112 protein-coding genes, 3 tRNA genes, 1 other RNA gene, 1 pseudogene and 1 riboswitch (2 of these 118 running past the window's edge) are annotated in these 111,537 nt (G+C 55.4%); of the genes and pseudogenes, 104 read left to right on the top strand and 13 right to left on the bottom strand.

The features are described from left to right. The 5 genes in view from ACPT9Q_RS00920 to ACPT9Q_RS00900 are tightly spaced (at most 20 nt apart) and all read left to right on the top strand, a layout consistent with a single transcriptional unit that may run on beyond the window. A protein-coding gene (locus ACPT9Q_RS00920) for a polymer-forming cytoskeletal protein (RefSeq protein WP_017873828.1) crosses the window boundary here: on the top strand, positions 1-271 show its 3' portion. The gene continues 146 nt to the left of window position 1, outside the view; the window shows 271 of its 417 coding nt (coding positions 147-417); the start codon falls outside the window, past its left edge; it ends in the stop codon at positions 269-271. Further along, complete coding sequence (locus ACPT9Q_RS00915; protein ID WP_427366004.1) at positions 261-1,130, top strand: quinate 5-dehydrogenase; 870 nt, start codon at positions 261-263, stop codon at positions 1,128-1,130. Before ACPT9Q_RS00920 ends, ACPT9Q_RS00915 begins: the two co-directional genes overlap by 11 nt. Further along, positions 1,118-2,395, top strand: a complete 1,278-nt coding sequence (locus tag ACPT9Q_RS00910) for an aminotransferase class III-fold pyridoxal phosphate-dependent enzyme (protein WP_017873830.1) — start codon at positions 1,118-1,120, stop codon at positions 2,393-2,395. Before ACPT9Q_RS00915 ends, ACPT9Q_RS00910 begins: the two co-directional genes overlap by 13 nt. 20 nt (positions 2,396-2,415) lie before the next feature. Beyond that, positions 2,416-2,856, top strand: a complete 441-nt coding sequence (locus ACPT9Q_RS00905; RefSeq protein ID WP_427366002.1) for a type II toxin-antitoxin system RatA family toxin — start codon at positions 2,416-2,418, stop codon at positions 2,854-2,856. Between the two features lie 4 nt (positions 2,857-2,860). Further along, positions 2,861-3,922, top strand: coding sequence for an NAD(P)H-binding protein (locus tag ACPT9Q_RS00900; protein WP_427366001.1), 1,062 nt, complete (start codon positions 2,861-2,863; stop codon positions 3,920-3,922). Here ACPT9Q_RS00900 and hemL read toward each other — a convergent pair. The 5 genes from hemL to ACPT9Q_RS00875 are packed head-to-tail and all read right to left on the bottom strand — an operon-like array spanning position 3,919 to position 10,154. Beyond that, complete coding sequence (hemL, locus tag ACPT9Q_RS00895; RefSeq protein ID WP_427365999.1) at positions 3,919-5,673, bottom strand: glutamate-1-semialdehyde 2,1-aminomutase; 1,755 nt, start codon at positions 5,671-5,673, stop codon at positions 3,919-3,921. The two genes, ACPT9Q_RS00900 and hemL, sit on opposite strands and share 4 nt — an antisense overlap. 2 nt (positions 5,674-5,675) lie before the next feature. Further along, entirely contained in the window at positions 5,676-6,662 is a 987-nt protein-coding gene (hemB, locus tag ACPT9Q_RS00890) for a porphobilinogen synthase (RefSeq protein ID WP_427365998.1), read from the bottom strand. Then, entirely contained in the window at positions 6,635-8,125 is a 1,491-nt protein-coding gene (gene cobA, locus ACPT9Q_RS00885; RefSeq protein ID WP_427365996.1) for a uroporphyrinogen-III C-methyltransferase, read from the bottom strand. The genes hemB and cobA overlap by 28 nt, the downstream gene beginning before the upstream one ends. Then, positions 8,122-8,988: a hydroxymethylbilane synthase gene (hemC, locus tag ACPT9Q_RS00880; RefSeq protein ID WP_017873016.1), complete on the bottom strand. Its 867-nt coding sequence runs from the start codon at positions 8,986-8,988 to the stop codon at positions 8,122-8,124. Before hemC ends, cobA begins: the two co-directional genes overlap by 4 nt. Further along, positions 8,985-10,154 carry a hypothetical protein gene (locus ACPT9Q_RS00875; protein WP_427365995.1) on the bottom strand — a complete coding sequence of 390 codons (1,170 nt, stop codon included), beginning with the start codon at positions 10,152-10,154 and terminating at the stop codon, positions 8,985-8,987. Before ACPT9Q_RS00875 ends, hemC begins: the two co-directional genes overlap by 4 nt. Positions 10,155-10,233: 79 nt before the next feature. Then, a riboswitch (cobalamin riboswitch) is annotated at positions 10,234-10,406 on the bottom strand. A 73-nt stretch (positions 10,407-10,479) separates the two neighbouring features. On the opposite strand from ACPT9Q_RS00875, the gene ACPT9Q_RS00870 reads away from it, so the two are divergent. The 19 genes and pseudogenes from ACPT9Q_RS00870 (at position 10,480) to ACPT9Q_RS00780 (ending at position 25,987) form a co-directional block, all read left to right on the top strand. Next, positions 10,480-10,923, top strand: a complete 444-nt coding sequence (locus ACPT9Q_RS00870) for a Fur family transcriptional regulator (RefSeq protein ID WP_427366691.1) — start codon at positions 10,480-10,482, stop codon at positions 10,921-10,923. Positions 10,924-10,944: 21 nt separating this feature from the next. Continuing rightward, the gene (locus tag ACPT9Q_RS00865) at positions 10,945-11,184 is read left to right on the top strand and encodes a FeoA domain-containing protein (protein WP_017873020.1); all 240 of its coding nucleotides are present in this window, start codon (positions 10,945-10,947) and stop codon (positions 11,182-11,184) included. Positions 11,185-11,189: 5 nt separating this feature from the next. Continuing rightward, complete coding sequence (locus ACPT9Q_RS00860; RefSeq protein ID WP_038304625.1) at positions 11,190-12,887, top strand: FeoB small GTPase domain-containing protein; 1,698 nt, start codon at positions 11,190-11,192, stop codon at positions 12,885-12,887. A gap of 14 nt (positions 12,888-12,901) precedes the next feature. Beyond that, positions 12,902-13,096, top strand: coding sequence for a hypothetical protein (locus ACPT9Q_RS00855; RefSeq protein WP_017873022.1), 195 nt, complete (start codon positions 12,902-12,904; stop codon positions 13,094-13,096). Between the two features lie 60 nt (positions 13,097-13,156). After that, positions 13,157-14,071: an isoaspartyl peptidase/L-asparaginase gene (locus tag ACPT9Q_RS00850; protein WP_051040760.1), complete on the top strand. Its 915-nt coding sequence runs from the start codon at positions 13,157-13,159 to the stop codon at positions 14,069-14,071. A gap of 54 nt (positions 14,072-14,125) precedes the next feature. Beyond that, complete coding sequence (locus ACPT9Q_RS00845; RefSeq protein ID WP_427365994.1) at positions 14,126-15,295, top strand: ABC transporter substrate-binding protein; 1,170 nt, start codon at positions 14,126-14,128, stop codon at positions 15,293-15,295. 45 nt (positions 15,296-15,340) lie between these two features. After that, positions 15,341-16,120, top strand: coding sequence for an ABC transporter ATP-binding protein (locus tag ACPT9Q_RS00840; protein ID WP_427365993.1), 780 nt, complete (start codon positions 15,341-15,343; stop codon positions 16,118-16,120). Continuing rightward, the gene (locus ACPT9Q_RS00835) at positions 16,113-16,817 is read left to right on the top strand and encodes an ATP-binding cassette domain-containing protein (RefSeq protein WP_017873026.1); all 705 of its coding nucleotides are present in this window, start codon (positions 16,113-16,115) and stop codon (positions 16,815-16,817) included. The genes ACPT9Q_RS00840 and ACPT9Q_RS00835 overlap by 8 nt, the downstream gene beginning before the upstream one ends. Positions 16,818-16,820: 3 nt before the next feature. Beyond that, a complete protein-coding gene (locus tag ACPT9Q_RS00830; protein ID WP_017873027.1) occupies positions 16,821-17,720 on the top strand; it encodes an ABC transporter permease subunit in 900 nt (299 codons plus the stop codon). Then, positions 17,720-18,760: a branched-chain amino acid ABC transporter permease gene (locus ACPT9Q_RS00825; protein ID WP_427366689.1), complete on the top strand. Its 1,041-nt coding sequence runs from the start codon at positions 17,720-17,722 to the stop codon at positions 18,758-18,760. Before ACPT9Q_RS00830 ends, ACPT9Q_RS00825 begins: the two co-directional genes overlap by 1 nt. Then, entirely contained in the window at positions 18,733-19,491 is a 759-nt protein-coding gene (locus ACPT9Q_RS00820; RefSeq protein WP_026137277.1) for a creatininase family protein, read from the top strand. The genes ACPT9Q_RS00825 and ACPT9Q_RS00820 overlap by 28 nt, the downstream gene beginning before the upstream one ends. Continuing rightward, positions 19,469-20,818: an asparagine--tRNA ligase gene (gene asnS, locus ACPT9Q_RS00815; RefSeq protein WP_427365992.1), complete on the top strand. Its 1,350-nt coding sequence runs from the start codon at positions 19,469-19,471 to the stop codon at positions 20,816-20,818. The genes ACPT9Q_RS00820 and asnS overlap by 23 nt, the downstream gene beginning before the upstream one ends. Before the next feature lie 65 nt (positions 20,819-20,883). After that, positions 20,884-20,972, top strand: a tRNA-Leu gene (locus ACPT9Q_RS00810). A 20-nt stretch (positions 20,973-20,992) separates the two neighbouring features. Continuing rightward, positions 20,993-21,069 (top strand) — tRNA-Met (locus tag ACPT9Q_RS00805). Between the two features lie 324 nt (positions 21,070-21,393). Further along, positions 21,394-22,143: pseudogene (locus ACPT9Q_RS00800) on the top strand (sugar ABC transporter ATP-binding protein); the annotation flags it as partial. 50 nt (positions 22,144-22,193) lie between these two features. Next, positions 22,194-22,454, top strand: a complete 261-nt coding sequence (locus ACPT9Q_RS00795; protein ID WP_427365991.1) for a substrate-binding domain-containing protein — start codon at positions 22,194-22,196, stop codon at positions 22,452-22,454. 15 nt (positions 22,455-22,469) lie between these two features. Next, positions 22,470-23,639 carry an iron-containing alcohol dehydrogenase gene (locus ACPT9Q_RS00790; protein ID WP_427365990.1) on the top strand — a complete coding sequence of 390 codons (1,170 nt, stop codon included), beginning with the start codon at positions 22,470-22,472 and terminating at the stop codon, positions 23,637-23,639. A 127-nt stretch (positions 23,640-23,766) separates the two neighbouring features. Next, positions 23,767-23,841, top strand: a tRNA-Glu gene (locus tag ACPT9Q_RS00785). A gap of 67 nt (positions 23,842-23,908) precedes the next feature. Further along, entirely contained in the window at positions 23,909-25,987 is a 2,079-nt protein-coding gene (locus ACPT9Q_RS00780; protein WP_427365989.1) for a sensor domain-containing diguanylate cyclase, read from the top strand. On the opposite strand, the gene ACPT9Q_RS00775 is transcribed toward ACPT9Q_RS00780, so the two are convergent. After that, entirely contained in the window at positions 25,974-27,656 is a 1,683-nt protein-coding gene (locus ACPT9Q_RS00775; protein WP_427365988.1) for a hypothetical protein, read from the bottom strand. The two genes, ACPT9Q_RS00780 and ACPT9Q_RS00775, sit on opposite strands and share 14 nt — an antisense overlap. A 139-nt stretch (positions 27,657-27,795) precedes the next feature. Between ACPT9Q_RS00775 and ACPT9Q_RS00770 the strand changes: the two genes are divergently transcribed. The 5 genes from ACPT9Q_RS00770 to ACPT9Q_RS00750 are packed head-to-tail and all read left to right on the top strand — an operon-like array spanning position 27,796 to position 31,569. Further along, positions 27,796-28,557: a basic amino acid ABC transporter substrate-binding protein gene (locus ACPT9Q_RS00770; RefSeq protein ID WP_427365987.1), complete on the top strand. Its 762-nt coding sequence runs from the start codon at positions 27,796-27,798 to the stop codon at positions 28,555-28,557. A 1-nt stretch (position 28,558) separates the two neighbouring features. Then, the gene (locus ACPT9Q_RS00765) at positions 28,559-29,215 is read left to right on the top strand and encodes an ABC transporter permease subunit (RefSeq protein ID WP_026137286.1); all 657 of its coding nucleotides are present in this window, start codon (positions 28,559-28,561) and stop codon (positions 29,213-29,215) included. Beyond that, positions 29,208-29,948 (top strand): ATP-binding cassette domain-containing protein, encoded by a 741-nt coding sequence (locus ACPT9Q_RS00760; protein ID WP_017873170.1) that lies wholly within the window; start codon positions 29,208-29,210, stop codon positions 29,946-29,948. The genes ACPT9Q_RS00765 and ACPT9Q_RS00760 overlap by 8 nt, the downstream gene beginning before the upstream one ends. A gap of 24 nt (positions 29,949-29,972) precedes the next feature. Next, entirely contained in the window at positions 29,973-31,253 is a 1,281-nt protein-coding gene (locus ACPT9Q_RS00755; RefSeq protein WP_427365986.1) for a homoserine dehydrogenase, read from the top strand. After that, entirely contained in the window at positions 31,222-31,569 is a 348-nt protein-coding gene (locus ACPT9Q_RS00750) for a hypothetical protein (RefSeq protein ID WP_017873172.1), read from the top strand. The genes ACPT9Q_RS00755 and ACPT9Q_RS00750 overlap by 32 nt, the downstream gene beginning before the upstream one ends. Here ACPT9Q_RS00750 and ACPT9Q_RS00745 read toward each other — a convergent pair. Next, positions 31,552-32,328, bottom strand: coding sequence for a DUF1638 domain-containing protein (locus ACPT9Q_RS00745; protein ID WP_427365985.1), 777 nt, complete (start codon positions 32,326-32,328; stop codon positions 31,552-31,554). The genes ACPT9Q_RS00750 and ACPT9Q_RS00745 overlap by 18 nt on opposite strands. Before the next feature lie 79 nt (positions 32,329-32,407). Here ACPT9Q_RS00745 and ACPT9Q_RS00740 point away from each other — a divergent pair, with 79 nt between their 5' ends. The 6 genes from ACPT9Q_RS00740 to ACPT9Q_RS00715 all read left to right on the top strand — a co-directional run bounded on the left by ACPT9Q_RS00740 (position 32,408) and on the right by ACPT9Q_RS00715 (position 37,149). Then, the gene (locus ACPT9Q_RS00740) at positions 32,408-33,241 is read left to right on the top strand and encodes a histidinol-phosphatase HisJ family protein (RefSeq protein WP_427365984.1); all 834 of its coding nucleotides are present in this window, start codon (positions 32,408-32,410) and stop codon (positions 33,239-33,241) included. Then, positions 33,232-33,396, top strand: a complete 165-nt coding sequence (locus ACPT9Q_RS00735; protein WP_427365983.1) for a hypothetical protein — start codon at positions 33,232-33,234, stop codon at positions 33,394-33,396. The genes ACPT9Q_RS00740 and ACPT9Q_RS00735 overlap by 10 nt, the downstream gene beginning before the upstream one ends. Before the next feature lie 79 nt (positions 33,397-33,475). Next, entirely contained in the window at positions 33,476-34,072 is a 597-nt protein-coding gene (locus tag ACPT9Q_RS00730) for a glycerol-3-phosphate responsive antiterminator (protein ID WP_427365982.1), read from the top strand. Between the two features lie 12 nt (positions 34,073-34,084). Further along, entirely contained in the window at positions 34,085-35,533 is a 1,449-nt protein-coding gene (locus ACPT9Q_RS00725; RefSeq protein WP_427365981.1) for an NAD(P)/FAD-dependent oxidoreductase, read from the top strand. After that, positions 35,517-36,773: an NAD(P)/FAD-dependent oxidoreductase gene (locus ACPT9Q_RS00720; RefSeq protein WP_427365980.1), complete on the top strand. Its 1,257-nt coding sequence runs from the start codon at positions 35,517-35,519 to the stop codon at positions 36,771-36,773. Before ACPT9Q_RS00725 ends, ACPT9Q_RS00720 begins: the two co-directional genes overlap by 17 nt. Further along, positions 36,745-37,149: a DUF1667 domain-containing protein gene (locus tag ACPT9Q_RS00715; protein ID WP_427366688.1), complete on the top strand. Its 405-nt coding sequence runs from the start codon at positions 36,745-36,747 to the stop codon at positions 37,147-37,149. The genes ACPT9Q_RS00720 and ACPT9Q_RS00715 overlap by 29 nt, the downstream gene beginning before the upstream one ends. Here the strand turns inward: ACPT9Q_RS00715 and ACPT9Q_RS00710 are convergent. Continuing rightward, positions 37,103-38,050 (bottom strand): hypothetical protein, encoded by a 948-nt coding sequence (locus ACPT9Q_RS00710; protein ID WP_017873179.1) that lies wholly within the window; start codon positions 38,048-38,050, stop codon positions 37,103-37,105. The genes ACPT9Q_RS00715 and ACPT9Q_RS00710 overlap by 47 nt on opposite strands. A gap of 159 nt (positions 38,051-38,209) precedes the next feature. Here ACPT9Q_RS00710 and smpB point away from each other — a divergent pair, with 159 nt between their 5' ends. The 5 genes from smpB to ACPT9Q_RS00685 all read left to right on the top strand — a co-directional run bounded on the left by smpB (position 38,210) and on the right by ACPT9Q_RS00685 (position 40,441). Beyond that, positions 38,210-38,659, top strand: a complete 450-nt coding sequence (gene smpB / locus ACPT9Q_RS00705) for an SsrA-binding protein SmpB (protein WP_017873180.1) — start codon at positions 38,210-38,212, stop codon at positions 38,657-38,659. 6 nt (positions 38,660-38,665) lie between these two features. Continuing rightward, positions 38,666-39,021, top strand: a transfer-messenger RNA (tmRNA) gene (gene ssrA / locus ACPT9Q_RS00700). A gap of 55 nt (positions 39,022-39,076) precedes the next feature. Beyond that, complete coding sequence (locus ACPT9Q_RS00695) at positions 39,077-39,502, top strand: DUF2703 domain-containing protein (RefSeq protein ID WP_017873181.1); 426 nt, start codon at positions 39,077-39,079, stop codon at positions 39,500-39,502. Between the two features lie 6 nt (positions 39,503-39,508). Continuing rightward, entirely contained in the window at positions 39,509-40,138 is a 630-nt protein-coding gene (locus ACPT9Q_RS00690) for a LysE family transporter (protein ID WP_017873182.1), read from the top strand. Continuing rightward, on the top strand, positions 40,139-40,441 hold the full coding sequence (locus tag ACPT9Q_RS00685) for a hypothetical protein (RefSeq protein WP_017873183.1): 303 nt from the start codon (positions 40,139-40,141) through the stop codon (positions 40,439-40,441). A 3-nt stretch (positions 40,442-40,444) separates the two neighbouring features. On the opposite strand, the gene ACPT9Q_RS00680 is transcribed toward ACPT9Q_RS00685, so the two are convergent. Then, positions 40,445-41,212 (bottom strand): undecaprenyl-diphosphate phosphatase, encoded by a 768-nt coding sequence (locus tag ACPT9Q_RS00680; RefSeq protein WP_427365979.1) that lies wholly within the window; start codon positions 41,210-41,212, stop codon positions 40,445-40,447. 234 nt (positions 41,213-41,446) lie between these two features. Between ACPT9Q_RS00680 and ACPT9Q_RS00675 the strand changes: the two genes are divergently transcribed. From ACPT9Q_RS00675 to ACPT9Q_RS00645, 7 genes are read left to right on the top strand one after another with little or no spacing between them, the layout of a single operon-like run. Then, a complete protein-coding gene (locus tag ACPT9Q_RS00675) occupies positions 41,447-42,373 on the top strand; it encodes an aspartate carbamoyltransferase catalytic subunit (RefSeq protein WP_026137335.1) in 927 nt (308 codons plus the stop codon). Then, positions 42,370-43,677, top strand: a complete 1,308-nt coding sequence (locus ACPT9Q_RS00670; protein WP_427365978.1) for a dihydroorotase — start codon at positions 42,370-42,372, stop codon at positions 43,675-43,677. Before ACPT9Q_RS00675 ends, ACPT9Q_RS00670 begins: the two co-directional genes overlap by 4 nt. After that, on the top strand, positions 43,661-44,581 hold the full coding sequence (gene pyrF, locus ACPT9Q_RS00665; RefSeq protein WP_427365977.1) for an orotidine-5'-phosphate decarboxylase: 921 nt from the start codon (positions 43,661-43,663) through the stop codon (positions 44,579-44,581). The genes ACPT9Q_RS00670 and pyrF overlap by 17 nt, the downstream gene beginning before the upstream one ends. Then, on the top strand, positions 44,578-45,342 hold the full coding sequence (locus tag ACPT9Q_RS00660) for a dihydroorotate dehydrogenase electron transfer subunit (RefSeq protein ID WP_017873599.1): 765 nt from the start codon (positions 44,578-44,580) through the stop codon (positions 45,340-45,342). The genes pyrF and ACPT9Q_RS00660 overlap by 4 nt, the downstream gene beginning before the upstream one ends. Beyond that, a complete protein-coding gene (locus tag ACPT9Q_RS00655) occupies positions 45,339-46,247 on the top strand; it encodes a dihydroorotate dehydrogenase (RefSeq protein WP_017873600.1) in 909 nt (302 codons plus the stop codon). The genes ACPT9Q_RS00660 and ACPT9Q_RS00655 overlap by 4 nt, the downstream gene beginning before the upstream one ends. Then, positions 46,244-46,828 carry an orotate phosphoribosyltransferase gene (gene pyrE / locus ACPT9Q_RS00650; RefSeq protein ID WP_017873601.1) on the top strand — a complete coding sequence of 195 codons (585 nt, stop codon included), beginning with the start codon at positions 46,244-46,246 and terminating at the stop codon, positions 46,826-46,828. The genes ACPT9Q_RS00655 and pyrE overlap by 4 nt, the downstream gene beginning before the upstream one ends. Positions 46,829-46,830: 2 nt before the next feature. Further along, positions 46,831-48,030, top strand: coding sequence for an ArgE/DapE family deacylase (locus ACPT9Q_RS00645; RefSeq protein WP_017873602.1), 1,200 nt, complete (start codon positions 46,831-46,833; stop codon positions 48,028-48,030). 3 nt (positions 48,031-48,033) lie between these two features. Here the strand turns inward: ACPT9Q_RS00645 and ACPT9Q_RS00640 are convergent, their stop codons facing one another. From ACPT9Q_RS00640 to ACPT9Q_RS00630, 3 genes are read right to left on the bottom strand one after another with little or no spacing between them, the layout of a single operon-like run. After that, positions 48,034-48,516 (bottom strand): flavodoxin family protein, encoded by a 483-nt coding sequence (locus tag ACPT9Q_RS00640; protein ID WP_427365976.1) that lies wholly within the window; start codon positions 48,514-48,516, stop codon positions 48,034-48,036. Positions 48,517-48,531: 15 nt separating this feature from the next. Continuing rightward, the gene (locus ACPT9Q_RS00635; protein ID WP_017873604.1) at positions 48,532-48,960 is read right to left on the bottom strand and encodes an ACT domain-containing protein; all 429 of its coding nucleotides are present in this window, start codon (positions 48,958-48,960) and stop codon (positions 48,532-48,534) included. A 15-nt stretch (positions 48,961-48,975) separates the two neighbouring features. Further along, on the bottom strand, positions 48,976-50,274 hold the full coding sequence (locus ACPT9Q_RS00630; RefSeq protein ID WP_017873605.1) for an AMP-binding protein: 1,299 nt from the start codon (positions 50,272-50,274) through the stop codon (positions 48,976-48,978). A gap of 150 nt (positions 50,275-50,424) precedes the next feature. On the opposite strand from ACPT9Q_RS00630, the gene ACPT9Q_RS00625 reads away from it, so the two are divergent. From ACPT9Q_RS00625 to hydE, 4 genes are read left to right on the top strand one after another with little or no spacing between them, the layout of a single operon-like run. Further along, positions 50,425-50,832 carry an RrF2 family transcriptional regulator gene (locus ACPT9Q_RS00625; protein ID WP_427365975.1) on the top strand — a complete coding sequence of 136 codons (408 nt, stop codon included), beginning with the start codon at positions 50,425-50,427 and terminating at the stop codon, positions 50,830-50,832. Further along, on the top strand, positions 50,829-51,986 hold the full coding sequence (nifS, locus tag ACPT9Q_RS00620) for a cysteine desulfurase NifS (protein ID WP_427365974.1): 1,158 nt from the start codon (positions 50,829-50,831) through the stop codon (positions 51,984-51,986). Before ACPT9Q_RS00625 ends, nifS begins: the two co-directional genes overlap by 4 nt. Before the next feature lie 6 nt (positions 51,987-51,992). After that, a complete protein-coding gene (gene nifU / locus ACPT9Q_RS00615; protein WP_017873532.1) occupies positions 51,993-52,367 on the top strand; it encodes a Fe-S cluster assembly scaffold protein NifU in 375 nt (124 codons plus the stop codon). Beyond that, positions 52,364-53,425 carry a [FeFe] hydrogenase H-cluster radical SAM maturase HydE gene (gene hydE, locus ACPT9Q_RS00610; protein ID WP_427365973.1) on the top strand — a complete coding sequence of 354 codons (1,062 nt, stop codon included), beginning with the start codon at positions 52,364-52,366 and terminating at the stop codon, positions 53,423-53,425. Before nifU ends, hydE begins: the two co-directional genes overlap by 4 nt. Before the next feature lie 21 nt (positions 53,426-53,446). On the opposite strand, the gene ACPT9Q_RS00605 is transcribed toward hydE, so the two are convergent. After that, complete coding sequence (locus ACPT9Q_RS00605) at positions 53,447-54,661, bottom strand: 2,3-bisphosphoglycerate-independent phosphoglycerate mutase (protein ID WP_017873534.1); 1,215 nt, start codon at positions 54,659-54,661, stop codon at positions 53,447-53,449. 201 nt (positions 54,662-54,862) lie between these two features. Here ACPT9Q_RS00605 and ACPT9Q_RS00600 point away from each other — a divergent pair, with 201 nt between their 5' ends. From ACPT9Q_RS00600 to ACPT9Q_RS00340, 53 genes are all read left to right on the top strand, one after another. Beyond that, positions 54,863-56,026 carry a transaldolase family protein gene (locus ACPT9Q_RS00600; RefSeq protein WP_427365972.1) on the top strand — a complete coding sequence of 388 codons (1,164 nt, stop codon included), beginning with the start codon at positions 54,863-54,865 and terminating at the stop codon, positions 56,024-56,026. 8 nt (positions 56,027-56,034) lie between these two features. Beyond that, positions 56,035-56,859, top strand: a complete 825-nt coding sequence (locus ACPT9Q_RS00595; RefSeq protein WP_427365971.1) for a transketolase — start codon at positions 56,035-56,037, stop codon at positions 56,857-56,859. Further along, a complete protein-coding gene (locus ACPT9Q_RS00590; RefSeq protein WP_427365970.1) occupies positions 56,856-57,845 on the top strand; it encodes a transketolase family protein in 990 nt (329 codons plus the stop codon). Before ACPT9Q_RS00595 ends, ACPT9Q_RS00590 begins: the two co-directional genes overlap by 4 nt. Before the next feature lie 141 nt (positions 57,846-57,986). Continuing rightward, entirely contained in the window at positions 57,987-59,273 is a 1,287-nt protein-coding gene (gene larA, locus ACPT9Q_RS00585) for a nickel-dependent lactate racemase (RefSeq protein WP_427365969.1), read from the top strand. Positions 59,274-59,342: 69 nt separating this feature from the next. Beyond that, positions 59,343-60,350: a xylulokinase gene (locus ACPT9Q_RS00580; protein ID WP_427365967.1), complete on the top strand. Its 1,008-nt coding sequence runs from the start codon at positions 59,343-59,345 to the stop codon at positions 60,348-60,350. Further along, complete coding sequence (locus ACPT9Q_RS00575) at positions 60,347-60,673, top strand: hypothetical protein (protein WP_427365966.1); 327 nt, start codon at positions 60,347-60,349, stop codon at positions 60,671-60,673. Before ACPT9Q_RS00580 ends, ACPT9Q_RS00575 begins: the two co-directional genes overlap by 4 nt. A 5-nt stretch (positions 60,674-60,678) precedes the next feature. Further along, a complete protein-coding gene (locus tag ACPT9Q_RS00570; protein ID WP_427365964.1) occupies positions 60,679-61,596 on the top strand; it encodes a dihydrodipicolinate synthase family protein in 918 nt (305 codons plus the stop codon). A gap of 38 nt (positions 61,597-61,634) precedes the next feature. Then, on the top strand, positions 61,635-62,609 hold the full coding sequence (locus ACPT9Q_RS00565; protein ID WP_427365963.1) for a sugar-binding transcriptional regulator: 975 nt from the start codon (positions 61,635-61,637) through the stop codon (positions 62,607-62,609). A gap of 11 nt (positions 62,610-62,620) precedes the next feature. Further along, entirely contained in the window at positions 62,621-63,073 is a 453-nt protein-coding gene (gene rpiB, locus ACPT9Q_RS00560; RefSeq protein ID WP_427365962.1) for a ribose 5-phosphate isomerase B, read from the top strand. 72 nt (positions 63,074-63,145) lie between these two features. Further along, positions 63,146-63,952 (top strand): HAD-IIA family hydrolase, encoded by an 807-nt coding sequence (locus tag ACPT9Q_RS00555; protein WP_427365961.1) that lies wholly within the window; start codon positions 63,146-63,148, stop codon positions 63,950-63,952. Positions 63,953-63,964: 12 nt separating this feature from the next. Then, positions 63,965-65,554 carry a citramalate synthase gene (gene cimA / locus ACPT9Q_RS00550; RefSeq protein WP_427365960.1) on the top strand — a complete coding sequence of 530 codons (1,590 nt, stop codon included), beginning with the start codon at positions 63,965-63,967 and terminating at the stop codon, positions 65,552-65,554. After that, positions 65,527-66,702: a hypothetical protein gene (locus ACPT9Q_RS00545; protein ID WP_427365959.1), complete on the top strand. Its 1,176-nt coding sequence runs from the start codon at positions 65,527-65,529 to the stop codon at positions 66,700-66,702. The genes cimA and ACPT9Q_RS00545 overlap by 28 nt, the downstream gene beginning before the upstream one ends. Positions 66,703-66,704: 2 nt before the next feature. Then, entirely contained in the window at positions 66,705-67,433 is a 729-nt protein-coding gene (locus tag ACPT9Q_RS00540) for a PHP domain-containing protein (RefSeq protein WP_017872397.1), read from the top strand. Further along, on the top strand, positions 67,430-68,314 hold the full coding sequence (gene folD / locus ACPT9Q_RS00535) for a bifunctional methylenetetrahydrofolate dehydrogenase/methenyltetrahydrofolate cyclohydrolase FolD (RefSeq protein ID WP_017872396.1): 885 nt from the start codon (positions 67,430-67,432) through the stop codon (positions 68,312-68,314). The genes ACPT9Q_RS00540 and folD overlap by 4 nt, the downstream gene beginning before the upstream one ends. Beyond that, the gene (locus ACPT9Q_RS00530; protein WP_017872395.1) at positions 68,314-68,805 is read left to right on the top strand and encodes a YfcE family phosphodiesterase; all 492 of its coding nucleotides are present in this window, start codon (positions 68,314-68,316) and stop codon (positions 68,803-68,805) included. Before folD ends, ACPT9Q_RS00530 begins: the two co-directional genes overlap by 1 nt. A gap of 17 nt (positions 68,806-68,822) precedes the next feature. Beyond that, a complete protein-coding gene (locus ACPT9Q_RS00525) occupies positions 68,823-70,421 on the top strand; it encodes a glycoside hydrolase family 57 protein (protein WP_427365958.1) in 1,599 nt (532 codons plus the stop codon). Next, positions 70,394-71,674, top strand: a complete 1,281-nt coding sequence (locus tag ACPT9Q_RS00520; RefSeq protein WP_427365957.1) for a glucose-1-phosphate adenylyltransferase — start codon at positions 70,394-70,396, stop codon at positions 71,672-71,674. The genes ACPT9Q_RS00525 and ACPT9Q_RS00520 overlap by 28 nt, the downstream gene beginning before the upstream one ends. Positions 71,675-71,677: 3 nt before the next feature. Then, the gene (locus ACPT9Q_RS00515) at positions 71,678-73,204 is read left to right on the top strand and encodes a DUF4384 domain-containing protein (RefSeq protein WP_017872392.1); all 1,527 of its coding nucleotides are present in this window, start codon (positions 71,678-71,680) and stop codon (positions 73,202-73,204) included. 11 nt (positions 73,205-73,215) lie between these two features. Beyond that, on the top strand, positions 73,216-73,659 hold the full coding sequence (locus ACPT9Q_RS00510; RefSeq protein WP_427365956.1) for an Hsp20/alpha crystallin family protein: 444 nt from the start codon (positions 73,216-73,218) through the stop codon (positions 73,657-73,659). A gap of 2 nt (positions 73,660-73,661) precedes the next feature. Beyond that, positions 73,662-76,112 carry an endopeptidase La gene (gene lon / locus ACPT9Q_RS00505; RefSeq protein ID WP_427365955.1) on the top strand — a complete coding sequence of 817 codons (2,451 nt, stop codon included), beginning with the start codon at positions 73,662-73,664 and terminating at the stop codon, positions 76,110-76,112. Continuing rightward, positions 76,099-77,157 (top strand): M20/M25/M40 family metallo-hydrolase, encoded by a 1,059-nt coding sequence (locus tag ACPT9Q_RS00500; protein ID WP_017872389.1) that lies wholly within the window; start codon positions 76,099-76,101, stop codon positions 77,155-77,157. Before lon ends, ACPT9Q_RS00500 begins: the two co-directional genes overlap by 14 nt. A gap of 8 nt (positions 77,158-77,165) precedes the next feature. Further along, the gene (locus tag ACPT9Q_RS00495; RefSeq protein ID WP_427365954.1) at positions 77,166-77,759 is read left to right on the top strand and encodes a galactose-1-phosphate uridylyltransferase; all 594 of its coding nucleotides are present in this window, start codon (positions 77,166-77,168) and stop codon (positions 77,757-77,759) included. Further along, positions 77,641-78,168, top strand: a complete 528-nt coding sequence (locus ACPT9Q_RS00490; protein WP_427365953.1) for a hypothetical protein — start codon at positions 77,641-77,643, stop codon at positions 78,166-78,168. Before ACPT9Q_RS00495 ends, ACPT9Q_RS00490 begins: the two co-directional genes overlap by 119 nt. Positions 78,169-78,170: 2 nt before the next feature. Next, positions 78,171-79,427, top strand: coding sequence for a glucose-1-phosphate adenylyltransferase family protein (locus tag ACPT9Q_RS00485; protein WP_427365951.1), 1,257 nt, complete (start codon positions 78,171-78,173; stop codon positions 79,425-79,427). A 24-nt stretch (positions 79,428-79,451) separates the two neighbouring features. Next, complete coding sequence (locus ACPT9Q_RS00480; RefSeq protein WP_017872386.1) at positions 79,452-79,694, top strand: hypothetical protein; 243 nt, start codon at positions 79,452-79,454, stop codon at positions 79,692-79,694. Next, the gene (locus ACPT9Q_RS00475; RefSeq protein ID WP_017872385.1) at positions 79,691-80,593 is read left to right on the top strand and encodes a peptidyl-prolyl cis-trans isomerase; all 903 of its coding nucleotides are present in this window, start codon (positions 79,691-79,693) and stop codon (positions 80,591-80,593) included. The genes ACPT9Q_RS00480 and ACPT9Q_RS00475 overlap by 4 nt, the downstream gene beginning before the upstream one ends. Continuing rightward, positions 80,590-81,966: a TldD/PmbA family protein gene (locus ACPT9Q_RS00470; protein ID WP_427365948.1), complete on the top strand. Its 1,377-nt coding sequence runs from the start codon at positions 80,590-80,592 to the stop codon at positions 81,964-81,966. Before ACPT9Q_RS00475 ends, ACPT9Q_RS00470 begins: the two co-directional genes overlap by 4 nt. Beyond that, entirely contained in the window at positions 81,959-83,272 is a 1,314-nt protein-coding gene (locus ACPT9Q_RS00465; protein ID WP_427365947.1) for a TldD/PmbA family protein, read from the top strand. The genes ACPT9Q_RS00470 and ACPT9Q_RS00465 overlap by 8 nt, the downstream gene beginning before the upstream one ends. Positions 83,273-83,293: 21 nt before the next feature. Next, entirely contained in the window at positions 83,294-86,437 is a 3,144-nt protein-coding gene (ileS, locus tag ACPT9Q_RS00460) for an isoleucine--tRNA ligase (RefSeq protein WP_427365945.1), read from the top strand. Then, positions 86,434-87,618, top strand: a complete 1,185-nt coding sequence (locus tag ACPT9Q_RS00455) for a LysM peptidoglycan-binding domain-containing protein (RefSeq protein ID WP_017872381.1) — start codon at positions 86,434-86,436, stop codon at positions 87,616-87,618. Before ileS ends, ACPT9Q_RS00455 begins: the two co-directional genes overlap by 4 nt. A gap of 4 nt (positions 87,619-87,622) precedes the next feature. Continuing rightward, positions 87,623-88,174, top strand: a complete 552-nt coding sequence (locus tag ACPT9Q_RS00450; protein WP_017872380.1) for an HDIG domain-containing metalloprotein — start codon at positions 87,623-87,625, stop codon at positions 88,172-88,174. Between the two features lie 107 nt (positions 88,175-88,281). Continuing rightward, complete coding sequence (locus tag ACPT9Q_RS00445) at positions 88,282-88,710, top strand: Hsp20/alpha crystallin family protein (RefSeq protein ID WP_427365943.1); 429 nt, start codon at positions 88,282-88,284, stop codon at positions 88,708-88,710. 44 nt (positions 88,711-88,754) lie between these two features. Continuing rightward, a complete protein-coding gene (locus tag ACPT9Q_RS00440; protein ID WP_427365942.1) occupies positions 88,755-89,819 on the top strand; it encodes a DnaJ C-terminal domain-containing protein in 1,065 nt (354 codons plus the stop codon). A 13-nt stretch (positions 89,820-89,832) separates the two neighbouring features. After that, positions 89,833-90,153, top strand: coding sequence for a heat shock protein transcriptional repressor HspR (locus ACPT9Q_RS00435; RefSeq protein ID WP_017872377.1), 321 nt, complete (start codon positions 89,833-89,835; stop codon positions 90,151-90,153). Beyond that, on the top strand, positions 90,143-92,575 hold the full coding sequence (locus ACPT9Q_RS00430; protein WP_427365940.1) for an ATP-dependent Clp protease ATP-binding subunit: 2,433 nt from the start codon (positions 90,143-90,145) through the stop codon (positions 92,573-92,575). The genes ACPT9Q_RS00435 and ACPT9Q_RS00430 overlap by 11 nt, the downstream gene beginning before the upstream one ends. Before the next feature lie 96 nt (positions 92,576-92,671). After that, a complete protein-coding gene (locus ACPT9Q_RS00425) occupies positions 92,672-93,157 on the top strand; it encodes an NAD(P)H-dependent oxidoreductase subunit E (protein ID WP_017872375.1) in 486 nt (161 codons plus the stop codon). A 3-nt stretch (positions 93,158-93,160) separates the two neighbouring features. Further along, positions 93,161-93,730, top strand: coding sequence for an ATP-binding protein (locus tag ACPT9Q_RS00420; protein ID WP_427365939.1), 570 nt, complete (start codon positions 93,161-93,163; stop codon positions 93,728-93,730). Beyond that, entirely contained in the window at positions 93,711-94,079 is a 369-nt protein-coding gene (locus tag ACPT9Q_RS00415; protein WP_017872373.1) for an NAD(P)H-dependent oxidoreductase subunit E, read from the top strand. Before ACPT9Q_RS00420 ends, ACPT9Q_RS00415 begins: the two co-directional genes overlap by 20 nt. A gap of 17 nt (positions 94,080-94,096) precedes the next feature. After that, positions 94,097-97,177, top strand: coding sequence for an NADH-quinone oxidoreductase subunit NuoF (nuoF, locus tag ACPT9Q_RS00410; RefSeq protein ID WP_427365938.1), 3,081 nt, complete (start codon positions 94,097-94,099; stop codon positions 97,175-97,177). Beyond that, the gene (gene nuoE / locus ACPT9Q_RS00405; RefSeq protein ID WP_017872371.1) at positions 97,177-97,644 is read left to right on the top strand and encodes an NADH-quinone oxidoreductase subunit NuoE; all 468 of its coding nucleotides are present in this window, start codon (positions 97,177-97,179) and stop codon (positions 97,642-97,644) included. The genes nuoF (ACPT9Q_RS00410) and nuoE overlap by 1 nt, the downstream gene beginning before the upstream one ends. A gap of 13 nt (positions 97,645-97,657) precedes the next feature. Next, the gene (gene nuoF / locus ACPT9Q_RS00400) at positions 97,658-99,304 is read left to right on the top strand and encodes an NADH-quinone oxidoreductase subunit NuoF (protein WP_017872539.1); all 1,647 of its coding nucleotides are present in this window, start codon (positions 97,658-97,660) and stop codon (positions 99,302-99,304) included. An 18-nt stretch (positions 99,305-99,322) separates the two neighbouring features. Continuing rightward, a complete protein-coding gene (locus ACPT9Q_RS00395; RefSeq protein WP_427365937.1) occupies positions 99,323-101,092 on the top strand; it encodes an NADH-dependent [FeFe] hydrogenase, group A6 in 1,770 nt (589 codons plus the stop codon). Positions 101,093-101,132: 40 nt separating this feature from the next. Continuing rightward, positions 101,133-101,516: a hypothetical protein gene (locus ACPT9Q_RS00390; RefSeq protein ID WP_427365936.1), complete on the top strand. Its 384-nt coding sequence runs from the start codon at positions 101,133-101,135 to the stop codon at positions 101,514-101,516. Continuing rightward, complete coding sequence (amrA, locus tag ACPT9Q_RS00385; protein ID WP_017872536.1) at positions 101,491-102,030, top strand: AmmeMemoRadiSam system protein A; 540 nt, start codon at positions 101,491-101,493, stop codon at positions 102,028-102,030. Before ACPT9Q_RS00390 ends, amrA begins: the two co-directional genes overlap by 26 nt. Continuing rightward, a complete protein-coding gene (amrS, locus tag ACPT9Q_RS00380) occupies positions 102,027-103,025 on the top strand; it encodes an AmmeMemoRadiSam system radical SAM enzyme (protein WP_427365935.1) in 999 nt (332 codons plus the stop codon). The genes amrA and amrS overlap by 4 nt, the downstream gene beginning before the upstream one ends. A gap of 29 nt (positions 103,026-103,054) precedes the next feature. After that, positions 103,055-103,981 (top strand): FAD:protein FMN transferase, encoded by a 927-nt coding sequence (locus tag ACPT9Q_RS00375; protein WP_427365934.1) that lies wholly within the window; start codon positions 103,055-103,057, stop codon positions 103,979-103,981. Further along, entirely contained in the window at positions 103,971-104,756 is a 786-nt protein-coding gene (mreC, locus tag ACPT9Q_RS00370; protein ID WP_427365933.1) for a rod shape-determining protein MreC, read from the top strand. Before ACPT9Q_RS00375 ends, mreC begins: the two co-directional genes overlap by 11 nt. Then, on the top strand, positions 104,753-105,235 hold the full coding sequence (locus ACPT9Q_RS00365) for a hypothetical protein (protein ID WP_017872532.1): 483 nt from the start codon (positions 104,753-104,755) through the stop codon (positions 105,233-105,235). Before mreC ends, ACPT9Q_RS00365 begins: the two co-directional genes overlap by 4 nt. Then, the gene (gene mrdA, locus ACPT9Q_RS00360; RefSeq protein ID WP_427365932.1) at positions 105,225-106,967 is read left to right on the top strand and encodes a penicillin-binding protein 2; all 1,743 of its coding nucleotides are present in this window, start codon (positions 105,225-105,227) and stop codon (positions 106,965-106,967) included. Before ACPT9Q_RS00365 ends, mrdA begins: the two co-directional genes overlap by 11 nt. After that, on the top strand, positions 106,964-108,061 hold the full coding sequence (rodA, locus tag ACPT9Q_RS00355) for a rod shape-determining protein RodA (protein WP_427365931.1): 1,098 nt from the start codon (positions 106,964-106,966) through the stop codon (positions 108,059-108,061). The genes mrdA and rodA overlap by 4 nt, the downstream gene beginning before the upstream one ends. Further along, complete coding sequence (locus tag ACPT9Q_RS00350) at positions 108,052-109,842, top strand: TIGR03960 family B12-binding radical SAM protein (RefSeq protein WP_427365930.1); 1,791 nt, start codon at positions 108,052-108,054, stop codon at positions 109,840-109,842. Before rodA ends, ACPT9Q_RS00350 begins: the two co-directional genes overlap by 10 nt. Further along, positions 109,808-110,392: a TIGR03936 family radical SAM-associated protein gene (locus ACPT9Q_RS00345; RefSeq protein ID WP_017872528.1), complete on the top strand. Its 585-nt coding sequence runs from the start codon at positions 109,808-109,810 to the stop codon at positions 110,390-110,392. The genes ACPT9Q_RS00350 and ACPT9Q_RS00345 overlap by 35 nt, the downstream gene beginning before the upstream one ends. Positions 110,393-110,395: 3 nt before the next feature. After that, positions 110,396-111,537: the 5' portion of an Rne/Rng family ribonuclease gene (locus tag ACPT9Q_RS00340; protein WP_017872527.1), read on the top strand. The gene runs 340 nt beyond the window's last position; only the first 1,142 of its 1,482 coding nucleotides appear in the window; the start codon lies at positions 110,396-110,398; the stop codon falls past the right edge of the window.

The following is a 111,537-nucleotide window of genomic DNA, read 5'->3' as shown; positions in this document are numbered from 1 at the left end:
TGAAGGGGGAAAGGTTGACGGTTTCGTCGAGGTGCGGGATGCCGAAATCTGGGGAGTGATTGGAGGATTTGCCAGGATTTTCAAGATGGTGTGCCGCAGGACTGCCCGGGTTGTGGGGTGTGTGATGGTGCAGAGCGCTGCGCTTGAGCCGGGTGTGACTCTCGAGGGTGCGATAGTTTTCGAGAAGCCTGAGGGCGATGGAGATGAAAAAGAAGAGAGTCGTGAGCGTGAGCCTCGGTTCTTCAAAGAGGAATCACCGAGTGGAAATTGAGCTTCTGGGCTGCCATTTCCTCGTGGAACGGATTGGTGTTGATGGGGATAAAAAGAGGTTTGTGGAGCTTCTCAAGGAGCTCGATGGTCAGGTTGATTGTTTCGGTCTTGGAGGTGCGGATCTCTACCTTCGGGCCGGGAAGTACCGGTACGAGGTGGTGGACGTTGCCCGCCTGGTTTCGGTGCTTCGGAAAACCCCCATTGTCGATGGGGGTGAGCTCAAGGAAACCTGGGAACGGGAGGTCCCCCGTTACCTCGAAGAGGAGGGTTTTCGTCTTCGGGGAAGGACGGCCCTCATTATGAGCGGCATGGACCGGTACGGCCTTGCCGAGGGGCTGTGGCAGGTGGGTTGCCGTCTCCTCATTGGGGACATGCCCTTTGCCCTGGGAATCCCTATTTTCCTCCGGCGCCTCTGGACTCTCAGGTTTCTCTCGGTGCTCATGATGCCCGTTCTGCGGCGCCTGCCTATTGATGTTCTCTACCCCACGGGAAAAGAACAGGAGAGAACCACCCCTCGTTTTCCCTGGGCCTTTGAACAGTCAGACATTGTGGCTGGAGATTTCCTCTATATCAGGAGATTCATGCCCGAGAAGCTTCCCGGGAAAATGGTGCTCACCAACACCGTGACCCCTGCAGACGTTGACGATTTGAAAGCCCGGGGAGTTGCCCTTCTTGTCACCACCACTCCGGAGATGGGAGGTCGTTCCTTCGGGACCAACGTCCTGCAGGCGATGTTTGTGGCTCTGCTTGAGAAGCGTCCCGAGGATATTGCGCCTGGAGAGTATCTGGCCCTTCTGCGAGAGCTCAAAATACGACCGCGAATCGTCACCCTGGGGGAGGTGGGTTCATGGAAAACCTGAGTGTGGAAGAGAAACGGCGGATTGTGGAGGAGACCATTGAGAAATACATGAAGTACCTGAATCCAGGTCTTGCCAGGCTCTACAAGTTTGCCAACCTCACGACTGTGGAGTGGAGAGGTGAGGGAGCTAAGGTTTTTGACATTTTCGGTGAAGCGTACATCGACTGTATCGGAGGATTTGGAGTCTTCAACGTCGGGAGGAATCATCCCCGGGTGGTGGAACGGGTCATTGAACAGCTCCAACGCCTCCCCCTCTCGAGTCGGACGCTTTTCAACAAACACCAGGCTGATCTTGCGGAGATGCTTGCGGCCATCACTCCCGGGAATCTCCAGTATTCCTTTTTCTGCAACAGTGGTGCCGAAGCGGTAGAAGGAGCTCTGAAGCTTGCCCGACTGTACACAAAACGAAAGAAATTCGTTTCGGCCCTGGGGGGATTCCACGGGAAGACCTTCGGTGCTCTGAGCGTTTCGGGGAGAGATGTCTACAAAAAACCCTTCGAGCCCCTGCTTCCTGGGACAGAGCAGGTCCCTTTCAACGACCTTAAAGCCATGGAACGGGCGGTGGACGAGGATACCGCTGCGGTGATTCTCGAGCCTATCCAGGGTGAAGGTGGGGTGATTCTTCCTTCTTCTGAGTACCTCAAGGGGGTACGGGAAATCTGCACGAGGAAAGGCGCGCTCCTCATTCTTGATGAGGTCCAGACCGGCCTTGGGAGAACGGGGAAGATGTTTGCCTGTGAACACTACGGGGTAGTTCCGGATATTCTGACCCTGGCCAAGGGACTGGGAGGAGGAGTGGTTCCTCTGGGGGCCTTTGTGAGTACCGCAGAGATCTGGCAGGTCTTTGAGGACAATCCGCTCATCCACAGTTCCACCATGGGAGGAAACCCCTTAAGCTGTGTCGCCGGTATCGAAACCCTGAAAGTACTTCAGGAGGAGGACATCCCTGCACAGGCGGCGGCAAAGGGAGCGTATCTCCTTGAGAAACTTGAGGAACTCCAGAGAGAATTCCCCGAAATCATCCAAGAAGTACGGGGACTGGGGCTGCTCATCGGCGTGGAGCTCTTCGATGCCGATGCCGCATCGCTTCTTGCTATGGAGATGGCTCAGAGAAAGGTTCTCGTGGCCTACACCCTGAATAACCCCAGGGTCATTCGTCTGGAGCCGCCCCTCACCATAACCCGTGAAGAGATAGACACCGTCCTTTCGGCGCTCTACGATGCCCTCCGGGGGGTTCAGGCCATTGTTCAGGAAGTGCGTGGGTGAAGGAAAGGAGGGAACCGGGCGTGGCGCGGATTACAGTTTCCTTTGATATTCCCGAGAACGTTGAAGTGGTGTACGATCGGGCGAAGGACATTGAGGCCCTGGCACGTTTCCTTCCGGATCTCGAGGAGGTGAGGGTTCTATCCCGCCAGGGGCAGGAGGTGGAGAGTTTCTGGAAGGGGAGGTTCCAGGGGCGGGAAGTGAAGTGGAAGGAGAAAGATGTCTGGGATGACGCGAAAAAGGAGTGTCGCTTTTTCACCCTAGAGGGAGACTTCAAAAAGTACGAGGGAATCTGGCGGTTTCGCGAAGAGAGTCCGTCTGTGACCCGTGTGGAGCTTGAGATTGAGTATGATCTTGGGATTCCCCTGGTGGGGGCCCTCATTCATGCTTTTCTCAAGAAAAAGATGGAGGAAAACGCCCTTGCGATGCTTGAGGCTTTGAAGAAGGCCGTCAGGGAGGAGTGAACGTATGGACAGTTTTGCCTTCATCATCCACGCCATGGACGTGGCAGACATCAAACGCCATATATTCCCTCTTCGTCCCTTCCCGCCTTCCTGGGTGGAATACCTGGCTTCCCGGATTCCTCCCTTTATTCTTTCGCACGTCCGGGGAGTACGATCAGCGTACAACGGGAAGGAAATCGAGGGGTGGTTCATCGGGCTTCCCATGACGCCCCGGGCACTCCTTGAATATCCTTTTCCTTTTGTGGCTGACCGTATCCGTCGTTGTGGACTTCTTGCTGAGAAAAAAGGTGCAAAAATCATCGGTCTTGGAGCCTTTACTTCTGTGGCGGGAGATGGAGGCATCACGGTGAAAAAGGGTCTTCGCATTGCGGTAACGACGGGGAACAGTTACACTGTTGCCACGGCCCTTTCTGCCCTTGAGCTTGCTTGCTTGAGGCTCGACATCGACCTTGAGAGGGAAACGGTTGCGGTGGTGGGAGCCACGGGGTCCATCGGACGGGCCTGTGCACTCATCCTTGCCGAGCGGGGAAGGAGGGTACGGGTGGTGGGACGGGACCCTGAGAGGGTTGAGAAAGTTCGCCGGGAGGTTGCGGAGATAAGCCCCTATGAGGTTTTGGGTTTCGTGGACGTTGAGGAAGGCATTAGGGGCTGTCGAGCAATTCTGACGGTGACCTCGGCCATCGGGAACCTTATCGAGCCGTCCTGGATTGCAAAAAGAGCGGTTATCTGCGATGTTTCCCGTCCTCGGAACATTGCCGAGGAGGTGGCCAGAGCAAGGAGGGATGTTCTGGTCATCGAGGGAGGTGTGGTGGACGTTCCTGGAGAACCGGATTTCGGCATGGACTTCGGATATCCCCCCGGAAAGGCGTACGCCTGTATGGCGGAGACGATGGTCCTCACCCTCGAGGGACGCTTTGAGGACTATACTCTGGGGAAGGAAGTGGAAGTGGCCAAGGTCAAAGAGATTGAGGCTCTTGCAGAGAAGCACGGATTCCGGGTTTCCGGACTCCGCAGCTTCGGCAGGGAGGTCACCGAGGAGGAAATCGAAGCTATCAAGAGGGCTTAAAGATCCCGGGCCATTGCTCTCATTGCTTCCTCGGCTGCCTCAAGGAGGCGTTCGCAGTCTTTTGGGGTATGCGCTTCCGAGAGGAACCAGGCCTCGAAAGGCGAAGGAGGCACAAGGACGCCCCGGGAAAGAAGCTCCTGGAAAAAGCGGGCGTAAAGGCCTCGATCGGTGGCGAAGGCGGTCTGGGTATCCACCACCGGCAGAGATGTGAAAAACGGCGTGAGCATGCCGGTTGCAGCATTCACACAGAGGGGAAGGCGGAAGGAGGCAGCGATTTCCTGAAGACCCTGAGTAATCATCCGGGTTTTTTCGGCCAGGGCGTCGTAAAAGGCAGGGTCCTCTTCAAGGATGGTTATGGTGGTGTACCCCGCCCGGGTGGCTAAGGGATTCCCCGAGAGGGTTCCCGCCTGGTACACTCCTCCTTCAGGAGCCACAAGGCGCATGAGCTCCCTTTTTCCCCCGTAAACGCCGAAGGGGAGTCCACCTCCTGCGATTTTCCCAAGGATGGTGAGGTCAGGGCGGAAACCACAGAGGCCCTGGTATCCTGAAAGGGATACACGGAACCCGGTAATGACTTCATCGAAAATGAGCAGTGCGCCGTACCGCTCCGTGTACTGACGGAGAAGGAGAAGGAATTCCGGGTGGGGTAACACCACGCCCATGTTCCCGGCAACTGGCTCAACGATGACCGCGGCAAGTTCCTTGCCGAAGTCCTCGAAAGCTTTTCGTGTTGCCTCGAGGTCATTGTATGGGACAACAATGGTGTGGTGGGTGTATTCTTCGGGGACACCCAAAGAGGAAGGAATGCCAAAAGTTAGTCCTCCCGAACCGCTCTCGACAAGAAGAGCATCGACGTGTCCGTGGTAGCACCCGGCAAACTTGAGCACCTTCTTCCGTCCCGTAGCGGCACGGGCAAGTCGTAGGGCGCTCATCACCGCTTCGGTACCAGAATTCACCATCCGGAGGGCCTCGATGGATGGGAAGTGCTCGCGAATTTTCTCGGCAAGGAGAATCTCGAAAGCGTGATTCATTCCGAAGCTCGTTCCCAGGGCCACCTGTTCGGCCAGGGCTTTTGCGACCCGGGGATGGGCATGGCCGAGGATGAGGGCTCCCCAGGACATGATGCAGTCGAGGTAGGTTTTGCCGTCCTCATCCACCACATGGCTCCCTTTGCCGTACCGGATAAAGATGGGATATCGCCCCACAGCTCTGAAGGACCGTACGGGGCTGTTGACGCCTCCTGGAAAAAGCTGGAGTGCCCGGGAGAGGCAGGTAGCGTTTCCTCTGGGGATTCTCTCCTTGCTCTCGGAGAAGGTCTCCCAAAGCCACGCTTTCAGGGTTGCCGATTGCACAGGGTTCTTTCCTTTTGTGGACAGGGCAAGGAGCAGGTCTTCGGTTTCAAGACAGGCAGGAGTGATGAAGTCCCCCTGGTCCTTTGAACTACTCACGTTGACCAGGATGTTGCGTTTTTGAGCCTCTTCGGCGATTGCAGCGTTCAGGGCGGGATCGTCGGTGGCGGCGAAAACGATGTCCTGTCCTTCGAGGTCACCCCAGGCGAAAGGTCGCTTCCAGAGAGTGATTTTGCCTTCCTTTCCGAGACGTTCCAGGATTTCACTCACCCGGGGAGCGACGACGGTCACCACACCCCCTTTCTCTATCAGGGGCAGAGCCTTTCGGGTGGCAACCTTTCCTCCCCCAACCACAAGACACCGCTTGCCTTCAAGGTTGAGGAAAAGAGGATACCATCCCATCGTTACTCCTCCCTGAGCCATTCGGGCATTTTGGGGGCAAAGTACGAGATGATGAGGTCCGCACCGGCCCTCTTGATGGAGAGAAGGAGTTCGAGGGCAACCTTTTTCTCGTCGATGGCTCCATTGAGGGATGCATACTTCACCATGGCATATTCCCCGCTCACCTGGAAGGCGGCAAGCGGTACAAGGAAACGTTCCCGAAAAACCCGGAGAACGTCGAGGTACGGCAATGCGGGTTTCACCATGAGAATGTCTGCTCCTTCGGAAAGGTCTGTCTGTGCCTCCCTGAGGGCTTCGCGAAGGTTGGCTGGTGGAAGCTGGTATGAAGAACGATCACCAAAAAGGGGTGTGGAGTCCACTGCCTCCCGAAAAGGTTCATAGAGGGAAGAGGCGAATTTTGCACTGTATGCCATGATAGGGATTTCCTGGAATCCTGCCTGGTCCAGAGCCTCTCGAAGAGCAAGAATATGGCCGTCCATCATATCTGAGGGTGCAATGCCATCGGCTCCGGCTTCGCAGTGCGAAAGCGCTACACGGGCAAGGTGCTCAAGAGTGCGGTCGTTGTCTATGTGTTGCCCCTGTACCACGCCGCAGTGTCCTGATGTGGTGTACGCGCAGAGGCAGACGTCGGTGAACACAAAGAGTGTTGGGAGCTCCCTTTTCAGTACCCGGACGGCTTCCTGGACCGCTCCGTGAGGATTCCAGGCATCGCTTCCTACCTCGTCTTTCCGCTCGGAACGTCCGAAAAGGAGAACGGCCTGGATCCCCTTTTCGTGCAGGGTGACCGCTTCCCTCAGGAGTTCATCGGGGGAGAAGAGGAAAACCTCGGGGAGGTGGGGAATGGCCTTCCGGATACCTTGCCCCTGTACCACGAAGAACGGACAGATGAAATCCTGAAGGACAAGATGGGTTTCCTGAAGCATGGTCCGGAGTGTGGGGAAGCGACGCAGACGTCGGTTCCTCACAAAGGTTCCTGGTGTTCTCTCCATCGGAGCACCTCCACGCAGATTTCTTCTAAAGAGGGTGTGGAAACCACCCGGGATACCTTGACGTTCTTCTCAAGAAGGTACGATGCGGTGGTATGGCCGATGGCCCAGACGGGGCAGGGGGGTATCGTTGAAGTGGCGGCAAAGAAAGCCTCGTAGGCTGAGGGACTCAAAAAGACGATGAGGTCAAGTCCCTGGCGGAGTTCTTCCTGGATGCAGGGGAAAAGATGTGTCCGGAAGACCATGGAGTAGGCGGGAAAGACCTCGCAGAACCATCCCCTCTTAGAGAACTCTCTCTGCAATCTGTGGTCCTCCTTTCCGGAGGTCACGATGGCCACCCGGTGTGGTGGAAAATCCCGGGTTTCCTCAAGAAACGAGGTTGCACTTCCTGACGCCACGTAGTCTGCGGTTATACCCCGTTCTCTGAGCCACCGGGCCGTTTTAGCTCCGATGGCCCATATTTTGAGGCCATGGAGGATGCGGAGGTCCGGTAGGGCTTCGAAAACAACCGAAGCGGCATTCTGGCTTGGGAAAAGGAGTGCGTCGAACTGCCTCAAACGCTCTCTGAGGTCGTTGAGGACCTCGTGGTTCGGTATGGCCCGGAGGAGTGCGGCAGGGATAAGAACAATACCCTGCGTTTCGAGGGACACCACAAGGTCGCTAAGCCTCTGGTATTGTCTGAGGACCTCTGTGCTCCCCACCACCATCACCCGCCTGGGAGGGAGAGTGTATTCCCCCTTGAAGAGGATGCCATGGAAGTTCACCGCCTCTCCAACGAAGAGTACCAGGGGGTTATGCAGACCCGAGGTGACTTTCTTCTGAGTAATGTCCAGCAAAGACCCAGAGACGACACGCTGGAAGGGACTTCCCGCCTGCATGACAAGGCATGCAGGGGTTTTGGGATCTTTGCCAGAGGCAAGAAGGTTCCCGACAATGGTGTTGAGGGTTGTTCCTCCCATAAGGAACACCAGGGTCCCTGGGAGACGGGCAATGGCTTCCCAGGGGAGGGATGCCAGGGCCTCTTCAGGATGGCCACTGAAAACATGGAAGGACCGGCTTTTTCCTCGAAACGTCAGGGGGATGCCAGCGCAGGCGGCAGCGACGTGCACGGAGGAAACCCCTGGAACGACCTCAAAGGGCACTCCATGCGCTGCAAGGTACACCGCTTCCTCACCCCCCCGACCGAAGACAAAGGGATCGCCCCCTTTCAGGCGGAGAACCATTGTTCCCTTCTTTGCCCGCTCTGCAAGGAGCTGGCAGATTACCTCTTGAGTGCACGGGGCCTTTCCGGGAGCCTTCCCGACGGGAATGAGCTCAGCACCATCCCGGGTGTACTGGAGGATACGGTGGTCGATGAGACGGTCGTAGACGACGACATCAGCCCTCTCCAGGAGGAAGCGAGCGTATTGGGTCAGGTAGAGAAAACTTCCTGTGCCTGCACCGGTGAGGAAAACCTTGCCCTTCATCGTTTCCCCCCAAGCTCCTGAGCTAGGTCTTGAACTATGGCCTCGCCTGCTGCAAAGGGACCTTCTCTCCAGCCCACCCTCCCCTCGAGCATCCCCACAAGCCGTACCCACCCATTCTGAACTTCTGCAAAGGCGCCGATGGCTTTCTGGCAGCCTCCTCCGATGCAAGAAAGGAACAACCGCTCGATACTCACAGCCTGCGCTGTTTCAGGATGGTGGAGGGGGGCAAGGAGCTTTTCCCACCCCTCGCCACAGCGGGTTTCACAGGCGATAACGCCCTGTGAGGGGGCAGGGACAAAGTTCCAGGGATCGAAGACCTCCGCTACCTCTCCTTCAAGCCCAAGGCGCAGAAGTCCCGCATAGGCGAGAACCAGAGCATCCACTCTGCCTTCCCACATTCTCGCCATGCGGGTGGTGACGTTTCCTCGCAGCGGTACAACGTGGAGGTCGGGTCGCTTCTTGAGAATCTGCACGGCGCGTCGAGGACTCCCTGTGCCAACAGAACTTCCCGGAGGGAGCTCCAGGAGTTTCTGGCCGCCTTGGGAGACCAGGCAGTCTCTTGGGTCCTTTCGGGGGAGAATGGCAGCGAGGGTGAGTCCCGGGGGAGAAGTTGTGGGGAGGTCCTTAAGGCTGTGCACCGCGATATCGATACTCCCCTGAAGGAGCGCTTCCTCGAGTTCTTTCACAAACATTCCTTGGATTCCGGGGAAGGTCGAATCGTGCCGTATATCTCCCCTGGTTTGAATCGTTACCACTTTGATAACTGCAGAAGGAAGGATATTCTGCAAAGCGGCAACAACCTCTTCGGTCTGTTTGAGGGCCAGTATACTCCCACGGGTACCGACACGAATGACCTGCTTCATCTTTCCTCCTCAAAGAACCGTCGCACCTGTTCGGCCGTTTTGCAGAAGAGTTTCCTCCGCACCCATTCCATGTGCTTGAGGAGTAGTAGCTCCTGTTCGTCGCGGTTGCAGGTCTGAATGATTGCTCCTCCTGCTTCTAAAAAGGTTTCCTCAAAGCAGCGGGCGATATTCCGGATGATGGGGTCAGCCCGGAAGCCTCGCCATTTTCGCAGGAAGCGCTCGACCTCTTCCGCGATCAATGCTTCGAGGTGTTCGGACTCCTGAGCGAAGGGCAGGGTTCGTTCCCGGGCAAGATTGAGGAAGGTCTCAAGGTCCAGGAGCTTCTTTCCTTGAGCCAGCGCCGGGTCGATAGCTCGGGGAAGAGCAAGGTCAACGAGCACTTGAGGAAGGGCTGCTTCGTCAAGGTCTTCAGGGGCAAAGAGATGACGAGCTGAGCCTGAAGTGCACACCGCTGCGTGGGATTGGGCGAGGACTTCTTTGAGCACGCTTTTCTCTGCAATCGCCACGAAGGGCTTTTCCTGGGGAATGTGGTGGAGGTGCCGCGAAAAGACGAAGATTGTTCCTGCTTTTCGGGAGAGGAGTGTCCCGGCGACGGAGCGCCCCAGGGTCCCCCAGCCGAGAATACAGACGCTTTTCCCCTCAAGGGAGCCCAGAAGTTCTTCAAGTACCTCGGCGACAAGGGAACCGAAAGACCTCAACGCCTGTTCTCTACGGAGGGATCTCCGGACTTTTTTCCCCACTCGCAGGGCGTCCTGAAAGAGGGCGTTCAGGAGTTTGTTGGTGTGGCCGTTCCGGTGAGCCTTCTCCCAGGCTCGCTTCAGCTGCCCCAGGATATGCACCTCACCACGGAGGGCCGACTCAAGGCCTGCGGCAATTCGAAAGAGACGCCGAACAGCATCGGCGTTCTCAAGGTAAAACACACAGGTTCTGTAAGGGCCAGGGAGGGGGAAAAGGCGCTGAAGGAGGTCCTCTCTCCGGAAGGATTCTTCTTCTACTGTACCGTACACCTCAAGTCGCTGGCAGGTCTCAAGGAGGACAAAGGCAGAACACCCGGTTTCTCTGAGGATTCCCAGAAATTCCCTCTCCGGAAGGGCCAGGTAGCGCTCCCGAAGGACAAGGGGGAGGCGCTCATCGACCCCGGTGGCAAAAAGGAGCGCTTTTTTCACTTTTCCCTCTCTCCGAGGTACTCGCTACCCCGAGAGGGAACATCCATACCTTTCCACTCCTTCCTCGTCGAGCGCGAGTACAGAGTTCTCTGTGCAGGCAGGTCTCCTGACTGAGGTTCATCGTCCTCTCCGCCTTCCCGGTTGCCCAGTGGCATAGAGGAGGGGACTCCCCATCACAGTGGCGCGACCGTGTGGGAATTGCACCCACTTCCCTTTTCAGCCCCAAGGGGCACCTGCACGGGAAAAATTATACCAGAGTAGAGTCCGGCAGGCGAGTCCTTGACATTGTCTGTTATAATGGAAAATGATAATATTTTTCATTGAGGTGAAGGACTTGCCGGAGAGCTGGAAAGATGTTTTCCATCGCTTCAACAAGAAAGCGACACCCTCGCGCCGGGCCATTCTTGAGGTGTTTGAGGAAAAAGGGCAGCACCTCTCTGCCGAGGATGTGTACGAGCATCTGAGGGCAAAGAAAAAGAAAGTCGGCATAGCAACGGTGTACCGGAATCTTGACCTTCTCCTGCGCATGGGGATTCTCCGAAAAGTCAACTTTGGCGATGGCAGGGAACACTACGAGATTTGCCGTACGGCACAGTTCCACCACCACCTGATCTGCACCCAGTGCGGTCAGGTTGTGGACTGTGAGGGGATGACCCAGGAAGAGGAGCAGTTCTTGCAGCGTCTGCGAAAGGAGTTCGAGCAGAAACAGGGATTTGTCGTTCACTCCTATCACATCTATTTCTACGGTTTGTGTCCGCGTTGCCGGTGACATCCGAGGGGGGCTGAGACTGTGGAAGACATCCGTTCTCTGGTGGAGATGGAAACCGGTGGAAAAGGAGAAATTGTCCGGATTGATGGTGGGGAAGGGATGGTGAGGAGGTTATGGGTTCTCGGAGTCGTGCCCGGGAAGAGAATCGAAAAGGTCAGCTCCATTATCGGCAAGGGACCGGTTGTCATTCGTCTGGGGCAGCAGGAGATCGCCCTGGGCAGAGGCATAGCCCAGAGGATTCTCGTGCGGGTAGAACACTAAGGCGAATCGTCCTTGCGGGAAACCCCAATGTCGGGAAAAGCGTTATTTTCACCCAGATAAGCGGTGTCTACGCTTTTTCCTCAAATTATCCGGGGACAACAGTGGACTTTTTGCGGAGTTACGTGGAACACGGAGGAGAATTGTACGAAATCATCGATGCTCCGGGCACGTATTCCCTTGAAGGGATAGCTGAGGCCGAGCGTATTGCCGCTCGTCTTGTGGAAGAAGCGGACATTGTCGTCAACGTGGTGGATGCGGGAAACCTGGAACGCAATCTCTACCTCACCTTTGAACTTGCGGAAAGGCAGAAGCCTATGGTTGTGGCACTCAATATGTGGGATGAAGCAAAGAAGCAGGGTATCGACATCGACCTCAAGGCCTTAGAGGGCACCCTCGGAGTTCCCGTGGTCCCGGTTGTTGCGACCACCGGGGAGGGCATCAAAAACCTCCTTGCGGCCCTCCAAAAGGCAAGAATCCCTCACTTTGTTTCCCCTGACCACACACGGCGCTGGGAAGAAATCGGCAAGGTTATCAGCGAAGTGCAGCGGTTTTCATACCGTCGTCCCACCTGGCGGGATACGCTGCAGCGGGTGACCCTGCTTCCTGGAGCTGGATTGCTCTTTGGCTTTGTGGTCCTTTTGGGGATGTTCTTTTCCGTTCGCTTCATCGGTGAAGGTCTCATCCACCTCCTTGACCCGCTCTTTGAGCAGTACTACCTCCCTCTTCTTGAGCGTCTTGGGGTCGTGCTTTCCCGGTATCCCCTCTGGTATGAGATACTTATCGGAAAGCCTGTGGACGGCCACATTGACTTTGAGCTGTCTCTTGGTCTTCTCTCCACAGGGGTTTACGTGTCTTTGGGAGCTGTTCTCCCTTATGTTCTGGCCTTCTACTTTGTTCTGGGTCTTCTTGAAGACGTGGGGTACCTGCCCCGTCTTGCGGTGTTGCTCGATGGGTTCCTGCACCGCCTGGGACTCCACGGATATTCTGTTGTTCCCATGCTCCTTGGGTTGGGGTGCAATGTTCCCGGTATCATGGCCACACGGGTTCTGGAGAGTGAAAAGGAACGCTTTGTGGTGACGGTGCTCGTTGCCATTGGCATTCCCTGCTCGGCCCAGCAGGCACTCATCGTGGGTGCCCTTGCACCCCATGGCGTTGCTCCAGTTCTTGTTGTTTACGGGACACTTTTTGCTGTGGTGGTTTCCCTTGCACTGCTTTTAAAGTACCTGGTGCCGGGGTTTCGCCCTCCGCTCGTCTGCGAGATTCCCCCCTACCGCCTGCCCTTCCTGAAAGCGGTGCTCTCCAAGCTCTGGGTTCGTCTCCGGGGTTTCCTGCGCGATGCTTTACCCATTGTGTTTCTGGGGACGTTCATCGTGAATCTCCTGTACCTCACGAACGCCTTCCCTGCTCTTGCCCGGTTTGTGAGTCCCTGGCTTTCCCGAATGCTGGGACTTCCTCCTGAGGCGATTCTCGTCATCGCCCTGGGGGTTTTACGAAAGTACATGGCTATGGGGCTTCTTTTGCCTCTGGGTCTTTCAGTCAAACAGCTGGTCATTGCCAGTGTCGTGATTTCCCTTTTCTTCCCCTGTGTGGCTGCCTTTGTGGTGGTGCTCCGGGAATTCGGGTGGAAACGGCTTTTTGAGGCCGTTGCCATTATGCTTTCTTTTGCCTTCATTGTGGGAAGTCTTCTGAACATGCTCCTTTGAGGAGGGTTTGCGGGATGCGGCGGTACGTTTTTGGTGATACAGGATGCTTCTGCTTTGGTGGTCACTTCTTCTTCCCGGGTTTTGGCCCCTGCTTCTCGTGCCTTACTCAGGAGGAGGAGCTCGAACTCCTTCGGGAAGAGGCAGAGTTCTTGCGCCGACGCCTTGCCTGGATTGAACGGCGGATTGAGGAACTGGAGAAAGAGAAATAACCGGAGTTCTTGCCGCTCTGTCAGACGCTTGAGGTATAATAGGAAGACTCTCTGTTAGGGGTGAGCGCAGTGGTTATTGTTGTCCATGGCGGCATTTGCGTTGAAGAAATTCCCGATGTTTTCGAGCCCCTGTACCGGGCCTGTATCTTGGGAATGGAAACCCTGCAGAGTCAGGAGGCGGTTGACGCTGTGGAAGAGGCAGTGAAGGTCCTCGAGGATGACCCTCGCCTCAACGCAGGAACAGGGGCCTTCCCCAATCTCCTGGGAGAGGTTGAGATGTCTGCAAGTATCATGAAGGACGACCTCTCCTGCGGTGGGGTTGCGGCAATAAAAAACGTTCGGCATCCTATCTCTGTGGCCCGGGCTGTTATGGAGAGGACTCGCCATGTGCTCCTTGTGGGTGAGGGGGCAAACCTTTTTGCCCGTCTTCTGGGCTTTGAGGAATACAACCCGGTGGCGGAGCTCACCATAAGGACCCTTGAGAAGTCCATCGCGAAGGCATCGCAGGAAAAGGACTCCATTTACCATTACTACCTGAAGAGAGCCCGGGAGAAACTCCGAAGACTCCACCTCGGAACGGTAGGGGCGGTGGCCCTTGACTGTTCTGGGCGGATTGCGGCGGGAACTTCAACCGGAGGAGTGGAAATGCAGCTTCCGGGAAGGGTAGGGGATTCCCCGATTATTGGTTGCGGAACCTTCGCCTGGGAGTGGGGTGGAGTTTCCATGACCGGAGAAGGAGAAGGTATCATGAAGCTTGGCCTTGCCCGCAAAATCGCCGAGTGGATGGAGGAAATGTCTGCTCAGGAGGCCGTCAACCGGGGGATGGAGCTTGCGCGACGATTCGGTGTTGTCTGTGGGGCCATTGCGGTGCGGAAGACTGGAGAGATTGGTTTTGGGGAGTGTGGGGGAAGGCTCACCTTTGGGTACTTCCGGGAGGAAATGAAAGAGCCGCACGTTTTTCCTTCGAAGAGTTGACGATGTAGTGATCAAAAGGGTATAACATAGTCAAACCCTTAAGGAGGTGGTTCGATGAGACGGTTGGTGATTCTCGGTGTGCTGGTTCTGGTTCTTGCTTTTGCTTGCTCTGCTTTTGCTGCTGAACCCATCAAGGTTGGGGTCGTCATGGGTCTCACAGGTCCGTGGGCGTCCATTGACACGCCGGCACTCAACGGGGTGAAGCTTGCGGCTGAAGAAATCAACAAAGCGGGAGGGGTTCTGGGACGGCCGATTGAACTCAAGGTTGTCGACACCAAGGCCGATGAAGGTGAAACCGTTGCTGCAGTCATCCGCCTGATTGAAAACGAAAAGGTTTCGGCACTCATTGGGTACTGCGACACCCACTGGGTGAACATTGCCGCACCTCTGGCACGGGAATACGGCGTGCCTTTCATCACCCCGGGAGCCACTCATCCCCGCATTCCGGAGCGCACCGGTGCCTGGCTGGCCTGCTTTGGTGACAATGCCCAGGCGGCGGCCATTGCCGAGTACGCGGTGAAGGATCTGGGGCTCAAGCGGGGAGCCATCTGGGTAGACACGGCGGTGGACTTCAGCGTTGCCGTCTGTGCCTATTTTGCCGATGCACTGAAGCACTACGGGGGTGAAGTAGTCTACGAGGACTACTTCGAAATCACCTGGACCGATTTCTCCAGCATGGTGGCCCGTCTCAAGGAGTACCAGGACCAGGGCAGGGTGGACTTTGTGTACGTGGGCGCCATCCCCGACAACTGTGGTGTCATTGTGAAGCAAATCCGGGATGGCGGTGTTACCATCCCCATCTTCGGTGAAGACGGTTTTGACACGCCGCTTCTTGTGCAGACGGGTGGTGCAGCTGCCGAAGGTGTGGTATTCGCAACCCACATGTCTTTAGAGGACCCAAGCCCCATCATACAGAAGTTCAAGAGTGATTACCAGGCCATGTTCGGGAATCCTCCCGAGAACGCCTTTGCCGCCCTTGGGTACGACGCCATGAAGCTCCTTGCCAAGGCCATCGAAATTGTCGGCACCGATGACCCCAAGAAGATTCCCGAGGGTCTCGCCCAGATCAAGGACTTCCAGGGTGTTTCGGGAACCATTTCCTATGAGGCTGGGAGCCAGGTACCGAACAAGTCCGTGGCCGTGATTGAGGTGAAGGACGGTAAGTTCGTGACCGTCAAACAAATAGCTCCTGAGTACCTACCCGACCCCAAAATCGCCAAGTGAAGGAGGACGGGGAGGGGTGCTGCCCCTCCCCGGCTACTTTCGACGATGGGTGAGTACATTCTGAAGGTTGAAGACCTGTGGAAGAATTTCGGTGGCCTGATGGCCGTAAGTGGGTATAACCTTGAGCTTCCCCGTGGGGCAATTTATGGGCTCATTGGGCCGAACGGGGCGGGGAAAACCACGGTGTTCAATCTCATCAGCGGGGTTTTGAAGCCTTCCCGGGGGAGGATTGTGTTCAAGGGACGGGATATTACTCACCTTCGCCCTGACGAAATCACTGCCCTGGGGTTGACCAGGACCTTCCAGAACCTGCGCCTTTTTCCCTCCCTTAGTGTGGAGGAGAATCTGAAAGTTGCCGCCCACGTGCATGCCCGCTGTGGGTTCTTCCCTACACTTTTCTGCGCCCCCTCGTTCTTTCGCGAGGAGAAAGCTATAGAGCGGAAAGCCTGCGAGATGCTTGAGCGCTTTGGCATGTACGAGTTCCGGAAGGAAATCGCTGCGAATCTCCCCTACGGTTTGCAGCGGAAACTCGACATTGCCCGGGCACTGATGACCGGGCCAGAGCTTGTCCTTCTTGATGAACCCTCTGCAGGGATGAACACGAAAGAGGCCGATGACCTGGCCCGTCTGGTTGCAGAACTTCAGAGGGATTTCCACCTCACCATGATCATTGTAGAACACCGGATGTCCTTCGTTATGGGACTGGCCGAAGTTATCCAGGTTCTCGACTACGGCTCGGTTATTGCGGTTGGAACCCCTGAAGAAATCCGCCAGAATCCAAAAGTCATCGAGGCATATCTGGGGACAGGTGATCTCGTTGCTTAAGGTTGAAAAGATTACGGTGAAGTACGGCGTCATTCCTGCGATCCAGGAGCTTGAGTTTGAAGTGGAGAGGGGGCAGATTGTGGCCCTTCTTGGAGCCAACGGTGCTGGTAAGACAACGACCTTGAAGACCATTATGGGGGTTCTGCGGCCGGTACGGGGTCGCATTTTCTACGACGGAAAGGACATCACCTTCCTTCCTGCGCCTCAGCGGGTCCGTCTGGGTATTGCTCTCGTGCCTGAGGGTCGGGGAATTTTCAACCGCCTCACGGTGCGGGAAAACCTTCTCCTTGGAGCGTACCACCGGAGAGACCAGGAGGGAATTCTCCAGGATCTTGAGGAGGTGTACCGCCTTTTCCCCCGTCTGAAGGAACGGGAGAACCAGGTTGCCGGGACGCTCTCCGGGGGTGAACAGCAGATGCTGGCCATCGGTCGGGGCCTCATGTCCCGCCCCAGGCTCATGCTCCTTGACGAACCTTCGCTCGGTCTTGCCCCCCTTGTGGTTCGAGAGCTCTATGCCCTGATTCGGCGTATCCGGGAAAATGGCGTTACTATCCTCCTTGTGGAGCAGAGTGCTCCCATGGCCATTGGTGTCGCCGACTACGTGTACGTTCTGGAGACGGGGGTGGTGAAGATTGCCGGGACTCCCCAGGAGGTTGAGTCCCTTGAAGAGGTGAAAAAGGTCTATCTGGGAGGGTAGGGTATGTTCTCGCTCTCGTATTTTTTGCAGCAGAGCATGAATGGCATTATCCTCGGTTGTATTTACGCGCTCCTTGCCCTGGGCATGACGGTGGTGTATGGCATTCTCCGGCTCATCAACTTCGCCCATGGTGCCCTTATCACCCTGGGGGCGTTCTTCATGTATTTTGTCTTTTTCCGTCTTGGTTTGCCCTTTGTGGCTGCACTCTTTCTGGTCCTTGGGTTTGGGGGAGCCATGGGTCTTGTCCTTGACCTTGTGGCCTACAGGAAGCTCCGGGGTGGTCCGGAGGTGGCGCTTCTTATCACCTCGCTGGGATTCTACACCTTCATCGAGAATTTCACCAAGCTCATTGTTTCTCCCCAGCCTTACGCCTTCAAGACCCCGGAATTTCTGGCGACGCTGTACCGGACGCCGTATCTGACCTTCCGGACGGTTGATGTCTTTATCATCTTTTCGTCTCTTCTCATCATGCTTGCCTTCCACCTCTTTGTGAAACGGACGAAACTGGGGATCGCCATGCGGGCAACGGCGGAAAACCTTGAGGTTGCCAACCTCATGGGCATTGAGGTGAACCGGGTTATCTCGGTGGCCTTTGTCCTGGGCTCAGCCATTGCCGCTTTCACGGGATTCCTGTGGGGAGCAAAATACGGGCAGATTTCCTACGACATGGGTTTCCTCACGGGGGTCAAGGCCTTTGTGGCCGTGGTTGTGGGCGGTGTGGGGAGTATTCCTGGTGCCATGCTTGGGGGATTTGTTCTGGGACTTGCGGAGATTCTCTCCATCGCCTTTCTGCCCACACGCTTTGCCGAATACCGTGATGGGATTGTCTTTGCCATCCTCATTTTGGTCCTCCTTATTCGTCCCTCGGGTATTATGGGGATAAGGGAAGAGGTACGGGTGTGATGAAGCGGCGTATCCCTCAGGAACTCTGGTTCGTCGTTGGAGGCCTTGTGCTCTTCGGTGCGCTGTTTGTGGCGGAAAAAACCCTGAATCGGTACCTCCTGCATATCCTCATCCTCATGGGAATTTACTCCATTGCCACGGTGAGTTTGAACCTCACCAATGGATATACCGGGCTTTTCTCTCTGGGGCACGCAGCCTTCATGGCCATCGGGGCGTACACTTCGACTCTCCTCACCTTTCCCGTCCCTCTGCGGGAAGCCTATGACCTTCCCCGTCTTCCCTGGTTTCTGGGAGGACCGGACGCTGCCTGGTCGTTCTTCCCTGCGCTTCTTGCTGGAGGGGCGCTCGCAAGCTGTGCCGCTCTGCTCATCGGGGCACCGGTGCTTCGCCTTCGGGGGCACTACCTCTCTGTGGCGTCTTTGGGGTTCATGGTCATTGTGGTGACGTTTGCTAAAACCCTCAAGGGCATTACCCGGGGGCCAATGGGAATCAGCGCCATTCCGCTGTACACGAATGTTTACTGGACGTTCCTGTGGCTTTTCATCACCATGTACGTGGTGTGGAGGATCGTCAATTCCCGTTTCGGGAGGGCCCTGATGGCTCTCAGGGAAGATGAAACCGCGGCGCAGGTCCTTGGCATCTATCCCATGAAGTACAAGCTCTTCGCCTTTGTGGTGGGGGCGTTCTTCGCAGGGGTTGCGGGGGGGCTGTACGCGCATCTGACCAAGGCCATTCGTCCTTTTGAGTTCTCTTTCACCCTGACCTTTCAGATTGTCGTCATGCTCATCGTCGGTGGTATGGGGACCATGAGCGGACCGGTGGTGGGGGCGGTGCTCCTTCTGGCACTCCGGTACGCTCTGAAGCCCCTTGAGGAGCACCTGAAGCTTTATGGCCTTATCGAACTCGTTTACGCGTTGCTCCTCATCGTCATTATGCTCTGGAAGCCTGAAGGCCTTGTGGGAAGGAAACGGGTTTCTGCAAGAGGACGCCAGGAGAGAAAGGAGGAAGGGGAATGGGCAAGGTTTTCCATTCTGAGATGACCTATATCGATTTCAAAGAGGGGAATTTCGATAAGGCCATTGTGGCTGTAGGCTCAAGCGAAAATCACGGATTCCACCTCCCCTTTGGCACCGATACCCTTGTGGCCCAGGCCATCGCCCTTGAGGTGGCAAAGAGAGTTCCGGGGACACTCGTTTTGCCACCCCTGTACTACGGTGTGAGTTTCCATTATGATGCCTTTCCCTTTACCTTGACCCTTCGGCCGGAAGTCATGGTGGAAGTCCTCAAGGATGTCTTCACCTCCTGCATCAGGCAGGGGATTTCTCGCATCATCATCATCAACGGTCACGATGGGAACATCGCCCCCATAGAAATCGCTGCCCGCTCTGTCAAAGTGAACTATCCCCACGCTTTTCTGGCGTGCCTTCCTGCCTGGTGGGTGACGGCAGGGGAGCTCCTCCCTCCGGGGACGTTCGAGGTGTGGGGAGGGCTTGGACATGCAGGAGAGGGAGAGACCTCGATTGTCCTCTATCTCTTCCCGGAACTTTGCCGGATGGAAGAAGCCCGGGGCGTTGTTCCGGATCTCCCCGAAGGGCTTGAGATCAAGTGGCGTTTCGAGGAGCTCACCCCTTACGGAGCCACAGGGGACCCCAAAAAGGGGACAAAAGAGAAGGGAGAGAAGATGTTCCGGGTCCTTGTGGATTATGTAGTGCGCTTTCTCGAGGAGATGGAGAAGCGAGGGTGGAAGTATGGTGAAAAGTCCCGTGTTTGAGCGAGGATGGACTGATGGAGCTTTCCCCTGGGCCACAATTGAGAACATCGACTGGTGGGAAGGGAAGGACGTCGAAATCCGGGGATGGCTTGCCAACCGGCGCTCGAGCGGGAAGATTGTTTTTCTCATTGTTCGGGATGGAACGGGTTTCATCCAGGCCACGGTCTCACTGGGGGAAACCTTTTCCCGGGAAGACCTGAAGTTTCTGGAGCGCCTCCCCTTTGAGTCGGCCATTCTTCTTCAGGGGCGGGTGAGGAGAGAACCCCGGGCGCCTTTTTCGGGATATGAACTCGAGGTTCAGGGGGTTCGCGTTGTATCCCTTGCTCAGGAGGAATACCCGATCCAGAAGAAAGAGCACTCTGTGGAATTCCTCATGGAGCACCGGCATCTGTGGCTCCGTTCCCGCAGGCAGAACGCCATTTTGCGGATCCGAAACACTATCATCATGGGCATCCATGAATTCCTCCAGAAAGAGGGTTTCGTTCTCATCGATCCACCGATTCTCACTCCTGCAGCCTGTGAAGGCACGACGACGCTTTTTGAGCTCGAGTACTTTGACCTCGGGAAAGCGTATCTCTCCCAGAGTGGCCAGCTCTACATGGAAGCGGCCTGCATGGCCTTTGGAAGGGTCTACTGCCTTGCTCCGGCTTTCCGGGCGGAGAAGTCCAAGACCCGCCGTCACCTCACCGAGTTCTGGATGGTGGAACCCGAAGCGGCGTTTTTCACCTTTGAGGACAACCTGTGTCTTCAGGAGCGTCTTGTTTCCTTTGTTGTCCAGAAGGTCCTTGCCGAGTGTCCTCGGGAGCTTGAAATCCTCGAGCGGGACACAAAGCCGCTGGAGCGGGTTACTCCGCCTTTCCCCCGCATCTCGTACTCAGAGGCGATTGAACTCCTCCAGAGGAAGGGTTTTCCCGCAAGGTGGGGGGATGACTTTGGTGGGGATGAGGAAACCGCCATCTCTGAGGAATTCGATCGTCCGGTATTCATCCACCATTATCCCAGGGCCATTAAGGCTTTCTACATGCAGCCGGATCCGGAGAACCCCGACCTTGTGCTCAACGATGACCTCATTGCTCCAGAAGGATATGGAGAAATCATCGGAGGGAGTGAGCGCATTTACGACCTTGCGCTCCTTGAGGAACGGCTCCGGGAGCACAATCTCCCTCGAGAGGCCTTTGAGTGGTATCTCGACCTCCGCCGCTTTGGTGCCTGTCCGCACTCAGGATTTGGCCTGGGGATTGAGAGGACCGTGGCCTGGATTTGTGGTGTGCACCACATCCGGGAAACCATTCCCTTTCCCCGCCAGATTTACCGAATCTATCCCTGAGGTGCTGTACCCCTTGACTCTTTGAGATTTGCTGCTAAAATAATAGGGTGCGTACGGCCGGCTGTGCCGGAGTGGCGGAATAGGAAGACGCAACGGACTTAAAATCCGTTGAGGCGCAAGCCTCGTGCCGGTTCGATTCCGGCCTTCGGCACCAGGAAAGACATGGGAATACGACGCGGGGTGGAGCAGTCAGGAAGCTCGTCGGGCTCATAACCCGGAGGTCGCAGGTTCGAATCCTGCCCCCGCTACCAGAGTTGTGCAAAAAGCCCTGTGCCTGCAGGCACAGGGCTTTTTGCTTTTGAGGAAACCGGGAAACATGGCTGAAGTTGCTGCTGGAAACCGCTTGATTCCTCTCTACGGGACAAAACCTTGTCTGACAGGCCTTTCCTGACACAGAGCGGAAAAACGGCGGGCAATTCTTCTGTTACGGAAAACCAGGTGGTTCTGATTCTCTTAAATACTGTATTTCTCCCATCTCTGATTCCCAAAGGTCGGAAAAACGAGAGGACTGTTGACTCTGCTTTTTCAGGCCTGTTATCATCGAGCCAAACGCGGGATTCAGAGGATGGGGAACAATGGGCGAGGAGCTTCTGCGAGTAGAAAATGTCACCAAAAGGTTCCCCGGGGTTTTGGCGCTTGATCGGGTACACTTTGAGCTGAGGAGGGGCGAAGTCCATGCCCTCGTGGGGGAAAACGGTGCAGGGAAATCCACGTTGATGAAGATTCTCAGCGGGGTTTATCGTCCCGATGAGGGCACCCTGTACTACAAGGGGAAACCGGTTGTTTTCCACAATGCTCAAGAGGCCCAGAGAGCTGGCATCAGCATCATCTACCAGGAATTGAACCTCATGCCCCATCTCACGGTGGCTCAGAATATCTTCATCGGTCGGGAACCTCTGCGTTTTGGAGGGTATATTGACGACCGTCAGATGAACCGGCAGGCCCGGGAGCTCCTGGCCCGGCTCCACGTGGACATTGACCCCACCACTCCTGTTTATGCCCTCCCCCTCTCCAAAAGACAGATGGTGGAAATCGCCAAGGCTCTTTCGTTTCGCTCTGAGGTTCTTATTATGGATGAACCGACCTCTGCTTTGACCGAGTCGGAAATCGACGAGCTCTTCAAAATCATTCACCAGCTTAAGCAGCAGGGCGTGGGCATCATCTACATCTCCCATCGTCTGGAGGAGTTGAAGCATATCGCTGACCGGGTTACCGTCCTACGGGATGGAAAGTACATAGGGACCTACAACTACAGCGACATCACCCTTGAAGAGCTTGTGAGTAAGATGGTAGGGAGGACACTCGAGCACAAGTTCCCTCCCCGCACCTGTCCCTGCCTTTTCCGCCTTCCGTGATTTTTGCGTGCAACTACAGTATGGGTATCGGGGCTTTTGAAGCCATTAAGGATTTAGGACTGCGGATACCCGGAGATATTGGGTTTGCCATTTTTGACGACCTCCCCTGGTTTGCCTACCTTTCTCCCCCCTTGACGGCTGTTTCTCAACCCGCTTTTGAGGTGGGCAAAGTAGGGGCAGAGCTTTTAATGGAGCGCCTGAAGAAAAAGCGAAACACCCCTAAAAGGGTGGTTCTCCCCACATCGCTGCGCATTCGCTATTCTGCCGGCGAACGCTGGTAAGGAGGTTGTTCCCCCATGAGTTCCTTTTCATACTATCAGCCCACACGTATTCATTTTGGTTTTGGGAAACTCGAAGAGGTGGGACGGATTGTGTCCCGTTACGGGAAGAGGGCGTTGCTTGTTACCGTCCCTCCCTTTCAGGCCTTGGAACCAGTCTTCGAAAAGACTAAGCGTCTCCTTCGGGAGAGTGGGGTTGAGGTTGCCCACTTCGACCAGGTCATTCCCAATCCCACAACGGAGAGCATTTCCTGGGGAGCAGAGATGGCCAGAGATTTCCACGCCGATGTCGTGGTGGGGCTTGGGGGAGGGTCAAGCATTGATACTGCCAAGGCCATTGCTCTGGAGGTCACGCATGAAGGAACGGCCTGGGAGTATCGCCTTTTTGGAGAAAGAAAGGTCACGAGAGAGATACTCCCCATCATCGCCATTCCCACCACTTCTGGTACCGGTTCTCAGGTAACGGCGGTTTCCGTGCTCACCAATTCCGGAGAGCGCTTCAAATCGGCTATTGTGGACCCTCATCTTTTCCCTAAAGAGGCCATTGTGGATCCCGAACTTGTGATGTCCCTTCCTCCTCATCTTACCGCTTCCACTGGATTCGATGCCTTTGCCCATGCCTTCGAAAGTTACGTCCACGTGAATGCCAATCCCTATACCGACCTCCTGGCCCTTGAGGCCATGCGCCTGGTTATTCGTTTTCTCCCACCTCTTCTCAACAATCCTGCGGACCGCAGGGCCAGGGAACACATGGCCTGGGCAGATACCCTGGCAGGTCTCTCCATTGCAAACTGTGGCACCACTCTGCCCCACGGAATTGGCATGGCCATTGGCGGGAAGGCCCCCTGGGTCATGCATGGAGAGGCCTTGGCCGTGGTGTACCCAGAGTTTCTCCGTTACACCGCTCCTTACGCCCTGGAGAAGTTCGCCGCTGTGGCCAGGATGTTCCGTCCTGAGCTACTGGGCGAAAAGGATGAAGTCGCAGCGTTAGCCCTTGAAGAGATCATGAATGCTTTCCTGAAGGAGATTGGCATGTGGTTTGGCCTTGAGGATTTGCGCATCCCCAGGGAGGACCTCCCTGGTATTGTTGAGGACACCTTCAAGCTCCCTGACTACTCTGTGAATCCCAGGGTTCCTACAAAAGAGGACGTGTTGGCTCTTCTGGAGAGTGCATACTCGAGGAAGTAGAAAGAAGATTGGAGCAATGGAAAAGGTGGGGACCTGTGTCCCGGCTTGAAAAAAACCGGGATGAAGTCCCCCTTGATTTTTCCAGAGCCCATGGTAGAATAGTAACCGCCAAAGCGGAAGAAAGGGTGGCCCAATCGAATAGTGGTTAGTTCGGCGGGCTCTCAATCCGCAAGCCGGGGTTCGATTCCCCGTTGGGCCACCATTTATATTTTTGAGCTCTTGAGACTTCTTGCTCCCGCAACCCCAAAGCCCCAGAATGTGGTACACTTATGGAAACCCTGCAGTCTGGGGGACTGGAAAGACTCATGGAGGTAGGGCTTGGCTATAGCGAGAGGACTGACGAGAAAGCAGCACTTGAAGAAGCGCTATCTCAGGCAGTGCAGACAAGCGGCGTACCCTCTTTCTTCTTTCTCTTTATTACGCCTCAATACAACCCTCACCGTATTCTTGAGGCGCTGCGTGAGGCTTTCCCCTTGGCGAAGATCCTCGGTTGTTCAGCTGAGGGTGTGGTGGTGGGCAGAAGACTCCTTTCCCGCGGAATAGCCCTCCTGGCCCTTGCCGTACCCGGGTTGCGGGCTTTTACCGTTTCCCCCCCTTTTGAAGGAAGTGATTCGTACGCGCTTGGGGAACTTGTGGGGAGGGAGGTTCAGCGAACTTCTCTTGGAGAAGGAACCCTGGTTATTCTTCCTGATCCTGCCCTTGAGGTGCCGCTTTTCCTTCAGGGTCTCTATAACGTCCTTGGTCCCCGTTTCCTCTATCTTGGCGGAGGGACGGGTGCCTTCCGCTTCACCGAACAGGGCGTGAATCTGGGCCCGGTGAGTGTGGGGGTTTTTGAAGGTATAGCCTTTTCTTCCGCGGCAGACCACGGATGGTCCCCCACAAGGGAGCTCCTCGTGGTGACGAAGACTCGGGGACGGGAAGTGGTTGAGATTGATGGTATTCCTCCTTTTGAGGCGTACTGCGAGCGAGTGGGGGATTTTTCCCGGGAAGACCTGCCCTGGGTGGGAACCCTCTATCCCTTGGGATTTCCAGGTATTTTTGGGGATTTCCTCATCCGGGATCCTGCGTATTTCACCCCGGATGGGGCTATGGGATTTGTGGGGGCGAGCATTCCCGAGGGAGCCGTGGGGTACCTCATGAGGGGAGAAAAGGAGAGCCTTCTGGCCGCTGCGGCCAGGGCTTCTCAGAAGGCGATCTGCGTTGGAAACCCTTTGTTCGCCCTCGTTTTTGACTGCGTCAGCCGTGCTCTGGTTCTGGGAGAGGCTTTTGAGGAAGAGCTCAAAATCGTGGACGATACTCTTGGGGGCCTTCCCTGCCTTGGGTTTCTCAGCGTGGGGGAGATTCATCCCCGCGGTCGGGCACCCCTTTTCCGGAACAAGACGGTGGTTGTGGCGGTGGCGGGGAGAAAGAGAGCCAGAGAGCGTTTTCTTTCGGTCTGTGACGCTTCTTCCGAAGTGGAGCTTGCCATTCTCCATGAGATTTCCTCTCTCTCGTTTCCTGGATCCTACCAGGAGTTCTTCCGGGAAGTGGTGGAACGGGCGGTGCGGCTCTTTGGGGTGCAGCGCATGGCCTTCCTCTGGAGAAGAGACCAGGAACTCCAGCTTGCTGCATCCTGGGGGTTCTCTGATCCTGCCGAGGTTCAGAAGGAAATGGCATCCCCGAAGGAGCACCAGCGGATTTTCCTCCTGGGCGAACAGGAGGCCCCTTCAGTACTCTTTTTCGAGGCTCCTTATCCTTTACGAAGGAGAGAACACCGGCTGTACGCCCTTTTTGCCCGTAAGGTGGAGGATGTCCTCCGTTTTGCCCGCCACCTTGAGGAACAAAAGCAGCGCCTCAGGGAGCTTGAACACCTTTCACTGACCGACGAGCTCACCGGGATCTACAACCGTCGCGGGTTCCTGGTGCTTGCCGAGCATGCACTGCTTGTCGCACAGAGGGAGGGAAAGGAAGCGGGAGTACTCTTTCTTGACCTTGACAATCTCAAGTGGATCAACGACCAGTTTGGTCACGAGGAAGGAGACAGGGCGATTCGGGAGTTCGGCAGAATAATCCAGAAGGTCTTTCGCAAATCTGATGTTATCGCCCGCATTGGGGGCGATGAGTTCGCCGTCCTCCTCTCCGGGGTGAAAAATGCAAACCTTCAGCGGATTCTCCACCGCCTCACGCAGCTTGTGGAAGAGTGGAACAGCAGGAACCAGTGTTCTTATCGTCTCTCGTTCAGCGCAGGCTGGGCGCCCTTCCTTCCCTCGCAACCCCAGAAGATCCGGGAGCTTCTGTCCTTTGCCGATGCCCGGATGTACGACGAAAAGCGAAAGAAAAGAGGCGGCAATTCCCTCACTCCTTCCTGAGGATTTCCCGTATCCGGACCAGGGTTTCCAGAGCTTTTCTCGCAGGGACAATGAGGGTCAAAACGTTTCGTCCCTTTTCCCGGAGTGCCCGCCGGTCAGCCAGAGCCTGGGCCATTTTGAGCGCACCAAAGCCCAGGGAGCTTTGTGTGTCCCCGGGACGATCGGGAATGGGAAGGTCTTCGTCGCTTTCCGTTACAATCTGCAGGAAGCTCCCCCTGCCCCCATCCCCTTTGTGGAGCTGTCCTGTAGAGTGAAGGTAACGGGGACCGTACCCCAGGGTGACGACCTGTCCGTATTCCTCCTTGAGAATCCCGCCCAGAGTCCAGAGTTCTTTTTCGATGGAAGGGTCATAAGGAGTGAAGGCCTGAATTGCCAGGTATCCATCCCTGTGGAGCTTTCCGAGGAAATCGTCCAGGGCGTCTTTGAGGGAGAGTGCCGCTTTTTCGGGGAAGAACCTGATCTCCCCATCCTGTGGCAGGTGCTCCGGGAGGAGTTCCTGGGGATTGCGGAGCATTTCTCGGGTGAAACGTTTGGTGGACTCAACATCAGGCTGATCAAAGGGGTTCAGGCGGAGGAAGTACCCCGCAAGAGCGGTGGCAAGCTCGAAGAAGTACGCGTGCTGTCCCAGGTTATGGGGAGTCTCAAAGGGAATGGCAAGATAGGGACGCCCTTCCCCCTCAAGAGAGGTCAGAAAGGTGCGAGGAAGCTCTTCTTCGCGGGTGAAGAAGACGACGTACCCCACGTCCTGTCGGGGGTACACCTTCCATTCCCGTTCCACAACAGGAAGGATGGCTTTTCCCATTTTCCCCGTGCTCTCGGCAAGGAGCTGTTCAAGCCAGAGCCCGAAGGTCTCGAGTGCCGGGGAGGTGAAAAGAAGGACAATTTTATCGCATCCTCTGCGGTACAGTCCCCCAAGGAAAGCTCCAAGGACTGCTCCTGGGTTGTCCGGAATTTCCTGGTCGGGGAAGGAACATTCCATGGCTTTTCGGGCTTCTTCAAGAAGACGATCAAGGTCAATACCAAGGAGCGCGGCGGGGAGAAGCCCGAAGAACGAGAAGATAGAGTACCTTCCCCCGATGTTGGGGTTATTCTCGAAGATTTCCCGAAAACGGTGCAATCGAGCTTCGGCGATGAGAGGACTTCCCGGGTCGGTGATGGCCACGAAGTTCCTTCCCGGTTCTTCCTCTCCCATGGTGTGAAGGAGAGTAAAGAAATAGCGGAAGAGCACCAGAGTCTCAAGGGTTGTCCCCGATTTTGTGGAGACGATGTACAGGGTGGTTCTGGGGTCTCCTTTTTCCGCGAAGGACCGAACGATCTCGGGATCGGTGCTGTCGAGCACTTCGACATCGAGGGAGTTCAGTGCTTTCTGGAACATCTGGGAGAACATGAGAGGGGCGAGGCTTGAGCCGCCCATGCCAAGGAGCACCGCTTTGGTGAAGCCGGCTTCCCTGACGCTTTTGGCAAAGGCCTCAAGGGTCCGCACCATCCCCTGCATGCGGCAGGGTGCTTCAAGCCAGTCCAGGCGATTGACAATCTCCTCGGGACTCTCACTCCAGAGAGTGTAGTCTTTCTGCCAGAGTCGCAGAAGTACCCGTTCCCGAGCAAGCTCCTCAAGGCATTGCTGAAATGCGCTTTCGTAATCTCCAAGAAAGAGTTTCCAGCCTCTCATTTGCCTACCCCCTTTCTGCTATTGTATCCGAAAGGCCACAGGGAATGAAAGGCCGGGGTACGGGAGAAGGAAGTCTCCGAAGTTCGTTGACAGGTTTTCCCAGAAAGGGTATATTCGGAGAAAAAAGAGGAGGGTACATATGAAGAGATTTCTTGTTCCTGCGGTGCTTGCTATTCTTCTGGTCGGAAGTATAGCTTTAGCGTCAACGCTTGAGGAAATTAAGGCACGGGGGAAAATCTACATCGGAACTGATGCCACCTATCCCCCTATGGAGTTCCACAACGAGAGTGGCGAGATTGTGGGCTTTGATATTGACCTTGGGAGGGCTATCGCCGAAGAGCTTGGCGTGGAGGCGGTGTTCATCGATACTGCATGGGATGGGATTTTCCCTGCTCTTGATGCGGGGAAATTCGACATCATCATTTCCTCCACGTCTATCACCGAGGAGCGACTGAAATCAAAAGAAATGAGCGACCCGTACTACGTTACCTCTCAGGCTATCGCTGTGCGGAGGGACAACGAGACCATCAGGGGGCCTGAGGACCTCAAGGGGAAGATTGTGGCTGTCCAGATTGGCACTACGGGGGATTTAGCAGTAAGCGAAATGGAAGGAGTAACGGTGAAGCGATTCGATACCATCGATAAGGCCTACATGGAAGTCCTGAACGGTCGAGCCGATGCTGTGGTGAACGACCTTTCTGAAGTGGCCTACCGGATGAAGATGCTCCCCGACATGAAAATTGTGGCCACCTTCCGGGAGGGGGAAGAGAAGTACGGGGTGACAATGCGCAAGGGCGATGTTGAACTTCTTGCAGCCATTAACGAAGCCCTCCGGCGGATTAAAGCATCGGGGAAGTACGACGAAATCTACAGGAAATGGTTTGGGGAGCTGGGGAAGTAAGGTGCACTTTGATTTCTCCGCGCTTTATAAGGCGTTGCCCTCACTCCTTGTGGGGGCAACGGTGACCTTGCGAATCACGTCGCTTTCCATTGCCCTGGGGCTTGGCATTGGCATCGTCGCCGGGCTTGCCCGGGTCTGGCCCAATGTGGCTCTCCGGGCTGTTGCTGGCGCGTACATTGAGCTTGTTCGGGGTACTCCGCTTCTTGTGCAGATTTTCCTTGTGTACTTTGGCCTACCTGCCCTGGGGCTCAATCTCGACCCCTTCGTGGCAGGGGTCATCGCCATGGGCATCAACAGTGGTGCCTATGTGGGGGAAATTGTTCGGGGTGGTATAGAATCCATTGCCCGGGGACAGATGGAGGCAGCCCTGTCCCTTGGGATGACCTGGCATCAGGCCATGTACTACGTCATTCTCCCTCAGGCTTTTGTGCGCATCCTTCCGCCTCTCGGCAATGAGTTTATCGCTCTGCTTAAAGACTCTTCCCTTGTGTCCACCATCGCCATCGCCGAATTAACCCGGACAGGGCAAATCATTATCACGAGAACCTTCAAGTCCTTTGAGATCTGGAGCGGCGTGGCGCTCTTTTACTTCATCATGACGTACCTTATCTCCCGTATCGTCAGATTTTCGGAGGAGAGGCTACGGTACAGTGAGTGAGTGGGTGGTTGAGGTTCGGAATCTCAACAAGTACTTTGGCCGGCACCACGTTCTCAAAGACATTACCCTCCGGGTTCGCTTTGGGGAAGTGGTCTCCATCATCGGGGCTTCAGGGTCAGGGAAGAGCACCCTTCTGAGGTGTCTGAACGGCCTTGAGCCCATCCAGAGTGGGGAGATTTTCATTGATGGAGTGTGCATCACGGCAAACGGCGTGAACCTGAGCAAGGTTCGTCAGTCCATCGGGATGATTTTCCAGAGTTTCAATCTCTTCCCGCACATGACGGCCCTGGAGAACATCACCCTTGCACCGCAGAAGGTCAAACGCATGCCCCGGGTGGAAGCAGAGCGCATTGCCCTGGAACTCCTCCGGAAAGTCGGCCTTGAGGAGAAGGCCCATGCCTACCCGGCGCAGCTTTCCGGAGGCCAGAAACAGCGGGTGGCCATTGCCCGGTCTTTGGCCATGAACCCCAAAGTCATGATGTTCGATGAACCCACATCGGCTCTTGACCCGGAGACGGTCAAGGATGTCCTCGACGTTATGAAGGAGCTTGCCCGGGAGGGCATGACCATGATTGTCGTGACCCATGAAATGGGGTTTGCCCGGGAGGTTTCGGATCGTGTGGTGCATCTTGATGATGGGAGGATTGTGGAGGAAGGGCCTCCAGAGGAGATATTCTACCGGCCAAAGCATCCCCGAACTCGGGAATTCCTGAGTAAAGTCATCAACATCTGAGGTGGAACCATGGGAGGAAGTGTGGTGAAGATCGGCGTCATTGGCTTTGGGACTGTGGGAGCCGGGACGGTCAAGGTCCTGTGGGAGAGGCAAAGCGATATCGAGAAGGTGCTCGGAGTGCGAATTCAGGTTGCCCGGGTTATCGATAAGGACTGGGTACGGGAACGCCCGGTGGTCGTTCCGCCGGAGCTTCGAGGAGAGGATCCGGCTCTGGTCCTTGAGGACCCCGAGATTCAGATTGTTGTGGAGGCCATTGGGGGGGTTTCTCCGGCTTTTGAGATTGTTTCCGAAGCGCTCTCCCGGGGGAAAAGCGTCGTGACACCGAACAAGGAGCTCATTGCCAAAAGAGGTGGGGAGCTCCTTGAGATTGCCACAAAGCAGGGCGTCGACCTCTTTTTTGAAGGGGCAGTTGGTGGAGGCATTCCCATCATCCATGCCCTGAAGGAGCAGCTTGCAGGAGACGACATCGAAGAAGTCATCGGTATTGTGAACGGGACAACCAACTTCATTCTTTCGGCGATGTCCCTCCAGAGAGCCCCATACGAGGAAGCTCTGCGAGAAGCCCAGCGGCGGGGTTTTGCCGAGCCCATACCCACCATGGACGTTGAAGGGTTCGATGCGGCATACAAGCTGGCCATTCTGGCTTCCCTGTGTTTCCACACGAAAGTCGATGTGGACAGTGTCTTCCGGGAGGGCATCACTCGCCTTATCCCCGAGGACCTTGAGTTTGCCCGGGAACTGGGCTTTGTCGTGAAGCTTCTGGCCATCTCAAAGAAGACGAACGGTCGCCTTGAGCTTCGGGTGCATCCGGTTCTTCTCCCCGAGGAACATCCCCTTGCAAGCGTCACGGGCGTGGAGAACGCCATCTACGTGAAGTCGAAAACCCGAGCCTTGACTTTCCGGGGTCCGGGAGCGGGAGGGGAGGCTACAGGGAGTGCCCTGGTCGGTGATATCATCGAGGCCATCCGCAACCTCAAGTATAACTGTCGGGGACGGGTGGGATGTACCTGTCTCAGGGAACTTTCCGTCCGGCCGGTTGAGGAGCTCGTTACGCAGTACTGCGTCAGAATCCTGGCCCTCGATGTCCCCGGAGTTTTGGGGAAGATCGCCACGCAGTTTGGAGAAGCAGGCGTTAGTCTCTCAGCGGTGAAGCAGCCGGTGAGCACTCCCGGGAAACTCACGAATATCTATTTCCTCACCCATGAGGTTCAGGAGGCGAGACTCCGGGATTCCCTCGAGCGCATTCAGAGGCTCGAGGTGGTGAAGGATGTGTATGCCATCCGGGTGGAACGGGGGGATTCGTGAGGTGGAGCAGGAGGAAATCGTCACGTCCTTTGTTTGCCTTTCCTGTCAGCGGGAAACAATGCATCGGGTACTCTACCAGGGGGGAATCGTCAGATCCATCATCTGCCAGGAATGCGGACTCGAAGTTGGTCTTGACCGGGCAAAGCTTGTGGCGCTCTACGGGGAACAGCTCATTGAGCGAATTCTCACCAAACCCCAGCGTCTAACTGAGGAGTACAGGCGAGACCTTTTTGAGTTCTTCAGTACCATTCCTTTCCGAATTATCACCAAGCCTTACCGGATGCTCAAAGAGTTCGAGTCACTGTGCGGGGACTGATTTGCGGAAAATGCACGCATCTCCGCTGGCTTCCAGGGTCTCCCCCGGGGCAAGCACCACAAATCGCTCCTCGTCCCACCGTCCCTCAAGGAGGTCTCGAAGAAGCCTCTCGTCCCCCTCGACGGTTCTGTATTCCCATCCCAGAAACTTGGCGCATTCCTTGGTAAAGGCTTCATAGATTTCGTCCACCGGAAAGCCCCACCGGATGTAGAAGGCGTAGTGGTATTCTCGCTGCCAGTTCTCCTCAAGCTGCATGAGATAGCGGGCGTTGTCCTCGCCGTACTTTTCCCGATAGGTTTCGTACACCAGGGTGTACCGTTCTTTCCCCGGCTCAAGGGAGTGCTCAATCCATCCGGGGGAGTACCAGTAGATGCCCCGGTACTGATTGATGAGTTCTTCGTATCTCCTGTGCGACCCAAGGAGTATGGCAATGCAGTCGTGGACGCGGGGGATGACGATGGGATAACGAGGAGAGGAAAGCCCCTCTGTTCCCCGGCTGCAGAGGCCGTATCCGAGGAGGATGGCATCGTAGTCGTAACCCGTGTCCAGATTCCCCTTCTCGTAAGCGAAGCGCTGCGGACCCGTGGTTGCGATTTCTCGCCTGAGAGTTTCCCGAAGGGTTTCAGGATCGTTGTGGAGCCCCAAGGGAAGAAAGGTCACGTCGCAGGCGCTTTTGACCTGGGAAACGAGGAACGAGATTTCCCGGTACATTGACCGGCAGGCGATGACCCTGAAACGGTGCTGCACCACGCTGTGCACTGTATCACCCCTTTTTGGGCATTGTATCCCTGCATCTTGTGCTCTGTAAAGGGAAGGGGGATAATTTCCCAGGGAGGTGATGCTTTTGCTCTGTTGCGATTACCACATGCATACTCCACGCTGTGGCGATGCCTCCGGGACGTATGAGGAGTACGTGGAGAAAGCCCTGGAGCGTGGGCTTCGGGAAATCGGGTTTTCCGGGCATTCCCCCCAGTATTTCCTCCCCAGGGAACACCGGAGGAGGGAGTCGGCAATTCCTGAGGAAGAACTCGAGGACTACATTCAGGAGGTAGAGGCTCTTCAGGAGAAGTACCGGGGGTCTCTGGAGATTCGTGTGGGACTTGAGGTGGATTTCGTCCCGGGTCATGAGCGAGAACTTGAAAGAATTGTCCATACCTTCCCCTGGGACTATCTCCTCCTTTCGGTCCACTATCTGGGGGACTGGCCCTTTGACCATCCGAAGTACATTGGAAGGTACAAAGAGTGGGATATCAACGACCTTTTTGCCACGTATTTTCGGGTGCTCAGGGAGGGAGTGGAAACGGGGTACTTCGACGCGGTGGCCCACTTCGATCTCCCCAAGAAATTCGGCTTTCGCCCTACCCGGGAGATTCCTGAAATGGACGAGGCACTTCTTGCCTGCCAGAGGTACGGAGTGAGCCTTGAGCTCAACACTGCAGGCTGGCGAAGGCCGGTGGGAGAAGCTTACCCGTCGCTCGATATCCTTGTGCGGGCGAGAGACCTTGGGCTTTCGGTCTGTGTGGGGTCTGACGCCCACAGGCCTGAGGATGTGGGGAGGGACTTTGAGAAAGCAGAGGATCTCCTCGGTAGGGCCGGGTTTACCTCGGTAGTCCGTTTTACCAAGCGCCAGAAAATTCCTGCTGTTTTTCGAGAGCACACCTCATGCGGATGATTGCCGCTATGGCCATCCTCGCTTTGGGTGCGCCCTTTATGTACCTTTTTCTGGTCTCCCGTTTCCCCGATTCCTTCTTTACCCGATACTTCATCTGGATGTGTTTGTTCTTGCTTTTGGGTATTTTCTTCGCCCATCTTTTCCAGAGACGATAAACGTGGTATACTCGAGGTGGCTTGGAGAAAAAGAAAGCCTTCCGACTGAGTCGGAAGGCTTTCTTTTTTGGAGGATAGCATGAGTCGCATTGGTGAGGTTTTGCGGGGTTTCCCGGTTATCGGGGCGCTTCGCAGCAGCAACACAAAGGATCTCAGAGAAGGAGATCTCAGGCTCTGCTCGGTGTACTTTATCCTCGAAGGGGATATTTTTGAGGCCCGAAGAATTGTAGCCCTTGCGGATGACAGCGTGGCCTTTTTCCTCCATCTGGATCTTTTTGGGGGCATTGCCCCTGATGAGGCAGGGTTCCTCCTGCTTCGGGAACTTTTTCCCCGGGTGAGAGGAATCATTTCCACACGAGCCCGAACACTCACTCTTGCCCGGCGCATGGAATTCATCACCATCTTCCGCCTTTTCTGTATCGATAGTGAGTCTCTCCGGACAGGTCTCAAGGTGATCCAGGAAGTTGGCCCCGATGCGGTGGAAGTTCTTCCGGGGATTGTTTTTCCCAAAATTTGCAGGTTTCTCCCCCTTGAGGGATTCCCCCCGGTCATCTGTGGGGGGTTTATCCGAACGCCGAAAGATGTACGAGATATTTTGAAAAGCGGTGCCCTTGCGGTGTCAACGAGTGCGAAAGACCTCTGGAAGATGAACGAAGCCCTGAAGGAATGCAGATAGTGGTGGGAGAAGATGAAGGTATACGATGTCGCCATTGTGGGTGGAGGAGTGGTGGGTTGCGCTATAGCGTGGTACCTCGCCCATTGTTCTCTGGATATCCTCCTCCTGGAAAAGCGGGAGGACGTTTGCTGCGGAGTCAGTAAGGCGAATACCGGTATCCTTCATTCTCGAAGTTACTGGACCCCGGGAACGTTGAAAGGGGAAATGCACCTTCGCTCTCTCTCCTGGTTTGAAAGAGCTTTCCAGGAACTTGGCCTTTCGCCCCTGCGGTGTGGGGCACTAACGCTTGCCTTTTCCAGGGAGGAAGCCAGGTACCTCGAAGTGCTCAAAAAGCGGGGAGCAATTGCGGAAGCAGTCATCCTTTCACCAAAGGAAGTTCTTGCGATTGAGCCCCGGGTGAACCCTGGAATCTACGCTGGGTACTTTGACCCGGAGGCCATGGTCATTTCTCCTTTCGCTTTAACCATTGCTTTAGCAGAGGGTGCAGCCCTCAACGGGGTCGAGATTCACTGTGGAAAGGAAGTCATTGCTGCAGAGTCTTCGGGTCGGTTTCTGCGGATTTACTGTGGCGATGGAACGGTCTACCACGCTCGCTTCCTTGTAAACTGCGCTGGTGCTTCTGCGGTCCACCTTGCTCGAAACCTTGGAGATTCTCTGCCACCACTTTCCTTTTTCCGGGGACAGTACTTTGTGCTTGATCGAGAATGTCAGGGATTCGTGCGCTGCGTGCTGTACCCGGTGCCCACGGAAAAGAGCAAGGGCATTCTCGTCGCCCCGACTCCAGAGGGCAATCTCCTCCTTGGGCCGAATTTCGAACCCACTCAGGGAGAGGACACCGCCACCACCAGAGAGGGCCTTCTTGAGGTTGAACGGGGAGTACAAAGACTTGTCCCTGATATTCCCCTTGACCGGGTGATCACAACGTTCTCCGGGGTGCGGCCAACACTCCCTGAGCGGGACTTCCTCATCGTTTTCTCTCCCTCGCTACCCTGTGTGCTCCACCTCGCCGGTATCGAGTCTCCAGGACTCACCGCGTGTTTCGGCATCGCCGAATACGTGGGTGAACTCCTTGCCAGGCGTGGTCTTCCTCTCTGGGAGAGGAACGATTTTCGCCTTCGGGTTCCTTCCCGGGCCTTCCGGGAGTGCTCCCTTGAGGAACGGGAACGCCTGATCCGTGAAGATCCCGACTGGGGGAAGATTATTTGTCGCTGTGAGGAGGTCACCCTTGCGGAGGTAAAGCGAGCGCTTCGGGCAAATCCCCCTGCCCGAACCCTTGATGGACTCAAGCGGCGAGTTCGGGTTTTCGCTGGGCGATGCCAGGGGAGTTTCTGTGGTATGCACCTTCCCCGGATTCTGGAGAGCGAAGGTGGTATTCCTGTCCATGGTCTTCGAAAATCCGGCCCCGGTTCGTTCTATGTGCTCCGAAGGGATGAGGTGGCAACGTATGCCGAGGTCCGTTGACGCAGAGGTTGTGGTCATTGGTGGAGGACCAGCAGGAATGGCTGCTGCGCTCTCAGCGTGGGAGTGGGGAGCCCGAAAGGTGTTCCTCCTTGAACGAAACCCTCATCTTGGGGGAATTCTCAACCAGTGCATCCATCCCGGATTTGGACTCCGTCTTTTTGGAGAGGAGCTTACTGGTCCAGAGTACGCGGAGCGTTACATCGAAGCGCTGGAGAAAACCGGGGTAGAAGTTCTCACCGACACCACTGTCCTTGAGGTTGACAAGGACCGGCATGTTGTGGCTGTGAATCGGAAAGGAGTATGGGTTTTCCGTGCTCAGGCTGTAGTCTTTGCGGTGGGGTGTCGGGAACGAACCCGGGGAATGATTCGTCTTCCAGGGACTCGTCCGGCGGGAATTTTCACCGCAGGGTGTGCCCAGTACCTGGTGAATATTGAGGGGTACCTTCCAGGGAAAAGAGCGGTGATTCTGGGATCAGGAGATATCGGTCTCATCATGGCTCGCCGGCTGACCCTTGAGGGGGTGAAGGTTGAGGCGGTGGTGGAAATTCGCTCTGTCCTGAGTGGACTTTTACGAAACTATGTTCAGTGCCTTCTGGATTTCCGAATCCCTCTCTTCCTCTCTCATACCGTTTTGGAAGTCCTTGGAGAAGAACGGGTGGAAGGCGTTGTGGTGGGCAGGGTGGATGAGGAGGGGAATCCAGTGGGTGAGGAACGCCTCTTTCCCTGTGATACGCTTTTGCTTTCCGTTGGTCTTGTCCCTGAGAGCGAGCTCCTCAAGAAATCCCGAATCCCCCTGTGTCCTTCAAGTGGTGGGCCCTTTGTGGATGAAGACTTTGCCTGTGACATTCCAGGGTTTTTCGCCTGTGGCAATGTCGTGGGTGTTTTCGACCTTGTCGATTACGTTACGGAGAGCGCACTACGAATTGGGCGGAGAATCAGGGAGACCGAGGGGCATACACCACCTCGTTTTATCCTCTCTCCCCGGGAAGGAGTGGCAGCGCTATTCCCCCAAAGGATTCGAAAGGGGGAGGATGGTTTCCTCTATGTCCGGCCAAAGGAAGGCCTCAGAAAGGCTCGCCTTTCCCTCATCCACGACGGGAAGGAGTTCCATTCCCTTACTCTTCCTCTCTGCCGACCGGGGGAGATGGTTCGTCTTGACCTCGCCCAGGTGTCCTGGCCAGAAGGAAAAGGGGAGGTGCAGGTTGTCCTTCGTGGGGAAAGACACATCGACATTCTCTGAAGTGTTCTGTATCGTGTGTCCTCTGGGGTGCCGCATCGGGGTAGAACAGGGGTCAGATGGCCTTATCCTTCGGGGTGGATGCTCCCGGGGGCAGGAGTACGCCAGGCAGGAGGTCACCTCTCCCCGCCGGGTGGTGACGACAACGGTTCGCATCCGGGGAGGAGAGATTCCCCGGCTCCCGGTACGAACCTCTGCACCCTTCCCCAGGGAACGCATCTTTGAACTCATGGAGTTCCTGCGCACCTTTGAAGTTGCTGCTCCCGTCCGGCGGGGGGAGGTCCTTGTGGAGGATCTCCTTGGGACCGGGGTGCATCTTGTGGCCACACGGACTATTCGCCGCCTGGAGAAGGAAGGGGAAGGCTCAGAGGGAGCCTGAGCTGGAGCATCCCGATTTTCATCTTGGCCACAGGGATGAGGGTGATTTCGTTTTTCTTCTCTGCAAGGTCCAGGACGAGCTGGTACACCTTGAGGGCTTCAACGACGTTGTCCTCTGCCTCGTAGATTGAACCAAGGAGATTCAGGGCGGTGAGGTTTTCCGGGTCCTTTTGCAGTACCCGAGCAATGCAACCCTTTGCCTCCTCGAGCATTCCCGCCCGGAAGTACCAGCCCGCCTCTTCGAGGAAGAAGTCCTCTTCCTTCTCATAAAGCGCTCGGGCACTCTGATGGAAGTGTTCGGCCTCCCTGGTTTTACCGAGCTTCTCCGCGGCGATAGCAGCCACAACGTAGGGAGTTGGTCGCTCGGGGAATATTGTAATGGCCTCCTGGCAGTGGGTGAGCACCTCCTCAAAGGCCTGGTTCTGCAGGGCCTGTTCTGCGGCGGTGAGGGCGTTGAGGTACTGCTGTTCTCTTGGGGGGAGGCGGAAGACGAAAAAGTATAAGGCCACAAGGATAAGAGCGACGCCTCCCAGGATGGTTGCGGTTCTTTTCAGGCGCTTCTTCCGCTCTTCCTCTACCTTTTTGTCCAGCCACCACCACCATCGTTCTTCGTTCGGTGCGACCTGTTTCCGTTCCTCCTGCAGGCGTCTTTTTCCGACCACTTTCAGGAAGAGTGCGGCGTTTTTCTCCAGGAGTGCATCGAAATTCCGTACCCTGATCCACTCGGGTTCGACCAGTGCTCCCTGGGATTCGTAGAACCGCAACCATTCTTCAATGGCATCCCGGAGCGCGAGAAGGGTGACGCCTCTGTCCCTTTCATCCCTGAGGTTGGCGACCCTTTTCACATAGCCTTCAATCCACTGCCGGACCTCATCGAGTTCAGGAATACCCTGCCTTTTCACGCTGACCACCCCAGGTACATTGTACTTGATTCCTTTCCTTTTGAGTAGGATTAATGCGATTTGGAGCCACTTGGAGTTGCTGGGAGGTTCTCAACGCCTTTTCTTGTGGTATACTTTTCCAGGAATTTTCCAGGGTTTTCCAGGTTGTAACTTTTAGCCATGAAGGTTGTTGCAGAAAACCGGAAAGCAAGGCACCTCTATGATATCCTGGAGCGGCTCGAGGCGGGGATTGAGCTGAAGGGGACGGAGGTCAAGTCCCTGCGAAACCACGCTGTGAGCCTGGACCAGAGTTTTTGCCATGTTAAGGATGGCGAGATGTGGCTCCATAACATGCACATTGCTCCGTACCACTTCGGAAACGTTTTCAACCACGATCCCCGGAGGTCCCGGAAGCTCCTTTTGAAGAAGCGGGAAATCCTTCGCTGGGGGTCTTTAGTGGAGCAAAAGGGCTTGACAATAGTTCCCCTGCGGGTGTACTTTAATGAGCGGGGAAAGGCAAAGGTCGAGATTGCGCTCGTCAAGCCTAAGAAGCTCTACGATCGCCGCAGGGAACTCATGGAGCGGGAAGAAAAGCGAGCCCTGGAGCGTTTACTGAAGTACAGGGCGTAAAGGTGTGGGGGCGTAAGGGTCTCGACAGGGCCAAGAGGAGTTGAAGAGGCGAGCCGAGGTCTCCACCGGGGCTCGTAAAAAAGGTGGAGCAACGACAAACGCCGACGCTCAGTTGGCACTCGCTGCGTAATTCGCACGCAGCACGCCCCTGGGCAGACCGCCTGCTATGCCCAGGTCGGCGCCAGATAGCGGGCTGGTTTCCGGGAGTCCTCAGGTACCGGAAATGAGAACTCACTGAGGAAGCGTATGGTTCATCCGGCCTCAGGGAGGGACCGTGCGCTCAAGGAAAACTGAGGCTACGCTCGTAGGCTCTTCACTCTGTCGGGTTCTGGACGTGGGTTCGACTCCCACCGCCTCCACCAGTTTGTGTATCTTCGTTTCTTCGTTCCCGTGAGCCTACCTTGGGAGGGAAAGCGCATGGAGACGCTCCATATTCGCTGGCAGAGACTCCTCGTTGATGGGGCAACATGCCCTCGCTGTGCTTCTACAGAGGAAGAACTTGAAAGGGCTTGCGCGTTGCTGGAGCAGATCCTTGCCCCCTTGGGTATCGGTATTGTCCTTGAGAAGGCAATCCTCTCTCGCGAAGACTTCCAGAAAGACCCTCTGCAATCGAACGCGATCGTGCTGAACGGTCGCCCCCTAGAAGAGTGGCTTGGAGCCTCACAGGGTGCAAGTCCCTGCTGTGACGTCTGCGGCCCGGTGGGCTGTCGCACTGTGGAAACCGACGGGCAGGTTCACGAAGCTATCCCCGCTGAACTCATTGTGAGGGCAGCGCTCCTCGCGGTTTCTGCATCCCTTTCGGAATGTTCCCACTGTGGGCCTTCTTGTTGCTCTTTGAGGTAAGCGCTCATGGAGGGATGGCGACTTTTCACCATTTTCGGGAGTGCTTTCATTGTTGGTTTTTCTGGAGCGCTCATGCCTGGACCTTTGCTCGCCCTTGTCCTTTCGGGTGTTCCCCGTCTTGGATTCCGGGCTGGTCCTCTCACCGTTGTGGGTCATGGCATTCTTGAAGCTGGTATGGTGGTGAGCCTTGTCCTTGGTTTTGGGAGGATTCTGGCACTGCCCCTTGCCCAGCGCCTTATTGGCATTGTGGGTGGTGGGGTACTCGTGTACCTTGGAGTAGGTATGCTTCGAGCCTTCCGGAGCATTACCATCTCTGGAGACTGGGGAAAGAAAAGGACCGGTCGGAATATGGTGCTCGGTGGGGTTCTGACGAGTATTTCCAATCCTTACTGGATCATGTGGTGGGCGACTGTAGGGCTTGCCATGCTCCTTTCAGCAAGCCAGGCACGAATCTGGGGCATCGTCATCTTCTTCCTCGGGCATATCCTGGCGGACTTTGTGTGGTACAGTGCTGTCTCGTTCACCCTCGACCGGGGGCGGGGCGTTTTCTCCGAGCGGTTCTATAAAACCCTGGTGGGAGTGTGCGGCGTGATGCTCCTTTGCTTTGGAGGGTATTTTGCTCTGGGGGTGTTGTAGGTGATTCGTCTTGTTTTTGCACCTGCGCCGTACCGCCACGAGGAGGTCACGTACGTATACTGGGAGTATGAGCTTGAGAGGCCCTATGAGCTCTACCTTATCCCCCTGAGGGCGCTTAACGTGTTCCTGGAGGAAGCACTCGCGCAGGAAAAAGAGTTCCCGGAAAACATCCGCATTTCTTTTGAGGATGGTCGCATCCGTGTGTGGACGCCTTTTGCAGCGTACTCGGAGTACCTCTTTGAACGTCTGGAACGGCTTCTGAGGGACAGAGTTCGAGCCATTCTTGAAGAAATCATGTTCTGAGGATTACCGTAGGGAGAGGAAAAGGAGGAAGAACGCCCCCAGAAGAATCCGGTAGTATCCGAAAGGTGCAAGCCCCTTCTCCCGCACCAGCCTGAGGAGCACAATGCAGGAGAGGAGGCCGCTCCCCAGAGCGGCAAAGAATCCGGGAAGGGCGCTTTTGAAAAGCACCATCCCCCCCGAAGCCTCTCGCAAAAGCACCAGGGCTGTTGCTCCGCCAATGGTGGTGAGGGACAGGAGGAAAGAGAAGATTACCGCCTCGCTTCTTTTGAGGCCCACACCGATTCCCCCAAGGATTGTGATGCCTGAGCGCGAAACTCCTGGAATCAGCGCCAGTGCCTGGAAAAGGCCAATGATCACAGCGTCTCTGATATTCATGGCTTCCAGGGTTTTTTCTCCTTCGTGCCGCACCAGGAGGAAAATAATCCCCACTCCAAGGAGAACGGCGCTCACGAGGAACAGATTGTCCCGAAAAACAGTCTCCACTTGATCTTCCAGGAGATACCCAAAAACTCCCGCCGGTATGGTGGCAATGAGGACTTTCAGGACGATTGAAGGCCGCCGCAGGACCCGCCCTGTGGAGGGGAGGAAAACCAGGAGAACGGCAAGCCATGTTCCGGTGTGGAGCAAGACGTCAAGGGAGAGGTGGGCCTCGCCCAGGGGGAAAAGGGTCCGGAGAAGGAGCAGGTGGGCCGATGAGGAAATGGGAAAGAATTCCGTGAGTCCCTGGATGAGACCAAGAACAAGACCCTCTGTGGTGCCCAATTTTACCACCCTCTCTCGCAGACGTTTTCTGATTGTAACAGAACGCCTTTTGTTTTGCCACCTTCTTTTCCCATTCGTGAGCCAGATAGGCTGGGGTCTTGATTGACACAGGGAACATTTCCCGGTATCCTAATTGAGGGTTGCCCATGGGAGCGGAGAGTACGGAGACCAGAGGAGCACGTCCATCTTCCCGAATGGGGGAAGGTGGATTTTTTTGTGTCTCTTTTCGGGAGGTGGGAAAGGGTGTGGGCGCACCGGCATCTTCTGGGGATACGTCCTTTGACGAGAGAGGACATTCTCCTTGTCCTCGAGCGGGCGGCGCACTGGCGGGAGTTCCTCGAGGCCTCCCCGAAATTTGAGAACATCCTTTCGGGATACTCTATGGTCTGCCTGTTCTTTGAGCCCAGTACGAGGACCCGGATGTCCTTTGAAATGGCGGGGAAGCTTCTGGGCATGAATGTGCTGAATTTTTCTCTGGAGGGAAGCAGTCTGGAGAAAGGAGAGAGTTTTCGGGATACTGTCCGTACCATTGCCCGGATGAAGGCCGACGTTCTGGTAGTCCGGCACAGAGACAGCGGTGTCCCGGAGTATCTGGCGAGTTTTCTTCCCTGCCATGTGGTGAACGCTGGTGATGGGATGCGGGAACATCCGACTCAAGCCCTCCTTGACCTTCTGGCTATACGGCGGACCCTTGGGCGGATTGAGGGCCTTCGGGTTGCCATCCTTGGGGACATCCTCCACAGTAGAGTTGCCCGTTCCCTGGCACTGGCACTGATGAAACTCGGAAATAGCGTGGTATTCTCAGGCCCCCCAACCCTTGTTCCTGAGAGTGTTCTGGCACTTGGAGCGGAACGGGTATTCCCGGTGGAACAGGCAGTGGAAGGAGCTGATGTGGTATATCTGCTTCGGATTCAGCGGGAACGCCAGGAGGCAGGGTATTTTCCGAGCCTTCAGGAATACACTCGCTTTTTTGGTCTTGGGGAAAGACTTCTAACGAGAATGAAAGAGGGGGCTTTCATCATGCATCCGGGTCCGGTGAATCGGGGAGTGGAGATCGAGCACCGGTTCGTGGAACATGAATCCTCCCTCATCGAGGAGCAGGTCACCTGTGGGGTGGCGGTACGGATGGCCGTGCTTGAAATTCTTCTTCGCGGGGAGAAGACGTCATGACGCGGAGAATTCTCATTCGGCGTGGGACCCTGGTCCTTCCGGACAGGCGAATGCTTGTGGACGGTGATGTGCTGATTGAGGGTAGGGTAATTGCTCGTGTCGGTAGAGGGATCTCCGACCCTCAGGCGCAGAGCATTGATGCTTCGGGGTTGCTTGTGGGTCCAGGTTTTGTGAACCTCCATGTGCACTTTCGTGAGCCGGGACAGGAACGCAAGGAAACCCTTGAAACTGGGGCAAGGGCTGCTGCCCGGGGTGGGTTCACCACGGTGCTCTGCATGCCCAACACCTCTCCTCCACTCGACCATCCCCTTGTGGTTCAGGCACTGCGCCTCCGCGCCAGGGCTCTCCCCTTCACCAACATTCTCTTTGCGGGTGCCATCAGCCGGGGATGCCAAGGGAAAGAGATGTGCGATTACGGGCTCTTAAAGGAGGCAGGGGTTGTGGCCCTGAGTGATGATGGAGCAAGCGTTGACAGCTCGCGGTTGCTCTATTTCGCCCTGCAGTACGCCCGCTACTTCCACCTTCCTTTCATTCTCCACGAGGAAGACAGCGAACTTTCCCGGGAAGGGCACATGCATGAGGGGGAGGTAGCGTTCCTCCTTGGGTACAGGGGCATTCCGCGGGTGGCTGAAGACAGCCGCCTTGCCCGGGATGTTCTCCTTGCCCTGGATACGGGCGCCCGGGTGCACTTCACTCATCTCTCAACAGAAAGGAGTGTCACAATCCTCCGTCTCTTCAGAGGACAGGCTCCATTGAGTGCTGATGTCACTCCCCACCACCTTCTCCTCACTGTCGAGGATATTCCGCGATTTGGGTCCCTTGCCAAGGTGAAGCCACCACTTCGAGAAAAAAGGGATATCGAGGCACTCAAGGCGGGCATTGCGGATGGTACCATCGACATCCTTGCCTCGGACCATGCTCCCCATGCCCCTGAGGATAAGGAGGGGAGCTTCCTCGATGCTGCTTTTGGGATCTCTAACCTCGAGATTACCGTTCCCCTCTACGTGAAGGCCCTTGTGGAGGATGGAGTTGTGGACTGGATTGAGCTGTGGCGGAAGTTGAGCTACAATCCTGCCAGGTTTCTGGGGCTCGAGAACAAAGGTGTTCTTGCTGAAGGGAAGGATGCGGACCTTACCATTGTGGACCCGCAGACAGAGTGGGAAGTGGATGTAGCCCAGTTTGAATCGAAAGGGAGAAACTGTCCTTTCCAAGGGTGGTCGCTTCGGGGCTGGCCGGTGTACACCATCGTCGGGGGGCGAGTGGTTATGGCGGAAAGGAGCGTTGTTGATGGAGAGTTTTGCTGAGCGGGTTACAGAAAGGGTTGAACGCTTTGGGCCCCTTGTTGTTGGTCTGGACCCGCATTTTGACCTGCTCCCTCCTGTGCTCCTTGAGCGGTTCGTTCCTGAAGAAATGACTTTTGAGGGACTTGCTGAGGCCGTTCTCGCTTTTGGGATTGGTATTCTTGAGGCTCTCGCAGGAGAGGTTGGCTTTGTGAAGATTCAGATGGCCTTTTACGAGGCCCTGGGGATTCCGGGGATGGTGGCGCTCTCCCGGACCATCAGGAGAGCGAAAGAACTGGGGTTTCTCACGATCCTTGACGGAAAAAGGAACGACATTGCAAGTAGCGCCGTGTGTTACGCCCGGGGGTACCTTTCTGAGATTACCGCAGGCGGAAAGAGTTTGCGTTCCTTCTGGGATATCGATGCCCTGACGGTGAATCCTTATCTTGGGGAAGACAGCCTCCTCCCCTTCTTTGAGGAAGCTCAAAAAAGCGGGAAGGGGGTCTTCGTTCTCGCCCGAACATCGAACCCCTCGGCTCCCTTCATCCAGGATGAAGGGGGAAGGGTGCGGGTTTTCGAAAAAGTGGCCCTGCTTGTAGAGGATTGTGCCAGGAGATTTTTTGCGGGCAGTCCCATGAGTTCCTTTGGGATTGTTGTGGGGGCGACGTACCCTGAGGACCTCCGGTACCTCCGGGGACGCTTTCCTCGGTTGCTTTTCCTCATCCCCGGAATTGGCGCCCAGGGAGGAGCAGTTGAGGCACTTCGCTTTGCCTTCCTCCCCGGAGGACTGGGGGCGCTGGTGAACGTTTCCCGGGATATTCTTTTCGCCTACAGGAAGTGGGGAAGAGAGAGTGGAGAGGACTTTGCTGAGAGAGCTCGTGAAAAAGCCCTCAGGTATCAGGAAACACTCCGGAGCCTTGTGCCATGAGTTTTGCCCGGATATGCCGGAAAGAGCGGTTTGGGGAACGGTTTGTGTGTTTTGAGCTTGAGGAAAGAAGCATTGCCTCTCGGGCCAGGCCCGGCCAATTCGTCATGGTGCGTCCTGGTCTTGAGGTTTTCGATCCCCTTCTTCCTCGCCCCTTCGCAATACTCTCTGTGAACGCTGACCGTTTTTCTCTGCTTTTTGAGGTTGTGGGAAAAGGTACGGAGCTTCTCTCTCACCTGGAGGTGGGGGATACCCTTGAGGTGCTTGGGCCCCTGGGGCAGGGATTCTCCCTTGACGCGTCTTCCGGGATCCTCATCGCCGGAGGACGAGGGCTTGTGCCTCTTGTTTTTCTTGCCCGGGAGCTCAAAAAACGCGGTATCCCCTTCTCGTTCTTCCTGGGTGTTCGGGAACGAAAGGACCTGGCACTCCTTCGCCTCATCGAGGACCTTCCGAGGGTTCTGTGGAGCTGCGAAGAGGCCGTGTCGGGTGGTTTCTGCGGCACGGTCCTTGACCTTGTGGGGAAGTGCCTTGAGAGAGCCCTCTGGCAGGGGGCAAAGATTTACGCCTGTGGCCCTGAGGGGATGCTTCGAGAACTGGCAACGGTCTTTCCCGGGAAAGAGGAGGACATTGAGGTTGCTCTTGAGGCAAGGATGGGTTGTGGTTTTGGGGTTTGCCTTGGATGTGCCATTCCCCGAAGAGGTGGAGGGTACTGGCACGTGTGCAGTGATGGTCCGGTTTTCCGGCTCTCTGAGGTAGTGCTATGAATCTCTCGGTGACCCTGGGGCGGATGGCCCTGAAAAACCCGGTCGTTCTTGCTTCCGGAACCTGTGGCTACGGGAGAGAGATTGCCCCCTACCTTGACCTCAATACTCCGGGAGCCATCACGGTAAAGGGGTTGAGTCTTTTCCCCTGGGAAGGAAACCCCCCACCCAGGCTCTTTGAAGTCCGGGCAGGGCTTTTGAATTCCATTGGCCTTGAGAACAAGGGGGTGGAGCGGTTCCTTCAAGAGGACCTGCCGTTTCTTGAAACGCTCGACACCCGGATTTTTGTGAACATCTGGGGGAGAACGGTAGAAGAGTACATTGAGGTGGCCCGGCGGCTCGATGCTGCAGAGAGGATTGACGCCCTGGAGCTCAACGTCTCCTGCCCGAATGTCGAAAGGGGAGGCGCAAGCTTTCTCTCAGACCCTGAAATTCTTCGAGAACTCGTTGGGCGGGTTCGGGAGGCGACCAGGAAGTTCCTTATCGTGAAGCTCGGTCCGGCAAAGATGCAAGACTGGGAGGTCACGGTGAGAATCCTTGAGAAGGAGGGAGCGGAAGCCCTGAGTGTCACGAATTCTTTTCCCGCCATGGCTATCGATGTGGAGCGGATGGATTTCGTCTTTGCCATGAAGTCCGCAGGGCTCTCCGGGCCAGCCATCAAGCCTCTAGCACTAAAGATGGTCTACGACCTTGTGGGGGTGACAGAACTCCCCATCATCGGTATGGGAGGGGTCATGACTGCCGAGGATGCCCTGGAGTTCCTCCTTGTGGGAGCACGGGCAGTTGGTGTGGGAACCGCGAATCTCGTGGCTCCTTCTTCGGCGGCAGACATTCTTGAGGGAATAAAGGCGTATCTTCTCCGTAAAAATATGGAGAATGTTGAGGACCTCATAGGGAAGGTGAGGTGAATTCCTTGGATAAGGAGGCCATTCTTGACCTTTTCCGAAAGGCTGGAGCATTCCTTGAGGGACATTTCCTTCTGACTTCGGGACTCCACAGCCCGTACTACGTGGAGAAGTTCAAGCTTCTCCAGTATCCCCGGTACGTTGAACAGCTGGCCCAGGCAATTGCAGAACACTTCCAGGGAGAAAAAATCGACGTCGTTGTGGGTCCGGCGGTAGGCGGTATCGTGCTTGCCTACGAGGTGGCCCGGGCCTTTGGAGTCCGCATGGCCTTCACCGAAAGAGAGGAAGGCAGGATGCGTTTCCGGCGGGACTTTACCCTCGGTGAGGGGGACAGGGTGCTCATCGTGGAAGACGTCGTCACCACGGGGGCTTCTCTTTCGGAGGTTATCGAGGCTGTTCAGGAGAAGGGAGCGCACATCGTGGGTATTGGTGTGCTTGTTGACCGGAGCAGTGGTCGGGCTTCGTTCCCCTATCCCTTCTTCCCCCTCCTGCAGATGGAAATCCCTGTGTATACACCGGATGAGTGTCCTCTCTGCAGACAGAGTATTGCCCTGCAGAAGCGGGGAAGCCGGTACTTGGGCTGAACATGGCAGACTGGAAAGCGCTACTTGACAACGAGTTTGACCTTTTTGAACCTATAAGCCTTGCGCAGCGGCTGGTGCGCATCATGAGTGTTTCCCGAACCGAGGGCGAGGTAGAGATTGCCCGTTTCATTGCCAACTATTTCATCGACAACGGAATCCCGGTGGAATGGCAGGAGGTTGATGGGAAGCGAGCGAATCTCATCGCAGAAATCCAGGGAGCCCTGGGTGAGGGACCGGTGCTGCTTTTCAACGGGCACATGGACACGGTCCCTGTGGGGAGTGGCTGGACGTATCCCCCTCTGGGGGGAGAAATCGTGCAGAACCGCCTCTACGGGAGAGGGGCCTGTGACATGAAGGGGGCCCTCGCTGCTATGATGTACGCAGCGAAAATGGTGGCACTCTTTGCCCACTCCCTCTACGGGAAGCTCAAGGTGGTCTTCGTGGTGGACGAGGAGGAAGAGAACGCGGGCATCAGGGAATGGATGAAGGCGTACCGGATGCGACGGGAAGTCGTGGACTACGCCATTGTAGGGGAACCCACAGGTCTCAACATCAGCCTGGGACACCGGGGTGTGGCGGCGTATCGTATTGAGGTTCGGGGGAGATCCTGTCACGCGGCAGTGGCAGAACAGGGCATCAACGCTGTATACTATGCGGCCCTCGTCGTCAGAGCCCTGGAGGAGAAGCGAAAGGAACTCTCTGCCCTTGGGGATCCTGATCTTGGGGCGCCGGCAGTGAGCGTGGGAAAGATTCTCGGAGGAGTAGCGCCCAACGTGGTGCCCGAGACCTGCTTTCTTGAGGTGGATGTGCGAACCCTTCCCTCTTTCTCTCTGGAGAAAATGGAGGAAGTTCTCCGGGAGGTTGTGGAGGGTGTGCGGGAAAGGGAAGGAGCATCCTTCGAGTACACAATCACCCAGTGTATTCCCCATCTCCCTCCAGCCAGAATCTCCAAGGACTCGGAGCTCGTGGAGTTTCTCTCCCGGTCCATTGCCGACATCCCGGGAGAAGTTCCCACTTTCTCTCCCTTTCCTGCTTCCTGTGAAGCGTCGTTTCTCGTCGAAGCAGGAATACCCACCCTGATCTTTGGTCCGGGAAGAATCGAAGAGGCCCACTCGGCCAACGAGTTCGTCCCTGTGACCCAGATTGTCACTGCCGGGAGGGTTTACGCCCTTTTGGCTCTGCGCCTTCTGGGGGGAGAGTGAATCTCAGTCTTTCAGCGTTTTGGCCCATTCCCGACCGCAGATCTGCAAGGTCTTGGGGTGCCTCAAGAGGGTAGGAAAGGCTCGTTCTTTCTCCACCCTCGCCCCTTTATTCTCGAGGATTCTCTTAAGATGCGTCAAGGCTCTCCGGCCGCCGAGGAACGCTTCGCTGACAAAGAGGTGGACTTTCTTGCCGCTCCAGTTGACGTGTTCTATGAAGCTCAGAACTGGTGGAGCAATATCAAACCCCCAGACCGGTCCCCCGAGGACGATCTCATCGAATTTCCCCAGGTCGGGGAAGTCGGTGTGAATGGCAGGGAGCTCGCCCTTTTTGAAGCCCCTGAGGATCATCCCCGGGGTGGGAATGCGGTTTTTGAGTTTTTTCAAGCGAATTTCCTCAAGTTGCGCACCCAATTCCCGGGCGATGCCCTCTGCCAGGGCCCTGGTTCTGCCGCTACGGGAGAAAACCACCACGATGCAACTGGCCACAGGTGTCACCCTCCTTCAGAGCCGGTAAATTTCCTCATCGCTCAGGAGTACGAATCCGTTCCGCTCAAGGACACTCTGAGCGTGAGGTTCGTTTTCCACCTGAATGACGAGAACCGCAGTCTTCCCTTTCTCAACAACAAAGCCATAGGCATCCTCAATGTTGATATCGTTCTCGGCAAGGATTCTGGCTACCCTGTGGAGGCCTCCGGGGACGTCTTCGAGCACCACGGCGATGACCTCCTGGAGGTAAGCAGGAAGGCCGTGTTCTCGCAGGAGTTCAAAGGCCTTTTGGGGCTGGTCGGCAAGGATTTTCACCACTCCAAAGCCATTAGCACTGGAGATAGTGATGGCCCGAATGTTCACACCTTCCTGGGCGAGAATACGGGCGATCTTCTCAATGCGCCCGGGCTTATTCTCCGCAAAGACCGAGACCTGGTGAGCCATGCTGCTCCTCCTCTCTCAGAGCCTTCGAAAGTCGAAAACCCTCTGGGCCTTCCCTTCCTGGGTGGGGAGGCTTCCGGGTTCCACGAGGACCACCTCGGGGGTGACGAGAATTTCGGCCCGGAGTTCGTCTGCAATCCGCTCTCGCAGGCGTTCGAGTTTTTGGAGATCGCCAAAGAAGAACTCGGGCTTAATCTCCACCTCCACGCGCATTGTGTCTTCGTACTCTTTCCGCTCCAGAACGATGCGATAGTTCGTTCCCACCTCAGGGATGTTCATGAGGACCTTTTCAACCTGCATGGGGAAGATGTTCACACCCCGGAAGATGAACATGTCGTCGGTTCGTCCCTGGATTCTTGTGATTCTCCGGTGCGTTCTCCCACATGGGCAGGGCTCATCAATGAGTGCTGCGACGTCCCGTGTCCGGTAACGGAGAATAGGTGTAGCATCCCGGAAGATAGTGGTGAGCACAATTTCTCCCGGTTCCCCCGGTGGGCAGGGTTCCAGGGTATCGGGGTTGACGATTTCCACGATGTAGTAGTCCTCCCAGATGTGCATGCCGTTCTGGTAGAGGCATTCAAACGCCCCTCCCGGGCCGTTCATCTCCGAGAGACCGTAAGAATTGTACGCTTTGGCGCCGTAAATGTCCTCGATTCTCCGGCGGGTTTCTTCACTGTGGGGTTCGGCACCAAGAAGGATGATGCGGAGATTAAAGTCCCGTCGAGGGTCGAGCCCCTCTCCCCGGATGATGGTAGAGAGCAACAGGGCATAGCTCGGGATAATGTGGATGACCGTGCTTTTGAAGTGCTTCAAAAACCATATCTGCCTTTTGCTGTTCCCGGCCCCGATGGGAATGGTGAGAGCGCCAATGCGTTCTGCCCCATAGTGCATACCTAACCCCCCGGTGAAGAGCCCGTAGCTCATCATGTTCTGGAAGATATCGTTTTTTCGAACTCCCACCATGTAGAGGCAGCGGGCCACCTGGTTTGTCCAGCGGTCCAGGTCGTCTTTCGTGTGGTAGATAACGGTAGGAGTACCAGTGGTTCCAGAAGAAGAGTGCAGACGGACAATCTCTTCCAGAGGAACGGCGAGGAAGTCAAAGGGAAACCCCTGGCGGAGGTCTTCTTTGGTGGTGAAGGGAATGTAACGTAAATCTTCAGGGGTCTTAATCTTTTCGGGGTTGATCCCCTCCCGGGTGAAGAGTCGCCGGTAGAAGGGAGTTCGCATGGCATTCTGGATAGTTTTCTGAAGCCGCTGTTTCTGGAGTTCGTAAAGTTCCTCCCTTGGTAGCGTCTCTAAGTCTTTTTCCCAGTACAACTCCTGTACCCCCTCTCAGTCTTTTCCTCTTTTATAGCACAAAGCGACCTTCCTGGATACAGCAGTGCAGAGTTTCCGGGAGAACTTGCCCCAATTTATGAGTTATGCTATTATTTTTATAGACTTACTGAATGAAGGGAGGGAGGAGCCGTGAAGGTTTCCACCCGACTCCGGTACGGTTTACGGTTCCTCGCGCGGCTGGCAAAGAGCTCTGTACCTCTGAAGGTACGGGAGGTGGCCGAGGAGGAACACCTCTCGGCGGACTATCTCCGCCACATTGCTTCAATCCTTGAGACTCGTGGTCTTGTACGGGGTATCCGAGGGAAAGAGGGTGGGTATGTTCTTGGACGTGCCCCCGAGGACATCACGCTCCTTGAAGTGGTTCAGGTTCTTGAGGGGCCGATTCACCCTGTGGAGTGCCTGGCAAATCCCTCGTACTGTTCTCTTATCACCTCCTGCAGTACCCGAAAGCTCTGGGAGGAGACGGCGGCGTGCCTCCAGGGGTTCTTCGCCTCGAAGACACTGAAGAGCCTGGTCGAGGAGGGAGGAAATCCATGATCTACCTGGACTACAATGCCACCACACCCTGTGACCCAAGGGTCGTTGAAGCTATGCTCCCCTTTTTCCGGGAGCATTTTGGCAATCCCTCATCACTCCACCGTTTTGGTCAGGAGGCCCGCCAAATGGTGGAAAAGGCGCGCTCGGTCATTGCCCGTTCCATAGGGGCAAGGGATGAGGAAATTGTCTTCACCTCTGGCGGGACGGAATCCAACAACCTCGCCATCCGGGGGGTTGCCCAGGCGCTCAGGAAGAAGGGCAACCACCTGGTGACTTCCTCTATCGAGCACCATGCCGTGCTGAACGTTTTTCGGGCTCTGGAGAAAGAGGGCTTTGCAGTCACATACCTTCCAGTCGATCGGGAAGGCCTCGTTCATCCTGAAGACCTGAAGAAGGCCCTTCGTCCCGAGACCATTCTCGTGTCCATCATGCATGCCAACAATGAGACGGGGGTCATTGAGCCGGTTGAGGAGCTCTCTCGCGTCGTCCGTGAGCATGGAGCGGTCTTCCACACCGATGCGGTCCAGACAGTCGGGAAAATTCCGGTACGGGTGGACGATCTTGGCGTCGACCTCCTTTCGGCTTCGGCCCACAAGTTCTACGGTCCCAAGGGGGTGGGGTTTCTCTACATTCGGAAGGGTACCCGTCTTGTTCCCCAGATCCTCGGCGGGCATCACGAACGGGGTAGGAGAGCCGGAACAGAAAATGTTCCGGGTATTGTGGGGATGGCAAAGGCTTTAGAAATCGCTCAGGACGAGATGCACGAGGAGGCCAGGCGGGTCGGTGCCCTGCGGGACCGACTCGAAGAAGAACTGCAGGCCCGGATTCCAGACATTGTCATCGTAAGTCGGGGGGCTTCTCGGCTCTACAACACAAGCCTTGTGCTCGTGGAGTACGTTGAAGGAGAGTCGCTGCTTTTGAATCTCGATTTTGAGGGTATCTGCGTTTCAAGCGGTTCTGCCTGTACCTCGAGTTCCCTTGAGCCGTCCCATGTGCTTTTAGCCTGCGGGTACCCCCATGCACTCGCCCATGGTTCCATCCGGTTCAGCCTGGGGAAGTGGACGACAGAAGAAGAAATTTCCCGGGTGGTTGCAGTATTTCCGGGAATAGTAGAGAAGCTCCGGGCGATTTCTCCTTTTGGAAAGGCGAGGTGAGACACAGTGTACACAGAGAAAGTCCTCGAGCATTTCCGGAATCCCCGGAATGTTGGCAGAATAGAAGATGCCGACGGGGTTGGGAAGGTTGGGAACCCCGTCTGTGGCGATGTCATGGTCATGTACTTGAAGATCAGAGATGACCGCATCGAAGACGCGAAGTTCGAAACCTTTGGTTGTGGCGCGGCTATCGCCACATCGTCGATGGCCACTGAACTCATCAAGGGGAAGACCATCGAAGAGGCTCTTAGGGTCACAAACAGGGCAGTGGCTGAGGCTCTGGGTGGTCTTCCACCCCATAAAATGCACTGTTCCGTTCTTGCTGAGGAGGCCATTCGAGCAGCCATTGAGGACTACCAGGCCAAGAGGCGAGGGAAATGAACAGCCGAACTTGCGAGGACGTCCTTGACCTTCTCGAGGAGAAGGAGGACTGCACCGAAGAGGAACTGACGTTGCTCCTTCGCTGTGAAGAACCCCAGGTGGTGCATCGACTTTTCACCCTTGCTGATGCCAAGCGCCGGAAGTACGTGGGTGATGCGGTCCATCTCCGGGGGCTTGTGGAATTCTCGAATTTCTGTCGCAAAAACTGCCTCTACTGCGGATTGCGGAAGGAAAACCGAAAGCTTAAGAGATACCGTATGTCCTGGGAGGAGATGTACGCGCTCTGTGAGCGCATTGCCCGTCTTGGGGTGAAGACCATCGTGCTGCAGTCCGGCGAAGACCCGTGGTATGAGGCGAAGCCCTTTGCCGAGTTTATCCACCGGGTGAAAAAACTCCAGGTGGCCATCACTCTGAGTGTGGGGGAGCGAGAACCCTGGGAGTACGCACTCTGGAGAGACGCTGGGGCTGACCGTTATCTCCTCAAACAGGAGACCTTTGACCGGGAGCTCTTTGCCCGTTTGCACCCCGATGACGACTATGATACCCGCCTTGAATGTCAGAAGGTTCTGAGGGAACTGGGGTACCAGGTGGGAAGTGGGAATATGGTGGGGCTTCCGTATCAGACGCCGGAAGCCCTGGCCCTGGATATCAAGAAGTTCCAGGAATGGGACTTCGATATGATTGGTATTGGGCCCTTCATTCCCCATCCGGACACGCCTCTGGGGCACTTCACCATGGACCCGGAAAAGAAGTGTCTGCTCACTCTCAAGGTCCTGGCGCTCACCAGGATTCTGACGAAAACCACAAACCTCCCCGCCACCACGGCTTTGGGGACGCTTGTTCCCGGAGGACGGGAACGGGGGCTTCGCTGTGGTGCCAACGTCCTCATGCCCAACTTTACCCCCCATCCGTACCGGAGCCAGTACACCATTTATCCCGGGAAGATCTGTGTTCAGGAAGCCTGGGGAGGATGTCTCTCTTGTATGAAGGAGATGGTGACAAAACTTGGGCGGACCATTGCCACCGATTACGGAGACAGAGTCCGCCCCATTCGGTGAGGTCTGGAACCCCCAGGTTGTCTATGCTCCAAATTTGCCAAGTCGCAGGGCTGCAGAGAGGATAAGGCTCATGAGGGCCTTTGCAGGGAAATGCCCAAGGTAACCCCGGGTGCACTCTTTTTCAGTGAACCGTTCTCCCGTTGGCACACCTCCGTAAGGAGAGTGGAGGAGTACCGGAGACGGGTGCCAGGAGTGACCTCGAAGAAGTGCCGGTGTTGAGTGGTCTCCGGTGATGACGAGAACATCGGGGGAAAGGGCAAGGATTTCAGGGAGCAGGGAGTCAAAGTACTCGATGCACTGGACTTTTCGCAGGAAGTCCCCATCCTCTCCTGCTTTGTCGGTGTCTTTGTAGTGGAGGAAGAAGAAGTCATAGTCGTTCCACTTTGCCTTCAGGAATTCAATTTCGTTTCGTAGATCTCCCTCAACGTCTGGGGTATCGAAACCGAACAGCCGGGCAATCCCCTTGTACATGGGGTAGATGGCGATGGCCAGTGCCCGAACACCGTACCGTTCCGGGAATTTCTCTAACACCGGGGACTGGGAGAAACCGCGAAGGAGAATAGCGTTAGCCTTGGGCTCATCCTCAAGAAGGGGTGTAGCCTTTTCCAGGAATGCCCGGACGATACGGGCGGTTTTTTCGGAAGGTTCGTCAAATCCCTTTGGTTCGTACGGTGGCAGCCCCTCTTTCTGAGGGTCGGTGTCCTTGAGATGATCCCCAAGTCCTTTCCCCCGCAGGACAAGAACAAACCGGTGCTCTTTTCCCGGTTTGAGGAGGATTTCCACATCCTCGATTTTCTGAATATGTTGCTGGAGTTTTTCCACAAGCCGCTGGCACTCCTCGGTAGAAATCCTTCCTGCTCTCCGGTCGGTGATGATGCCCTCGGCGTTTCTGGTAGCAAAATTCGCCCGGGCTGCCACGTCCCCTTCTTTGAGCTCCATCCCCACGCCCAGGGCTTCCAGAACTCCCCGTCCGATGACCAGTTCCTCAGGGTCGTATCCAAAGAGTGCAATGTGTCCGGGGCCACTTCCCGGGGTGATGCCGTGGTTCACCGGGGTCATGAGGCCAAGAACGCTTTTCTTTGCCAGGGCATCGAGGTTTGGAGTCCTGGCTGCTTCAAGCTCTGTCTTTCCGCCGAAGTCCGGATGAGGAATGCCTCCAAGGCCATCCACGACGCAGAGGACCATCTTGCTCTCGCCCTTTTTGAGCAAGGTTTTCAGGTTGTTCAGGATGCTCATCGCGGTCTCTCCTCCTTTCGAGCTTCAGAATATGTTACCCTATGGCCCTGGGGAGAAACAAGGACCTTTTTCAGGCGTGGTGTTTGAGTAAGGCCCGAGAAAATCGCCGTTGCTAAGTGTATTGACAAAGAGGGGAAAATCGTGTATACTACGTTTGATAATAATCCCATGTTATTTTCAACACTTTCAGGAGGTTCTCCCATGAGCCAGGAACCACTCGCCCCAAGACCAGAACTCCTTGAAGGGCTCAAAGAACGCAACCCCGACCTGGAACTGTGGTGGGATGCCCATCCAGGGTACTACCAGGTTTTCCTTGCCAGCCTCAGGGAAAGGGGTGTCGATGACGCCACGCTCTCAGTCCTTCGCCGCTTCATGTCCCACAACGAGGGAGGAGTGTTCTTCTTCGATGGAGTGACCACCAACCCTCCCCTGGTCCTTCGGCTCCTTGAGTCCCGGCCTCAGGTGGTTGCCAGAGTGCAGGAGCTTGGCCGGGTTTTCTCTTCCGACACGCATCCTGGGTGGTTTGACCTCTACCTGATGGTGGGAAAGCTCGGCGCCGACAAGTTCCTCTCCAATTTCTACCGCAGAGGCCGCCGATACGGCTTTGTCTGCCTCCAGGTTGACCCAAGGAAGAGCACCGATGAAGCGACCATGGTCCTCCAGGCCCTGGAGATTTCCCGGACAAGCCCCAACCTCATGGTGAAGGTTCCCGCCACAAGGGCTGGCCTTGCAGTGATGGAGGAAATCGTAAGCTTTGGCGTTCCGGTGAACGCCACCTCCTGCTTCTGCGTCCCCCAGGTGGTCCAGGTCGCCCAGGCCATGAAGCGGGGGTACGAGAAGGGGAAAGCCCGGGGTATTGACTACAGCGCTTGGCGGGCGGTCATCACCATGATGCTCGGTCGCTGGGAGGCCTCAACGGAGCTCACCGAAGAAGCCAAAGCCAGAGGTGTTACCCTTGAAGAGGCAGACCTCCGCTTCTTCGGCATCCTCATGGCCAAAAGAGCCGTTGATGCGGTCGAGGTCCTTGGGGCTCCGGCCAAAGTCCTCGTCTGTTCCACCCGGAAAGGCCCAGGCAATACCTACCTCCACCTTGAGGAGCTTGCCAAACTCCCCCTTGTCATCACCATGAACCCTGAGGCTTTAGAGTGGGGCATGACCCTCCTCCGGAAAGAGCGGGCCAGAGCTCCCTTTGCAGTTCCCAGAGCTACAGAGGAGAAGCTCCACAAACTCGACTTTGCCCGAAGAAGCCTTGAGGTTGATGGTTTCACCATGGAGGACATTGCCGCCTCAAGTGCGCAGATCCACAACCTCAGGGAGTTCTCTCAGGCGATGGAGAGAATTGAAAAGATACTCTCAGCGCAGTGAGGTTACCGATGGAGTTTGAGAGAGAATACCTTGAGACTTTTGCTCAGAGAGTTCGTAGACGAATTATCCTGGCAACGTTTCGTGCTGGGGTGAGCCATATTGGTGGATCCCTTTCGGTTGTTGAGGTTCTTACCTGCCTCTTTAACGGTATTCTCAACGTCAACGGGGACAACCTCTTTTCCCGAGAGCGGGACCAGCTGGTGCTCTCCAAGGGTCACGCGGGCCTTGCGCTTTACGCAGTTCTTGCTGAGAAAGGGTTCCTTTCGGAGGAATTCTTTGAGGAATACGGATGCCGGGGAGAGACCCTTCTTGGCATCCATCCAGAGCTTGGGGTACCTGGAGTGGACGCTGCGACAGGCTCTCTGGGTCATGGTCTTCCCCTGGGGGTCGGCCTGGCTTTGGCTTTCAAGTTTCGTCACAGGCCTTTTCACGTCTTTGTCCTTGCAGGCGATGGAGAGCTCAACGAAGGCACAAACTGGGAATGCCTCCCTCTTGCTCTGCGGTACGGACTTGACAACCTGACCCTTATTGTTGACCGCAACCATCTGCAACTCTCCGGTTTTACCGAGGACCTTCATCCCCTTGAACCTCTGGGCGAGAAGTTCAAAGCCTTCGGATGGAGTGTTCAGGAAATCCCGGGCCATGATTTTGAGGTCCTCTGGAAAACCCTTGGGGAGGCAAAGAGACGGAACGATGGAAGTCCTATGGTTGTTGTGACCAAAACGGTGAAAGGCAAGGGTGTTGTGGAGCTTGAGAACAGAGTGGAATCTCACTACTGCGGTCTTTCTGAGGAAATTGTCCGAAAATACCTGGAAGCCGGGGTACAGCAATGAGGAGCCGGAGAACAGCGCTGCAAGATGTTCTGGTGGAGCTCATCGACGAAGGAAAGGACATTATCTGTGTTTCGGTGGATTCTGCTTCGCGTTTCAAGAAAGTGAAAGACAGGTACCCAGAGAGGGTTATTGAGTGTGGTATTTGTGAGCAAACGGGGATGGGTGTTTGTGCCGGTCTTGCTCTGGCAGGATTCACTCCCGTCATCTCCGGGTATGCCACCTTTCTCACCATGAGAGCTTTTGAGCAGATTCGTACCGATATCTGTCGCTGGTCACTCAACGTGAAAATCTGCGGAACAGACACGGGATTCTCAGCCCAGTACGCAGGGTTTACCCATCAGGCCCTGGAGGATATTGCCATTCTCTCGGTTTTTGACGGTATCGTCATCAGCGAACCCTGCGATTACGAGGATGCGCTCCTTCTTGGGCGATATCTTCTGGGGAACTTCCAGGGGCCGGTGTACCTGAGGTTTGGAGCACGGGGCGGGGAGGATGAGTTCTTGGAGAAACATCAGGAGGTAGTTCTTGGGCAGTTTGAGCCACTCACACGGCAGGAATTCCAGGAAGCTGATGTCACCATTGTTGCTTTGGGACAGCTCGTAGGGCTTGGTATGGAGGCAGCCGCGGAACTCGAAAAACGGGGGTACAGAACTTTCGTTTTCAATGCCCGTTTTGTAAAACCCCTCAATTCGGAAATGGTGGCGAGAATCGCCCGAGGGTCACGTCTTGTGGTGACCCTCGAAGAGCACTCGAGGGTGGGAGGATTGGGAGACAACCTCTTGCGGGCTTTCCAAAAGATGCGGAACATCCCCCCGTTTCTGAAGCTTGGAGCCCCGAGCAATTTTGGGTTTTCGGGAGAGCGGGGATTTCTGTTGAGAAAGTGCGGTCTTGAAGTTTCCCTGATAGTGGAGCGCATCGCGAAGGAGATGGAAAACCTTGAGAGACACGAGGGCTTTTTCAAAGGAGGACTTCTTTCTCGCGAGTGATAAGAAGTTTGCGGAAAAGTGGGGTGGCGAGCTCCTTGGTGAAAGCAAGCGGGTTGTGGTGCTCTTTCAGGAGCGTGAGAGTGCGAAGACGCTTGTGTTTCTCGGGCCCTGCTTGCGGAAGAACGTGTGAAGAATGGAGGAATGGCTGTGAAACGGGTAATCCCGCTGAGATATGGGAAGCAAACGCTCCAGGTAGAACTCTCTCTGGAGAATCTTCTGTACGTCATAAAGCCTGGGAACTTTGAAGAAACCATCTCCGAAAAAGAAGCGATTCTCGCCTCCCTGCGGACTCCTGTTGCCTCCTTGCCTCTTGCAGAGAGGCTGCATCGCGGCATGAAGGTCGTCATTGTGGGCGATGACCTCACACGGGCAACACCTCGGGAGAGGATTTTCCCGGTTCTCCTTGACGAGCTCAACAGAGCCGGGATTCCTGATAGGGATATCACCGTTCTCATCGGGTTGGGAACCCATCGGTACATGACTGATGAAGAGATACGGAGGTGTTTCGGCGCGGAAGTCGTTGACAGGGTAACGGTGCTGAACCACGAATGGCAGGACCCCCGCTGCCTCACCCGCATAGGATTCACCCCAAGTGGCATTCCTATTGAAGTGAATAGACTCGCCCTTGAGGCCAATTTCCTCATGGCGGTGGGAAGTATTGTTCCTCACTGCTACGCGGGTTATGGAGGGGGTGGGAAGGCAATACAGCCGGGAATATGTTCCTGGGAAACTACAGGGAAAACTCACATCATGCCCATGTTCAAGGACCTCTACCTGCACATTGCTGGAGAGATTGAGAACGAGGTCCGGCGGGAAATAGAGATGGTGGCCGAAGCCGTGGGTTTACGCTTTATTGTGAATGTCGTGCTCGATGAATCTGGAAAAATCGCCAGGGTTGTTGCAGGAGATCCGGTTCGTGCTCATCGGGTGGGAGCCCGGGCCGCAAAGCAAATCTATGAACAGAAGATTCCAGGTCTTGCGGATATCGTTATTGTCAGTGCGTACCCTGCAGATATCGATTACTGGCAGGGAATAAAGCCCCTGTCGTACGCCCAGAAGGGCTTGAGAAAGGGCGGGATTTCCATTCTTGTTGCTCCTTTCCCTGAGGGCATTTCGCCCACCCACGGAGAACTGAAAAAGTATGCAACACTACCGTATCAGGAGTTGAAGAGGCGTGTTGCAGAAGGGGGCTTTGACGACCTTGTCTGTGCTGCAACACTCCTTTTGCATGCCAGGATCATGGAGCACTCCCGGGAAGTAATCTGCGTCTCTGAGGGAATGAGTGTTGAGGAGAAAGAGGCACTTGGTTTTCGCCACGCAGCTTCAGTCGAAGAGGCTCTGGAGATGGCATTTGGTCTGTGTGGCAGGGAGGCAAAGGTTGGAATCATCGACTGTGGTGGTGACGTGGTGCCATGTCTGAGTATGTGAGTGGGTACTGGACAGGTACCGTTGTGTTCCTACCCAACCCGGCTTTTGGGGCGAAGTAAGGGGGATTCCATGAATCGGGATTATATTCTGGCTGTTGATGCGGGCACTTCTTCTCTCAAAAGCGTCCTTTTCGATGAGAACTTTGTTGCCGTCACCCAGGACAGGGTGGAGTACAATTACGAAGCAGACGGCCTGAGCGTGCAGATTCACCCTGATCTGGTATGGCAGGCTTTCCTTAAGGTGACCCGTAACCTCAAAGAAAAGGGATACGCTCGGAAAGTTGAACTCATTGTCCCTTGCGTGTTCAGCCCGGCACTTATCGCCATGGATGCCGAAGGTACTCCTCTCTTTCCTGCCATCATCCACTGGGACAGAAGGAGCATCAAACAAGCAAGGAAAGCGGTGCGGATAATAGGGAAGGAGCGGTTTCTCCAGGTGGCCGGGAACATTCCGTATCCGGGAGGAATCTCTCTGACCAGCATGCTCTGGCTTAAGGAGGAGAGGCCGGAGGTCTTCGCAAGGGCTGCAGTTCTTGGGCATCTGAATACCTTCCTTCTCAAAAAGCTTGTGAATCGTTGGATTATCGACCCCACCAATGCTTCGGTCACAGGGCTTTACAACACCGTTGCTGCTTCAGATTGGAGTAAAGACCTTGCCCGCGACCTTGGCATTCCCCTTGAGAAGCTCCCCCCGGTTGTGCCCTCCTTTGAAGTTGCAGGGAAAATCACTAAGGAAGCCTCCCGGATAACGGGTTTACCCTCCGGTATTCCTGTGCTTGTGGGATCCAACGACACCTCTGCTGCTGCTTTGGGGGCAGGGCTTTTTGAACACGGGCAGGTACTCAACATTTCGGGGAGCTCGGAAATCCTCGTCATATGCCTGGATCATCCCCTTCCAGATGAACGGTACTACCTGCGAACCCACCCCTTTCCCGGAAGGTGGCTCATGTATGACATTGTGATTGGGGGTTTGCCTTGGAGTGGTTCCGCTCCCAGTTCTGCAGGGAGTTACCGCCGGATACGTTCTACCATGCTTATCTGGCAGAAGTTCTCGAAGGAAAAGGGCAGGGAAAGGTGAAGTGCGTACCCTATCTTACGGGGGACAGGACGAGTCTCGTCCAGAAAAAAGCTTCCTTTTCAGGTCTCACCCTGGACACCACGAGAGAGGAATGCTTGAGGGCTCTGGTTGGGGGCATTGTGGGGAGAATGCGGAAGACCCTTGATATGATGTCCGAGCGCCTTACGTTGCATCCCACTATGGTCGTCACGGGTGGAGCTGGTTCGGCGCTTCTTGAGTACAAACGGCGTGTCTTTCGAGACTTCGAGATAGAACTCAAGGAGAACTGCTCTATTCTTGGGTGTATGGAAATAGCCAGGCGATTTCTTCGCCAGGGAAGGTGAGTTCCATGAAGCCTGAAGACACAAGACAAAAGCTCACCGGGGTCTTTGCCCCCATTGTGACCCCCTTTCGGGATGATGGCACCATCGACTTTGAGGCATTGAAACGGAATGTTGAGAAGCTCTCGAAGACCCGGCTTCGGGGGTACTTTGCCCTGGGGACGAATGGAGAATTCCGGAGCCTCACGTATGACGAGAAGCTCAGAGTCATCGAGACAGTCCTTGAGGTGAAGGGCGACAAGGTCCTCATTGGTGGAGCAAGCTGTGAGTCCACCTTTGAGTCCAAAAAGCTCGCCCAGGACCTTCATCGTCTTGGGGTGGACTTTGTGAGCCTCATGCCCCCCTCCTTCTTCGCAAGGAGAATGACCGATGACGCCCTCTATGAGTACTTCACTGAAGTCGCCGAAGCAGTGGACAAACCGGTCCTCCTCTACAATAACCCTGCAGTGGCCAACAACCTCTGCCTTTCTCCTGCCCTCATTGCCCGCTTGAGCGAACACCCCAATATCCTCGGCCTCAAGGACACCTCAAAGGGCAACTACGACGCCTACATTGCCGCCTCAGAAGGGAAGGAGTTCTTCGTCCTCGCCGGGTCTGCCGATTTCGTCTTCCCGGCCCTCCTTGTGGGGGCTGTTGGAGGAGTACTGTCTCTGGCCAACGTCTTCCCTGACCTCTGCTGTGACCTGGTGGAGCTTGGACTCAGAAAAGACCTTGAGCGTGGTCTTCCCCTCCACCGCTTCGTCGCTCGACTCAACAGCCTCGTCTCCGGGCGATACGGTGTAAGCGGGGTGAAGGCTGCCATGGACCTCTTTGGCTTTGAGGGTGGCTTCCCCAGGAAACCCTTAAAGCCCCTCGGTGAGAAGGAAAAGGAGGCTCTGGAGAGGGAGATTCGGGAACTCCTTGCCACTTTTTCGAGAAGTCAATAAAATAGCGACGAGGAAAGGGGTTGAAAGGGGGAAAGCCTTTGTCACCCAGGGTAGCGAGAGAGGAGGATTTTGAGCGCCTGGCAAAGGTCGCCGAGCTCTATTACCTTGAGGACCTCAACCAGAGGAAAATCGCCGAGCTCCTTGGGGTTTCTCCGCAGAAAGTCTACCGCATGTTGAAACGGGCTCGAGAGATTGGTATTGTGGAGATTCGTATTCGAAGAAGCGGGGAAGTTGATGCCGAGCTCTCTCAGTCACTGGCAGAACATTTCGACCTCCAGAATGCCGTGGTTGTCCGGACGTACAGCGGAACTCCCGAAGGGGTCGTGAAAGCTGTGGCTCAGGCAGCGGCTTCCTTTCTGCGGGATAACCTCGTTCCGTACACCAGTGTCGGTGTTGCCTATGGGAGAACACTCCACAGTGTCCTTGAGTACCTCCCCCGCCTGGACCTCCATGGGATACGGGTTGTGCAGATGATGGGTGGTTACGGTGGGAGGCGGTGGAAGACGGTGGCCATTGAGCTGGTAAAGGAGTTCGCCAGCCGGCTGGGAGGAGAGCCGGTATACCTCTTTGCTCCTGCGTTTGCCAAAAGCCTGGAAACACGGGATGCTTTTCTGAGTGAAAAGGAGGTTCAGGAAGTCCTGAGAATGGCTGAAGAGGTGGATGTGGCTCTGGTGGGCATAGGGGGCATGAGAAGAGAAACGAGTCTGCTCATTGAAACCGGGAATTTCGAGGAGCAGGAAATAGAGGAACTTGTGCGGAGAGGAGCCGTAGGAGCAATCTGTGGAACCTTTTTCAATATCGACGGAGAGGTTATCATGTGTGACCTCGACAAGAAGAGAATTGCAGTTGATGTGAAGCGTATTCGGGAGAGAGGCTCGCGGGTGATTGGTATTGCCGGAGGAATGGAGAAGAAAGAGGCCATTCTCGGTGCCCTTCGGGGGAAATGGTTGACGGATCTCGTGACCGATGCCCAGGTGGGTCGGTGGCTCCTCAGCACGGCGAGAGGAAAGTAGGGGGTGGCAGTATGCTTGTTCTTGCTTCAGACCATTTTGGTTTCCCTCTGAAGAAGGTCATTGCCGATTACCTGCGGGAAGAAGGCCTTGCCTTTGAGGACCTTGGGGTTTTCTCTGAGGACGAAGTTGTCGATTACCCTGATGTTGCTCTTCAGGCTTGCCTTGGAATCAGGGAAGGGAAGTACACCTGTGGGATTCTGGTGTGCGGCACGGGGATTGGTATGGCAATGGTAGCCAACAAGATTCCTGGAATTTACGCGGCCTGTGCCCACGACATTTATTCAGCTGAGCGAGCAAAAAAGAGCAACAACGCCAATGTGCTCACCCTGGGGAGGCATATTGTGGGGCCAGAGCTTGCCAAAATGCTCGTTCGAGCCTTTCTTGAAAGCGAGTTCCAGGGAGGCCGTTCGGCCCCAAAAGTTGAGAAGATTCGGGCCATTGAGCGACGGTACCTCAGAGGATAACCCTAATCCTTCTTGATTTTTCGCCCCCTGTGTTCTATCTTCAAGAAAATCTCTTTGAGGGTAACGGGGGCGATGCGTTTGGACCATCGGGCAATCCTGCAGAACATCAGGAATTTCGTCGTTGACCTCGACGGCGTGGTATATCTTCTGCACACTCCTATTCGGGAAAACATAGACTTTTTGCGCTTTGCCCGCTTGAGGGGATTCCGGATAGCCTTCCTCTCCAACAATACTTTCCTCCCCCGTGAGGGTTACGCAGCGAAGCTCAATACCATGGGAGTTGAGGCAGGGGTTGAAGAGATTTTCACCTCTGCTTTTGTCACCGCAGGGTATCTCCAGAGAGAAAAGCCAGGAGGGAGAGTGTACGCCATAGGGGAGGAGGGCCTGAAAGAGGAGCTCAGGCGGGCAGGTTTGAAACTTCTCCCCCGCTTTTCCTCGAGGGGCGTGGACTTCGTTGTCGTTGGTCTTGATCGGCGCTTCACCTTCCAGAAGATGAAGACCGGTCTTGACTTTCTCCTCAAGGGAGCGCAGCTTGTGGGCACAAACCCCGATCCCACTTATCCGACGGATTCAGGGGTGATCCCTGGAGCAGGAGCCATCATTGCCAGTCTTGAGCGAGCCTCAGGCCAGCGTGCCCGAATCATTGGTAAACCCTCTCCTGATATCCTCCTTTTCCTCCTTGAGACTCTGCGTTTCAGGCGGGAGGAAACGGCCGTTATCGGGGATCGTATTGACACTGATGTCCTTTTGGGTAAGAATTGTGGTGTGTTGACCATCCTTGTTTTGACGGGCGTTGCGAAGCGTGAAGAAGTGTTGTCTTCTCCTGTGCAGCCGGACATAGTGGTGCACACCCTCCAGGAACTTCGAGAATTTCTCTGAGGAGTGAAGATCATGGAAGGAAAACCCCAGGTGGAAATCTACGATACCACATTGCGTGACGGCGCTCAGATGGAAGGGGTGAATTTTTCACTTCAGGACAAGCTCCGCATTACGGAAAAACTCGACGAGATGGGGTTCCACTACATCGAGGGCGGATGGCCAGGGGCCAACCCCAAGGACGTTGCCTTTTTCAGAGAAGTCCGGAAACTCCCTCTGAAACACGCGAAAATCTGTGCTTTTGGAAGCACCCGACGGGCAGACAGTGCAGTTGAGGAGGACCGAAACATTCGTCTGCTTTTGGAATCGGAGGCGCCGGTCGTCACCATTTTCGGGAAATCCTGGACGCTCCATGTGACTGAGGCCCTGAAAACGACGCTTGACGAGAACCTCCGCATGATTGAGGATTCCGTATCGTACCTTCGTAAGCAGGGACGAGAGGTGATTTACGATGCGGAACACTTCTTCGATGGGTACAAGGCTGACCCCGAGTATGCCCTGAAAACCCTTCAGGTAGCCTGGGAGGCAGGAGCCCGGATTCTTGTGCTCTGCGACACCAACGGAGGGACCCTGCCCCACGAGGTTGAGGAAGTCATGAAGGTGGTGCGGGAACGTCTGGGGAAGGGAGTTCCCCTGGGTATCCATGCGCACAACGACAGTGGTGTGGCAGTGGCTAACAGCATCGCGGCGGTGCGCATGGGAGCGGTCCAGGTTCAGGGAACCGTCAACGGGTACGGAGAACGCTGTGGCAATGCAAACCTCTGCACGGTTATTCCCAATCTTTGGTTCAAGATGGGTGTTGCCTCTATTCCCGAGGACCGGATACGGAAGCTCTTTGAGCTTTCCCACTTTGTAAGTGAAATTGCCAACCTTCGTCACGACGATTACCAGCCGTACGTAGGGCGGAGTGCTTTTACCCACAAGGGTGGTGTCCATGCCAGTGCCATTTTGCGCCACCCCGCGACCTATGAACACGTTCCTCCGGAGGCGGTGGGGAATCAGCGGAGAATCCTCGTTTCGGATCAGTCAGGAAAGAGCAACATCGTGTACCGAGCGAAGGAGATGGGCGTTGAACTTGACCCGAAAGACCCCCGGGTTGACGCCCTCGTCCAGAAAATCAAGGAGGCGGAAAACTTTGGATACCAGTTCGAAGGAGCAGACGCCTCCTTTGAGATTCTCCTCCGGGAGACCCTTGGTGAAAAAGTCAAATTCTTCGACCTTGAGAGTTTCCGGGTTATTGTGGAAAAGCGGAAAGAAGAGAACACGGTGACCGAAGCCACGGTGAAAATTCGGGTGGATGAGGATGTTGTCCATACCGTAGCGGAGGGCGATGGACCGGTTCATGCTCTGGATAATGCGCTGCGAAAGGCCCTCGAGAGACTCTATCCCGCCCTGAAGCGCATTCGTCTTTCGGACTACAAGGTGCGGGTGCTCTCGGAAAAAGAGGGAACGGCTGCCAAAATCAGGGTGCTGATTCAGTCAACTGATGGAGAGCGTGTGTGGGGGACGGTAGGGGTTTCAACGAACATCATCGAGGCAAGCTGGGAAGCACTTGCTGACAGTGTTCGCTACGGGCTATGGAGAAAGCTTCGAAGAGAAAAATAACTGTCCGGATCCAGGAAGGGGGAAGGGACTGGAAGGGAGGGAAGGAGGTCCGGACTCTACTCTCGCAGTTTCCCCTCCCTCCCTTTGTGACCCAGGAGGTTCCGCTTCTTCCGATCCAGAGGTTTTTCCGGGCCACACTTGGGGTTTTCCGCTACATTGTTCTGGTCACCCAGGGAGAATTGCTGGCGTTTTTCCAGGCTTTTCTGAAAAACTCCCTTTTGAGAGAAAAGGCGCTTTTCCTCTGTTCCAGCCAGGATGGGGACCTCCTGGGAGAGCTCTGCGAGGTTCTTCCCCCCTCTGAAACCGCTTTTCTTTTCCTTGCCCGGCGACCGGAGGAATTCTGGGGGCTCTTTGCTCTTTTTGCCCTTCCGGAGAGGAAGAAAGTCCTTGTGGGTGAACCCCATGGGGCTTTTGCCGAGTGTGCGCGGGAATGCTTCTTCCCTTTTCTTCCTGTTGATGTTCCCTCCTTTTCCTTCTGGCAGCGGAGTGCTTTCCTCTACCTTCCCCTGAGTGTATGGGGCATGCCTCCAGAGGAGGTTGAGCGAGGGTTTCAGGAAGGGTACACGGCCCTCAGAGAGGAGGCCTTCCGGCTGGCGCTCTTTCTCTGGGAGAAGGAACAGGAAGGGAAAGGCAGGGTGCATATTGTTGCTGAACCGCCTCTTCTTGGAGAGGTACTGTCTTCTTTTTTCCCCCTTCTTGAGCGGAGCTGTGAGGGAGGCCTGGTCTTCCGGGCTGGTAGTCCTCAAACCCTCTGGAACGAGGGTGAAAGGGTCTGGGAACGGGGTATTACCATCCTCGTCCTGAGGGCCTTGTCGGGAGAGGGATTCAGGGTCCGGATTCCCCGTGAGCTTGTCTCCTCAGAAATCTTCGCCGGCTGGGGATTCCTGCGGGAATGTTCTTTTGAGGCTCTGGAGAAGGCCGCAATAGACGCCCTCAGGGGAATGTTGCGACAACGGGGGGAGGCGTTTGCGGAACTCCGCCTTCCCCTGTACTCTCCTTTCTTTCTGGGGCAGTGCATAGCCTTCATGCAGTATCTTGCTTGCTACAGCGCCTGGCTTCGGGAAGTCGACATCTTTTCTGAACCCCCTCTTGTTCGGTTTGAGCGTCACGTTGTATCCTGTCTCAAGAAGCGGTGTCAGGAGGCATAGGGATGGAGATCATTGCTGACCTCCATGTGCACACCATTGCCAGTGGTCACGGATACAGTACAATTCTGGAAAACGTTCAGGTGGCGAAGCGAAAGGGGCTTTTGGCGCTGGGCATTGCAGACCATACCCCAAGCATGCCCGGGGGGCCTTCCCCTCTGTACTTTGAGGCCCGGGGTCATTTTCCCCGTGAGGTTTTGGGGGTTCGCCTGTACTTTGGGGCGGAGGTGGATATCCTGGATGAGGAGGGGCACCTCGACCTTCCGGAGCGCATTCTCCGACGTTTGGACTTTGTGATTGTCTCTCTTCATCCCCAGGTCTTCCAGGGAGGGTCCAGAGAGGTCAATACCCGTGCCCTGCTCAGGGCTCTCGAGCATCCCCTGGTGGACATTGTTGCTCATCCGGGAAACCCTCGGTATCCCCTGGACTATGCGGAGGTGGTTGGCAGGGCTGTGCGGCTTGGCAAGGTGATCGAAATCAACAATAGCTCCTTTTCGGTGAGCCGGAGGGGGAGCGAGGAGAACTGTCGTCTCATTGCTCAGGAAGTGAAATCCCGCGGGGGATGGGTGATGGTTTCAAGCGACGCGCATTTCTGTGAGGAAGTTGGGGAGTTCGGTGAGGCACTGCGATTGCTCGAGGATGTTGGTTTCCCCAGAGAGCGAATCGTGAACGCGTCCTTAAAAAACCTTGAAGACTTCTTTGAGAGAGTGGCGCAAAGGAGGAGGAATCCGTGACATTTCCCCAGCTCATTGATGGGAAGGCAATAGCGGCGCAAATTTATGAAGAACTTCGCCCGCGAGTGGCGAGTCTTGTGGCCCAGGGATTTCAGCCTGGCCTTGCGGTGATCCTTGTTGGGGAAAATCCTGCAAGCCAGGTTTACGTCAGGAATAAAGAGAGGGCTTGTGAAAAGCTTGGGATTCGTTCCTTCAGGTACCATCTTCCTGAGAAAACGGACCTTGGAGAGCTTCTCTCCCTCATTGATACCCTGAACGCCTGTGCGGAGGTTCACGGCATCCTCGTCCAGCTCCCCCTTCCACCGCACATAGAGGAACGGAATGTTCTCTACCGTATTTCGCCGGAAAAGGATGTCGATGGTTTCCACCCCTACAATCTTGGCCGGCTCATGGTTGGGGATCCAGTTTTTCTCCCCTGCACGCCCTGGGGAATTCAGGAACTCCTCAGGCGTTCCGGCATCGAGGTGGAGGGGAAACACGTGGTCATCGTGGGTCGAAGCAACATCGTGGGGAAACCTCTGGCCATGATGTTTGTACAGAAGGCAAAAGGAGCAAATGCCACTGTTTCCATATGTCATACGAGGACCCCAGACCTTGCTGAGCACACAAAAAGGGCCGACATTCTCGTTGCCGCCTGTGGTTCTCCCCGGGTCATCACGGGGAATATGGTGAAGGAAGGGGCAGTGGTCATTGACGTTGGCATCAACCGGGTTGGCGAGAAACTCGTGGGAGACGTGGACTTTGACAGCGTGGTGGGGAAAGTGTCGTATATCACCCCGGTCCCTGGTGGTGTGGGCCCAATGACGGTGGCTATGCTCATGGCCAACACGGTGAAGGCGGCGGAGCGGTTCTTTGCCAGGGCAGGTGAAAGGAAGCAGTGATGGTTGCTATTCTTTCGGATACCCATATTCCCGAGCGAATGAAGGAGCTCCCCGAGAACCTCCTTTCCTGTCTCCAGGGGGTTTCCTGTATCCTCCATGCCGGGGATGTCACCGAATGGTGGGTCATCGAGGAACTCTCCCGTATTGCTCCGGTCTATGGCGTTTGCGGGAACATGGACACCCCCGGAGTTGCCTCCCGCCTTCCCGAGAAACGGGTTGTAGAACTCGAAAGAGTGCGGATTGGTCTTCTCCACGGGCGAGGTTCTCCGGAGGAAGCAGAGAGAATGGCCCTAAAGGCATTTGTCCAGGAGGACGTTCAAGCCATTGTTTACGGTCATTCTCATCGCCCCAAACTCGAGTGGCAGAGAACATTTCTCCTTGTGAATCCGGGGAGTCCGACAGACACCGTTTTTGCTCCCCGCCGGACTCTGGGGCGTTTGGAAATCGCAAGGGGGCGAATCCTTCGAGCCGAAATTGTTGCTTTGGAGTAAATAGGAGGTCAGAAGCAATGCCACTTTTCGTTCACATCCTCTGGCATATGCATCAGCCCTGGTACTGGGATGAAAGGAGCGGGAGGTTTATTCTCCCCTGGGTTCGCACCCACGCGACCAAGGATTACCTGTTCATGGGGAGACTCCTGGAGCGTTTTCCCTCCGTCCAGGTCACCTTCAACTTTACCCCTTCACTCCTGAAACAGATCGAGCTCTACCTTGCAGGGAAAAAAGATCGGGTCATGGAGCTTGCTGAAAAACCAGTTCTTTCCCTTACTGAGGAGGAGAAACGAGAAATCTGCGACCTCTTTTTCCTGGTGTCTTCTCCCCTGGTTTTTGCTTCCTGGCCGAGGTACAGGGAACTCTGGGAGAGAAGGTCTGAAGCCCTTTCTTCCTTCACTTCTCAGGATTTCCTCGATCTCCAGGTGCTGTACCAGCTCATCTGGTTTGACCCTCTTCTCCTCCAGGAAGACGGGGATTTGCGGAGGCTTCACGAAAAGGGACGAAACTACGGAGAAGAGGACAAAACCCTGGTTTTTGAGGTGACCATGCGGGTGTTCCGTGAGATTCTGCCCCAGTACCGGAAACTTTTGGCCGAGGGACAGATCGAGGTGACCTTTTCTCCGTTCTACCACCCCATTCTCCCCCTCCTTGTGGATACCTCTCTGGCGCAGGGCTCTGGAGAACCAACTCCTGTGCCTGGTGTACGTTATGCCTTTCCCCAGGATGCCCGGGAACAGATTCGAAGGGGCAGGGAATACGCCAGAGAGGTATGGGGACAGGAACTCTGTGGTATGTGGCCTTCGGAGGGGTCGGTGAGTGAAGAGGTCCTCTGGATGGCCCAGGAAGAAGGGGTGCGGTGGGTGGCCACTGGAGAGGAGGTGCTTTTCCGCTCCCTGCAGCAGGGACGCGGTGAGAATGGAAAGGCTCCGGAGGTGCTGTATCGTCCCCATTGCTTCGGGAAGGACGGGCGGGGGATTGTGGTGCTTTTCCGGGACCGCGTGCTCTCCGATGCCATTGGTTTCGAGTACCATCGCCTGTCGCCTCAGGATGCAGTGGAGGATTTTGTCAGGAGGCTCTGGTATATCAGGAAGTCCCTTCCTCAGAGCAGGGATTACGTGGTGAACATCATCCTTGATGGAGAGAACGCCTGGGAGTATTATAGAGATAATGGATTACCTTTTTTGACTGGACTCTACGAGGCGCTCTCTGAAGCAAGGGAGTTTGTGACGACGACGCCTTCCAAGTATCTGCAGGAACACCAGGAAGTGTCGGTACTTGAACGCCTTTTACCGGGTTCGTGGATTTTCGGGAGTTTCTCAAGCTGGATCGGTCACCCGGAAAAAAACTGGGCCTGGGAGCGGCTGTTCGAGGTTCGACAGGAGTTTGAGGAGGTGAAGGACAGGCTCTCCCCCTCAGTTCGGGAAAGAGCTTATGAGCTTATCCTCCAGGCTGAGGGGAGTGACTGGTTCTGGTGGCTTGGGGAGGACCACCCCTCTCCACAAAAGCGTGTTTTTGTCGCGTATTTCCTTGGCCTTCTCGAGGAGGTACGGGGTCTTTTGCACGCAGGCCGTGGGAGTGAGGAGCAATGTACAAGAGGGACGTTGTGGCCATGATTCTTGCCGGAGGTGAGGGAAGGAGGCTCGATATCCTCTCAGCCAAACGGGCCAAGCCTGCGGTCCCTTTCGGAGGAAAGTACCGCATCATTGATTTCTGTTTGAGCAACTGTGTACACTCTGGTATCTACTGTGTGGGGGTACTCACCCAGTACAATCCCCGGTCCCTCCATGACCACATCCGAATTGGGAAGCCCTGGAATCTGGACCGTATGGAGGGAGGGATATTCCTCCTCCAGCCGTACATCAGCGATGCAGCGACAGACTGGTATCGTGGGACTGCTGACGCCATCTATCAGAATCTGGACTTCTTACGGGAGAAAAAGCCACAACTCGTCCTCATTCTTTCCGGAGATCACATTTACAAGATGGACTACCGGCCGCTCCTTCGCTTCCATATGGAGAAGCAGGCGGATCTCACGATTTCGGTTATTGCCGTGCCGTGGGAAGAAGCCCATCGCTTTGGGGTTCTCATCGCTGATGAAGAGGGAAGAATTGTCGATTTCGAGGAGAAACCGAGGTACCCCAGGAGCAACCTCGTCAACATGGGTATCTATGTCTTTACCCTTGAGGTCCTTGAAGAAGAAGTCGAGTACGAGGCCAGGAGAGAGGGAACTTCCTTTGATTTTGGAAGAGACGTTATCCCCCGTATGGTGCGAACGCGGAGGGTTTTCGCCTTCCCCTTTGAGGGGTACTGGAAAGATGTGGGTACCCTTGACGCGTACTGGAAGGCAAATATGGAGCTCCTTGAGAGTCCTCCCCCCCTGGACCTTTACGATGAACGCTGGCCGATTTACACCCCCGTTGAGGACAGACCCCCGGTGAAACTGGGTGCCAATGCATCGGTGGAGCGGAGTATCCTGGGAAGCGGCACCATCGTGGAGGGAAGGGTTGTCAACTCGGTGCTCTTCAGCGGTGTTTGGGTCAAAAAGGGTGCGGTGGTCTGTGATTCAGTGGTTATGAGCGATACGGTGGTTGAGGAGGGGGCAGTGGTGCACCGGGCTATTCTGGACAAGGCGATCGTTGTGGGAGAGAGAGCTGTTGTGGGCTATGGGGAGGACTGGACACCAAACCGAAAGTTTCCCGACATGCTCCAGAGCGGCCTCACGGTGGTGGGGAAGAATACAAGAATTCCTCCGGGAGTTCTCATTGGCAGGAACTGTCGCATCGGTCCTGATCTCGATTACGAGGATTTCCGGGACACTCTGGTGCCAAGTGGAGAGAGTATTGAAAGGGAATCCGGAGGGAATTGAAACATGCGGTACTGGGGATGTCTTGTACTGTTTCTGGGGCTTTTGGGTTGGGCTTTTGCCTGGGGGGAACCATTCACTTTTGCAGTTGCGCCCTCAGAACTCGAAGAAATCCCCCGAATTGAAACCTCTCCTTTTGTGAGCATAGAGCCTGACCGGGGGAATTTTGGTCTCTATAGGCCCGGGGACTCGATTGTCCTTTCTCTTGCCAGCGAGAGGGATGGGTACGTGAGTGTTTTCGACTATAGTCCTCAAGGGGAGGCACGTATCCTGAGGAACAACGAATTTTTCGTTGCGGGGTCTTCGGAAAGGATTTTCGGAACGGTTACGGGTCCTGAGGGGACAGAACGATTCTTGATGGTGTTAACCCCGAGGAGGATACCGGATCGGCTCCTTGTTGAAGCCATGCGGCGACCGACGAAACTGCGATCGCTCCTTGGAGAAGACATTCATGTGCAGCACTGTGCCATTACCGTGACAAAAGAGCGTGTCCTTGCGCCATCGTTTCTCCGCTTTGACCGGGTTCCCCAGGAAGTGGCTCCGGGAGCAAGGGTGAGACTCCGGGTGTTCCTTGGGGATGAGGTGGGCAACGCGCTGGTGAATCGTCGTATCCAGTGGGAGGTCAGTGCAGGAAAGCTCGAGAGATACCAGACCTTTACGAACACGTCGGGATTTTCAGAAGTATGGTATACTGCTCCTGCGTCCCTGGAGGACCAGGAGGTCACGATTCGGGCAAGTTTTGACGGAGATATGGTGTACGGATCGTCCCTTGAAGAAGTGCGCTTCATCGTGAGGGCAGAGCGCGTGCTCACCGTCCTTGAGCTGTCGCCGAAGGTTTTCCACCTGAGCTCAGGCGAAGTTATTGATTTTGTGGCCGTCCTTCAGGATGTTCGGGGGAAACCCCTTGATGGGGAGACCATTCGCTGGAGGGTGAATGTGGGGAGCTTCGAGCAGAGCGAGACGGTGACAGGTGCTTCAGGGAGGGCGAGGAATCGCTTTTTCGCTCCCTGGGTGGAGACGCAAGAGAGCGTAGAAGTTCAGGTGTTCTTCGACGGAACAGCGAGGTTCTCTGCCTCCCAGGGATATGCGAGTGGGACGGTAAGTGGAGCGGGCGTCTATCTGGGAGAGGGTTTCTATTTCCTCGATGTGAGTAACGGCAAGGTGAAAACGAACCTTGAGGACCTTGTGTATCAGGGAGACATTGGGAAGGGGTTTTCTCCAAATCCTGTATTCTCTCTGCTTTTGGCTGCAGGTGGTTTTATCGAGGGAATGTTTTTCCTCTCCCAGCCTCTTCAGGAGGGAGCGCTGTGTCTGTGGGGAAGGGCAGAGGACAGGGGTACCCTCAGGGTGTATGTGAACGGGAAGTTAGGCTTTGCTGGAGAAGTACAAAGAGGCAGGGGTGGTCCTCTGGAAGTTCAGATTGTTTCCCTGGCCCCGTTTCTTGAGCTGGGGAAGAACACTGTTCGGATTGAATTTGAGCCGGCGGTTCGCGGAGCGAGGTACGCTCTCCAGCGCATTTTGGTGGTTTTTTGATGGAGGAGGCTATGGGGCAGTTTGATTCTCTCTGGGAAGAGTTCTTCTCCATGCAGTGGGAAATGCAAAAGTTTGTGGAGCATCTTGCTGGCAAAAGGCCAAGTTTTGCTCCTTTTGCTGAAGAACCCTGGGTCCCCGCCTGTGACGTTTTTGAGACCGATGTTGCCTTTTTTGTTGTGGTGGAACTTGCTGGGGTGGATCCAAAAGAGATAGAAATCTTTGTCCAGGGGAGAAAACTTGTGGTTCGGGGAGAGCGCCAAGAGATTCCCTCTCCGCCGAAGCGGGATTACTATCTCATGGAAATCCATTTTGGTCCTTTTTACCGGGAAATTGAGTTTGAGGAGGACATCGAGGATACGGCAGTGCGGGCAAAATACCGGAATGGGTTTCTGGTCATTGAGTGCCCCAAAAAGTGCGTCTGGGAGCGACAAGTGCCAATTGATGAGGGGGCATGAGTATGTGGTCGGAGGAATGGCCTGCGCTTTTTGAGGAAGAGAAGCCAGTAGAACTTCTGGAACGAATGCTGCCGTCTTCCGAAAAGCGAGACTGGGAATTTCCTGAGGAAATTCCTGTCCTTCCCCTTGAGGACAACGTGCTTTTCCCGGAAATTGCCTTCCCCTGGGTGGTTCAGGGGGAGACTTGGGTTCGCCTTGTCCACGAAGCGGTTCTCAAAGATAAAATCATCGGTGTCATTGCCCTTCGGGAGAAACCGGGGGACAGACCTCTTGAACCACAGGACCTTTACAAGGTCGGGGTCGTGGGGAGAATCTCCCGCATGCTTCGGCTCCCCGAAGAGGCAGTTCAGATTCTTGTTTTTGGGCTGGCAACGTTTGTGGTCAAGGAGTGGGTACGGTGGGAACCGTACCCTGTTGCCCGTATTGAGATCGTCCGCACCGAGGAAATCCGCACAGACGAAGTGGAGGCGCTGAAGCGCAATATTCTTAGCCTTTTCCAGAAGGTTGTTGAACTTGCGCCGTATCTGCCTAAAGAGGCCTTTGTGGCAGCGATGAACATCAAGGAACCCGCGCGCCTTGCTCATTTTGTGGCTTTTAACCTGAACCTCGATGTTGCTGGGAAACAGGATGTTCTTGCCTCTTTCGACCTTGTGGAGAAGTTGAAGAAGGTCACCTACTACCTGACACGGGAGCTCGAAATCCTCCAGATAGGGAGCAAAATTCAGGCTCAGATTCAGAAGGAGATGGCCAAGACCCAGCGGGAGTATTTCCTGCGGGAGCAGCTCAAGGCCATCCAGCGGGAGCTTGGAGAACTCGATGAACGGGGAAGCGAGATTACTCGGCTCAGGGAAAAAATCAAAGCTTTGGGCCTTGCTCCGGAAGTGGAGGAGGAGGTGGAAAAAGAGCTTGACCGTCTCTCGCATATCCCCACCACCTCCCCCGAGTACCCGGTTATTCGGAACTACATCGACTGGATTCTTGAACTTCCCTGGAATAAGAGCACCGAGGACACCCTTGACGTGGAACTTGCTCGGAAAATCCTCGACGAGGACCACCATGACCTTGAGAAGGTCAAGGAGCGCATCCTTGAGTACCTCGCCGTGTGTCAGCTGAAGAAAGACCTCAAGGGTCCGATTCTCTGCTTTGTGGGTCCTCCTGGAGTGGGGAAGACTTCGCTTGGGAAGTCCATTGCCCGGTCCCTGGGGCGGAGGTTCGTACGGATTTCCCTTGGTGGTGTTCGGGATGAAGCCGAGATTCGGGGACATCGGCGTACCTACGTTGGGGCAATGCCGGGGAGAATCATTCAGGGTCTCCGCAGGGCAGGAACGAACAACCCCGTGTTCATGCTCGACGAGATTGACAAGATTGGTGTGGATTTTCGGGGGGATCCAGCAGCGGCGCTCCTTGAGGTTCTTGACCCTGAACAGAATGAGGCCTTTGTGGACCATTACCTTGGAGTTCCCTTCAACCTCTCCCGGGTTCTTTTCATTGCCACGGCCAACGTGGTCGATACCATTCCTCCGGCCCTCCTTGACCGGATGGAGCTGATTTTCCTCTCGGGGTACACGGACCAGGACAAACTGGTGATTGCCAAGCGCTACCTTGTCCCGAAACAGTGCCGGGAGAACGGTATTCCGGAGGACCTGTTGCATATCCCTGACGAGACCATCCTCACCATTGTCCGGGAGTACACACGGGAGGCAGGGGTGCGGCAGCTTGAGCGAAACATTGCCTCGGTGTGCCGGAAGGTGGCCAAACGCATAGCCTCGGGGGAACAGGGTCCCTTTGTGGTTGATATCCCGCTTCTTAGGGAATTCCTCGGACCTCGGCGGTACTCCCGGGACATGTTCTCTCCTCAGGGAAGGGTAGGCGTGGCTGTGGGTCTTGCGTGGACCGAGGTTGGCGGAGAGGTCCTTTTTGTGGAAACGGTTGCCCTCCCGGGGAAGGGAAATCTCATCCTTACTGGAAACATGGGGAAAATCATGCAGGAATCGGCCCGCATTGTGCTCTCGTGTGTTCGGGAGCGTTCGAGGGAGTGGCATATTCCCGAAGACTTCTACGAAAAGAAAGACATTCACATTCACGTTCCCGCAGGGGCAATCCCCAAAGATGGACCATCTGCCGGCGTCACCATGGCGGTTTCTCTGGTTTCTGCACTGACGAAAACTCCTCCCTGTCAGGGATTGGCCATGACTGGAGAAGTCACGCTCACAGGGCGGGTTCTCCCTGTAGGAGGAATTAAGGAAAAGGTCCTGGCTGCATACCGGGCAGGCATTGGGACGGTGATTCTCCCCAAGGAGAACGAGAAAGACCTTGAAGAGGTTCCCGAGGAGGTCAGGCGGGAATTGCAATTCCACTTCGTGGAAACCCTTGATGAAGCCCTGGCGCTGGCTTTTGGCAGAAGCCTTGAGGAAATATCCCTTGAAAGGAGGAATACCAATGGACTCGGATAGCCTGGATTTCCTGCGAAAACTCATTTCCACCCCCAGTCCTTCTGGTTTTGAGGAGGAAGTGCAGAGGATTTTTCTGGAGCGCATTCAGGACAGGGTCGATAGAACGTATAAAGACGTTCATGGTAATGCCTTTGGGGTTATCCACCCTGACAGAACCCCCCGGGTGATGCTTGCCGGACACTGTGATGAAGTAGGTCTTATGGTGGAGTACGTGAACGACCAGGGGTATATCTATTTTTCGGCCGTAGGCGGTGTGGATCCTCACGTCACTGCAGGAACCAGGGTGCTCATCCATACGGGTTCCGGTCCTGTTCCCGGTGTAGTGGGGAAAAAGCCGATTCACCTCATGGAGGAAAAGGACCGCCAGAAGGTGGTGAAAATCGAGGAACAGTGGATTGACATCGGGGTGAAGACCAAGGAAGAAGCCCTCAAACTTGTGAGCATTGGAGACCCAATTACCTTTGACGTGGGCTTTCGACCCCTTTTCGGGACGAGGGTGGCAGGGAAGGGTTTTGACGACAAGGTGGGAGTGTTTGTTGTGGCGGAGACGCTCCGCCGGGTAAACCGGGAAAAACTCTGCTGCGCCGTATATGGGGTGAGTACCGTTCAGGAAGAGCTCGGTCTTCGAGGAGCGCGGACGAGTGCCTTTGGTATTGCGCCTCATGTAGGCATTGCCATTGATGTGACGTTTGCCTCCGATTGTCCGGATGTAGATAAGCGAAAAGTCGGCGACATAGCCTTAGGGAAAGGTCCGGTCATTGCCCGGGGACCCAATATCAACCCCAAGGTGTTCCAGCGGTTTGTGGACATTGCCAGAACCCATGGGATTCCCTATCAGGTTCAGGCAGAATCCAGGGCAACAGGGACGGACGCCAACGCCATCCAGGTGACTAGAGAAGGTGTGGTGACGGGACTCATCGGCATACCTAACCGGTACATGCATACTCCTTCGGAGGTCATTGACACTGAAGACGTGGAAAATGCCGTACAGTTGCTTGTGCTTTTCCTTGAAAGCCTGAGTGGAGACGAGGACTGGATTCCCTGAAATTCCCTATGTCGGAGTGGCGGAAGGACCCCTTTACTGAACGCTGGACCATTGTGGCTCCGGAGCGTGCAGGTCGTCCATATGAATTTGGGGAGGGAGAAGGGACTCAGTGTCCCTTCTGTGAGGGCATGGAGACCATGACCCCTCCTGAGGTGTTCAGCATTCGTCGTGACGGAACCGCGGAGAACCAGCCGGGATGGTTTGTTCGGGTTTTTCCGAACAAGTACCCCGCACTCCAGAGGGATATCCCTTTCTGGAGTATGGAAGATGAATTTCACCAGGCGATGAGCGGCTTTGGAGTGCATGAAGTCATCGTTGAAACTCCCCATCATGCTGTGGATTTCTCAGAGCTCCCTGAGGAACAGATTGTCAAGGTGCTGATGACATACAGGGAGCGATTGCGGTATTTCTCGGGCGAGAAGGAGCTCCAGTACGGTTTGATTTTCAAAAACCAGGGTGTGGAGGCCGGGGCTTCCATGAGCCATGCTCACTCCCAGTTTGTCGCTACGCCTGTCATTCCCCAGGCTGTTTGCGCGGAACTCCAGAGTGCAAGAGCGTTCTACTCGCAGCGGGGGAAAATGTCTCTTCTGTGCGCTCCTTGAACAGGAGAGAAAGAAGTTTACCCGAGTCGTTTTTGAAAGCAAGCATTTTGTTGCTCTGGTTCCCTATGCTGCTCGCCTCCCCTTTGAGGTTGTGGTGCTCCCGGTGTCTCACAGTGCTACTTTCTTGGAGGAAACACGTCTTGAAGACCTGGCTCAGACTCTGCGCAGAGTCCTCTGGGGTGTTCGGGAGTGCTCAGGTGGGTCCGCTTTTAATTTCGTTCTCCACAGTGTACCGTACCATGCCAGGAGTGAAGAATATCAGGGTTACCATTGGCACTTTGAGATTTTGCCGAGCTTTCCCCGGGTAGCAGGATTTGAGTGGGGAAGCGGGTTTTCCATTAACGTCCTGCCTCCTGAAGAGGCAGCCTCAAGGCTTCGTCTCTGCCTTGGGTTCCAGGAGAGTGAATGAATATGCCACCAATCCGGTACGCCATGATTCTCGCAGGGGGAAAAGGAGATCGGCTGAGTGTGCTCTCGGTCGAGCGTGCAAAAGCGGCCGTGCCTTTTGGAGGATGCTACCGTCTCATCGATTTCCCCTTGAGTAACTGCGTGAACTCTGGGATTTATGACATCGGTGTGCTCACGCAGTACCAGCCTCGTTCGCTCATCGAACACATTGGGGCTGGACGTCCCTGGGATCTCGACAGGAAACAGGGTGGCATTGAACTCTTGCAACCGTACTTGGGTCGAACTGTTGGGGGATGGTATCGGGGGACGGGGGATGCCCTGTACCAGAATATGAATATCATCCTCCGAAAGAGAGTTCCCCACCTTCTTGTGCTCTCTGGAGACCATGCGTATCTCATGGACTATAACCCTCTCATGGCATACCATATTGACCGGGATGCTGATGTTACCCTTGTGGTCACCCGGGTGCGGGAGGAGGATGTTTCCCGATTTGGTGTGGTTGCGGTGGACGAGGACAACTGGATCACCCGTTTTGAAGAAAAGCCATCCGTTCCCTGGTCGACCATCGCTTTCATGGGGATTTACGTCTTCCGCACCGAGTTCCTTGTGGAGAAATTGCTTGAGAATGCCAGGGAAGGAAAATTCGACCTTGTGCGTGATACCGTTATCGCCAGCGTGGGAAAGGTGAGGATGCAGGCGTACTTTTACACTGGACCGTGGTTTGATGTTGGGACGATTCGGGCATACTGGGAGGCCAACATGCATCTTCTGGTTCCCCTACCCTCTTTCAACCTCTATGATCCTGATTGGGTCATCTACACCAACCGTCCTCCTTATCCCCCAACGCAGATTTGCAAAGGCGCTCGGGTTGCCTCAAGCATCATTGGGGAAGGAGCGGTCGTCAAGGGAGAGGTTGTGCACTCGGTGATTTTCCCGGGAGTTGTGGTCGAAGAGGGAGCCCAGGTCCATGATTCCATCATCTTCAACGATTCGGTTGTTGGGGAAAGGGCCCGGGTCTTTCTGAGTATCCTCGACAAGAGAGTGGTGGTGGAGAAAGGAGCGGTGGTGGGATATGGAGACGACCTGACACCAAACGACGCTCGTCCGGACCTCCTGAACTGGGGGGTCAACCTCGTCGGGAAGGGGAGTGTTATCCCGGAAGGGCTGGTGATTCACAGGAATTGCCTCATCGGCATTGGAGTACGGAGGGAGCGTTTTGAAGGTTTGAAGGAACTTCGGAGTGGTTCGGTCATCGTATAGCTTTCTGGACTGGGGGTCTGTGCCTTGCTTTTGGGAATTCTGCTCATCGTTCTTGTGCTGTACGGGCTTTTGCTTTTTTGGGTTCTCAACGAACGGTTGAAAGAAGTGCAACATCTTTTGCGGTCCCTGGCAAAAAAGGTGGACCGGCTGGGAGAAAAACGCAGCCTTCCGGAGGAAAGGAGGGAAGAAGAGAATATCGCAGAGGACCATTTTCCCTTGTACGTCCTTGAAGACGAAATTACCAGAGAGAAAGGAGAAGAGCAATGAGGTTATTGCGAGTTTGGGGACTGCTTATCCTTGCGGTTTGTGTGCTGGTGTGGGGATGGAATGTCTGGGCTGAAGAGACGTCTACACCTCAGGGTGTGGAGCAGAAGATTGTCGCTGAGGTGAATGGAGAACCGGTTTACCTTGAGGACCTTGAGAGGATATGGAATAATCTCCCCGAGGCGTACAGAACGCAGTTTCCTGGAGGTATGCGGGATCTTCTGGAGCAATTCATTCGCCAGCTCCTCCTTTTGCAGGAGGCTCGGAAAATCGGGCTTGAATCGGATCCTGAAGTGGTGAAGCAGATTGAGGAGCTCAAAAAGCAGGTTCTCATTCGGGAAATCATCAAGAGGGAAATCATCGAGAAGGTTCAGGTAAGCGACGAAGAAATCCAGAAAGAGTACAACGCCAATCCCACGCTCTACACCGAGCCTGAACAGGTGAAAGCGCGGCACATTATGGTGAGTTCTCGGGAAAAGGCAGAAGCTATTCTTGAGGAGTTGAAGACTGGGCGACCCTTTGATGAGGTGGCACGGGAGAAGTCTGAGTCGCCTGACGCCTTAAGCGGTGGCGCAATGGGGTATATCAGGCGGGGAGACCTTGATCCTGAAATCGAAAGGATTCTCTTCGAACTTGCTCCGGGAAATTACAGCGATATTGTGGAGATCAACGATGGGTTCCACATCTTCTTTGTGGAGGAACATCTGAAGCCCCGCCTCAAGGAGCTCTCGGAAGTTCGCGAGGAAATCGTCGCCCGTCTTACCCCCCGGAAGCAGCAGGAAGCGTTTGAGAAATGGATTGAAGAGTTGAAAAGCAAGGCTGAAATTGCCATAATAGAGGAGAATTTACCCTCAGGGAGCAACGCCGAAAAAGTCCAAGAAGGTGAGTCACCGTCTCCATGAGAGAGATCTTGCGTGACCTCGCACGGAGACCTCAGAATGGGGAATACCTGGAAATTCGTCTGGAGCACATCGTGACCACGAGTATCCGTATCCACAACACTACTGTGGAGAGGTTCAAGGTCACGGAAGAGCGGGGCGGTTCCCTCCGCATTCTCCATCCCAAAACGGGTTGGTGGTTTGCGAGTTTCCAAGGGTGGGACAACCTCGGAGAGTACGTTGTTTCCGGTCTGCGCTCGGTTGCCCTCCTTCCGCAAGGGAGAACCGGTGTTGTCCGGGGAGAGGGGGCCGAGGAGGAGATTCGTTTTTTCCCGCGAGAGGATTTCCGGGAGAAGCCCCTTGGGGAGAAAGTCCAGCTTCTTTTCACCTATGCCCGAATGCTTCGGGAGGCCTCTCCTTTTGTGGTCAGTGCGGTTGTGGAGTACCGTGATGAGTGGCGCACCGTGTACTTCGCCAACTCCGATGGGTCCGTGATCTTCTGGGAAAAACCTGACATTTCGCTGAGCTTTGTGGCAACGGCCAGGAAAGGAGACCAGATTGAGGTCTATCGTGATGGAGTGGCCGGGAAGGCGGGGTTTGAGCTTGTGAGGGAGTTAGAGGAACTTGCCCATCGGGTGGGGAAGCAGGCGGAGGCGTTGCTCTTTGCCCGACCCTTCCCTGGTGGGGTGTACGATGTGGTTCTGGATCCGGTCCTTGCGGGGGTTTTCATTCACGAGGCGTTTGGGCATCTCAGTGAGGCAGATTTTCTTTCCCGGAACGAGCGCCTTCAAAAACTCATGGTACTGGGGAAGCCAATTGCTTCCCCAGTGCTCTCGGTATTTGATGACGGAAGCCTCGAAAACCTCAGGGGCTCTTCTCCCTACGACGATGAGGGTACGCGGACGCAACGGACATACCTTATCCGGGAGGGCTATCTCTCTGGAAGACTGCACTCGCGGGAGACAGCATTTCTCCTTGGCGAGTCCCCCACGGGGAATGCCCGCACCATTTCGTATCGTTTCCCACCCATTGTGCGGATGACCAACACGGGAATTGAGCCGGGAACGGTATCTCCTCAGGACCTCTTTGCTGACATCGAACGGGGTGTGTACGCGGTGGAGTACGTTGGTGGGAACACTGCCCTCGAGCTTTTCACCTTCTCCCCAGCCTACGGGTACCTTATCGAAAGGGGAAAGGTTGGGGAGATGGTGAAGGACATTGTCCTCAGTGGAAATCTCTTTCAGACTCTTGGTAAAATAGACGCAGTAGCGAATGATTTCCGCTGGACTGAGGTGGGCTGGTGCGGGAAGGGTGAGCAGATGGGCCTTCCCACGCCAACGGGAAGTCCACACGTTCGATTGCGGGAAGTCCTTGTGGGGGGACAGTACCATGCGTGAGGTTGTGAGCATTGCGAGAGCCAGGGGGCTTCAGGCAGACCTCTTTGTGCGGAAAGTCTGGGAAAAAAGCATAGAGTACGAAGCTGGAACATTTCGGGGGTATGTGGTGAGAGAGCATACCGGGTGTGGGTTGAGGGTGATTCGCCCCGACAAACACCTGGGATTTTACGCTTTCACGCCTCCCTGTGCCCCTTCGGAGGCAGTAGACCAGGCTCTGGAAGTGAGCGCTTTTGGTGACGTGGTTGATTTCACCATCCCTTCCTACCCTTCCACCACCGAATGGAAGGATTTTGTTGATCCTCGCCTTGAAGAACTGAGCGTTCGGGAAATGGTAGAGATTGGGGAGTATCTTGTGGGACAGCTCAAGGCAACCCATCCTGAGGTTTTGACGAATGTTCGTATTGTTGCGGGAAGAGAGGAACGGGAGCTCTTCAATCACCATGAAGAGGAGATTCGCTTTGCCCGAACTTTTTTTGACATCTCGATTGAGGCCACTCGGGTGAAGGACGATGATATCCTGACCGTGTATGTGGAGAGGGGCTGGGGCAATCGGGACATCGACGTTGACGACCTCCTGAAAGAGGTTGAGCTCAGGCTTGACCTTTCAGAGCGGGTGGTTTCCATCCAGAGTGGACAGTATCCCGTGCTTTTTACCCCCTCAGGATGTATGGTCCTTCTGTATCCCTTGCTATATGGGTTGAGCGGTCGTAATATCGCCTTTGGAAAATCCCCACTCCAGGACAAACTTGGTAAGGTTCTCTTTTCCTCGCTGTTCTCTCTTGTTGAGGTTCCTCAGGAGCCCTGGGCTTTGGGTTCGTGCCCGTTTGATGATGAGGGGATACTGACCCCCGAGGAGCGTGTCCTTGTGGAGAGCGGGAAGGTGGAAGATGGTTTCTGGGACCTCTGGAGTGCGGCAAGGACTGGACGAAGGACCACAGCCAGTGGTTTCCGTCGTTCTCCATGGGACATGCCAGAGCCAGGCTTTAGCGTCTTGAAAATCAAAAATGGGCTACGGGATCGCGAGACTTTAGTGGAGGAGCTTGAAGAAGGCCTCGTGGTGGATAGCCTTCTCGGGCTTGGTCAGAGCAACATTGCCTCGGGATTTTTCTCCTGTGGTGTGCAGCTTGGCTTTTACGTGAGGGGTGGCGAAATCCAGGGACGTGTCAAAAATGTTATGATCAGTGGCAATGCCTATGAAGCCCTGAAAAATATTAAGGAACTTTCCCGGGACTGCCGGTGGGTGCAGGGGAGTATCCTTGCCCCTTACATTCTCGTTGAGCCCATCCAGGTGAATGCCGCAAGCTAAACGCAAGGAAGGTGAAGGGTCTTGTTCCAGTCGCTTCCAAAACTGAGCTATCTCCCGAAGGAAGAAGAGCGTATTCTCTCCTTCTGGAAAGAGCAGCAGATTTTCCAAAAGAGCCTCAGGCTACGAGAGGGATGTCCCCGCTTTACATTTTACGAAGGTCCTCCAACGGCGAATGGCTATCCCCATGCAGGGCATGTTATCGGAAGAAGCATCAAAGACCTCATCCCCCGCTACAAGACGATGTGTGGCTTTTTCGTTCCCCGAAAAGCAGGCTGGGATACCCATGGTCTTCCTGTAGAGCTTGAGGTTGAAAAGGAGCTCGGCATAAGAGGTAAGCAGGATATCGAACGGTTCGGAGTTGAAGCCTTCAATGCTCGATGTAAAGAGAGCGTTTTCCGGTACATCCGGGAGTGGGAGAAGCTGACGGAGCGCCTGGGAATCTGGATGGACCTCGAGCACCCCTACATCACCTGCACTAACGAGTACATCGAGAGCCTCTGGTGGATTCTCAAAGAGCTCTGGAAGCAGGGGCTGCTGTACCAGGGGCACAAGGTCCTTCCGTACTGCCCTCGCTGCGGTACTTCTCTTTCGAGTCATGAGGTTGCCCTGGGGTACCGGGAGACTGACGACCCTTCGGTGTATGTGAAATTCGCCGTCAGGGAAAAAGCAGGGACCTTTTTCCTGGTTTGGACGACCACTCCCTGGACACTGGTAGCCAACGTGGCTTTAGCGGTGGGGAAAGACCTGCCATATGTGGAGATAGAGAGCGAGGACGGCACCAGGTTCATCCTGGGGAAGGAAAGCCTGGGAAAGCTCTTCCAGGAGGGGACTTTCCGAATTCTCCGGGAGATGAAAGGCGAGGACCTTGTTGGTCTTGAGTACGAACCCCTTCTTCCCTTTGTCCGGGCTGAGAAGGGATACAGGGTTTTCGCTGGTGATTTTGTTTCCATGGTGGAAGGCACCGGTATTGTCCATATTGCGCCGGCCTTCGGAGAGGATGACATGCGTCTGGCACAGAAGGAGGGCCTCCCTGTTCTTCAGCCGGTGCTGCCCGATGGAACGTACGATAGTAGTGTTGAGCCATGGAAGGGTCTGTGGGTGAAGGACGCCGACCCGCTCATTATCGACTATCTCCGGAAGGAAGGGAAACTCTTCCGCAAGGAGACCTACCGGCATTCTTATCCTTTTTGCTGGCGGTGTGATACCCCTCTTCTCTACTATGCGAAAGAGAGCTGGTTCATAAAGACTACAGCGTTTCGCGAGCTTCTTTTGGAGAACAATCAGAAGATTCACTGGGTTCCGGAACATATCCGGGATGGGCGCTTTGGGGATTTTCTGGAGAATGTGGTTGACTGGGCACTCTCCCGGGAACGGTACTGGGGGACTCCCCTGAATATCTGGAAATGCGACACCTGTAGGTTTACTGACGCCGTGGGGTCCCTGGAAGAACTGCGTTCCCGTTCCCTTTCTCCCATCGGCGACATTGAACTGCATAGGCCGTACGTAGACCGGGTGCTGCTCTCCTGTCCCCAGTGTGGTGGGGTAATGCGGCGGGTTCCTGAGGTTATCGACTGCTGGTTTGACTCAGGGGCCATGTTCGTGGCCCAGCACCACTATCCCTTCGAGAACCAGGAAGAGTTTGCCCGGAGCTTCCCCGCCGATTTTATCTGTGAGGCCATCGATCAAACCCGGGGATGGTTCTACAGTCTCCATGTTCTGGCGAGCATACTTTTCAGAAGTCCTGCGTTTTTGCATTGCCTTGTGACTGAACTTGGCCTTGATGAGAAAGGGCAGAAAATGAGCAAGCACATTGGCAACGTTGTGGACCCCTGGGACCTCATCGAAGCCTATGGTGCCGATGTGCTTCGCTGGTACATCTTTTCCGTTTCTCCTCCCTGGGTGCCGAAGCGCTTTGGGAAATCAGGTCTGCGTGAAGTCCTCAGCAAGTTTTTCGACACCCTCTGGAATGCCGTGAACTTCTTCATCCTCTATGCCAACATTGACCGTTATATCCCCCCGGATTCCTCGTTTGGGGAACCGGAGCATCTTTTGGACCGCTGGTTGGTGAATGCTTTTAGAGCACTTGTGAAGGAGGTCCGGGAAGCGCTGGACCGTTTCGAGATTTCAAAAGCAGCGAAGTCCCTCGAGGAGTTCGTTATCGAGGACTTGAGTAACTGGTACATTCGCCGTTCCCGGAGGCGTTTCTGGAAATCCCAGTGGGATGGAGAAAAAGCAGGGGCCTATCGAACCCTTTATGCGGTGCTCATGGGACTTACGAAGCTCCTCGCCCCTTTCGTTCCCTTCACTGCGGAACTCCTGTACCAGACCCTTGCGGATCCTTTGCCTTCCCGGAAAGAGAGTGTGCACCTTGAGGATTACCCCGAAATCCAGGAGGAGCTCGTTGACCGGGAGCTTCTGCAATCCATGGATGTGGCGCGGAAACTTGTGAACCTTGGGCGGGCCATACGCAATAAGGCCGGGATCAAGCTCCGCCAGCCTTTAAGGAAAGCCACTCTTGTGCTCCCCAGGGCAGATGAATCCCGTGTTCGGCCATTTGCCGGACTTGTCCAGGATGAACTCAACGTGAAGGATGTTGAGTGGGCTGAGGAGCTCCCGGACACGATTACTGTGCGCCTGAAACCACGTTTTGCTCTTCTTGGTCCTCGCTATGGTGAGAGGGTCAAGGAAATCGCTAAGGCCCTGGCATCCTGTCCGCAGGATGCAGCTCGCAAGTTCCTCCAGGAGGGGCGACTCGTGCTCTCTCTGGCCGGGACAGAGATCGCACTGAGCTTGGACGAGGTTGAGGTTGTTCTTGAGGCCGGTGGTCACTTTTCCGTGGAGAGCGAAGGCCAGTACGCTGTCATTCTCGACACCACTCTCGATGAGGCACTGAAGGAAGAGGGACTGGTTCGTGACTTCGTCCACAGTATTCAGATGTGGCGGAAGGAACTCGGCCTTGATGTCGAGGAACGCGTTGTCCTTCTGCTCTCGGAGGATTCGGACCCATACCTCCTTAGGGTGGTGGAGCGGTACCGGGAATTCATTGAAGAAGAGGTCCTGGCCCAGGAGATCTCTGTGGGTTCGGCTCTCTGTGGTGAGAGTGCGGCAAGAGAGTTCTGCTTTGACGGCAGGAAAGTTTTTTTGAGCTTGAGGAGGTTGGTATGAGGGGTGGGAGGCAAGCTCTGGGGGTGTTGTTCCTCGGGATTCTGTTCCTTCTGGGAAATCAGGGAAGAGCAGAAGGTGTGACCTACCACGAAGTCCAGGCGGGGGAGAACCTCTGGGTGATTTCTCGCCGGTATGGTGTGACTCTCAAAACACTCCTTGAGCTCAATGGTCTCTCAGAGCGGAGCATTCTGTATCCGGGCATGAAAATTCTCATTGAGGGCGAGCGGGATTCCCAGAGTGGCAACCTCCTGTATGAAGTGAAGCAGGGAGACACTCCCTGGGGCATTGCCCGGGAATTCCAGATTCCGGTTCGTCTGCTCCTTGAGGTAAACAACCTCACTGAGAAAAGCATTCTCCGGGTGGGGCAGAAACTCGTGATCCCGCTCTCGGGCGATGGCTACCCGAAGACTTCGGGAAGAGCAACCGCCCAGGGGGTGACTCAGGCACAGGTCCACATTGTCCGTCAGGGTGACTCTCTCTGGCGAATTTCCCGACAGTACGGTGTAGACATGAAGTCGCTGATGAAAGCCAACGGTCTCACCGAAACAAGCATCCTCCAGGTGGGCATGCGCCTCGTTATTCCTAAAGGGACAGGAAAAACTGCTGTTGCATCATCTTCTCCTGCTTCCTCCTGGGAGACGTACACGGTTAAGAAGGGAGATACACTCTGGGGCATTTCCCGGCGCTTTGGTGTCCCTCTGAGGGAACTCCTGCAGGCCAATGGTCTTCAGGAGACGAGTATTCTCCAGATCGGCCAGGTGCTACGGGTCCCCTCGCGGGGCGGTGTTTCTTCTGGACCTCAGAGAGCACAGCAGGGGTTCATCTGGCCAGTGAATGGGCGAATTTCCTCCCGTTTCGGCCCCCGGGGTGGTAGGTTCCATTACGGGGTGGATATTGTTGCTCCTGCGGGGACCGTTGTGCGGGCAGCTGAAAGCGGAGTGGTGAGTTACAGCGGGTGGATGAGTGGATACGGGCGTGTGGTGATCATCACCCATGCTTCGGGATTGCAGACCGTGTACGCCCACAACTCGGTTAATCTCGTGCGAGAAGGGCAGCGGGTGAATAAAGGGGATCCCATTGCCCGGGTGGGTTCAACGGGAAATGCCACCTGTCCTCACCTCCACTTCGAGGTGCGCCGGAACGGTCGCCCGGTGGATCCCCTTGAGTTTTTGAGGCGGTGAGCCTATGACCCGGGAGGAAGCCCTTGCTTTTCTTCAAAAGTACCTCACCCATCGAAATCTCATAAAGCACAGCCTCGCCTGTGAGGCCATTATGGGACGCCTGGCCCAGGTTTTTGGTGAGGACCAGGCGGAGTGGGCCATGGCGGGCCTTCTCCATGACATCGACTACGAGCTCACAAAAGGAGAACCTGAAAAGCACGGCCTTCTTGGGGCGCAGCTTCTCAAAGAAGCTGGATTTTCAGAGGCCATTGTCCTGGCTGTTCGTGCCCACAATGAGATGACGGGGTACCAGCCGGAAGGGCGCATGGCAAAGGCGCTCTGGGCTGTTGACCCAACGAGCGGTTTCATCGTTGCCTGTGTGCTCGTTCATCCCCAAAAGAGCATACGAAATGTGGACGTTGCCTTTCTGCTTTCCCGGTTTCGGGAGAAGGGCTTTGCCCGTGGAGCGAAACGGGAGCAGATACTTTCCTGCAAGGCTCTCGGTCTTCCCCTTGAGGAATTTCTGGGTATTGCGCTTGGGGCTATGCAGGAGCAGGCGGAGACCTTGGAACTCTGACATTTCTCCCTCCTCTTTGACAATTCCTGACGAATCTTGACAAATCTCTGGCAAGCTCGTATAATGCTCCCTGAAAAGTCAAAGAAGGTAAAAGAGAGGTGATTGCCATGGCGATTCCTCGGTTTGATCTCTGGCGGGACATTGCGGACCTTCAGGAACGTGTGGCGAGGCTCTTAGAAGAGAGTTTCCCCACTTACGAGCGCAAGAAAGAGGTGTGGATTCCCCCAGCTGATGTTGTGGAGGATGAGAAGGAAATCGTGGTGTTCTTGGACCTTCCTGGAGTGGATCAGAAGAACATCGAGATCAGCGTTTCCGGTGACCAGGTTACGGTAAAAGGGGAACGCAAACCCCTTGATGGGGAGGTTCGCTTCCTCCGCCAGGAGAGGGTTTACGGTCCCTTCTCCAGGGCATTTGCCCTTCGGGTTCCTGTGGACGTTGATCGGGTCACTGCAACCTACCGGAATGGCGTTTTAGAGATTCGCCTTCCCAAGGTTGAGGAACAGAGAGCACGACGGATTGTCATTCAGGAAAGCTGAGAGAGGGGGGAGAGGTCTTCTCTCCCCCTGGGGGTGAACGGAACATGGAGTTCAAAGACTACTATGCCATCCTTGGTGTCCCAAGGAATGCCGACGAGAAAGAAATCAAAAGGGCCTACCGGCGTCTTGCCAGAAAATATCACCCGGACCTCAACCCGGGAGACAAAGAAGCGGAGAGGAAGTTCAAGGAAATCAACGAGGCCTACGAGGTGCTGAGCGATCCTGAGAAACGGAAGCGTTACGATGAGCTTGGGGCAGCCTGGGCAACTTACGGCCACAGAGATACTGAGGCGTTTTGGCAGGACTTCTACCGCCGGTATGGTCAGTCGGCGAGGGCTTCTTCGTCGGAATTTACCACGGACTTCGAATTTGGGGATTTCAGCGATTTCTTCAAAATGTTTTTTGGGGACCTCCTGGGTGACCGCCTTCGTTCCCGAAGGGCAACGACCTTCCGTTTCTTTACATCTCCCGAGGGCGGTTTTACCGCCACGGAAGAGAAGAGACGACGGGATGTTGTTCAGGATGTGGAGATTTCTTTTGAGGAGAGCTTCCAGGGTACTTCCCGGAATATCCGTGTGGAGTACGAGGAAATCTGCTCCTCCTGTGGCGGAACGGGAGAGGAACGGATGGGTGGAAGGTGTCGCGTCTGTGGCGGAGCGGGAGTAGAGAAAAAAAGCAAAACCGTCAGCGTGACCATTCCTGCGGGGGTGAGCGATGGAACGAAACTCCGGGTGCCCGGGGTTGCAGGTGGGAGGGATCTGTACCTTCAGGTTCGGGTTCGACCCCACGCCTTCTTCAGGCGTGATGGGGACGATGTGCTTTTAGACCTTCCCTTGACCTTTCCTGAGGCAGCACTGGGAACGGAGATTGAGGTCCCGACGCTTTTGGGAAAGGTTCGGATGAAGGTTCCTCCCGAGACGCAGAACGGAACGGTATTCCGCCTTCGGGGTCTGGGGTTCCCGAAACGGGGGAATAGTGGTCGGGGAGACCAGCTGGTGAAGGTTCACGTTGTGGTTCCCCAGGGGCTCACCGAGAGGGAACGGGAGCTCCTCCGGGAGTTTGCTGCACTTCGCAAGGAGAACCCGAGGAAACATCTCCTCAGTGCGTGAGGAGGCGAAAGGCATGAAGAAGAAATTTCAGGGGGAGATGGAGTACCTGACCATTGGGGTTGTGGCAGAGATGACCCAGGTTCATCCCCAGACTCTGCGTTACTACGAACGGGTGGGTCTCATCACGCCCAAGCGGGGCAGGGGAAATGTGCGTTTCTACACCCAGAGTGATGTGGAGAGAATTCGGCGTATCAAAGTGCTGACCCAGGATATGGGGGTGAATCTGGCGGGGGTGGAGATTATTTTGCGGCTGAGTGATCAGCTTGAAAGGCTTCGGCGTGAAAAGGAAGAGCTTGAACGGAAGAGGAAGGAGGAGAAAGCCGATGCGGTTTGACCAGTTCACCGAAAAAGCCAAGGAGGCCATTGCTCTTGCGCAGGACCTGCTCCTTGAATACCACCACAATCAGCTCGATGTGGAACACCTCTTGCTTGCACTTTTGAAGCAGCCTAATGGTTTGGCACCACAGATCCTTGAACGATGTGGGGTCCATCCGCAGGTTCTGGAGCGAGAACTTGAGGAGGCCCTCGAGCGGTACCCGAAGATTTACTACCAGGGTTCCCAGGAAATGCAAATTTACATCACTCCCCGGGCAAAGTCGGTTCTTACCGGGGCAGAGGAAGAAGCCAAGCGTTTGAAGGACGAATACGTGGGGGTGGAACATCTCCTCATCGCCATTGCTCGAGAGGAAACGGGTGCAAGTTACCGCCTGCTTCGTACCCATGGCATTGATGTTGAAAAAATCTACCGGGCCCTTCAGGAAATCCGCGGGCACCGGCGGGTGGAAGATCCGCACGCCGAGGGGAAATACATGGCCCTCGAGCGGTATGGAAGGGATCTCACGCGGCTTGCCAGGGAAGGGAAACTTGACCCGATCATTGGTCGGGAGGAAGAAATACGACGGGTGATCCAGATTTTGAGCCGGAAAACCAAGAACAACCCTGTCCTCATTGGAGATCCAGGTGTTGGGAAAACTGCCATTGTCGAGGGCCTTGCCCAGAAAATCGTTCGAGGTGAGGTGCCGGAGAGCCTCAAGAACAAGAGGATTGTTGCTCTGGACATGGGAGCGCTGCTTGCTGGGGCAAAGTTCCGCGGAGAGTTTGAAGAGCGGCTGAAGGCGGTGCTTGAAGAGGTCCAGAAATCCGAGGGGAAGATTATCCTCTTCATCGATGAGCTCCACACAGTAGTGGGGGCAGGAGCAGCAGAAGGAGCTATTGATGCGGCCAATCTCCTGAAGCCTGCCCTGGCAAGGGGGGAACTCCGCTGCATTGGGGCAACGACGCTTGATGAGTACCGGAAGTACATTGAGAAAGATCCGGCCCTGGAACGGCGATTCCAGCCAGTCTATGTCGGCGAACCGAGTGTTGAGGAAACCAAAGAAATCCTTCGAGGGTTGCGGGATCGGTATGAAGCTCACCATAAGGTGAAAATCAGCGATGAAGCAATTTGTGCTGCCTGCGAGCTGGCGAGCAAATACATCACTGACCGGTTTCTGCCGGACAAAGCCATTGACCTTATGGATGAGGCAGCCAGTAAAAAACGGATTGAACTGGAGAGTGTTCCTCAGGAACTGCGTGAAATGGAAGAACGGCTGCAGCAACTGGCAAAAGAAGGCATGGCTGCGGTGCAGGCGCAGGAGTACGAGAAGGCTGCGCGTTTGAGGGATGAAGCCGAGGCGCTGCAGAAGCGTTACCAGGAAGAGAAAGAGAAGTGGCTCAGGCAGAGATCGTTGAACGAAGTGGTTACCGAAGAGGACATCGCTCAGATTGTTTCAAGCTGGACTGGTATTCCGGTGTCAAAGCTCCTTGAGGAGGAACGCAAAAAACTCCTGAACATGGAGGAAGAACTCCACAGGAGGGTAGTGGATCAGGAAGAGGCAGTTCATGCGGTAGCGGAAGCCATTCGTCGTTCTCGGGCTGGTATATCCGAAGGGCGGCGGCCCATTGGTTCCTTCCTTTTCTTGGGTCCCACAGGAGTCGGGAAGACCGAACTGGCCAAGGCTCTGGCTGAGTTCCTGTTTGGTGACGAGGGAGCGCTCCTGCGCCTTGATATGTCCGAGTACATGGAGAAACACGCCGTTTCCCGTCTCATTGGTGCTCCTCCGGGATATGTGGGATACGAGGAGGGAGGACAGCTCACAGAAGTTGTCCGGCGAAGACCCTACCAGGTTATTCTTTTCGACGAAGTGGAAAAGGCCCATCCCGATGTGTTCAACATTTTCCTTCAGATTCTCGATGACGCTCGCCTGACCGATGGTCAGGGGAGAACGGTGGACTTTTCCAACACGGTGATCATTATGACCTCAAACCTGGGGAGCCAGTACTTCCGGGGTATTGACCCTGAGGACAAAGATGCAGTGCGGAGAGTGAAAGAGCGGGTTCTCGAGGAAGTCCACCGGTACTTTAAGCCCGAGTTCATCAACCGCATTGACGAAATCATCGTTTTCCACCCCCTGACCAGGAAAGAAATTCAGGCCATCGTGGACCTTCTCATCTCTCGGCTTCGAAAACGTCTCAGAGAACAGAATATGGATATCGTCCTCACCGATGAGGCACGGGAGTACCTTGCCGAAAGAGGTTACGATCCAGATTTCGGGGCTCGTCCCCTGCGGCGGCTCATCCAGCGGACCATCGAAAGCCCGCTTTCTGCGGAACTCATCCGGGGGACGTTCCAGCCTGGAGATACCATTGAAGTGTACGTGGAAAATGGGGTCCTGAAGCTTCGTCGCCTTGAAGCGCGAGCCACAATCGGTGTGTGAGGTTTGTGGAGGTGCCTGGATTGCTCTCTTGTTGAGATACACTGTTCGTTAGTTTATAATATTGAAAAACTTACGTTCCAGCGGGAGGAGAACCAAATGGCGCAGGCAGTGGCAGAGCATGGGTCGAGAGAACAGGAAGAACTTCTGGAACAGGCTCTCGAGGAATTTCGGGGAAAACCCGGAGTGCTCATCCAGGCCCTCCACAGAGCCCAGAACCTCATCGGGTATCTTCCTCCCTGGGTGCTGAAGAAGGTCTCCCAGGTACTCAACGTTCCCCTGAGTGAAGTCTATGGCGTGGTGACCTTCTACCACTTCTTTTCCATGAAGCCCAGGGGGAAGCACGTGATTCAGGTGTGTCTTGGAACAGCGTGCTACGTCCGGGGAGGACAGGAAATCCTCGATCGCTTGCGGGAAGAACTCCAGGTGGAGGTTGGAGGCGTTACGCCAGACGGGTTGTTCTCCCTTGAGGTCATGCGCTGTGCAGGGGCATGTGGGCTGGCACCAGTCATGCGTGTCGATAACGATGTCCACAAACGGGTGAACCCGTCCCAGGTTATGGACATCCTCAAGGATTACCAGTGAGGAATGAAGGAGCTCTCGCTCCATATTCTTGACCTTGTGGAGAACGCTCTCCGGGCGGGGGCGCGGAGAATCACCATTTCCCTTCTCGAAGACTCGGCGAGAGACCTCTTGGAAATGGTTGTTGAGGATGACGGAAGAGGGATGGATGAGAAAACACGGCAGCAGGCTGTGGACCCCTTCTTCTCTACGAAAGGGAAAAAAGTCGGCCTGGGTCTCCCTCTTATTGCCCAGCTGAGCAAGCAGTGTGGGGGAAACCTTGAGATTACCTCGGAGGAAGGCAAGGGAACCAGGGTGAAAGCGACTTTTCGCCGGAGCCATATCGATGTGCCCCCTTTGGGGGATCTTGCGGAAACCCTCTTTGTCCTTCTTGCCTCTCATCCTGAGGTTGAATTCATCTTTTCCCATGAGGTGAATGGACGTCGTTTTTCTTTTAGAAGCAGTGAGGTTTTCAGAGCATTGGGGATAGAAAACCCTGGAGGAAACCCTGTGCTCCTCTCTGCTCTGCGAGACTGGATTGCCTATCACGAAAATACCCTGAGGGAGGGACAGACAAATGAAGATTACAAGCCTTGAGGATTTGAAGAGGATTAAGGAAGAAGCCCAGAAAAGGGCACTCCTCCGGGAAGGGAAGGCGGAGTACAAAATCACAGTGCATATGGGTACATGCGGGATTGCTGCAGGGGCAAGACAGGTAATGGCTGCGATTCTTGACGAGATTGCAAAGCGGAACCTGACGAACGTTCTGGTAACCCAGGCAGGGTGTATCGGGCTCTGCGATCGCGAGCCCCTGGTGAGCATCGAGAAAGGAACAGAGCGTGTGCTCTACGGAGACCTCACTCCCGAGAAGGCCCGCCAGCTCGTAGCTTCACATATCGTCAATGGGCAAATCGTGGGGGACTGGGTCGTTCATACTGAACGCTGAGGTGAGGAGGCAGGAATATGGCTGGCGTTGAACGGAGCCAGATACTTCTCTGTGCAGGAGCAGCGTGCATTTCCTCAGGTGCCCTCCGGGTCAAAGAGGCCTTGCTTCGAGAGATGCAGAAGAACGGCCTGGAGGGAGAGGTGCGGCTGATTGAAACCGGTTGTGTTGGTCCGTGCAACCTCGGTCCTCTGGCTATCATCTACCCTGAAGGTGTGTTCTACCAGAAGCTCACTCCAGAGGATGCACGTGAGATTGTTGAGGAGCACCTCCTGAAGGGCCGGGTGGTGGAGCGACTCCTCTACCAGCCTCCCCAGGAAGAGCGCAAGAAGTTCCTTCGAGAAATCGCGTTCTTTGAGAAACAGAAAAAGATTGCCCTTCGAAACTGTGGTCTCATCGACCCTCTCAACATCGAAGACTATATCGCCCGGGATGGGTACCTTGCTCTCGCTAAGGTGCTCACTGAGATGACCCCTGAGGAGGTCATCGAAGTGGTGAAACGCTCAGGCCTTCGGGGTCGAGGAGGAGCAGGCTTCCCCACAGGGCTCAAGTGGGAATTCACCCGGAGGGCAAAGGGAGAGCCAAAGTACGTCATCTGCAACGCCGATGAAGGCGATCCGGGAGCGTTTATGGACCGGAGTATCCTCGAAGGTGATCCTCACTCGGTGCTTGAAGCCATGGCCATTGCGGGGTACGCCATAGGGGCGAACCAGGGATACGTCTACGTCCGGGCCGAATATCCCCTTGCGGTGGAACGTCTTGAACATGCCATCGAACAGGCAAGGGAATATGGTCTTCTGGGGAGGAACATCCTGGGGAGCGGTTTTTCGTTTGATGTGGAGATTCGTATCGGAGCAGGAGCCTTCGTTTGCGGAGAGGAGACGGCGCTCATTGCCTCCGTTGAGGGGAAACGGGGCATGCCCCGTCCCAAACCTCCCTTCCCCGCCCAGCAGGGTCTCTGGGGCAAGCCCACGGTGATCAACAACGTTGAGACCTATGCGAATATCCCGCCCATCATCCTCAACGGGCCTGAGTGGTTCCGAAGTATTGGCACAGAGGGCAGCAAGGGAACGAAGGTTTTTGCTTTAGCTGGGGACGTGGTGAACACCGGGCTTGTGGAGGTCCCCATGGGCATCACCCTGGGGGAGATCGTGTACGATCTCGGTGGAGGTATTCGGGATGGAAAAAAACTCAAGGCCGTCCAGATCGGTGGGCCCTCTGGAGGGTGCATTCCGGTTGAGCACCTGAACGTGCAGATTGATTATGACTCCCTGAAGGAGCTCGGAGCCATCATGGGGTCCGGTGGGCTCATCGTGATGGACGAAGACACCTGCATGGTGGACCTTGCCCGCTTCTTCCTTGAGTTTGTTCAGGACGAGTCCTGCGGGAAGTGCACACCCTGTCGTATTGGGACCAAGAGGATGCTCGAGATTCTCGAGCGCATCGTGGCAGGAGAGGGCCAAGAGGGAGACATTGAGCTCCTTGAGGACCTTGCCGAGCAGATCAAATCCACGGCACTCTGTGGTCTGGGGCAAACTGCTCCCAATCCTGTTCTCAGCACGTTGCGGTATTTCCGCGACGAGTACGAAGCGCACATCCGGGAAAAGCGCTGCCCCGCGGTTGTCTGCCGGGGGCTCTTCCGGGCTCCCTGCCAGCATGCCTGTCCTCTGGGGATTGACATTCCTGCCTACGTTTCCCTGGTGAAGGATGGGGACTACATTGGGGCTCTCCAGGTCATTCGGGAGGACAACCCTCTCCCCTCGGTATGCGGCAGAGTGTGTCACCGACCCTGTGAGTCGAAGTGTCGCCGGGGACAGCTCGATGAACCTGTGGCCATTGACGACATCAAGCGATTCGTTGCGGATTATGCCCGGAAGAACCGTATTGTTCTCCCAGTTGTCCTTGAGAAGAAACGCAATGCTTCTGTAGCCGTGGTTGGCTCTGGACCGGCAGGTCTTACCTGTGCCTACTACCTTGCCCGGTTTGGGTACGACGTCACCGTTTTCGAAGCTCTTCCTGTGGCGGGGGGTATGCTGGCGGCTGGTATCCCGGCGTACCGCCTTCCCAGGGAGGCTCTGGAGTACGACCTTGCTCAGATACAGGCAATGGGGGTTCGCATCCAGTGCAATACGGCTCTGGGTCGTGACGTTACCCTTTCCGAGCTTCGTGAAAAGTTTGACGCCGTTTTCCTTGGTATTGGAGCCTGGAAGAGTGTTCCTCTGGGTGTGCCTGGAGAGGAACTTGAGGGTGTCGTTCCGGCTCTCGAGTTCCTGAAGGCGATCAACCTCGGTCAGGATGTTCCTCGACCAAAACGGGCAGTGGTTGTCGGAGGAGGAAACGCCGCTATGGACGCGGCACGAACACTCCTTCGTCTTGGAGCCGAAGTTCACGTTGCCTACCGCCGCACACGGAGCGAGATGCCGGCTATCCCTGAGGAAATTGAAGACGCGGAGAAGGAAGGTGTCATTTTCCACTTCCTTGTGGCTCCTCTGGAGATTGTGGGAGAAAATGACAGAGTTCGAGGGATTCGCTTCCAGAGAATGCGCCTTGGGGAGTTCGACCGAAGTGGCCGGAGGCGGCCTGTGCCGATTGAAGGTGCGGAGCTTTTCCTGGAATGTGACCTTGTTGTCAGTGCAGTGGGTCAGAAACCGGACCTTTCGGGAATTGTGGAAGGCCTTGCTCTTGATGCGCGGGGGAACGTCGCAGTGGATCGCTACACCCTCGCGACGTCTCTTGAGGGAGTCTTCGCGGGGGGAGACGCTGTTGGTCAGGAAGCAACGGTGGTGCATGCCATGGCACTTGGCAAGAAAGCCGCGTACAGCATTCACGATTACCTTCGCAGGAAACTTCAGGAAGAGGAAGAACTCGTTGTCCGCCCGGAGCGACCGAGAATCCTCGAGGAACCCCCGGTTGTGCAGGAGATTCCCCGGGTGCACCCGCCGGAGGTTCCCGTCACAGAGCGGGTCAAGGGGTTTGCAGAGGTGAGGCTTACCCTTGATGAAGATGACGTGCGCCGTGAGGCGGGACGTTGCCTCCGGTGCGACCTTGAGAAGATCCTCAGGCGGTATCAGGAAGCACTGGCAGCAGAGGAGGGAAGCTGATGAACACGCCTTTTGTGTACCAGGATGTTGAAGAGATTCTTTCACGGTACGAGAAAGAAGAAACACCCCTGCTGTGCGTTCTTGAGGACATTCAGGAGAAGTGGGGATATCTTCCCCGCGACGTTCTGGGGTACGTTGCCAGGCGCCTGGGTATCCCCTCAAGCACTGTTTATGGAGTTGCGACCTTCTATGCCTTTCTTGAGGTCCGTCCAGTTGGGAAGTACGTCATCCGGGTGTGTAAGAGTACCCCGTGTCATGTGAGGGGAGCTACAAACGTCCTTGAGGCTCTCAAGAGGGAACTTGGTATCCGTGAGGGAGAAACGACAAAAGATGGGAGGTTCACGCTTGAGGTTACAAGTTGCCTGGGGGTTTGTGGTGTTGCCCCGGCGATGATGGTCAACGATGTCACCTACGGGAACCTCACGGAGGAACGTATTCGGGAAATCCTGGCGCTTTATCGGGAGTGAGGGAGGTAGGGGGATGTTTTACCGTGCTCATGTCCTTGTGGAGATGACGAGTGGTTCAGTAGCCTTAGGAGCAGCTCAGGTGAAGGAGCAGTTCGAGCGGGAGATTGCCAGGGTTGGACTTGAGAATGAGGTGAAGGTCCTTGAGACAGGGAGTTTTGGAGCTGCTCTCCCCTCTCCCTTTGTGGTGGTGTACCCGGATAACGTTATCTATGCCCCTGTGAATGTCCGGGACGTTCGAAGGATTGTTGAGGAGCACCTCCTCAAAGGAAGGGTTGTGAGGGAGCTTCTCTTTGCCGGTGAATGGGGTGGTGGAGTTGCCACCTTCATTCCGCCTTCTCCTCTGAAAAAAGAGAAGCGGATTGTCCTTCGCAACAGCGGTCTTATTGATCCTCTCAACATCGAAGACTACATTGCCCGGGATGGGTACCTTGCTCTCGCTAAGGTGCTCACCGAGATGACCCCTGAGGAGGTCATCGAAGTGGTGAAACGCTCGGGCCTTCAGGGTCGAGGAGGAGCAGGCTTCCCCACAGGACTTAAGTGGGAATTCACCCGGAAGGCAGATGGGGAAGAGAAATACATCGTGTGCAACGCTGATGAGGGAGAGCCAGGGACCTTTAAGGATCGCCTGATTCTCGAAGGTGACCCTCACTCGGTGCTTGAAGCCATGGCCATTGCAGGGTACGCAGTGGGGGCAAGGATGGGGTACATTTATGTCCGGGCGGAGTATCCCCAGAGCATCAGGCACCTTGAGGTTGCTATTGCCCAGGCCAAGGAACGGGGACTTCTTGGAGAGAGGATCCTCGGGACTTCCTTCTCCTTCGACGTGAAAATTCGGAGGGGGGCCGGTGCATACGTTTGTGGCGAAGAAACCGCGTTGCTTGAATCCATTGAGGGCAAACGCGGGGAGCCACGCGTGAAGCCTCCCTATCCTCCTCAAAAAGGGCTGTGGGGAAAACCGACGGTCATCAACAACGTCGAAACCCTGGCCAACATTCCGCCCATCATTCTCAATGGACCTGACTGGTTCCGGAGTATTGGTACTCCTACCTGTCCTGGAACGAAGGTCTTTACCCTTACCGGGAATGTGAATAATCTCGGTCTTGTGGAAGTCCCCATGGGGATTACCCTGAGGGAACTTGTTTTTGACATTGGAGGAGGTGTCCGGGGGGGATACGGTCTCAAGCTCGTGCAGACTGGCGGTCCCTCGGGAGGAACGATGACGCCGGATCTCCTCGACGTTCCCATGGCCTTTGATACCTTGCCGCGGTACAATTCGGCTTTGGGTTCAGGGGCCCTCACGGTTATCGACGATACCCACTGCATTGTGGACATCGTGAGGAACTTTGCTGAGTTTTTCCTCCACGAGTCCTGCGGGAAATGCACTCCCTGCCGGGTTGGTGGGAAGCGTATTGTTGACATCCTCGAACGTATCAGTGCAGGAGCAGGGTCGCCGGAGGATCTGGAAAAGCTGCGGTACCTTGGTCAGCATATGAAGGTTACAGCCTTCTGTGGCCTCGGACAGGCTGCTCCGAATCCTCTCCTGCGGTGTCTGGAGTTCTTCAAGGAAGAGTTTGAGGTCCACGTGCGGGAGAAGCATTGTCCTCAGGGTGTCTGCACGATGAGACCAAAACCACAGCCGAAAAAAACTGTACGTGTGTGATGGGGGAGTGAGCAGTCGATGGCCAAAACACTCAGAGAAGAAGTTGCTGAGAAGGCCCAGGCGGTGTCTCTTGTGACCATCACCATTGATGGTCGGGAAGTTCAGGTTCCCGAAGGAGTGACAATTCTTGAAGCGTGCCGCATGGAGGGCATTCATATTCCCACGCTGTGCTACCTTGAGGGTCTGAGTGCCTGGGGTGGTTGCCGTATCTGCGTGGTTGAGGTTGAAGGGCAACCGAACCTTGCTGCCTCGTGCGTAACCCCGGTTCGGGAGGGAATGAAGATCTGGACCTCCTCGAAAAAGGTTCGGGAGGCTCGCAAGACGAACCTTGAGTTGCTCCTCTCCAACCACCCCCTGGATTGCCAGCTCTGTGACCGCAACGGTTCCTGTGAGTTGCAGGAACTGGCGTATCAGTTCGGAGTTCGGGAAATCCGTTTCCAGGGAGAGCGGAAGGTCTACGAGGTTGACCAGAGCAGCCCCTCGGTGAAAAGAGATCCGAACCGCTGTATTCTGTGCGGCCGCTGCGTGAGAACCTGTCGGGAGGTTCAGACTGTCTGTGCCATTGATTTTGCCAATCGGGGATTTGACACTGTCATCAGTCCTTCTTTGGGCTTACCCCTTGGGGAGAGCGTGTGCGTGAACTGTGGTCAGTGCATTCTTGCCTGCCCCACAGGGGCACTTTCTGAAGTGAGCCACGTGGAGATGGTTTGGGAGGCTATCAACGATCCGGAGAAATTCGTCATCCTTCAGACTGCTCCTGCAATCCGCGTCAGCATTGGTGAGCCCTTTGGGCTTCCTCCTGGAACCGTGACCACGGGGAAAATGGTTGCGGCCTTCCGTCGTCTTGGCTTTGACCGAGTCTTCGACACAAACTTTGCTGCGGACCTCACCATTATCGAGGAAGGCCATGAGTTCATTGCCCGCTTGAAGCAGGGTGGGAAACTTCCTCTCATTACCTCCTGTAGCCCTGGATGGATTAAGTTCATGGAGCATTTCTACCCCGAGCTCATGGAAAACGTTTCGACCTGTAAGTCTCCCCAGCAGATGTTTGGCGCAGTAGCGAAGACGTACTATGCACAGAAGCTTGGCGTTGATCCGAAAGACATGGTCGTTGTTTCCATCATGCCCTGTACGGCGAAAAAGTTCGAGTGCCAGCGTGATGAGATGTGTGCCAGCGGGTTCCGGGACGTAGACTTCTCCCTCACTACTCGTGAGGCTGCGCGCATGCTGAAGGAGAAAGGCATCGATCTCAAGGAGATGCCCGAGGAGGACTTCGACGACCCCCTAGGCATATCGACTGGAGCTGCGGCGGTCTTTGGGGCTACCGGAGGGGTCATGGAGGCCGCTTTGCGTTCGGTGTACGAGATTCTTACGGGAAAGACCTTAGAGAAGCTCGACTTCTATAGCGTCCGGGGCATGGATGGGGTGAAGGAAGCCACGGTGGACATTAACGGTATGGAAATCCATGTGGCGGTTGCCCATGGTTTGGGGAACGCCCGAAAAGTTCTCGACCAGGTGAAGGCAGGTCATTCCAAATACCACTTTATTGAGATTATGGCCTGTCCTGGAGGATGCATTGGTGGTGGTGGGCAGCCCATTCCTACAAACCTCGAAATCCGCATGAAACGGATTGAAGCTATCTACCAGGTCGACCGGAGCCTGCCTTTGCGAAAATCCCATGAAAACCCGGCCATTAAGCGTCTCTATGAAGAATTCCTGGGTGAGCCCAACGGAGAAAAGGCCCACCATCTGCTCCACACGCACTATGTCCCGCGGGAGCGAATGTAGGTTCTTCCTGGCCCTTGATCCCGGGCGGGAGAAGGTGGGAGTGGCGGTTCTCGGAGAGGATGGCAGTGTGGCCTTCCGGGGGGTCTTCCCCCTTGAAGGTGTACAGGAGGTGCTCCGGAAGCTCCATATGGAGTATGCCTTCGATACGGCCGTTTTGGGGGGGAGCACGGGCAGCGATCTGGTGCTCCCCCTCCTTGAAGGTTTGGGAGTGCTTGTCCACCGTGTGGATGAGCGAGGAAGCTCGGAAGAAGCTCGGAGGCTGTATCTTCAGGAGTGCTTTGGGAGAGGTTGGGGGCGTTTTCTGGCGTTCTTTGTGTCCCTCTGCTCTTCCCGGAGCCTTGACGACTGGCAGGCCGTGGTGATTGGCCGGAGATTCCTGAAGGGGTGCGGAAAGTCCCATGAGCGAGGAAGAACGCTTCCGTGAGGATGTGGTTTGGCTTGCCCGTGAGGCTATTGCTCACTATCTGAAGACAGGAGAGTACCTCCCCGTTCCTGCACACCTGCATCCCCGTCTTTACCAGGAGCGCCGGGGGGTTTTTGTCTCCCTGAAAAAAGGCAAGGCGCTCCGGGGATGCATTGGCACGTACCTCCCCCAGTGTGCGAATCTCGCCGAAGAGATCGTTCGGAATGCGGTGAGTGCTGCGATTCATGACCCCCGATTTCCCCCGGTGACGCTCCGGGAACTGGATGAACTCACTATCTCGGTCGATATCCTGAGTCCACCTGAAATGGTGCAGGACTACCGTGCCCTGGATCCCAAAAAGTACGGCGTCATCGTGGAGAGCGGATGGAAGAGGGGCCTGCTTTTGCCCGATATTGAAGGAGTCGAGACTGTGGAGGAGCAGATTCGTATCGCTTCGGCAAAGGCAGGCATTGCTCCTCAAGAGCCTGTGACTGTGTACCGCTTCACGGTTGAGCGGTACAAGGAGAGGAAATGAAGGAAGCGCGGTTTTTCCAGAAGGGCGAAGCCCAGGAGGTCCAGTGCGGCCTCTGCCCCCATCACTGCCGCCTCAGTGAAGGGAAAACGGGGGTGTGCCGTGTTCGGAAGAACATCCGTGGAACCCTCTATGCTCTCACCTACGGGAAGGTCACATCTATCGCCCTTGACCCTGTAGAGAAAAAACCCCTGTACCACTTCTACCCTGGTCGGGACATCCTCTCTGTGGGGAGCGTGGGCTGCAACTTCCGGTGCCCGTTTTGCCAGAACTGGCATATTTCCCAGGTAGGCCCAGAGGAGTACCCCCTCTATGACGTTACCCCGGAGGCGTTGCTGTGTCTGGCTGAAGAGAAGGCATCTTTAGGGATTTCCTTTACTTACAACGAGCCCTTTATCTGGTGGGAGTTTGTGTACGACGTGGCGGTGCTCTTTCGGGACCGGGGTCTGAAGAACGTTCTTGTGACCAACGGCTACGTAGAGAAGGAACCTCTGCGGGAGCTTTTGCCCCTCATTGACGCCATGAATATCGATTTGAAGGCGTTCGATGAAGACTTTTACCGCAGGTACTGTCGGGCACATCTAGCTCCGGTGCTTGCAACGATTGAGCAGGCGCTTGAGGCTGGTGTTCATGTGGAGCTCACCCACCTTGTGGTGACCGGTCTCAATGACGATCTGGAGAAGTTCCGGAACCTTGTTGACTGGGTTGCTACCCTTTCTTCCTCCATCCCTCTCCACATTTCCCGGTATTTTCCGGCATATGAACTCTCTCATCCGCCGACCTCCATTGCCTTTCTGGAGAGGGCGTTCCAGATTGCCCGGGAAAAGCTCCCCTTTGTGTACCTCGGTAATGTATGGGATGAAGCAAAGAACTCGACGTTTTGCCCTTCCTGCGGGAACGTAGTGGTGGTTCGGCGGGGGTACAACGTCCAGGTTGTGGGTCTTGATGGATCCCGATGCCGTTTCTGTGGAAACGAGCTCCCCTTTGTGCTTTCGTGAGATGGGCACTCCCCCTCCTTGGAGGGGTGGTGTTGTTTTTCCCCCTGTTTTTCCGCGACGCCTTCGTGCGGCAAACCTTCCTCGGCTTTGACACCTTTGTCGAGGTTACTCTCCCGCGGCGATACGCCTTTCTTTTTTCCGAAATTGATGTCCTTGTTCGCCGTTACGATGCCCTCTGGAATCGTTTCTCTTCTCAAAGCCTTGTACACCGAATCAACACCGCCTCTTCTTGGGTTCCCCTTGACGAGGAGACGTTTAACCTCCTGAAAGAGGCTTTTGCACTTTCACAGAAGACCCGTGGTATGTTCTGTCCCCTCATCGGAGGACTTGTGGATCTGTGGGGATTCCCCCGAACTCCTCGCGTTCCCGAACCCTGGGAAATAGCAAGAGAACTCCAGGTAATTCGCGAAAGTACTATAATGTTTGATGAGCGAGAAAGGTCAGTCCTCCGGAGAGGGGGGGCTCAGCTTGACCTTGGGGGCATTGCTAAGGGGTATTTTGTGGACCTCCTCACCCAGCTTCTCAGAGAGCGGAATGTTGGGAGTTTCCTGATCAATGCGGGAGGAACGGTTTCTGGTCTGGGCAGGGTATGGAAGGTGGGTGTTCTCCATCCCCGAAGGGCGGGACTTCTGGGGAGGATCGCCGTGAACGGACTCTGTGTGTCCACTTCAGCAGACACCTTTCGGTTCTTTGAGGTGGACGGGAAGCGATACCACCATATTCTCAACCCCCAGAGCGGCTATCCAGGGTCGACGTTTGTCAGTGTAACCGTTGTTGCTTCGAGAGGAACGGTAGCTGACGTCCTTTCGACAGCCCTTATGGCTGGGGATGAATCCTTTCTCGCTCAGGTTCTCCAGGAATTTCCTGACGTTGCGGTCCTTGCGGTGCGGAAGGACGGAGAGATCTTCTTTTCTCCAAAGATGCAAGAAATCTTTGAGGGTAACCGTGAACCGTAAAGCGGTGTTTTTCCTTGTGCTCTTTTTTGGTGTTCTCCAGGCCATGGTGTTTCTTGCCCATTCCCCAAGGGGAAGGGAAGTCCGGGCAATCCGCGTTCTTGCTCTTCCCCTGTATCGGGGTGAGCTTGTCGTGTACCGAGTATTCCATTCCTTTTCGCAGCTTCTCCAGGAGAAGGAAGTCCTCCTTGCAGAGAACGAACGCCTGAGAAGAGAACTCGGTATGCTTCAGAGTGAGAACGTCCTTCTGCGGGAAGAGGTGGAACGCCTCCGGATGGAAGTCGAAGCGGCGCAGATTGAACGACGTCTCTCCTTCGAAGTTGTACCGGCTCAGGTCATTGGTCGGGATCCCTACGACTGGCTTGGAAGCATAGTCATTGACCGGGGGAGAGAGGATGGAGTGACCGAGGGTCTTGCCGTTGTTACGTACCAGGGTATGGTAGGGCGGGTAGAACGGGTCTATCCCCGCTATGCTGAGGTTCGTATGCTCCTTAGTCCTTCTTTCGCTTTGGGGGTTCTTGTGCAGCGGACAAGGGACCTGGGCGTCCTTGTGGGGAATGGAAAGGGACTGTGCCTTGTCAAGTACATTTCCCGGACCTCTCAAGTCGGAGAAGGGGATTTGGTCATTACTTCAGGCCTTGGAGAGAAGATTCCTCGAGGTGTGGTGGTAGGGAGAGTTCGTGAAGTGCGGGAACGGAGCGGTGACCTCTTTAAAGAGGTTGTGGTGGAACCAGCCTGTGACTTTTCAGCTCTGGGGAAAGTGTTTGTTATCCGATGACCGTCTGGGACGATGTCTTCGTGAGTTCTTTTGCAGTGCTTCTTGAGCTTTTGTGTATTTCCTTCTTTGCCCTGGGGTTTCCTCCTCTGTACTATATCAACGTCCTCATTCCCGTCGGGGTGCTGTTCCTCCTTACAGGGGAGCGTTTCCTCTTCCGCCTTGCTCTGCTCTTTGGCATGGCCTTTCTGCTTGAGGTCTTTTCCTTTGCCCCCTTTGGTTTGTGGTTTTTCCGGATTGCCATGCTCTTGGGAAGCGCCTTCCTCTGGATGGAGATTTTCTCCCGGGGTGTAACATCCCTTTCGGTATTCGTTGTGGTGTATCCCCTTCTGGAGCTTCTCCTGGAGCGACTGGTGCTCCCTGTCGTGGGTTCTGATGTTCTTCCTTTTTTGGGGCTGTTTCTTGGGAAGCTCATGAGCGCTGTCGCCGGGGTCTTTCTCCTTTCCCTCTGGATGGGCTGGGGGGACCACCATGTGGAATGAGCGGATAGAGGAGAGGATTCGCCAGAGAGTGGCAGCGGCACTCTGGATAGGGATTGCTCTTTTCGTTGTTCTCTCGGCCCGGCTCTGGTACCTTTCGGTTCTGCGGGGAGAATGGTTTCGGGAGCGATCGGAGCGGAACAGGGTGCGGGTTGTCTTTCTCGAAACCCTCCGGGGGAATATCTACGATCGCCGTGGTGTTTGCCTTGCGGAGGATATTCCCCGATTCCGCCTTGTTTTCCTCGTGGGAAGCAGTGACGAAAAGCTCGTCATGAAACGAATTCGGGAGATTTTAAGAAGGGACATCGTCTTTTCTCTTCGCGAACGTGCTCCGGGAGAGCTTGTGCTCCTTGAAGACCTTCCTCTTGAGGATGTGGCGAAAATTGAGGAGAACTCGGAGCATCTCCCCGGGGTCCTCGTTGAGGTATACCCTGCTCGAAAGTACAGAGACGGGGAGGTTGCGGCTTCGCTCCTCGGGTATGTGGGGAGGGTGGGCCCCGAGGAATTGAAAGTCCTTGGCAAAATGGGGTACCGGAACGAGGACCGAATAGGGAAAAGCGGGGTGGAATCCTTCTACGAGAGCCTCCTTCGAGGTGAGGAAGGGTACCGGCGTGTTGAGGTTGACGCCCTGGGAAGGGTTGTGCAGGTTCTCGATTTCCAATCTCCCCGTTTCCGGTATTCCCTGCAACTCACCCTCGATTGGGAACTCCAGAGAACCTGCTATGAAGCTTTAGGGAGGCGAAACGGCGTGGTGCTTGTGGGGGATCCGGCAACTGGAGAAATCCTCGCGTTTGTGAGTAAACCAAGCTTTGACCCCAACCTCTTCAGTCGGGGCCTGAGTCTTAAGGAGTGGCTGGACCTTCTTGAGCAGAAATCCAACCCCCTTCTGGCCCGTCCTACTCAGGCACTGTATCCTCCTGGCTCGCTTTTTAAGATTCTCATCGCCCTTGCAGCTTTGGAGGAACAGGTGGTGACTTCACGGGAATCGTTTTTTTGCCCTGGCTACCTGGAGTACGGGAACTGGAAGTACCTCTGTTGGAAAAGGGGAGGTCATGGAAGGGTGACCTTTGAAGAGGCTATTGCCGAATCGTGCAATGTGGTCTTCTATACTCTGGGATTACGGCTGGGTCCGGAGCGGATTGCCCGCTATGCGAGGATGTTCGGTCTTGGGCAGGATGCTCATCTCGACCTCCCAGGGGTGAAGACCGGCTTTTTCCCCACGCCTGAGTGGAAGCGGGAGGTTCTGAAAGAAGCATGGTATCCAGGAGATACTATGAACCTCTCCATCGGTCAGGGGTATCTCCTCGTTACTCCTCTTGAAATGTACCTCCTCCTTTGCACGGTGGCCAACCGGGGAAAGGTTTACGACCCTCACGTGCTCTGGAGAGTCCTTGATGAAAACGGGAAAGTCGTAAAGGAAGTGAAACCCTCCCTCCGGAGGACTGTTGCGCTTCGCCCTCAAACCTGGGATACTGTTATTCGGGGTATGGAGAAGGTTGTAACTCAGGGAACGGGATTCAACTGCCGGGGATTACCGGTGAAACTTGCAGCCAAAACCGGTACGGCTCAGAACCCTCATGGGAAAGAGCACTCCTGGTTTGGAGGGTTCTTCCCCTCCGATCGTCCGAAGTTTGTTTTCCTTGTCCTTGTTGAGCACGGAGGGGATGGTAGTGGTGAGGCTGCCCTGGTGGCACGAAAGGTCATTGAGTGGATTCTTCAGAACCGGGGAGTATGATGCGGCGGGAACACTTCTTTGTGCTCGTGACTTTATGTTTATGCATCCTGGGTGTCGTTGCCGTGTATAGTGTTGACCCGCTGAGGGATGAGGGGTTTGGGCCAAAGAGCTTTTTTGGAAGACAGGTTCTCTGGAATGCCGTGGGATGGGCACTCTTTCTTCTCTTCCGTTTTTCCGATTTCCAGTGGCTCTTCCGGCGAAGCTGGTTGTGGTACCTTTTTTCGGTGCTTTCGCTGGGTGCAGTGCTCATTTTTGGAGAGAGCGATGAAACGGGGGCAAAGCGATGGCTCTTTTCGCGGTCGGTCCAACCTTCGGAGTTCGCTAAGCTCGCTCTGCTCTTCTTTTTGAGCTCGTATCTGAGCACCAACCGGGATGAACTGGACTTCTGGAGTCTTCTGGTCAAAAGTGCGTTCTTCGTTGCTGTTCCCACGCTTCTCGTTTTCTTGCAACCGGATCTTGGAACGGCCCTGGTGCTTGGGGTACTGTGGTTTGGGGCCCTTTTTATCGGGGGATGGCACAAACGGAAACTCGGTCTTCTCCTTGGTCTTTTTGCCGGTCTTTCGCCCCTTTCATGGTTCATCATGAAAGATTACCAGAGGAAACGAATTCTCGCCTTTCTTAATCCCTGGAAAGACCCCCTGGGAAGTGGGTACAACGTCGTGCAATCCCAGATTGCCATTGGTTCTGGGGGATTTCTGGGTCAGGGATGGCTTTCGGGGAAACAGACCCAGCTTCGGTTTTTACCCGCCCGGTACACCGACTTCATCTTTGCCGCTTTCTGTGAGCAGTTCGGTTTTGCCGGGGGCATGGTTCTTCTAACCCTTTTCATTCTCTTTTTCTGGATTGTTCTTGAGGTGGCACAGCGGGTGGAGAACTTGGAGGAGCGGCTCTTCGCTGCTCTTTTCGGTATCCTCTTTCTCTTCCAGGTCGGTATCAACGTAGGGATGAACCTCGGGATCGCCCCGGTAACGGGTATTCCCCTTCCCTTCGTGAGCTATGGAGGGAGTTCGCTTCTCGTCCACCTTGCAGGTGCCGGAATGATTGCCCGCTTGATCTGGAGGACGGAGCAGGAGGAAAGAGAACGATGGATATAGAGCGTCAGCTTTTCTATGACACAACGCTCCTTTCGGTGGAGCGACCCGGGAGATATCTGGGACGAGAATGGAACATTATCGTCAAGCCCGAGCAGGATATTCGGTACACGGTGGCTTTAGCTTTTCCCGATGTGTATGAAGTGGGCATGTCCCACCTTGGACTTCGCATTCTCTACGGGCTACTGAACGCCCTGCCTGGAGTTCAGGCAGAGAGGGTATTTGTTCCCTGGCCTGACATGGGGAAGAAAATGAAGGAGATGGGCATCCCTCTATTTTCTCTTGAGCGGAAAAAACCGGTGGTTTCCTTTGACCTTCTGGGCATTAGCCTGCAGCACGAGCTGAGTTACACCAGTGTCCTGTATCTCCTCGACCTTGCGGGGATGCCATTGCGCCAGAGCGAGCGAGATGGGCGGTTCCCCCTTGTTCTTGGAGGGGGACCATGCACGGTGAATCCGGAGCCCCTCGCGCCTTTCTTCGACGCGTTTTTCATCGGGGAGGCGGAGGAAGTTCTGGGGGATATCATTATGGCCCTTGTGGAGATGAAGGGGCAGAGAAAGGATGTTCTCCTCGAGGAGCTCTCCCGTTTCCCCGGGGTTTACGTTCCCTCGCTTCCTCCAAGGCAACCTGTTCGGCGCCAGATTGTGAAGGACCTCGAACACGCCTTTTTCCCCTCAAAGATGGTGGTCCCCTATGTTGCAATTGTCCATGACCGTGTGACTGTGGAGATCGCCAGGGGATGCACACGGGGATGTCGCTTCTGTCAGGCAGGCATGATTTATCGGCCGAAGCGGGAGCGGACGCCCGAGCGAGTAATTGAGCTTGCTCTGGAGCTCCTTCGAAGCAGCGGCTACGGAGAGGTTTCGCTTCTTTCTCTAAGCAGCAATGATTATTCACGGATTGAGGAGCTTGTGGACAGGCTTTCCCGCCTTCTTGAGCCGTACCGGGTCAGTGTGTCTTTGCCGTCCCTTCGCATGGACGCTTTTAGCGTGCGCCTTGCGCAGAGCCTGCGGAGGGTCCGGAAGAGCACCCTGACCTTCGCACCCGAGGCAGGAACCGAGAGGTTGCGGAACATCATTAACAAAGGATTGCAGGATGAGGAAATCCTCAGAGCGGCAGAGAGTGCCTTTTCTGCGTCATGGCAGGAAATTAAACTGTACTTTATGATCGGGTTACCCTTTGAGGAAGAGGATGACATCCGGGGAATCGGTCGCCTCGTTGGGGAAATCCTCAAGGTTGGAAAGAGTGTGAAGAAGAACGCAGGGGTCCACCTGAGCATTGCGGCCTTTGTCCCGAAACCCCACACACCCTTCCAGTGGGTTCCTCAAGATCGCAAGGAAGTGCTTGAAGAGAAGATTCGCCTCCTGAGGGATTTCTTCCGGCCTTTACAGTCCCGAGTCCGTTACCACTGGTCTTCCTTTGAGATGAGCCAGATTGAAGCTTTGCTGGCCCGGGGGGACCGTAGGCTCGCCAATGTGCTTTTGCGGGTGTACCGCAAGGGAGGAATTCTCGAGGGATGGCAGGAGCATTTCCTGATGCGGCGATGGGAAGAAGCGCTTGAAGAGGAAAGTCTTGACCTTTCCTGGTATCTCTACCGGAGCCGATCCTTCGACGAGGTATTCCCCTGGGAACATATATCCTGTGGGGTGAGTAAGGCTTTTCTCTGGGAAGAGTACCAGAGGGCGCGCCAGGGACTTCCCAGTCCTCTGTGCTCGCTAAAAAACTGCACGCGGTGCGGGGTGTGTGGCAGTGGAGAAGTTTCGCTATCGGATACAGCATTGTAAACTTGCTCCTTTCCATCTTCTGGCCCATCTTGACGTGTATCGGACGTGGGAACGGGCTTTCCGCCGTGCAGCGATACCGGTGCTGTACTCCCAAGGTTTCAACCCTCGTCCGCTCTTCTCTTTCCCTTTCGCCACTCCTTTGGGGATTGAGAGTAAAGCGGAGTGTTTTGAGGTGTTCTGTGGAGAGCCACTCCCACCCTGGGAGCTTCAAGAGCGGCTAAATCGGGAAGTCCCTGAGGAACTGGCTGTGACGCAGGTCCAGGCCCTTGCATCCTTTGATCCTCCGGTGCAGAGGGTGCTCCGGGGCATTGTGTACACTTTCTTTTTTCCTGCGTCTTGGAGTCCCAAAGAAGAGTGGACACTCCCTGAGGGCATCACGGTATACTCTTTGGCGGGGTCCTCTCCTGTGGTATCATTTCTCTTTAAGGGGGAGAAGGTGCTGTGGAATCCCCTGAAGCTCGTTGCTTTCCTTGAGACGAATTCTGGCTGTCCTTTTCCCAGAAGAATTGTGAGGGAAAGGCTACTTCTTTGGGAAAGGAATGGAGGATGAGGTTTGCGGAGAGATATCGTCATTGACATGTCTGAGGTTGAAACGCGGGCAGCGCTCCTTGAAGACGGGAAAGTTGTAGAGTTCTTTTTCGAGCGGGCGGTGGAGTTGCGCCTTGCGGGGAATATTTACAAGGGCGTTGTGGAGAACGTCCTTCCTGGGATTCAATCAGCTTTTGTGAACATCGGTCTTGACAAGAACGCTTTTCTCTTCATCGGTGATATGCTTCTTGACGAGAAGCGGAAAGATGTCAAAATTGAGCATCTTATCCGGGTTGGGGAGGAAATCATCGTTCAGGTGGCCAAGGAGCCTATGGGAACGAAGGGCGCTCGGGTCTCCACGAAGATCACCCTTCCTGGGAGATACGTGGTCTTCATGCCTGGTATGGACGTTGTGGGGGTGTCGCACCGCATAGCATCAGGCGAGGAACGGGAGAGGTTGAAGAGGATTGTGGAGCGGATACGCCCCAACGGTTCCGGTATCATCGTTCGGACTGCTGCGGAGGGGAAAAGCATCGAAGAAATTCGGGAAGACATTGAATCCCTGGTCCGTCTCTGGCATCGTATCCAGAAGAAAGCCGAAATCACCACAGCTCCTGCTCTGCTTTACCAGGAGGCGAGTCTCATCTATGCTCTGGTGCGGGATATTGTGGATGAGAGCGTGGAGAATATCTGGATTAACTCCTTTTTCGGGTACCAGAAGCTCAGAGACTTCATGGAGTCTCTGGTTCCCCATCTCGCGGAGCGGGTTCATTTCTTTGAGGGTCGAGAGAACATCTTTGAACATTTCGGTCTCCAGAAGGAAATCGAACGCGCTCTGAGCCGAAAGGTCTGGCTTCGTAGCGGCGGATACCTTGTGTTTGATCGGACTGAGGCTATGACAGTCATTGATGTAAACACCGGGAAGTTTGTGGGCAAGAAAGACCTCCAGGACACCATTCTGAGAACCAACCTCGAAGCTGCAGAGGAAATCGCCCGGCAGGTTCGTCTGCGGGACATTGGGGGGATTATCCTCATCGACTTCATTGACATGGAGAAAAAGGAGCACCGCCGGCAGGTTGTCCGTGCTCTTGAGGAATTCCTGAGCCGGGATCGAACAAGGTGTACGGTTGTGGATATGAGCGAACTCGGCCTTGTGGAGATGACGAG

It is taken from the genome of Candidatus Caldatribacterium saccharofermentans (assembly GCF_050267035.1).
Classification (GTDB): Bacteria; Atribacterota; Atribacteria; order Atribacterales; family Caldatribacteriaceae; genus Caldatribacterium; species Caldatribacterium saccharofermentans.
Note: the sequence above shows the minus strand (reverse complement) of the source record. Positions and strands in the feature narration are given on the sequence as shown.

What these genes read in the sequence shown, in the direction of transcription:
- ACPT9Q_RS00440 (WP_427365942.1), top strand. Translation starts at nt 88,755, where the DNA reads ATGGAGTTCAAAGACTACTATGCCATCCTTGGTGTCCCAAGGAATGCC.
- ACPT9Q_RS00555 (WP_427365961.1), top strand. Translation starts at nt 63,146, where the DNA reads ATGCGTTTGGACCATCGGGCAATCCTGCAGAACATCAGGAATTTCGTC.
- ACPT9Q_RS00445 (WP_427365943.1), top strand. Translation starts at nt 88,282, where the DNA reads ATGGCGATTCCTCGGTTTGATCTCTGGCGGGACATTGCGGACCTTCAG.
- ACPT9Q_RS00820 (WP_026137277.1), top strand. Translation starts at nt 18,733, where the DNA reads ATGGGCAAGGTTTTCCATTCTGAGATGACCTATATCGATTTCAAAGAG.
- ACPT9Q_RS00770 (WP_427365987.1), top strand. Translation starts at nt 27,796, where the DNA reads ATGAAGAGATTTCTTGTTCCTGCGGTGCTTGCTATTCTTCTGGTCGGA.
- ACPT9Q_RS00795 (WP_427365991.1), top strand. Translation starts at nt 22,194, where the DNA reads ATGGGTATCGGGGCTTTTGAAGCCATTAAGGATTTAGGACTGCGGATA.
- ACPT9Q_RS00840 (WP_427365993.1), top strand. Translation starts at nt 15,341, where the DNA reads ATGGGTGAGTACATTCTGAAGGTTGAAGACCTGTGGAAGAATTTCGGT.
- ACPT9Q_RS00450 (WP_017872380.1), top strand. Translation starts at nt 87,623, where the DNA reads ATGACCCGGGAGGAAGCCCTTGCTTTTCTTCAAAAGTACCTCACCCAT.
- ACPT9Q_RS00750 (WP_017873172.1), top strand. Translation starts at nt 31,222, where the DNA reads ATGCCATCCGGGTGGAACGGGGGGATTCGTGAGGTGGAGCAGGAGGAA.
- smpB (WP_017873180.1), top strand. Translation starts at nt 38,210, where the DNA reads ATGAAGGTTGTTGCAGAAAACCGGAAAGCAAGGCACCTCTATGATATC.
- ACPT9Q_RS00490 (WP_427365953.1), top strand. Translation starts at nt 77,641, where the DNA reads ATGCTCACTCCCAGTTTGTCGCTACGCCTGTCATTCCCCAGGCTGTTT.
- ACPT9Q_RS00395 (WP_427365937.1), top strand. Translation starts at nt 99,323, where the DNA reads ATGGCCAAAACACTCAGAGAAGAAGTTGCTGAGAAGGCCCAGGCGGTG.
- ACPT9Q_RS00515 (WP_017872392.1), top strand. Translation starts at nt 71,678, where the DNA reads ATGCGGTACTGGGGATGTCTTGTACTGTTTCTGGGGCTTTTGGGTTGG.
- ACPT9Q_RS00485 (WP_427365951.1), top strand. Translation starts at nt 78,171, where the DNA reads ATGCCACCAATCCGGTACGCCATGATTCTCGCAGGGGGAAAAGGAGAT.
- cobA (WP_427365996.1), bottom strand. Translation starts at nt 8,125, where the DNA reads ATGAAGGGCAAGGTTTTCCTCACCGGTGCAGGCACAGGAAGTTTTCTC.
- ACPT9Q_RS00350 (WP_427365930.1), top strand. Translation starts at nt 108,052, where the DNA reads ATGGATATAGAGCGTCAGCTTTTCTATGACACAACGCTCCTTTCGGTG.
- ACPT9Q_RS00525 (WP_427365958.1), top strand. Translation starts at nt 68,823, where the DNA reads ATGCCACTTTTCGTTCACATCCTCTGGCATATGCATCAGCCCTGGTAC.
- ACPT9Q_RS00470 (WP_427365948.1), top strand. Translation starts at nt 80,590, where the DNA reads ATGAGAGAGATCTTGCGTGACCTCGCACGGAGACCTCAGAATGGGGAA.
- cimA (WP_427365960.1), top strand. Translation starts at nt 63,965, where the DNA reads ATGGAAGGAAAACCCCAGGTGGAAATCTACGATACCACATTGCGTGAC.
- pyrF (WP_427365977.1), top strand. Translation starts at nt 43,661, where the DNA reads ATGGAGAGTTTTGCTGAGCGGGTTACAGAAAGGGTTGAACGCTTTGGG.
- hemC (WP_017873016.1), bottom strand. Translation starts at nt 8,988, where the DNA reads ATGAAGCAGGTCATTCGTGTCGGTACCCGTGGGAGTATACTGGCCCTC.
- ACPT9Q_RS00465 (WP_427365947.1), top strand. Translation starts at nt 81,959, where the DNA reads ATGCGTGAGGTTGTGAGCATTGCGAGAGCCAGGGGGCTTCAGGCAGAC.
- ACPT9Q_RS00475 (WP_017872385.1), top strand. Translation starts at nt 79,691, where the DNA reads ATGAGGTTATTGCGAGTTTGGGGACTGCTTATCCTTGCGGTTTGTGTG.
- larA (WP_427365969.1), top strand. Translation starts at nt 57,987, where the DNA reads ATGGCTGTGAAACGGGTAATCCCGCTGAGATATGGGAAGCAAACGCTC.
- asnS (WP_427365992.1), top strand. Translation starts at nt 19,469, where the DNA reads ATGGTGAAAAGTCCCGTGTTTGAGCGAGGATGGACTGATGGAGCTTTC.
- ACPT9Q_RS00855 (WP_017873022.1), top strand. Translation starts at nt 12,902, where the DNA reads ATGCGGCGGTACGTTTTTGGTGATACAGGATGCTTCTGCTTTGGTGGT.
- nifS (WP_427365974.1), top strand. Translation starts at nt 50,829, where the DNA reads ATGATCTACCTGGACTACAATGCCACCACACCCTGTGACCCAAGGGTC.
- ACPT9Q_RS00580 (WP_427365967.1), top strand. Translation starts at nt 59,343, where the DNA reads ATGAATCGGGATTATATTCTGGCTGTTGATGCGGGCACTTCTTCTCTC.
- mrdA (WP_427365932.1), top strand. Translation starts at nt 105,225, where the DNA reads ATGTGGAATGAGCGGATAGAGGAGAGGATTCGCCAGAGAGTGGCAGCG.
- amrS (WP_427365935.1), top strand. Translation starts at nt 102,027, where the DNA reads ATGAAGGAAGCGCGGTTTTTCCAGAAGGGCGAAGCCCAGGAGGTCCAG.
- ACPT9Q_RS00845 (WP_427365994.1), top strand. Translation starts at nt 14,126, where the DNA reads ATGAGACGGTTGGTGATTCTCGGTGTGCTGGTTCTGGTTCTTGCTTTT.
- ACPT9Q_RS00430 (WP_427365940.1), top strand. Translation starts at nt 90,143, where the DNA reads ATGCGGTTTGACCAGTTCACCGAAAAAGCCAAGGAGGCCATTGCTCTT.
- ACPT9Q_RS00590 (WP_427365970.1), top strand. Translation starts at nt 56,856, where the DNA reads ATGAGGAGCCGGAGAACAGCGCTGCAAGATGTTCTGGTGGAGCTCATC.
- rpiB (WP_427365962.1), top strand. Translation starts at nt 62,621, where the DNA reads ATGCTTGTTCTTGCTTCAGACCATTTTGGTTTCCCTCTGAAGAAGGTC.
- ACPT9Q_RS00670 (WP_427365978.1), top strand. Translation starts at nt 42,370, where the DNA reads ATGACGCGGAGAATTCTCATTCGGCGTGGGACCCTGGTCCTTCCGGAC.
- ACPT9Q_RS00730 (WP_427365982.1), top strand. Translation starts at nt 33,476, where the DNA reads ATGAGTCGCATTGGTGAGGTTTTGCGGGGTTTCCCGGTTATCGGGGCG.
- ACPT9Q_RS00520 (WP_427365957.1), top strand. Translation starts at nt 70,394, where the DNA reads ATGTACAAGAGGGACGTTGTGGCCATGATTCTTGCCGGAGGTGAGGGA.
- ACPT9Q_RS00695 (WP_017873181.1), top strand. Translation starts at nt 39,077, where the DNA reads ATGGAGACGCTCCATATTCGCTGGCAGAGACTCCTCGTTGATGGGGCA.
- ACPT9Q_RS00545 (WP_427365959.1), top strand. Translation starts at nt 65,527, where the DNA reads ATGGAGAAAGCTTCGAAGAGAAAAATAACTGTCCGGATCCAGGAAGGG.
- ACPT9Q_RS00435 (WP_017872377.1), top strand. Translation starts at nt 89,833, where the DNA reads ATGAAGAAGAAATTTCAGGGGGAGATGGAGTACCTGACCATTGGGGTT.
- ACPT9Q_RS00595 (WP_427365971.1), top strand. Translation starts at nt 56,035, where the DNA reads ATGGAGTTTGAGAGAGAATACCTTGAGACTTTTGCTCAGAGAGTTCGT.
- ACPT9Q_RS00365 (WP_017872532.1), top strand. Translation starts at nt 104,753, where the DNA reads ATGACCGTCTGGGACGATGTCTTCGTGAGTTCTTTTGCAGTGCTTCTT.
- ACPT9Q_RS00415 (WP_017872373.1), top strand. Translation starts at nt 93,711, where the DNA reads ATGAAGATTACAAGCCTTGAGGATTTGAAGAGGATTAAGGAAGAAGCC.
- ACPT9Q_RS00530 (WP_017872395.1), top strand. Translation starts at nt 68,314, where the DNA reads ATGGTTGCTATTCTTTCGGATACCCATATTCCCGAGCGAATGAAGGAG.
- ACPT9Q_RS00735 (WP_427365983.1), top strand. Translation starts at nt 33,232, where the DNA reads ATGCGGATGATTGCCGCTATGGCCATCCTCGCTTTGGGTGCGCCCTTT.
- ACPT9Q_RS00495 (WP_427365954.1), top strand. Translation starts at nt 77,166, where the DNA reads ATGTCGGAGTGGCGGAAGGACCCCTTTACTGAACGCTGGACCATTGTG.
- ACPT9Q_RS00635 (WP_017873604.1), bottom strand. Translation starts at nt 48,960, where the DNA reads ATGGCTCACCAGGTCTCGGTCTTTGCGGAGAATAAGCCCGGGCGCATT.
- lon (WP_427365955.1), top strand. Translation starts at nt 73,662, where the DNA reads ATGTGGTCGGAGGAATGGCCTGCGCTTTTTGAGGAAGAGAAGCCAGTA.
- ACPT9Q_RS00645 (WP_017873602.1), top strand. Translation starts at nt 46,831, where the DNA reads ATGGCAGACTGGAAAGCGCTACTTGACAACGAGTTTGACCTTTTTGAA.
- nuoF (WP_017872539.1), top strand. Translation starts at nt 97,658, where the DNA reads ATGTTTTACCGTGCTCATGTCCTTGTGGAGATGACGAGTGGTTCAGTA.
- ACPT9Q_RS00500 (WP_017872389.1), top strand. Translation starts at nt 76,099, where the DNA reads ATGGACTCGGATAGCCTGGATTTCCTGCGAAAACTCATTTCCACCCCC.
- hydE (WP_427365973.1), top strand. Translation starts at nt 52,364, where the DNA reads ATGAACAGCCGAACTTGCGAGGACGTCCTTGACCTTCTCGAGGAGAAG.
- ACPT9Q_RS00825 (WP_427366689.1), top strand. Translation starts at nt 17,720, where the DNA reads ATGAAGCGGCGTATCCCTCAGGAACTCTGGTTCGTCGTTGGAGGCCTT.
- ACPT9Q_RS00510 (WP_427365956.1), top strand. Translation starts at nt 73,216, where the DNA reads ATGGGGCAGTTTGATTCTCTCTGGGAAGAGTTCTTCTCCATGCAGTGG.
- ACPT9Q_RS00740 (WP_427365984.1), top strand. Translation starts at nt 32,408, where the DNA reads ATGCTTTTGCTCTGTTGCGATTACCACATGCATACTCCACGCTGTGGC.
- ACPT9Q_RS00830 (WP_017873027.1), top strand. Translation starts at nt 16,821, where the DNA reads ATGTTCTCGCTCTCGTATTTTTTGCAGCAGAGCATGAATGGCATTATC.
- ACPT9Q_RS00660 (WP_017873599.1), top strand. Translation starts at nt 44,578, where the DNA reads ATGAGTTTTGCCCGGATATGCCGGAAAGAGCGGTTTGGGGAACGGTTT.
- ACPT9Q_RS00780 (WP_427365989.1), top strand. Translation starts at nt 23,909, where the DNA reads ATGGAAACCCTGCAGTCTGGGGGACTGGAAAGACTCATGGAGGTAGGG.
- ACPT9Q_RS00455 (WP_017872381.1), top strand. Translation starts at nt 86,434, where the DNA reads ATGAGGGGTGGGAGGCAAGCTCTGGGGGTGTTGTTCCTCGGGATTCTG.
- nuoF (WP_427365938.1), top strand. Translation starts at nt 94,097, where the DNA reads ATGGCTGGCGTTGAACGGAGCCAGATACTTCTCTGTGCAGGAGCAGCG.
- hemL (WP_427365999.1), bottom strand. Translation starts at nt 5,673, where the DNA reads ATGGGATGGTATCCTCTTTTCCTCAACCTTGAAGGCAAGCGGTGTCTT.
- ACPT9Q_RS00690 (WP_017873182.1), top strand. Translation starts at nt 39,509, where the DNA reads ATGGAGGGATGGCGACTTTTCACCATTTTCGGGAGTGCTTTCATTGTT.
- ACPT9Q_RS00725 (WP_427365981.1), top strand. Translation starts at nt 34,085, where the DNA reads ATGAAGGTATACGATGTCGCCATTGTGGGTGGAGGAGTGGTGGGTTGC.
- ACPT9Q_RS00605 (WP_017873534.1), bottom strand. Translation starts at nt 54,661, where the DNA reads ATGAGCATCCTGAACAACCTGAAAACCTTGCTCAAAAAGGGCGAGAGC.
- rodA (WP_427365931.1), top strand. Translation starts at nt 106,964, where the DNA reads ATGATGCGGCGGGAACACTTCTTTGTGCTCGTGACTTTATGTTTATGC.
- ACPT9Q_RS00775 (WP_427365988.1), bottom strand. Translation starts at nt 27,656, where the DNA reads ATGAGAGGCTGGAAACTCTTTCTTGGAGATTACGAAAGCGCATTTCAG.
- nuoE (WP_017872371.1), top strand. Translation starts at nt 97,177, where the DNA reads ATGAACACGCCTTTTGTGTACCAGGATGTTGAAGAGATTCTTTCACGG.
- amrA (WP_017872536.1), top strand. Translation starts at nt 101,491, where the DNA reads ATGAGCGAGGAAGAACGCTTCCGTGAGGATGTGGTTTGGCTTGCCCGT.
- ACPT9Q_RS00655 (WP_017873600.1), top strand. Translation starts at nt 45,339, where the DNA reads ATGAATCTCTCGGTGACCCTGGGGCGGATGGCCCTGAAAAACCCGGTC.
- ACPT9Q_RS00790 (WP_427365990.1), top strand. Translation starts at nt 22,470, where the DNA reads ATGAGTTCCTTTTCATACTATCAGCCCACACGTATTCATTTTGGTTTT.
- ACPT9Q_RS00910 (WP_017873830.1), top strand. Translation starts at nt 1,118, where the DNA reads ATGGAAAACCTGAGTGTGGAAGAGAAACGGCGGATTGTGGAGGAGACC.
- ACPT9Q_RS00540 (WP_017872397.1), top strand. Translation starts at nt 66,705, where the DNA reads ATGGAGATCATTGCTGACCTCCATGTGCACACCATTGCCAGTGGTCAC.
- ACPT9Q_RS00570 (WP_427365964.1), top strand. Translation starts at nt 60,679, where the DNA reads ATGAAGCCTGAAGACACAAGACAAAAGCTCACCGGGGTCTTTGCCCCC.
- ACPT9Q_RS00425 (WP_017872375.1), top strand. Translation starts at nt 92,672, where the DNA reads ATGGCGCAGGCAGTGGCAGAGCATGGGTCGAGAGAACAGGAAGAACTT.
- ACPT9Q_RS00420 (WP_427365939.1), top strand. Translation starts at nt 93,161, where the DNA reads ATGAAGGAGCTCTCGCTCCATATTCTTGACCTTGTGGAGAACGCTCTC.
- ACPT9Q_RS00900 (WP_427366001.1), top strand. Translation starts at nt 2,861, where the DNA reads ATGGACAGTTTTGCCTTCATCATCCACGCCATGGACGTGGCAGACATC.
- hemB (WP_427365998.1), bottom strand. Translation starts at nt 6,662, where the DNA reads ATGGAGAGAACACCAGGAACCTTTGTGAGGAACCGACGTCTGCGTCGC.
- ACPT9Q_RS00600 (WP_427365972.1), top strand. Translation starts at nt 54,863, where the DNA reads ATGAGCCAGGAACCACTCGCCCCAAGACCAGAACTCCTTGAAGGGCTC.
- ACPT9Q_RS00720 (WP_427365980.1), top strand. Translation starts at nt 35,517, where the DNA reads ATGCCGAGGTCCGTTGACGCAGAGGTTGTGGTCATTGGTGGAGGACCA.